This window comes from Nocardia sp. MDA0666 (assembly GCF_003023875.1).
GTDB classification, from domain to species: domain Bacteria; phylum Actinomycetota; class Actinomycetes; order Mycobacteriales; family Mycobacteriaceae; genus Nocardia; species Nocardia aobensis.
On sequence record NZ_PYHT01000005.1, the window covers coordinates 167,822 to 280,669 of the forward strand.

General features: G+C 67.7%; 120 protein-coding genes, 1 tRNA gene, 1 other RNA gene and 1 riboswitch (2 of these 123 only partly in view). Of the genes, 41 read left to right on the forward strand and 81 right to left on the reverse strand.

Annotation, left to right across the window (positions count from 1 at the left end; genetic code table 11):
- A protein-coding gene (locus C8258_RS10700; protein ID WP_106955041.1) for a TetR/AcrR family transcriptional regulator crosses the window boundary here: on the forward strand, window positions 1-331 show its 3' portion. The gene continues 293 nt to the left of window position 1, outside the view; the window shows 331 of its 624 coding nt (coding positions 294-624); the start codon falls outside the window, past its left edge; the stop codon is at window positions 329-331.
- Between the two features lie 5 nt (window positions 332-336).
- Here the strand turns inward: C8258_RS10700 and C8258_RS10705 are convergent, their stop codons facing one another.
- Together C8258_RS10705 and C8258_RS10710 are read right to left on the reverse strand one after the other, a co-directional pair.
- Entirely contained in the window at window positions 337-1,200 is an 864-nt protein-coding gene (locus C8258_RS10705) for an LLM class F420-dependent oxidoreductase (protein ID WP_106955042.1), read from the reverse strand.
- 119 nt (window positions 1,201-1,319) lie between these two features.
- Window positions 1,320-2,168, reverse strand: a complete 849-nt coding sequence (locus C8258_RS10710) for an NAD(P)H-binding protein (RefSeq protein WP_106955043.1) — start codon at window positions 2,166-2,168, stop codon at window positions 1,320-1,322.
- A gap of 279 nt (window positions 2,169-2,447) precedes the next feature.
- On the opposite strand from C8258_RS10710, the gene C8258_RS10715 reads away from it, so the two are divergent.
- Both C8258_RS10715 and C8258_RS10720 read left to right on the forward strand, forming a co-directional pair.
- A complete protein-coding gene (locus C8258_RS10715; RefSeq protein ID WP_036505762.1) occupies window positions 2,448-3,038 on the forward strand; it encodes an HdeD family acid-resistance protein in 591 nt (196 codons plus the stop codon).
- A gap of 122 nt (window positions 3,039-3,160) precedes the next feature.
- Window positions 3,161-3,412 carry a GlsB/YeaQ/YmgE family stress response membrane protein gene (locus C8258_RS10720; protein ID WP_106955044.1) on the forward strand — a complete coding sequence of 84 codons (252 nt, stop codon included), beginning with the start codon at window positions 3,161-3,163 and terminating at the stop codon, window positions 3,410-3,412.
- Between the two features lie 57 nt (window positions 3,413-3,469).
- On the opposite strand, the gene C8258_RS10725 is transcribed toward C8258_RS10720, so the two are convergent.
- From C8258_RS10725 to C8258_RS10755, 7 genes are all read right to left on the reverse strand, one after another.
- On the reverse strand, window positions 3,470-4,513 hold the full coding sequence (locus tag C8258_RS10725) for an MCE family protein (protein WP_106955176.1): 1,044 nt from the start codon (window positions 4,511-4,513) through the stop codon (window positions 3,470-3,472).
- A gap of 184 nt (window positions 4,514-4,697) precedes the next feature.
- Window positions 4,698-5,900, reverse strand: a complete 1,203-nt coding sequence (locus C8258_RS10730; protein WP_106955045.1) for a hypothetical protein — start codon at window positions 5,898-5,900, stop codon at window positions 4,698-4,700.
- Window positions 5,901-6,117: 217 nt separating this feature from the next.
- Complete coding sequence (locus C8258_RS10735; RefSeq protein ID WP_106955177.1) at window positions 6,118-6,468, reverse strand: hypothetical protein; 351 nt, start codon at window positions 6,466-6,468, stop codon at window positions 6,118-6,120.
- 105 nt (window positions 6,469-6,573) lie between these two features.
- Complete coding sequence (locus C8258_RS10740) at window positions 6,574-7,485, reverse strand: short-chain dehydrogenase/reductase (RefSeq protein ID WP_369974740.1); 912 nt, start codon at window positions 7,483-7,485, stop codon at window positions 6,574-6,576.
- Window positions 7,482-8,999: an NAD(P)/FAD-dependent oxidoreductase gene (locus tag C8258_RS10745; RefSeq protein ID WP_106955046.1), complete on the reverse strand. Its 1,518-nt coding sequence runs from the start codon at window positions 8,997-8,999 to the stop codon at window positions 7,482-7,484. Before C8258_RS10745 ends, C8258_RS10740 begins: the two co-directional genes overlap by 4 nt.
- A 53-nt stretch (window positions 9,000-9,052) precedes the next feature.
- Window positions 9,053-10,144, reverse strand: a complete 1,092-nt coding sequence (locus C8258_RS10750) for a PDR/VanB family oxidoreductase (RefSeq protein WP_106955047.1) — start codon at window positions 10,142-10,144, stop codon at window positions 9,053-9,055.
- Window positions 10,141-11,016 (reverse strand): metal-dependent hydrolase, encoded by an 876-nt coding sequence (locus C8258_RS10755; RefSeq protein WP_106955048.1) that lies wholly within the window; start codon window positions 11,014-11,016, stop codon window positions 10,141-10,143. The genes C8258_RS10750 and C8258_RS10755 overlap by 4 nt, the downstream gene beginning before the upstream one ends.
- 119 nt (window positions 11,017-11,135) lie before the next feature.
- Here C8258_RS10755 and C8258_RS10760 point away from each other — a divergent pair, with 119 nt between their 5' ends.
- The 5 genes from C8258_RS10760 (at window position 11,136) to C8258_RS10780 (ending at window position 15,461) form a co-directional block, all read left to right on the forward strand.
- Window positions 11,136-11,798: a TetR/AcrR family transcriptional regulator gene (locus tag C8258_RS10760; protein WP_106955049.1), complete on the forward strand. Its 663-nt coding sequence runs from the start codon at window positions 11,136-11,138 to the stop codon at window positions 11,796-11,798.
- Between the two features lie 141 nt (window positions 11,799-11,939).
- Window positions 11,940-13,289 carry a cytochrome P450 gene (locus C8258_RS10765; protein ID WP_063064041.1) on the forward strand — a complete coding sequence of 450 codons (1,350 nt, stop codon included), beginning with the start codon at window positions 11,940-11,942 and terminating at the stop codon, window positions 13,287-13,289.
- Window positions 13,286-14,119 (forward strand): SDR family oxidoreductase, encoded by an 834-nt coding sequence (locus C8258_RS10770; protein ID WP_106955179.1) that lies wholly within the window; start codon window positions 13,286-13,288, stop codon window positions 14,117-14,119. The genes C8258_RS10765 and C8258_RS10770 overlap by 4 nt, the downstream gene beginning before the upstream one ends.
- Before the next feature lie 166 nt (window positions 14,120-14,285).
- Complete coding sequence (locus C8258_RS10775; protein ID WP_106955050.1) at window positions 14,286-15,098, forward strand: RNA polymerase sigma factor SigF; 813 nt, start codon at window positions 14,286-14,288, stop codon at window positions 15,096-15,098.
- A 39-nt stretch (window positions 15,099-15,137) separates the two neighbouring features.
- Window positions 15,138-15,461: a hypothetical protein gene (locus C8258_RS10780; RefSeq protein ID WP_030515621.1), complete on the forward strand. Its 324-nt coding sequence runs from the start codon at window positions 15,138-15,140 to the stop codon at window positions 15,459-15,461.
- Window positions 15,462-15,584: 123 nt separating this feature from the next.
- Here the strand turns inward: C8258_RS10780 and C8258_RS10785 are convergent, their stop codons facing one another.
- Both C8258_RS10785 and C8258_RS10790 read right to left on the reverse strand, forming a co-directional pair.
- Window positions 15,585-15,839, reverse strand: coding sequence for a CsbD family protein (locus tag C8258_RS10785; protein ID WP_063064183.1), 255 nt, complete (start codon window positions 15,837-15,839; stop codon window positions 15,585-15,587).
- A 105-nt stretch (window positions 15,840-15,944) separates the two neighbouring features.
- Window positions 15,945-16,472: a DUF6328 family protein gene (locus C8258_RS10790; protein WP_106955051.1), complete on the reverse strand. Its 528-nt coding sequence runs from the start codon at window positions 16,470-16,472 to the stop codon at window positions 15,945-15,947.
- Between the two features lie 56 nt (window positions 16,473-16,528).
- On the opposite strand from C8258_RS10790, the gene C8258_RS10795 reads away from it, so the two are divergent.
- Window positions 16,529-17,584 carry an AraC family transcriptional regulator gene (locus tag C8258_RS10795; protein ID WP_106955052.1) on the forward strand — a complete coding sequence of 352 codons (1,056 nt, stop codon included), beginning with the start codon at window positions 16,529-16,531 and terminating at the stop codon, window positions 17,582-17,584.
- An 85-nt stretch (window positions 17,585-17,669) separates the two neighbouring features.
- Window positions 17,670-19,370, forward strand: coding sequence for an FAD-dependent oxidoreductase (locus C8258_RS10800; RefSeq protein WP_106955053.1), 1,701 nt, complete (start codon window positions 17,670-17,672; stop codon window positions 19,368-19,370).
- On the opposite strand, the gene C8258_RS10805 is transcribed toward C8258_RS10800, so the two are convergent.
- The 5 genes from C8258_RS10805 to C8258_RS32560 form a co-directional block, all read right to left on the reverse strand.
- Window positions 19,367-21,166 (reverse strand): glycoside hydrolase family 15 protein, encoded by a 1,800-nt coding sequence (locus C8258_RS10805; protein WP_106955054.1) that lies wholly within the window; start codon window positions 21,164-21,166, stop codon window positions 19,367-19,369. The two genes, C8258_RS10800 and C8258_RS10805, sit on opposite strands and share 4 nt — an antisense overlap.
- A 99-nt stretch (window positions 21,167-21,265) precedes the next feature.
- Window positions 21,266-22,795 carry a catalase gene (locus C8258_RS10810; RefSeq protein ID WP_106955055.1) on the reverse strand — a complete coding sequence of 510 codons (1,530 nt, stop codon included), beginning with the start codon at window positions 22,793-22,795 and terminating at the stop codon, window positions 21,266-21,268.
- Window positions 22,796-22,864: 69 nt separating this feature from the next.
- Window positions 22,865-23,188: a hypothetical protein gene (locus C8258_RS10815; RefSeq protein WP_233225001.1), complete on the reverse strand. Its 324-nt coding sequence runs from the start codon at window positions 23,186-23,188 to the stop codon at window positions 22,865-22,867.
- Between the two features lie 111 nt (window positions 23,189-23,299).
- Window positions 23,300-25,006 (reverse strand): NRAMP family divalent metal transporter, encoded by a 1,707-nt coding sequence (locus tag C8258_RS10820; RefSeq protein ID WP_106955056.1) that lies wholly within the window; start codon window positions 25,004-25,006, stop codon window positions 23,300-23,302.
- A 55-nt stretch (window positions 25,007-25,061) separates the two neighbouring features.
- The gene (locus tag C8258_RS32560; protein WP_158271244.1) at window positions 25,062-25,208 is read right to left on the reverse strand and encodes a hypothetical protein; all 147 of its coding nucleotides are present in this window, start codon (window positions 25,206-25,208) and stop codon (window positions 25,062-25,064) included.
- Between the two features lie 257 nt (window positions 25,209-25,465).
- A riboswitch (M-box (ykoK) riboswitch) is annotated at window positions 25,466-25,637 on the reverse strand.
- A gap of 284 nt (window positions 25,638-25,921) precedes the next feature.
- Between C8258_RS32560 and C8258_RS10825 the strand changes: the two genes are divergently transcribed.
- Together C8258_RS10825 and C8258_RS10830 are read left to right on the forward strand one after the other, a co-directional pair.
- Window positions 25,922-26,632, forward strand: coding sequence for an MgtC/SapB family protein (locus tag C8258_RS10825; protein ID WP_106955057.1), 711 nt, complete (start codon window positions 25,922-25,924; stop codon window positions 26,630-26,632).
- A 179-nt stretch (window positions 26,633-26,811) separates the two neighbouring features.
- On the forward strand, window positions 26,812-28,056 hold the full coding sequence (locus tag C8258_RS10830) for a beta-lactamase family protein (protein WP_233225002.1): 1,245 nt from the start codon (window positions 26,812-26,814) through the stop codon (window positions 28,054-28,056).
- Here C8258_RS10830 and C8258_RS10835 read toward each other — a convergent pair.
- A complete protein-coding gene (locus C8258_RS10835) occupies window positions 28,053-30,398 on the reverse strand; it encodes a cation-translocating P-type ATPase (protein WP_106955058.1) in 2,346 nt (781 codons plus the stop codon). The genes C8258_RS10830 and C8258_RS10835 overlap by 4 nt on opposite strands.
- Before the next feature lie 189 nt (window positions 30,399-30,587).
- Here C8258_RS10835 and C8258_RS10840 point away from each other — a divergent pair, with 189 nt between their 5' ends.
- On the forward strand, window positions 30,588-31,670 hold the full coding sequence (locus C8258_RS10840; protein WP_233225003.1) for a substrate-binding domain-containing protein: 1,083 nt from the start codon (window positions 30,588-30,590) through the stop codon (window positions 31,668-31,670).
- Here the strand turns inward: C8258_RS10840 and C8258_RS10845 are convergent.
- The 17 genes from C8258_RS10845 to C8258_RS10920 all read right to left on the reverse strand — a co-directional run bounded on the left by C8258_RS10845 (window position 31,610) and on the right by C8258_RS10920 (window position 47,639).
- Window positions 31,610-33,058 (reverse strand): hypothetical protein, encoded by a 1,449-nt coding sequence (locus tag C8258_RS10845; RefSeq protein WP_146161208.1) that lies wholly within the window; start codon window positions 33,056-33,058, stop codon window positions 31,610-31,612. The two genes, C8258_RS10840 and C8258_RS10845, sit on opposite strands and share 61 nt — an antisense overlap.
- 317 nt (window positions 33,059-33,375) lie before the next feature.
- Window positions 33,376-33,531 (reverse strand): hypothetical protein, encoded by a 156-nt coding sequence (locus tag C8258_RS32565; protein ID WP_158271245.1) that lies wholly within the window; start codon window positions 33,529-33,531, stop codon window positions 33,376-33,378.
- A gap of 210 nt (window positions 33,532-33,741) precedes the next feature.
- Window positions 33,742-34,119, reverse strand: coding sequence for a DUF5313 family protein (locus C8258_RS10850; RefSeq protein WP_106955061.1), 378 nt, complete (start codon window positions 34,117-34,119; stop codon window positions 33,742-33,744).
- Window positions 34,112-34,588, reverse strand: coding sequence for a MarR family winged helix-turn-helix transcriptional regulator (locus tag C8258_RS10855; RefSeq protein ID WP_106955062.1), 477 nt, complete (start codon window positions 34,586-34,588; stop codon window positions 34,112-34,114). The genes C8258_RS10850 and C8258_RS10855 overlap by 8 nt, the downstream gene beginning before the upstream one ends.
- A gap of 257 nt (window positions 34,589-34,845) precedes the next feature.
- On the reverse strand, window positions 34,846-35,853 hold the full coding sequence (locus C8258_RS10860) for an oxygenase MpaB family protein (protein ID WP_106955063.1): 1,008 nt from the start codon (window positions 35,851-35,853) through the stop codon (window positions 34,846-34,848).
- A gap of 360 nt (window positions 35,854-36,213) precedes the next feature.
- Window positions 36,214-37,467: a TetR/AcrR family transcriptional regulator gene (locus C8258_RS10865; protein WP_106955064.1), complete on the reverse strand. Its 1,254-nt coding sequence runs from the start codon at window positions 37,465-37,467 to the stop codon at window positions 36,214-36,216.
- A 31-nt stretch (window positions 37,468-37,498) separates the two neighbouring features.
- Complete coding sequence (locus C8258_RS10870) at window positions 37,499-38,227, reverse strand: hypothetical protein (RefSeq protein ID WP_106955065.1); 729 nt, start codon at window positions 38,225-38,227, stop codon at window positions 37,499-37,501.
- 12 nt (window positions 38,228-38,239) lie between these two features.
- Complete coding sequence (locus tag C8258_RS10875) at window positions 38,240-39,433, reverse strand: MCE family protein (RefSeq protein WP_106955066.1); 1,194 nt, start codon at window positions 39,431-39,433, stop codon at window positions 38,240-38,242.
- Window positions 39,430-40,623: an MCE family protein gene (locus tag C8258_RS10880; protein ID WP_106955067.1), complete on the reverse strand. Its 1,194-nt coding sequence runs from the start codon at window positions 40,621-40,623 to the stop codon at window positions 39,430-39,432. Before C8258_RS10880 ends, C8258_RS10875 begins: the two co-directional genes overlap by 4 nt.
- Window positions 40,620-41,723, reverse strand: a complete 1,104-nt coding sequence (locus C8258_RS10885) for an MCE family protein (protein WP_106955068.1) — start codon at window positions 41,721-41,723, stop codon at window positions 40,620-40,622. Before C8258_RS10885 ends, C8258_RS10880 begins: the two co-directional genes overlap by 4 nt.
- A complete protein-coding gene (locus tag C8258_RS10890) occupies window positions 41,723-42,754 on the reverse strand; it encodes an MCE family protein (protein WP_106955182.1) in 1,032 nt (343 codons plus the stop codon). The genes C8258_RS10885 and C8258_RS10890 overlap by 1 nt, the downstream gene beginning before the upstream one ends.
- Window positions 42,754-43,776: an MCE family protein gene (locus tag C8258_RS10895; protein WP_106955069.1), complete on the reverse strand. Its 1,023-nt coding sequence runs from the start codon at window positions 43,774-43,776 to the stop codon at window positions 42,754-42,756. The genes C8258_RS10890 and C8258_RS10895 overlap by 1 nt, the downstream gene beginning before the upstream one ends.
- Window positions 43,773-45,224 carry an MlaD family protein gene (locus C8258_RS10900; RefSeq protein ID WP_106955183.1) on the reverse strand — a complete coding sequence of 484 codons (1,452 nt, stop codon included), beginning with the start codon at window positions 45,222-45,224 and terminating at the stop codon, window positions 43,773-43,775. Before C8258_RS10900 ends, C8258_RS10895 begins: the two co-directional genes overlap by 4 nt.
- Before the next feature lie 9 nt (window positions 45,225-45,233).
- Window positions 45,234-46,097: an ABC transporter permease gene (locus C8258_RS10905; protein WP_036509797.1), complete on the reverse strand. Its 864-nt coding sequence runs from the start codon at window positions 46,095-46,097 to the stop codon at window positions 45,234-45,236.
- A gap of 1 nt (window position 46,098) precedes the next feature.
- Window positions 46,099-46,917 carry an ABC transporter permease gene (locus C8258_RS10910; protein ID WP_039780084.1) on the reverse strand — a complete coding sequence of 273 codons (819 nt, stop codon included), beginning with the start codon at window positions 46,915-46,917 and terminating at the stop codon, window positions 46,099-46,101.
- Between the two features lie 303 nt (window positions 46,918-47,220).
- Window positions 47,221-47,412: a hypothetical protein gene (locus C8258_RS10915; protein WP_036509799.1), complete on the reverse strand. Its 192-nt coding sequence runs from the start codon at window positions 47,410-47,412 to the stop codon at window positions 47,221-47,223.
- A 2-nt stretch (window positions 47,413-47,414) separates the two neighbouring features.
- A complete protein-coding gene (locus tag C8258_RS10920; protein WP_106955070.1) occupies window positions 47,415-47,639 on the reverse strand; it encodes a hypothetical protein in 225 nt (74 codons plus the stop codon).
- Window positions 47,640-48,103: 464 nt separating this feature from the next.
- Here C8258_RS10920 and C8258_RS10925 point away from each other — a divergent pair, with 464 nt between their 5' ends.
- Window positions 48,104-48,352, forward strand: a complete 249-nt coding sequence (locus C8258_RS10925; protein WP_106955071.1) for a hypothetical protein — start codon at window positions 48,104-48,106, stop codon at window positions 48,350-48,352.
- Between the two features lie 33 nt (window positions 48,353-48,385).
- Here C8258_RS10925 and C8258_RS10930 read toward each other — a convergent pair whose 3' ends face one another.
- Genes C8258_RS10930 through C8258_RS10955 form a run of 6 tightly spaced genes read right to left on the reverse strand, consistent with a single transcriptional unit; the run spans window position 48,386 to window position 52,821 of the window.
- Entirely contained in the window at window positions 48,386-48,625 is a 240-nt protein-coding gene (locus tag C8258_RS10930; protein ID WP_233225004.1) for a ferredoxin, read from the reverse strand.
- Window positions 48,616-49,707, reverse strand: a complete 1,092-nt coding sequence (locus tag C8258_RS10935; protein ID WP_106955184.1) for an NADH-ubiquinone oxidoreductase-F iron-sulfur binding region domain-containing protein — start codon at window positions 49,705-49,707, stop codon at window positions 48,616-48,618. Before C8258_RS10935 ends, C8258_RS10930 begins: the two co-directional genes overlap by 10 nt.
- The gene (locus C8258_RS10940; protein WP_106955185.1) at window positions 49,704-50,270 is read right to left on the reverse strand and encodes a ferric reductase-like transmembrane domain-containing protein; all 567 of its coding nucleotides are present in this window, start codon (window positions 50,268-50,270) and stop codon (window positions 49,704-49,706) included. The genes C8258_RS10935 and C8258_RS10940 overlap by 4 nt, the downstream gene beginning before the upstream one ends.
- Window positions 50,267-51,247, reverse strand: a complete 981-nt coding sequence (locus tag C8258_RS10945; RefSeq protein ID WP_106955073.1) for an FAD:protein FMN transferase — start codon at window positions 51,245-51,247, stop codon at window positions 50,267-50,269. Before C8258_RS10945 ends, C8258_RS10940 begins: the two co-directional genes overlap by 4 nt.
- A complete protein-coding gene (locus C8258_RS10950; protein WP_106955074.1) occupies window positions 51,244-51,546 on the reverse strand; it encodes a hypothetical protein in 303 nt (100 codons plus the stop codon). The genes C8258_RS10945 and C8258_RS10950 overlap by 4 nt, the downstream gene beginning before the upstream one ends.
- A 51-nt stretch (window positions 51,547-51,597) precedes the next feature.
- Window positions 51,598-52,821, reverse strand: a complete 1,224-nt coding sequence (locus C8258_RS10955) for an oxygenase MpaB family protein (protein ID WP_106955075.1) — start codon at window positions 52,819-52,821, stop codon at window positions 51,598-51,600.
- A 135-nt stretch (window positions 52,822-52,956) separates the two neighbouring features.
- On the opposite strand from C8258_RS10955, the gene C8258_RS10960 reads away from it, so the two are divergent.
- Window positions 52,957-53,661, forward strand: a complete 705-nt coding sequence (locus C8258_RS10960; RefSeq protein WP_063012274.1) for a TetR/AcrR family transcriptional regulator — start codon at window positions 52,957-52,959, stop codon at window positions 53,659-53,661.
- A gap of 519 nt (window positions 53,662-54,180) precedes the next feature.
- A complete protein-coding gene (locus tag C8258_RS10965; protein ID WP_199195659.1) occupies window positions 54,181-54,372 on the forward strand; it encodes a hypothetical protein in 192 nt (63 codons plus the stop codon).
- 94 nt (window positions 54,373-54,466) lie between these two features.
- On the opposite strand, the gene C8258_RS10970 is transcribed toward C8258_RS10965, so the two are convergent.
- The 3 genes from C8258_RS10970 to C8258_RS10985 all read right to left on the reverse strand — a co-directional run bounded on the left by C8258_RS10970 (window position 54,467) and on the right by C8258_RS10985 (window position 58,537).
- The gene (locus tag C8258_RS10970) at window positions 54,467-56,068 is read right to left on the reverse strand and encodes a bifunctional diguanylate cyclase/phosphodiesterase (RefSeq protein WP_233225005.1); all 1,602 of its coding nucleotides are present in this window, start codon (window positions 56,066-56,068) and stop codon (window positions 54,467-54,469) included.
- Window positions 56,069-57,110: 1,042 nt separating this feature from the next.
- Complete coding sequence (locus C8258_RS10980; RefSeq protein ID WP_146161209.1) at window positions 57,111-57,536, reverse strand: DUF5994 family protein; 426 nt, start codon at window positions 57,534-57,536, stop codon at window positions 57,111-57,113.
- A gap of 296 nt (window positions 57,537-57,832) precedes the next feature.
- On the reverse strand, window positions 57,833-58,537 hold the full coding sequence (locus tag C8258_RS10985; RefSeq protein ID WP_233225022.1) for a TetR/AcrR family transcriptional regulator C-terminal domain-containing protein: 705 nt from the start codon (window positions 58,535-58,537) through the stop codon (window positions 57,833-57,835).
- A 189-nt stretch (window positions 58,538-58,726) separates the two neighbouring features.
- On the opposite strand from C8258_RS10985, the gene C8258_RS10990 reads away from it, so the two are divergent.
- From C8258_RS10990 to C8258_RS32255, 3 genes are read left to right on the forward strand one after another with little or no spacing between them, the layout of a single operon-like run.
- On the forward strand, window positions 58,727-59,326 hold the full coding sequence (locus C8258_RS10990) for a DUF5994 family protein (protein ID WP_146161210.1): 600 nt from the start codon (window positions 58,727-58,729) through the stop codon (window positions 59,324-59,326).
- A gap of 3 nt (window positions 59,327-59,329) precedes the next feature.
- On the forward strand, window positions 59,330-59,797 hold the full coding sequence (locus C8258_RS10995; protein WP_233225006.1) for a DUF5994 family protein: 468 nt from the start codon (window positions 59,330-59,332) through the stop codon (window positions 59,795-59,797).
- Between the two features lie 43 nt (window positions 59,798-59,840).
- Window positions 59,841-60,368, forward strand: a complete 528-nt coding sequence (locus C8258_RS32255; protein ID WP_146161211.1) for a DUF5994 family protein — start codon at window positions 59,841-59,843, stop codon at window positions 60,366-60,368.
- A 170-nt stretch (window positions 60,369-60,538) separates the two neighbouring features.
- Here C8258_RS32255 and C8258_RS11005 read toward each other — a convergent pair.
- Window positions 60,539-60,611, reverse strand: a tRNA-Ala gene (locus tag C8258_RS11005).
- 125 nt (window positions 60,612-60,736) lie between these two features.
- Between C8258_RS11005 and C8258_RS11010 the strand changes: the two genes are divergently transcribed.
- A complete protein-coding gene (locus C8258_RS11010; RefSeq protein ID WP_106955081.1) occupies window positions 60,737-62,137 on the forward strand; it encodes a DUF222 domain-containing protein in 1,401 nt (466 codons plus the stop codon).
- A gap of 103 nt (window positions 62,138-62,240) precedes the next feature.
- The gene (locus tag C8258_RS11015) at window positions 62,241-62,426 is read left to right on the forward strand and encodes a hypothetical protein (protein ID WP_036509821.1); all 186 of its coding nucleotides are present in this window, start codon (window positions 62,241-62,243) and stop codon (window positions 62,424-62,426) included.
- A gap of 88 nt (window positions 62,427-62,514) precedes the next feature.
- Here the strand turns inward: C8258_RS11015 and C8258_RS11020 are convergent, their stop codons facing one another.
- A complete protein-coding gene (locus C8258_RS11020) occupies window positions 62,515-63,216 on the reverse strand; it encodes a thioredoxin domain-containing protein (RefSeq protein ID WP_063012256.1) in 702 nt (233 codons plus the stop codon).
- Window positions 63,217-63,327: 111 nt separating this feature from the next.
- On the reverse strand, window positions 63,328-63,924 hold the full coding sequence (locus C8258_RS11025; RefSeq protein ID WP_106955082.1) for a TetR/AcrR family transcriptional regulator: 597 nt from the start codon (window positions 63,922-63,924) through the stop codon (window positions 63,328-63,330).
- A gap of 94 nt (window positions 63,925-64,018) precedes the next feature.
- Here C8258_RS11025 and C8258_RS11030 point away from each other — a divergent pair, with 94 nt between their 5' ends.
- The gene (locus C8258_RS11030) at window positions 64,019-64,846 is read left to right on the forward strand and encodes an SDR family oxidoreductase (protein ID WP_233225007.1); all 828 of its coding nucleotides are present in this window, start codon (window positions 64,019-64,021) and stop codon (window positions 64,844-64,846) included.
- 80 nt (window positions 64,847-64,926) lie between these two features.
- Window positions 64,927-65,952, forward strand: coding sequence for a dihydrodipicolinate reductase (locus C8258_RS11035; RefSeq protein WP_106955188.1), 1,026 nt, complete (start codon window positions 64,927-64,929; stop codon window positions 65,950-65,952).
- 103 nt (window positions 65,953-66,055) lie between these two features.
- Here C8258_RS11035 and C8258_RS11040 read toward each other — a convergent pair whose 3' ends face one another.
- From C8258_RS11040 to C8258_RS11065, 6 genes are all read right to left on the reverse strand, one after another.
- Window positions 66,056-66,763, reverse strand: coding sequence for a hypothetical protein (locus C8258_RS11040; protein WP_106955083.1), 708 nt, complete (start codon window positions 66,761-66,763; stop codon window positions 66,056-66,058).
- 252 nt (window positions 66,764-67,015) lie between these two features.
- A complete protein-coding gene (locus C8258_RS11045; RefSeq protein ID WP_233225008.1) occupies window positions 67,016-68,149 on the reverse strand; it encodes a S9 family peptidase in 1,134 nt (377 codons plus the stop codon).
- Between the two features lie 163 nt (window positions 68,150-68,312).
- Window positions 68,313-69,527: an MFS transporter gene (locus C8258_RS11050; RefSeq protein WP_199195660.1), complete on the reverse strand. Its 1,215-nt coding sequence runs from the start codon at window positions 69,525-69,527 to the stop codon at window positions 68,313-68,315.
- Window positions 69,528-69,541: 14 nt separating this feature from the next.
- Window positions 69,542-71,197, reverse strand: a complete 1,656-nt coding sequence (gene pgm / locus C8258_RS11055) for a phosphoglucomutase (alpha-D-glucose-1,6-bisphosphate-dependent) (RefSeq protein ID WP_106955191.1) — start codon at window positions 71,195-71,197, stop codon at window positions 69,542-69,544.
- A gap of 47 nt (window positions 71,198-71,244) precedes the next feature.
- Window positions 71,245-71,646, reverse strand: a complete 402-nt coding sequence (locus tag C8258_RS11060) for a DUF190 domain-containing protein (RefSeq protein ID WP_081879496.1) — start codon at window positions 71,644-71,646, stop codon at window positions 71,245-71,247.
- A gap of 838 nt (window positions 71,647-72,484) precedes the next feature.
- Window positions 72,485-74,002, reverse strand: coding sequence for an MFS transporter (locus C8258_RS11065; RefSeq protein ID WP_106955084.1), 1,518 nt, complete (start codon window positions 74,000-74,002; stop codon window positions 72,485-72,487).
- 129 nt (window positions 74,003-74,131) lie between these two features.
- Here C8258_RS11065 and C8258_RS11070 point away from each other — a divergent pair, with 129 nt between their 5' ends.
- Together C8258_RS11070 and C8258_RS11075 are read left to right on the forward strand one after the other, a co-directional pair.
- The gene (locus C8258_RS11070) at window positions 74,132-74,806 is read left to right on the forward strand and encodes a TetR/AcrR family transcriptional regulator (RefSeq protein ID WP_036509835.1); all 675 of its coding nucleotides are present in this window, start codon (window positions 74,132-74,134) and stop codon (window positions 74,804-74,806) included.
- A gap of 150 nt (window positions 74,807-74,956) precedes the next feature.
- Window positions 74,957-76,255 carry a D-arabinono-1,4-lactone oxidase gene (locus tag C8258_RS11075; protein WP_106955085.1) on the forward strand — a complete coding sequence of 433 codons (1,299 nt, stop codon included), beginning with the start codon at window positions 74,957-74,959 and terminating at the stop codon, window positions 76,253-76,255.
- A gap of 65 nt (window positions 76,256-76,320) precedes the next feature.
- On the opposite strand, the gene C8258_RS11080 is transcribed toward C8258_RS11075, so the two are convergent.
- The 10 genes from C8258_RS11080 to C8258_RS11125 form a co-directional block, all read right to left on the reverse strand.
- On the reverse strand, window positions 76,321-76,896 hold the full coding sequence (locus C8258_RS11080) for an alkaline shock response membrane anchor protein AmaP (RefSeq protein ID WP_106955086.1): 576 nt from the start codon (window positions 76,894-76,896) through the stop codon (window positions 76,321-76,323).
- A gap of 138 nt (window positions 76,897-77,034) precedes the next feature.
- Window positions 77,035-77,607, reverse strand: a complete 573-nt coding sequence (locus C8258_RS11085) for a DUF6286 domain-containing protein (RefSeq protein WP_106955087.1) — start codon at window positions 77,605-77,607, stop codon at window positions 77,035-77,037.
- Window positions 77,604-77,954, reverse strand: a complete 351-nt coding sequence (locus tag C8258_RS11090) for a hypothetical protein (RefSeq protein WP_106955088.1) — start codon at window positions 77,952-77,954, stop codon at window positions 77,604-77,606. The genes C8258_RS11085 and C8258_RS11090 overlap by 4 nt, the downstream gene beginning before the upstream one ends.
- A complete protein-coding gene (locus C8258_RS11095) occupies window positions 77,951-78,139 on the reverse strand; it encodes a hypothetical protein (RefSeq protein WP_030515548.1) in 189 nt (62 codons plus the stop codon). Before C8258_RS11095 ends, C8258_RS11090 begins: the two co-directional genes overlap by 4 nt.
- Before the next feature lies 1 nt (window position 78,140).
- On the reverse strand, window positions 78,141-78,656 hold the full coding sequence (locus C8258_RS11100; RefSeq protein WP_106955192.1) for an Asp23/Gls24 family envelope stress response protein: 516 nt from the start codon (window positions 78,654-78,656) through the stop codon (window positions 78,141-78,143).
- 99 nt (window positions 78,657-78,755) lie between these two features.
- Entirely contained in the window at window positions 78,756-79,079 is a 324-nt protein-coding gene (locus C8258_RS11105; RefSeq protein ID WP_233225009.1) for a hypothetical protein, read from the reverse strand.
- Window positions 79,076-79,456, reverse strand: a complete 381-nt coding sequence (locus C8258_RS11110; RefSeq protein WP_036509844.1) for an Asp23/Gls24 family envelope stress response protein — start codon at window positions 79,454-79,456, stop codon at window positions 79,076-79,078. Before C8258_RS11110 ends, C8258_RS11105 begins: the two co-directional genes overlap by 4 nt.
- Complete coding sequence (locus tag C8258_RS11115; protein WP_199195661.1) at window positions 79,453-80,037, reverse strand: anti-sigma factor; 585 nt, start codon at window positions 80,035-80,037, stop codon at window positions 79,453-79,455. The genes C8258_RS11110 and C8258_RS11115 overlap by 4 nt, the downstream gene beginning before the upstream one ends.
- Window positions 80,028-80,594, reverse strand: coding sequence for an RNA polymerase sigma factor (locus tag C8258_RS11120; protein ID WP_083904102.1), 567 nt, complete (start codon window positions 80,592-80,594; stop codon window positions 80,028-80,030). Before C8258_RS11120 ends, C8258_RS11115 begins: the two co-directional genes overlap by 10 nt.
- A 143-nt stretch (window positions 80,595-80,737) precedes the next feature.
- Complete coding sequence (locus tag C8258_RS11125; RefSeq protein WP_106955195.1) at window positions 80,738-81,559, reverse strand: helix-turn-helix domain-containing protein; 822 nt, start codon at window positions 81,557-81,559, stop codon at window positions 80,738-80,740.
- A gap of 102 nt (window positions 81,560-81,661) precedes the next feature.
- Here C8258_RS11125 and C8258_RS11130 point away from each other — a divergent pair, with 102 nt between their 5' ends.
- Window positions 81,662-82,201, forward strand: a complete 540-nt coding sequence (locus tag C8258_RS11130) for a YceI family protein (RefSeq protein ID WP_036509847.1) — start codon at window positions 81,662-81,664, stop codon at window positions 82,199-82,201.
- Window positions 82,202-82,319: 118 nt separating this feature from the next.
- On the opposite strand, the gene C8258_RS11135 is transcribed toward C8258_RS11130, so the two are convergent.
- Window positions 82,320-83,201, reverse strand: coding sequence for a LuxR C-terminal-related transcriptional regulator (locus tag C8258_RS11135; RefSeq protein ID WP_106955089.1), 882 nt, complete (start codon window positions 83,199-83,201; stop codon window positions 82,320-82,322).
- 70 nt (window positions 83,202-83,271) lie between these two features.
- On the opposite strand from C8258_RS11135, the gene C8258_RS11140 reads away from it, so the two are divergent.
- The 3 genes from C8258_RS11140 to C8258_RS11150 all read left to right on the forward strand — a co-directional run bounded on the left by C8258_RS11140 (window position 83,272) and on the right by C8258_RS11150 (window position 87,091).
- On the forward strand, window positions 83,272-84,933 hold the full coding sequence (locus tag C8258_RS11140; protein WP_106955090.1) for an AMP-binding protein: 1,662 nt from the start codon (window positions 83,272-83,274) through the stop codon (window positions 84,931-84,933).
- The gene (locus C8258_RS11145) at window positions 84,933-86,636 is read left to right on the forward strand and encodes an AMP-binding protein (RefSeq protein ID WP_106955091.1); all 1,704 of its coding nucleotides are present in this window, start codon (window positions 84,933-84,935) and stop codon (window positions 86,634-86,636) included. Before C8258_RS11140 ends, C8258_RS11145 begins: the two co-directional genes overlap by 1 nt.
- Window positions 86,637-86,899: 263 nt before the next feature.
- On the forward strand, window positions 86,900-87,091 hold the full coding sequence (locus C8258_RS11150; protein WP_030515537.1) for a hypothetical protein: 192 nt from the start codon (window positions 86,900-86,902) through the stop codon (window positions 87,089-87,091).
- A 125-nt stretch (window positions 87,092-87,216) separates the two neighbouring features.
- On the opposite strand, the gene C8258_RS11155 is transcribed toward C8258_RS11150, so the two are convergent.
- Window positions 87,217-88,224, reverse strand: a complete 1,008-nt coding sequence (locus C8258_RS11155) for an AraC family transcriptional regulator ligand-binding domain-containing protein (RefSeq protein WP_106955092.1) — start codon at window positions 88,222-88,224, stop codon at window positions 87,217-87,219.
- A 220-nt stretch (window positions 88,225-88,444) separates the two neighbouring features.
- Between C8258_RS11155 and C8258_RS11160 the strand changes: the two genes are divergently transcribed.
- A complete protein-coding gene (locus C8258_RS11160; RefSeq protein ID WP_083871495.1) occupies window positions 88,445-88,837 on the forward strand; it encodes a VOC family protein in 393 nt (130 codons plus the stop codon).
- On the opposite strand, the gene C8258_RS11165 is transcribed toward C8258_RS11160, so the two are convergent.
- Window positions 88,819-89,559: a helix-turn-helix domain-containing protein gene (locus C8258_RS11165; RefSeq protein ID WP_233225010.1), complete on the reverse strand. Its 741-nt coding sequence runs from the start codon at window positions 89,557-89,559 to the stop codon at window positions 88,819-88,821. The two genes, C8258_RS11160 and C8258_RS11165, sit on opposite strands and share 19 nt — an antisense overlap.
- A 145-nt stretch (window positions 89,560-89,704) precedes the next feature.
- On the opposite strand from C8258_RS11165, the gene mscL reads away from it, so the two are divergent.
- On the forward strand, window positions 89,705-90,166 hold the full coding sequence (gene mscL / locus C8258_RS11170; protein ID WP_106955093.1) for a large conductance mechanosensitive channel protein MscL: 462 nt from the start codon (window positions 89,705-89,707) through the stop codon (window positions 90,164-90,166).
- Between the two features lie 20 nt (window positions 90,167-90,186).
- Here the strand turns inward: mscL and C8258_RS11175 are convergent, their stop codons facing one another.
- Window positions 90,187-90,759: a TetR/AcrR family transcriptional regulator gene (locus C8258_RS11175; RefSeq protein ID WP_199195662.1), complete on the reverse strand. Its 573-nt coding sequence runs from the start codon at window positions 90,757-90,759 to the stop codon at window positions 90,187-90,189.
- A 219-nt stretch (window positions 90,760-90,978) separates the two neighbouring features.
- Here C8258_RS11175 and C8258_RS11180 point away from each other — a divergent pair, with 219 nt between their 5' ends.
- Together C8258_RS11180 and C8258_RS11185 are read left to right on the forward strand one after the other, a co-directional pair.
- Entirely contained in the window at window positions 90,979-91,680 is a 702-nt protein-coding gene (locus tag C8258_RS11180; protein WP_106955095.1) for a hypothetical protein, read from the forward strand.
- A gap of 192 nt (window positions 91,681-91,872) precedes the next feature.
- Window positions 91,873-92,634 (forward strand): 3-hydroxyacyl-CoA dehydrogenase, encoded by a 762-nt coding sequence (locus C8258_RS11185; protein ID WP_062963328.1) that lies wholly within the window; start codon window positions 91,873-91,875, stop codon window positions 92,632-92,634.
- 48 nt (window positions 92,635-92,682) lie between these two features.
- Here the strand turns inward: C8258_RS11185 and C8258_RS11190 are convergent, their stop codons facing one another.
- The 3 genes from C8258_RS11190 to C8258_RS11200 form a co-directional block, all read right to left on the reverse strand.
- Complete coding sequence (locus C8258_RS11190; protein ID WP_106955197.1) at window positions 92,683-94,188, reverse strand: alpha/beta fold hydrolase; 1,506 nt, start codon at window positions 94,186-94,188, stop codon at window positions 92,683-92,685.
- A 94-nt stretch (window positions 94,189-94,282) separates the two neighbouring features.
- A complete protein-coding gene (locus C8258_RS11195) occupies window positions 94,283-95,074 on the reverse strand; it encodes a thioesterase family protein (protein ID WP_106955096.1) in 792 nt (263 codons plus the stop codon).
- A 90-nt stretch (window positions 95,075-95,164) separates the two neighbouring features.
- Complete coding sequence (locus C8258_RS11200) at window positions 95,165-95,983, reverse strand: dienelactone hydrolase family protein (RefSeq protein WP_106955198.1); 819 nt, start codon at window positions 95,981-95,983, stop codon at window positions 95,165-95,167.
- Window positions 95,984-96,073: 90 nt separating this feature from the next.
- On the opposite strand from C8258_RS11200, the gene C8258_RS11205 reads away from it, so the two are divergent.
- Together C8258_RS11205 and C8258_RS11210 are read left to right on the forward strand one after the other, a co-directional pair.
- The gene (locus tag C8258_RS11205; protein WP_106955097.1) at window positions 96,074-97,045 is read left to right on the forward strand and encodes a GlxA family transcriptional regulator; all 972 of its coding nucleotides are present in this window, start codon (window positions 96,074-96,076) and stop codon (window positions 97,043-97,045) included.
- Window positions 97,046-97,118: 73 nt separating this feature from the next.
- Window positions 97,119-97,808 carry a DUF899 family protein gene (locus C8258_RS11210; protein WP_106955098.1) on the forward strand — a complete coding sequence of 230 codons (690 nt, stop codon included), beginning with the start codon at window positions 97,119-97,121 and terminating at the stop codon, window positions 97,806-97,808.
- A 4-nt stretch (window positions 97,809-97,812) separates the two neighbouring features.
- Here the strand turns inward: C8258_RS11210 and C8258_RS11215 are convergent, their stop codons facing one another.
- The 3 genes from C8258_RS11215 to smpB form a co-directional block, all read right to left on the reverse strand.
- Window positions 97,813-98,823: a hypothetical protein gene (locus C8258_RS11215; protein ID WP_106955099.1), complete on the reverse strand. Its 1,011-nt coding sequence runs from the start codon at window positions 98,821-98,823 to the stop codon at window positions 97,813-97,815.
- Window positions 98,824-99,025: 202 nt separating this feature from the next.
- Window positions 99,026-99,396: a transfer-messenger RNA gene (gene ssrA / locus C8258_RS11220) on the reverse strand.
- 81 nt (window positions 99,397-99,477) lie between these two features.
- On the reverse strand, window positions 99,478-99,951 hold the full coding sequence (smpB, locus tag C8258_RS11225; protein WP_106955199.1) for an SsrA-binding protein SmpB: 474 nt from the start codon (window positions 99,949-99,951) through the stop codon (window positions 99,478-99,480).
- Window positions 99,952-100,292: 341 nt separating this feature from the next.
- On the opposite strand from smpB, the gene C8258_RS11230 reads away from it, so the two are divergent.
- The gene (locus tag C8258_RS11230; RefSeq protein WP_039780101.1) at window positions 100,293-100,661 is read left to right on the forward strand and encodes a hypothetical protein; all 369 of its coding nucleotides are present in this window, start codon (window positions 100,293-100,295) and stop codon (window positions 100,659-100,661) included.
- A 5-nt stretch (window positions 100,662-100,666) separates the two neighbouring features.
- On the opposite strand, the gene C8258_RS11235 is transcribed toward C8258_RS11230, so the two are convergent.
- From C8258_RS11235 to recQ, 3 genes are all read right to left on the reverse strand, one after another.
- Window positions 100,667-100,903 carry a hypothetical protein gene (locus tag C8258_RS11235; protein ID WP_106955100.1) on the reverse strand — a complete coding sequence of 79 codons (237 nt, stop codon included), beginning with the start codon at window positions 100,901-100,903 and terminating at the stop codon, window positions 100,667-100,669.
- A gap of 15 nt (window positions 100,904-100,918) precedes the next feature.
- Window positions 100,919-101,167, reverse strand: coding sequence for a hypothetical protein (locus C8258_RS11240; RefSeq protein ID WP_146161212.1), 249 nt, complete (start codon window positions 101,165-101,167; stop codon window positions 100,919-100,921).
- Between the two features lie 145 nt (window positions 101,168-101,312).
- On the reverse strand, window positions 101,313-103,433 hold the full coding sequence (recQ, locus tag C8258_RS11245; protein ID WP_106955102.1) for a DNA helicase RecQ: 2,121 nt from the start codon (window positions 103,431-103,433) through the stop codon (window positions 101,313-101,315).
- Window positions 103,434-103,540: 107 nt separating this feature from the next.
- On the opposite strand from recQ, the gene C8258_RS11250 reads away from it, so the two are divergent.
- Both C8258_RS11250 and C8258_RS11255 read left to right on the forward strand, forming a co-directional pair.
- Window positions 103,541-105,091, forward strand: a complete 1,551-nt coding sequence (locus C8258_RS11250) for an HD domain-containing phosphohydrolase (RefSeq protein WP_106955103.1) — start codon at window positions 103,541-103,543, stop codon at window positions 105,089-105,091.
- Between the two features lie 81 nt (window positions 105,092-105,172).
- Window positions 105,173-105,583, forward strand: coding sequence for a nuclear transport factor 2 family protein (locus tag C8258_RS11255; protein ID WP_106955104.1), 411 nt, complete (start codon window positions 105,173-105,175; stop codon window positions 105,581-105,583).
- Here the strand turns inward: C8258_RS11255 and ftsX are convergent.
- The 6 genes from ftsX to C8258_RS11280 all read right to left on the reverse strand — a co-directional run bounded on the left by ftsX (window position 105,568) and on the right by C8258_RS11280 (window position 110,398).
- Entirely contained in the window at window positions 105,568-106,473 is a 906-nt protein-coding gene (gene ftsX / locus C8258_RS11260) for a permease-like cell division protein FtsX (RefSeq protein ID WP_036504252.1), read from the reverse strand. The genes C8258_RS11255 and ftsX overlap by 16 nt on opposite strands.
- The gene (gene ftsE / locus C8258_RS11265; RefSeq protein WP_063013806.1) at window positions 106,473-107,162 is read right to left on the reverse strand and encodes a cell division ATP-binding protein FtsE; all 690 of its coding nucleotides are present in this window, start codon (window positions 107,160-107,162) and stop codon (window positions 106,473-106,475) included. Before ftsE ends, ftsX begins: the two co-directional genes overlap by 1 nt.
- A 74-nt stretch (window positions 107,163-107,236) precedes the next feature.
- Window positions 107,237-107,392 (reverse strand): hypothetical protein, encoded by a 156-nt coding sequence (locus C8258_RS32570; RefSeq protein WP_157104419.1) that lies wholly within the window; start codon window positions 107,390-107,392, stop codon window positions 107,237-107,239.
- Window positions 107,379-108,236, reverse strand: coding sequence for a mechanosensitive ion channel family protein (locus tag C8258_RS11270; protein ID WP_036504254.1), 858 nt, complete (start codon window positions 108,234-108,236; stop codon window positions 107,379-107,381). The genes C8258_RS32570 and C8258_RS11270 overlap by 14 nt, the downstream gene beginning before the upstream one ends.
- A 127-nt stretch (window positions 108,237-108,363) precedes the next feature.
- The gene (gene prfB / locus C8258_RS11275; protein ID WP_106955105.1) at window positions 108,364-109,476 is read right to left on the reverse strand and encodes a peptide chain release factor 2; all 1,113 of its coding nucleotides are present in this window, start codon (window positions 109,474-109,476) and stop codon (window positions 108,364-108,366) included.
- Window positions 109,477-109,540: 64 nt separating this feature from the next.
- Window positions 109,541-110,398, reverse strand: coding sequence for a helix-turn-helix domain-containing protein (locus tag C8258_RS11280; protein WP_106955106.1), 858 nt, complete (start codon window positions 110,396-110,398; stop codon window positions 109,541-109,543).
- A 132-nt stretch (window positions 110,399-110,530) separates the two neighbouring features.
- Here C8258_RS11280 and C8258_RS11285 point away from each other — a divergent pair, with 132 nt between their 5' ends.
- From C8258_RS11285 to hisN, 3 genes are all read left to right on the forward strand, one after another.
- On the forward strand, window positions 110,531-111,118 hold the full coding sequence (locus C8258_RS11285; protein WP_106955107.1) for an NADPH-dependent FMN reductase: 588 nt from the start codon (window positions 110,531-110,533) through the stop codon (window positions 111,116-111,118).
- 189 nt (window positions 111,119-111,307) lie between these two features.
- Window positions 111,308-112,114, forward strand: a complete 807-nt coding sequence (locus C8258_RS11290; protein WP_106955108.1) for an SDR family oxidoreductase — start codon at window positions 111,308-111,310, stop codon at window positions 112,112-112,114.
- A 56-nt stretch (window positions 112,115-112,170) separates the two neighbouring features.
- Window positions 112,171-112,848 carry the 5' portion of a histidinol-phosphatase gene (hisN, locus tag C8258_RS11295; protein ID WP_233225011.1) on the forward strand. The gene runs 108 nt beyond the window's last position, so the window shows 678 of its 786 coding nt (coding positions 1-678); its start codon is at window positions 112,171-112,173; its stop codon lies beyond the right edge, outside the window.

Consider the following 112,848-nt stretch of genomic DNA (forward strand, 5'->3'; position numbering starts at 1 on the left):
GGCACAGGATCACGCCGCCGACCTCGGCTTCTCGGGGCCGGAATTCAGCCGCATGCTCGCCGACAGCCCCACGCTCACCGCGCGGGTGCGCGAACTCCACGAGCTGCGCGAACAGGCCCTGGCCGAGGTACTGCCCGGGGACGATCTGCTGCGCCGCGCGGCCGCCGCCCAGTTCACGGCGGCCTGCCGCCTGCTGTTCCAGCGGATTCAGCAGCTACAACTGTCGGGCGGCTCGCGCCGACACGTCGCGGCCACCGTCACCGCCGAGGCCGAGCGGATCTTCGACCTGCTGGAACCGGCCTTCGGCGATTACGGCCGCGCATCAGAGTGAACGGATCAGAGTGAACGCAGCCGCGGCACCAGCTCCGCCGCGCGTTCGGCGTATTCGACCGGATCCCGGTCGGGCATGATGTCGAATTGCGTAATCCCCAGTGCCGCATAGCGTTCGGCGTCGGCGACGAAGGCGTCGGGATCGTTGACGACCGGGCCGATATAGGTGGCGGTCTTGCGGATCGCGTCGTAATCGCGCCCCTCCGCCGCGCAGTGCGCGCGCAGCACGTCGAGTTTGTGCGCCACATCCTCGGGCGAGGAGGCGAACAGATTGCACGCGTCGGCGTAGCGGGCGACCAGCAGCAGAGTCTTCTTCTCTCCGCCACCACCGATCAGGATCGGCGGCCGCGGACGGCTCAACGGCGCCGGTACACACAGTGTTTCGTCCAACCGGTAGTGCGTCCCCCGGTACGGGCCGTTGTCGTCGCTCCACATCTGCAGGCAGATCTGCAGGGTCTCCTCGAGTCGTTCGAAGCGCTCCCCCATCGGCACCAGCGGCACACCCAGCCCGCGCTGCTCCCGCTCGTACCAGGAGGCGCCGATACCGAGCTGCGCCCGCCCGCCCGACAGCACATCCAGGGTGGTGACGATCTTGGCGAGCAGACCGGGATACCGGTACATCACCCCGGTCACCAGCACTGCCAGGCGCATCCGCTCGGTCAGCGCGGCGACGTACCCCAGGGTCGTATAGGCCTCGAGCATCGGCTCCTCGGCCACCCCGGTGTGTTCCATCTGGAAGTAGTGATCCATCACCGTGAATTCGGTGAAACCGCCCTCCTCGGCGATCCGCGCGGTCTCCGCGATGGCACCGGCGGTGCGCGCCGGATCGGCGGGAGTCGAGAAGTTCCAGTAGTGCAGACTCAGTTCCATGACGCCTCGATTCTGCGCAGCGGTGGACAGGTGTCGATACCCGCACCCAGCCTATCCATCGCCGCCGCGCCGACCGCCGACGACCGGTGCGGCCGAGATGAATCCGTTGCGGCCGTGGCCTATTCGAAGTCGGCGCGATGGTCGCGGGCCCATTCCCGGAAGGTGCGAGCGGGGCGGCCGGTGATCTGCTCCACGCCCGGATGGATCACCGAGGTGAACGAATCCAGCGCGGTGGCCCGCAGCGCCATGATCGCATCGGCCATGACCTCGTCGACCCCGGCGCCGAGCAGGGCGGCATGCGCCTGCGCCGGTTCGGTGGACACATAGCGCAGCGGCCGCGCCAGAACCTCCGACAGAATCCCGGTCTGCTCCGCCGGCGTCAACGCCTGCGGCCCGCTCAGCGTATGGATGCGGCCGTCGTGCCCCGCCTCGACCAGTGCGGCGACGGCGACCGCGGCGATATCCGCCGGGTCGATCACCGCGATACGCCCGTGCCCGTAGGGCGCGTAGACCGTAATGTGCTCGCGGACCGTCGGCGCCCAGTGCAGAGCGTTCGACATGAAGCCCAAGGGGCGCAGGATCGTCCACGCGAGCCCGCTGTCGACAACCGCACGCTCACCGGCGCGATGCCAGGCCGGGATCGGATCGGTCGCCTCGGCATCGCCGGCGCGCCCCGAGGACAGCTTCACGATGCGCTCGGCCCCCGCCCGCGCGGCCGCGGTCACGATATTGCGGTCGTGTTCGGCGAGATCGGGCCCGGACGACAGCACAAACACCCGCGATACCCCGCGCAGGGCGGGCGGCAACGTGTCCGGCCGCCCGGGATCGCCGCCGACGACCTCCACCCCCGGTGGCAGTGCGGCGGCATCGGGGCGACGCGTCAGGGCGCGCACCGGTTCACCCACGGCGAGCAGGTGATCGATCACGGCACGTCCGACGGTTCCGGTGGATCCGGTTACGAGAATCATGAGCACTCCATCTCCCGGTAAGGGGTCTCGACCGCGGGACTGCGGCCCGCGCTCGATCAGGGTCCGATCCGGGAGTCATATCCGGCGATCCAGCGCACCGGCCGATGCGAAAACCCCCGCCTGGGCCGGGCGCCGCGCCGATTTCGTGCATCGAAGGGCTTTCCCGCACGAATTCTCGCCATCCCCGGCGCCGCGCCCGCGGCGCTCGCTCGCACAACGTAACTCGTTCGATACTGGTTAATTGCCCGCTACCGAGTCCACTGGACTTATCCTGCCCACATGACAACCAGCAAAGAGGGAGTTTACGTGGGGCCATTGCACCAATTGGCCCGTGGCGCATGGCAATCATTGCTGGTCATCGGCCTGCTGTCGGTGATCGTCGGGATTATCGTGCTCGTCTGGCCCGGTCCGACGCTCGCCGTGGCCGGCATTCTGTTCGGCGTATACCTGCTGATCTCCGGAATTCTGCAGTTGATCGCCGCCTTCGGCCCGCACGTCAGCACCGGCTACCGGGTGCTGACCCTCATCAGCGGCATCCTGTCGTTCATCCTCGCCTTCTTCGCCTTCCGCAGCATCGGCAACTCCCTGGTGCTGCTGGGCCTGTGGATCGGCATCAGCTGGCTGTTCCGCGGCATCGCCGCCATGGTCGCGGGAGCCGAGACGCCGCAAGGGGTTCCGGGTCGCGGCTGGTCGATCTTCTTCGGCATCCTGCTGTTGATCGGTGGTATCGCACTGGTGGTCTGGCCCATCCACTCGATCACCGTGCTGGCACTGGTCGTCGGCTGGTGGCTGATCTTCATGGGCGTGATGGAGATGATCTACGCCATCGAGGTCCGCAGCGTGGCCAAGAAAACTCCCGTCGACCTGTAATCGGCCGGCACACCCCTTCGCCCCGGCGCGAATTCGCCTGGGGCGACGTCGTGCGCCTGCGAACCGGGCCTTTCCCCTGCTACCGTCGGGTCCCCTACAGGTTGCCCGCAAGGAGATTCACCATGGGTATCATCACGATGATCATCATCGGCCTCATCGCCGGTGCGATCGCTCGCCTCCTGGTTCCCGGTAAGGAGAACTTCGGCTGGATTCTGACCATCGTGCTGGGCATCGTCGGCGGGACCCTGGGCAGTCTGGTCTTCGCCCCGCACAAGTTCAGCGTCCACCCGCCCGTCCAGCACACTTTCCTCGGCGCGATCGTCGGTGCCGTGATCATTCTGGTCATCTACAAGGCGATCCGCAGTCGCGCCTGAGCGCACGAGCGACGGGCCCGGCTCCTGCTTCGGAGCCGGGCCCGTTGCCGTCATGGGTCAGGGGCGGCAGACCGCCGACTGGTTGTGCCCGCCGATCTGCGAGAACAATCCACGCGGAAACAGGATGCCGTACAGCGAGATGTCGAGGGAGCACAAATACGCGGTGGCGTAGGTCCCGTCCCCGGAGAACTTGCCGACATCGGATAGGATTCCGGGCAGATCGATCGCGGCCTGATCCAATTTCGCGCCGTTGTTGATCAGCAGCGTCAGCGCGTCCCGGGTGGAGTTCTGCGCGGGGACCAGCTTCGGCTGCACCTGCGAGACCATCGCCACCAAACTATCGGTGGCACCGGCGATCTGCTCCGTCGAGGCCAGCAACGACTGCCCCTGTTCGTAGAGGCCGCTGACCAGCGCGCGGGTCTGGGTGATCAGGGTTTCCAGTTCGTCGCTGCGCCGGGCCAGGCCCGACATCACTCCGGACAGGTTCGTGATGATGTCTTTCAGAATCGCGTCGCGCCGCTCGAAGTCGGTGGCCAGTGCGGCGGCCTGGGTGATGAAGGTGGACAACGACACCCCGTCGCCCTGCAGCGCCTGGATCAACGTCGTCGACAGGTCGTTCACCTGCTCCGGGAGCAGATTCTCGAACAGCGGCTGAAAACCGTTGAGGAAGGCCGAGATATCGAAGGAGGGCTCGGTGCGTTCCAGCGGGATCCGACCACCGGCCGCGAGGAGGCGCGAATCCGGCGCGGTACCGGGCGCCAGCGCGAGATACCGCTGACCGATCAGGTTCTGATAGCGGACCAGCGCCTTGGTGTCGCTGTAGAGGTGCTGATCGCGCTGCACCTCGAAGGTCACCTTCGCCAGATGCTTGTTGGTCTGTGGGTTGACGTCGAAGCCGATCGCGGTGATCTTGCCGACCCGCACACCGGCGATGCGCACGTCGTCGTTGGGCCGCAGCCCGAGCACATCGCTGAAGATCGCCGAATAACGGTCGGTCGGGCCGTTCACCGTGCGCGCCAGCGTATTCCAGATCACCACCGTGACCAGAACCGAGACGATGGCGAATGCGCCGAACCCGAGCGCCTGCTTGCGGATGCTCACCACGCCTCCTCGAACTTCCCCACGAAACCCGAAAACGCCGGCAATGATTGCGCTGACCGCAGGCACTGTAGCCGGAGGCGTCCGGTGGTGACCTATGCCACGCCGGTCGGGAACGACAACAGCCCGGCGCTGGTCGCGCCGGGCTGTTGTGCAGACGGTACGAGGGGACGTACCGGGGTATGGATCAGTCGATGATCGAGCCGTTGGAGGCCGCGCGCTGCTTCGCGGCGCGGGCCGCCTTCCGCTCGGCACGGATCTGTTCGAGTTCCTGCTCGAGGCTGTCCGCGATGCGGAACTGGCCGGTGTCGTAGGCGCTCAGGGGATCCGAGTCGTCGTCGGCGGCATCGGATTTCGGGGGCTTGCTCGCCTTGCCGTCGGCGACCGAATCCGCCGCATCGGTATCGGACCGGCGAGTCGAGGACTTCTTCGGGGTCCAGATGTCCGGCTCGACGATCGGATCGACCGTCTCCACCGTGCGCGCGGACTCGGTGGCCGGCGCCTCGGTGGTGGTGTCGCCGGCGCCGGGCAGCGCGGCCATCGGGGCCGGGCGGGTGTCGGGCGCGGACTGCCGGATGAAGCTGACGAAGGTCGGCATGCTGCGGCGGATCTGTTCGGCCGGGTCGGGCAGATCGCGGATCTGATCGGTGGCCTGGGTGATGGCCTGGCCGTAGCGCTGGCTGGCCGCGTCGTGCACCAGCAGCGCCACACCGATCATCACCGGCGCCACGGCGTGCACGCCGACGTTGTACCAGTCGCCGCTGCGCAGGTACGGGTAGGTGTTGAGGCCGACGGTCAGCGCCAGCAGGGCCAGTTCGGCGAGCGCGACCTGACGGCGGCTCTCCAGGATGCCCCATTCGGCGACCTTGTTGGTGCCGATCATGATGATGACCAGGCAGACGCTGATCATGCCTTCGAGCAGGTAGCTGAACCAGTACAGCGGATCGGTGGGGCCACCGGGGGCGATGTTGTGCTGCACGTTGACGGCCGACCACAGCATGCCGGCGATGACCACACCCGCGAGAGCGCGCATCGACCAAGCGCGATGCCGATACAGCGACGCCACCTTGGCGTGCGGGCTGGATTCTCGTCTCTGCGCCGCAATTGCCTTGCGGGCCATCAACAGATCTCGCATATCGGCCTTCGCGATCGCTTCGGAGGTCTGCCTGGCGCGGTCGGACGTCGATGCCGCCGCCTGTACATTTTTCCAGCGCTGTTCGCGTTCCTGCTCGCGGATCTTCTCCGCGAGTTCACGTTCGGCCTGCAGCTCGTTCTCGGAGAGGGCCTCGGTCAGCGCCGGATCGAACTGGTACGCAAGCCGCCCGCGGGCCTTCTCGACCCGTCGCGCGAGCTGCCTGACCTCATCTTCTCCGGGGTGTTCGAGGGTCAACTAGACCACCGCCCGGTGAGATACGGTGGCCGGCAAGTGTTCACGAAGTGGGAACGGCACATGCCATTCATAGTCGATGAACCGCCATCTGCGAAACTGCGGATTAGCCCCAATGCCAGACTTATTCGGCGTGTCGCGCGCGGCACGCCGATTGGGCGTGTCGCAATGGGCTGTGAGGCAGCGTGTTTCACCCCGTTCAGGGTGCGCGGGCGGGGGCTCAGGCGGCAGCGGCGCGCGCCAGCATCCGGCGCACCTCGTCCGGCTCCTCCACGTCGACGACGATCCGGCTGAATTCGGTGCCGGTCAGTTCGATCCGCACCCCACGGCCGTCGAAGCGGGTATCCCAGAACTCCTTGCGGCCTTTGCCGCGGAAGACACCGGCCGCGATCACGCCCGGGAAGAAGGTGCCGGGCGCGCGCATCCACGGCGGCCGCAGATCGACCTCGGCGGGCGCGACGGCCACGACGTGGGACAGATCGAAGCGCACCCGTTCGCACAGCGAGAGCAAACGGTGGGTGCCACGGACATGGACGGTCACCGTCGTACCCGTGATCTCGATATCGACCATCGCACACCTCATCTCGCCGAGTGGGTCCTCGGGATCCATGGTGCCGATCGGTCCTGATCGGAGTCTGTGCCGATCCTTTGAAATCTCTCAGATTTGCGAACCCGGTTACCGGCCGCGATCTGCGAGGATGCGCTGTTCGAGCCGTTGCGTCAGCGAGCGCACCCGCTCGTCGACACTCAGCTTGTGATCCAGGGCCACGTTCACCGCTCCCCGCAGCAGGGCGTACGGCTCCCACCCCGCGGGCGCCACGGTGCGCGCGGACCGGCGTTCGATGGCACCGGCGATCACCTCGGCGGCCCGCCGGGCGGTGATGCGCTGATTCAGCGGCCAGGGCAGCAGCGCGCCGAATTCGGCGCCCAGCTCGTCCGCATCCAGGGTGTCGTGGGTCATCGCCGTCTCCACCACGCCGAAATAGGCGATTCCGGCCGAGGCGCCCGTTCCGCCGAGTTCCACCCGCAGCGCGCGCCCGAGCTGTTCCACCCCGGCCTTGCTCACCATGTACGGCGAACCGCCCATGCCGGGGGCGAACGCGGCACACGAGGAGACCACGACGACGTGACCGTGCGCCGCGATGACGTCGTCGAGGGCGGGTTGGACGGTGTTGAAGGCACCGGTGAGGTTGATCGCCAGCACCCGGTCGAATTCCTCGGGATCGAGCAGCCGCACGGTGGCCGGGCGCGGGACCACGCCGGCGTTGGCCACCACCACATCGATGCGCCCGAAGTTCTCCCGCACCTGTCCGACGGCCAGCCGCACCCCCTCCCGGTCGGCCACGTCGACGGTGATCGCGACCGCCCGGATGCCGAGCGCGGCCGCACTCGCGCGCACGGCCTCGGCGTCGATGTCGAACAGCGCGACGTAGGCGCCGCGGTCGTAGAGCAGCCGGGCGAGCTCGTAGCCGATGCCGGCAGCGCCGCCGGTGATCACCACCACCTTGTCGCACACGTCGAGTCGCTCCCCCCCGCCGAGCACCGGGGCCAGCAGCGTGCGCACCATATCGAACGGTCCTGTGATCATCGGATACTGCTCATCTCTGCGGTGGTCGGATCCGGTACGTGGCGCGACAGCAGGTAGGAGTCCGCGTCGAAACTCGCTACGCGGCGGCGGTATTCGAAACTCCAGTTCGGATACAGCCCGGCGTTCTCGCCCTTGTCGGTGGTGTAGTAGCTGTCGCAGCCGCCGCCCAGCCACACGGTATCGCGACTGCGCTGCCGCATCTCGTCGAGGAACCGGTCCTGCACCGAGGCCCTGACCTCGACGCGGTCGACATCATTGTCGCGCAGGGTTTTCAATGCGTCGACGATGTAGGCGATCTGCGATTCGATCATGAAGATCGCGGACTGGTTCCCGGCGGCGCCGAACGGTCCGAGGGTCAGGAACATATTCGGGAAGCCCGCGATCGCCGCGCCCAGATAGCTGCTGGGCCGGCGACGGTAGTGGTCGGCCACGGTCAGTCCGCCCACACCTTCGATCCGGTCGTAGAGTTTCGGTATCGCGCCGAACCCGGTACCCCAGATGATGGTGTCGACCGGATGTTCCGCACCGTCGGTGGTGACGATCGATCCGGGGCGGATCTCGGCGATCGATTCCGTCACCACGTCCACGTTGTCGCGAGTGAGGGCCGGATAGTACGCGTCGGAGAAGATCGCGCGCTTGCATCCGATCATGTAGTCCGGGGTCAGTTTCCGCCGCAGAGCGGGATCGCGGACCTGGCGGCGCAGTTGCATCCCCGACAGGGCCTGGAACGGATGGCGGAAGCGACGGTCGACGAATCCGACCAGTCCGAAGCTCTCGATCCCCGCGTAGTAGGCGCCCCGCAGCGCGGTGCCCAGCAGCGGCACCCGGCGCAGCAGTGCGCGCTCCACGCCGAGGGTGGACCGATCCAGGCGGGAGACGATCCACGGGGCGGAGCGCTGGAAGACCGTGAGCCGTTGCACCTTCGGCGCGATCTCGGGGATGAACTGCACCGCGGAGGCGCCGGTGCCGATCACGGCGACGCGCTCGCCGGTCAGATCGTGCTCGTGGTTCCAGTGCAGCGAGTGGAACTGGGTGCCGCGGAAGGTTTCGCGCCCCGGCATATTCGGAATCTTCGCCTCGCTGAACGGGCCGACCGCCGAGATCAGCACATCCGCGCTGAGCACGCCACGGTCGGTGCGCACGAGCCACCGCCGCCGCGATTCGTCCCATTGCGCGCGCACCACATCGGTGCCGAAACGCATATGCCGCACCACATCGTGGCGCTCGGCGACATCGCGCAGATAGCCCAGGATTTCGGGCTGACGTCCGTAGGTGCGCGACCAGTCGGGATTCGGTGCGAAGGAATAGGAGTAGAGATGCGAGGGCACATCGCAGGCGCAGCCGGGATAGGTGTTCGCCTGCCAGGTGCCACCGAGATCGTCGGCGCGTTCGAGAATTAGGAAGTCCTCGAATCCGGCCGCGCGCAACGCCACCGCGAGGCCGATTCCGGCGACTCCGGCGCCGATCACCGCGATCGGCGTGTGTTCGGCGGGGGCGCTCTCGGATACTGCCATCGTCGAATTCCTTTCGGTGCGGGCGTCGTTGCCCGAAACAACCGGTCTCGTGCTCACAGGTCGAGTTCGAGAGTGTCGCCCGCCGCGCGCGAGACGCAGGTGAGCATGGTGGTCTCGCGTTCGGCGGGACTCAGCCGCCGATCGCGATGGTCGACGGCGCCGGCGTGCACGGTCACCGCGCATGTGCCGCAGAACCCCTGCCGGCACGAATAGGCGACGTCGGGCAGGACCCGGCCGATGGCCGCCAGGGCCGACTCGTCGGCGGCGACGTCCACGGTATGACCGCTGCGCCGCAGCCGGATCCGGAACGGGCGGCCCTGCTGCACCGGCAGCGGCGAGAAACGTTCGGTGTGGACCGAGACGGTCGGCTCGTGGGCGGCGTCGGTGTCCAACGCGGCGGCCATGAGCGGCGGCGGACCACAGACGTAGATCGCGGTCCCGCGCGGTACGTCGGCCAGAATCAGATCCAGGTCGGCGATCCCGAATTCGTCGTCGGGCCGGACCTCGAGCCGTCCGCCGCGATGGGCCGACAGCTCGTCGAGGAACGGCATCGTCGCCCGGCTGCGGCCGAGATAGACCAGCCGCCAATCGATTCCGCGCCGTTCCGCGTCGGCCACCATCGGCAGCAAGGGGGTGATGCCGATGCCGCCGGCCACGAAGACGTAGTGCGGGGCGTCGATATAGCCGAAGGCGTTGCGCGGCCCGCGCACGCGCAACCGGTCCCCCACCGCCACGTCGCGATGGATCTCGTCGGATCCGCCGCCGCCCTCGGGCAGATGGCGCACGGCGATGCGATAGCTCCCGCGATCGGCCGGGTCACCGTTGAGCGAATACTGCCGCTGGCGCCCGGAGGGCAGGAGTACGTCGATGTGCGCGCCCGGAACCCAGCGGGGCAACTGCCCGCCGTAGGGCGCGACCAAAGTCAGCACCACCACGTCTCCCGCCTGCGTCTCGCGCCGGGCGACGATCAGCTCGCGTTCGAAACCACTGCGCCGCACCGGATTAGGTCGCGACAGCACCTCGATCGGCGGTTCCGTGGTGACGCCGCGGCGATACAGGTCGAACACGGCGCCGACCGCCCGCAGCGGCAGCGACGGCCGATACTCCGGCCGGTCGGCGGCGACCGGGTACGCCACCGCCGTCATCGTCGGCCCTCGCGCGCCGCCGGCGACTGCGCGAGATACCGCAGCGCGTTGTCCATACTGCCGAGCTGGGAGGGATGGAATCCGGGCCGCAGATATCGCGGAATCTCGGTCAGGAAGGTCGACATGCTCGGCACCACGCCACGGACGGAGGCGCTGAGGAACTGCAGCGGCCAGAACCGTCCCTTGCGGCGGTCGGGATCCTTGCCGAACAGATAGCCGCCGGCGACCACGAACAGCACCAGCAGCGACGAGCTGGCCAGCACGGCCGTGCGGGCCTTGCGCAGATATCCGCCGTCGACGTGCATGTACGCGTCGTAGACCACGCTGCGGTGTTCGACCTCCTCCGCGCCGTGCCAGCGAATCAGGTCCAGCATCGCCGGATGCATGTTCTTGGCCTCGAGCACGTCGTTGGTGAGCAGCCATTCGCCGATGACGGCGGTGTAGTGCTCCATCCCGGCGAACAGGCCCAGCCGCTCGCACAGCCACTCGTGTTTGGCGCGGCCGGTCAGGCCGTGATCGCCGAGGATCCGATCGACCAGCCAGGCCACCGTCTCCACCATCGGGGCCACGTCGAGCCCGAGCGACTCCAGGTGACGACGTGCCTGCGCGTGCGAGGTGGCGTGCTGATTCTCCTGGCCGATGAAGCCCTGCACCTCTTCGCGCAGCCGCTCGTCGTCGATATAGGCCAGCGCCTCGGCCAGGGCCGCGGCCATCGCGCGTTCCCCCTCCGGGAGAACCAGGTGCATCACGTTGATGATGTGGGTCGCCATGACCTCGCCCGGAATGTAGTGCATCGGGACGGAGTCGAAATCGAATCGCACATCGCGGGCCCTGATCGCGTGGGCTTGGTCGTCGTAGACCGAGGTGTTCATGGCGCGTCCTTGCGGGTGGTCGAAGCGATGCTCCGACCGTAATGTTGACATCACTAGATGTCAACAGCGGTCGATGTCAACAAAACGCCTCGTCACCGTCCCCCGGTAGCATCACGGCCATGGCCGATTCGCCGCACATTCCGAAAACGGGCAGCCGCCCCTGGCGTGGGCGCGAACCGGCCGATCGCATCGCCGCACGTCGCGAACGGCTGCTGCAGGCCGGTTACGAGCTCATGGCCGGCGCCGGCGCGGCCGAGACCTCGATGCGCGGAGTATGCCGACAGGCCGGGCTCACCGAACGTTATTTCTACGAGAGTTTCGCCAATCTCGACGATTTGATGACCGCCGTCCTCGAGAACACCGTCGAACAGTGCCGGGATCGACTCCTCGCCGCACTGGCCGACGCCCCCGAGGACCGGGATCTGTTGTTCGGTCACGTGGTACGCGCCTTCACCGATTTCCTCACCGAGGACCCCCGGCGCGGGCGCATCCTGTTCGTCGAATCGATCGCCACCCCGGCACTGACCCGGCGCGGCAGCGAACTGGTCGCGGTGATCACCGGGCCGATCGCCTCGGTGATCGCCGCCGACGACACCGACACCCCGGCCCCCGACGAGACCGACGCGACGCTCAACGCGATGGCCATCTTCGGCGCGCTCGCCTATTGCTACCGCCCGTATCTGATCGGCGACATCACCATCGATCGGGAGCGGTTCGACAACCACGCCGCCGCGATCATCCGGCAGCTCAGCACCGTGCGCTCGGCGCCGGTCCTGCGCTGAGCACCAGCATCCGACATCCGTCCCGCACACCGGTCCGGCACTGCCCGAAACAGTGCCGGACCTTGCCTCGCCCACCCTTCCGTAGTACCGTCCAGACACGTGTCCATCATGGATGGATCCGGAAATGCGGAAGGATTTCTCATGACGTTGGTCAAGCCGCGGCAGGTCTCCGGGGGCGAGCACGAGCACGGCCACCTCGAAGAGTTCCGCACCGATCCGATCGCGCTGATGCGGCGGGTGCGCTCCGAGTGCGGCGATGTGGGCTCGTTCCGGCTGGCCGACAAGGACGTCATCCTGCTTTCGGGCGCCGAGGCGAACGAATTCTTCTTCCGCGCGGCCGACGAGGATCTCGACCAGGGCGCCGCCTACCCGTTCATGAAGCCGATCTTCGGTGACGGCGTGGTCTTCGACGCCAGCCCCGAGCGCCGTAAGGAAATGCTGCACAACCAGGCCCTGCGCGGGGACTTCATGCGCGGGCACGCCGAAACCATCGCGCACGAGGTGCACCGAATCCTCGAGGGCTGGGGTGACGAGGGCGAAATCGACCTGCTCGAGTTCTTCGCCGAGCTGACCATCTACACCTCCTCGGCCTGTCTGATCGGCAAGAAGTTCCGGGAGGAACTCGACGAGCGGTTCGCGCACCTGTACCACGAACTCGAACGCGGCACCGACGCGCTGTGCTACGTCGACCCCTATGCGCCGATCGAGAGTTTCCGCCGCCGCGACGAGGCGCGCGCGAAGCTGGTCGAACTGGTCCAGGAGATCATGAACGGCCGCATCGCGAATCCGCCGCAGGGCAAAGAGGATCGCGACATGCTCGACGTGCTGGTCTCCATCCGCGACGAACAGGGCGAGTTGCGGTTCTCCGCCAGTGAGATCACCGGCATCTTCATCTCGATGATGTTCGCCGGCCACCACACCACCTCCGGCACCGCGGCCTGGACGACCATCGAACTGCTGCGCAATCCCGAGGTGCTGGCCGGAGTCGTCGGCGAACTCGACGAGCTCTACGCCGACGGCCAGGACGTGAGTTTCCATGCGCTGCGCCAGATTCCGCAGCTCGAGGCGACGTTGAAGGAGACGCTGCGGCTGCATCCGCCGCTGATCATCCTGATGCGCGTCGCGCGCGGCGAATTCGAGGTGTGCGGGCACAGCATCGCACCGGGCGATCTGGTCGCGACCACACCGGCGGTCTCCAACCGGATCGCGGAGGACTTCCCCGAGCCCGACCGCTTCGATCCGGGCCGCTACGTCGATCCCAACCAGGCGGATCTGGTGAACCGGTGGACCTGGATCCCGTTCGGCGCCGGACGGCATCGCTGCGTCGGCCAGGCGTTCGCCCTCATGCAGTTGAAGGCGATCTTCTCGATCCTGTTGCGGGACTGGGAATTCGAGATGGCGCAGCCCTCCGACAGCTACCGCAACGACCACTCCAAGATGGTGGTGCAGTTGCAGCAGCCGTGCACCGTCCGGTACCGGCGGCGCGGGTGAGCACCAGACTGCCGGGGACGGTGGTCGCCGTCACCGGCGGCGCGCGGGGTATCGGCTATTCGATCGCCGAACACCTGCGCGACGCCGGTGCGCGGGTGGCGCTCGGTGATATCGATGCGGCCGCCGTCGCCGAGGCCGGATCGCGGCTCGGCGCCGCGGCCGCCCTGGCCCTCGACGTGACCGACCCGGGCTCGTTCGCGGACTTCCTCGCGGCGGTCGAGACCGAGGCCGGTCCCGTCGACGTCCTGATCAACAATGCCGGCATCATGCCCGTCGGCCGCTTCACCGACGAATCCGACACCATCACCCGCCGCATCCTCGAGGTCAATGTCCTCGGTGTCATGAACGGCACCAAAGCCGCACTGCCCCAGATGCTTTCGCGCGGGCGCGGCCATATCGTGAATATCGCGTCGCTGGCCGGGGAGAATCCCACGCCCGGCATGGCGACCTACTGTGCGAGTAAACAGGCCGTCCTCGGCTTCACCGAGGCCATGCGGCTGGAATGCCGCGGCAGCGGAGTGCGCTTCTCGGCGGTGTTGCCGACCTTCACCCGCACCGAACTGATCGCCGGGACCAAGGCGCCGATGGGCCTGCTGGCCGAACCCGAGGATGTCGCCCGGGCGGTGGTGCGGCTGATCGCGCGTCCGCGGCGACGGGTCACGGTCACCCGCCTGGCCGGGGTGGCGATGGCGTTCAACAAACTCACGCCGCGCGCCTTCGGTGAATTCACCGCCCGCCGCATGGGAGTGCACCGAATATTCACCGACGAGGTCGATCGAACCGCCCGCGCGGACTACGACCGGCGGGTCGGCAACACACCGGAAGGCTGAAACCGCAAAGTTCCGGCTCGCGCCGGATATCTTCGAATCGGCGTACGCCCTGGTCATCGCCCGGAAATAGGCGAATATTCCGGCGTGCGCCCGTCGACGTCTTTTGAGAGCCGCACCAACGGGTACCCAGTCTGGGTCGGATTCAGTTGGAAGCGAGGTATCTCGAATGACACATGAACCGATCGCCCGTCGTGCCGAAACCGCCGCACGCCACGGTGCCAACAGTTATGACAACATCGAACCCTGGTTCGAGAAACTGGCCGCTCTGGATCATGCCGATCCGCATCGGGAGTCGGTCCGAGCGGAAATCATCGAACTCTGCCTGCCGCTGGCCGAGCATATCGCTCGGAAATTCTCCGGCCGCGGCGAGACGTTCGACGATCTGCACCAGGTGGCGAGGCTCGGTCTCGTCCTGGCAGTCGATCGATTCGATCCGGCACGGGGGAATTCCTTTCTCTCCTTCGCCGTGCCGACGGTGATGGGCGAGGTTCGCCGTCACTTCCGCGACTACACCTGGTCGACCCGGGTACCGCGCGCCGTCAAGGAATTGTGGCTGCGCATCGGTCCGACGACCGAACACCTGGCTCACGAACTCGGACGCATGCCCACGGCCCGTGAGCTGTCCGAAGCCCTCGACGTCGACGGTCCGCAGGTGGTGCAGGCCATGATCGCCGGCAACGCCTACCAGCCGAACTCCATCGACGCCGTCGTCGACACCGACGACGGCGCGATCATGGACAAGCTCGGTGCCGAGGAACAGTGCTACCAACTGACCGAGGACGCGATGGCGGTTCGCCCGCTCATCGATGCGCTGCCCACCCGCGAACGCAGAATTCTGATCATGCGCTTCTTCGAATCCAAGACGCAGAATCAGATCGCCGAGAAACTGCAGATCTCCCAGATGCACGTCTCCCGCATTCTGACGCGCACGCTGAAAAGTCTTCGGCAGCAGGCGCTCTGCGAGCCGCAGCCGACCTAGGGATCGAACCGTCCATCCACACGACCGAAAGGTGTAGTCATGCCCAAGGAATGGTCTGCCAAAGAAGAACGCCAATACGAACATGTGAAGTCCTCGGCTCGGAAACGAGGTGCGAGTAAGGGCCGCGCAGAGGAAATCGGCGCACGCACTGTCAACAAGAATCGCGCGCAAGCGGGCAAAACTCGTACCGCGAGCCGCAGTTCCACCAACGATATGTCTCCGCAGCGCCGCGGCGGCCAGCGGTCCGGCAAGGGGTCACAGGGCCCGACCCGTGATCAGCTCTACAACGAAGCGCGCCAACGCAATATCAAGGGCCGCTCCAAGATGACCAAGAAACAACTCGCCAGCGCGCTGGGCCGGTAATACCGAGGATCACGAATCCCCGGTACGAATCCGATTCTCGCGCACGACGTTCGAACGAAGAAGGGGTGCCCGGCCGATACGGCCGGGCACCCCTTTCTTCGGGTTACTCTCCTCACGTCGCCGTCAGGAGCCGCCGTTGCCTTGGTAGGCCTGCTGCCGCTTCTCCTCCACACCGGCTTCCGCGCGGTGCTTCTCGGCCTCGGCCTCCTTCTGGGCGGCCTCGCGCTGCGATTCGGCGCGGCTCTGCTGGGCCTTGCCCTCCTCGCGCAGGTCGTCCTTTCCGAATACCTGGCCGGCGGCTTCCTTGGCCTTACCCTTCGCGCCTTCCACGACGCCTTCGAGGCCTTCGCGGCCTCCGCCCTTCTCGTGCTCCGACAAGGGATTCACCTCCAACGCGTCGAAATCACTGACATCGGGCGCGATACCCGGCCACCCCGGCACGAAACGCCCTCCGACCGCTATTTCGGGCCGCTGTGGGCGTCCTCACCGCGTCCGGCCACCGCGCCTGCGCTCCCGCCACGGATGGGCGAACCAGGTCAGGAGAAACAGCACCGCGAAGCACACACCGATGACGGTGGCGGCGACCGCACCGGCCACCGTGTCGAAGATCAGCACCGCGACTCCGGTGAGCGCGATGCCGAGCAGCGCCAGCCCGACCAGCGCGAACGTGTGGGCAGTGCGCACCACGCTGCCGAGACGATGCTGACGGAACAGGATGCGGTGGGCGGCGACCGGCGCGATCAGGAAGACCGTCGCCGCGATCGAGGCGGTCACGACCGCCAGATACAGTCCGCGCATCGGCGTGGACATCGTGGGGAACCTGGCCTGGAACGGCAGCGTCAGCAGGAAGCCGGTCAGCAGCTGCACACCCGTCTGCACCACCCGCAATTCCTGAATCAAGCTGGTCAGATTGCGGTCCAGCTGTTCGGTTTCCGTCTCACCACCACGGACCTCGCGGTCCCATTCCCGATCGCGGTCTTCCCGGCCGCCGGCGGACTGCGCCTGCTCCATCCGACAACCCTATCCGTTCGTCCCGAGTGATCAATACTTTCGGCCATAATGGTGCCATGCACACCGTCGAGGCACCCGAAGTCCGCACCTGGAACTTCCCCCGCGGGATCGCCAGCGTCGCGGTGATGATCGAATTCGCCGCCGAACACGGGGTGGACCGGGCGCGGCTGCTCACCGGATCCGGTATCGGATCGGCCGCACTCACCGATCCCGGGGCCCAGATCCCGGCCGAGGCCGAACTGGCGGTGGTGCGCAATCTGGTCGCCGAACTCGGCGAGATCCCCGCGCTCGGCGTCGAGGTCGGGCGGCGGTACCGGCTGAGCACCTTCGGCATCTTCGGCTTCGCCTGCGTCACCAGCCCCACTCTGCGCGAAGCGATTTCGCTGGCGATGCGGTACTACCGCCTCGGATTCGCCTTCTGCACACCGATCGTCGAGTACCGGCGCGACGATGTGATCGCCTGGATTCATCACGAGCTCATCCCGCCGGATGTACAGACCTTCCTGGTGGAACGCGACATCGTCGCCATGCATCGGGTGATGGCCGATCTGCTCGGCCACGACTTCTCCTTCGCCCGGATGGAATTCGGTTACGACGAACCCCCCTACGCCGACCGGCTCGAGGCCGTGCTCGGCGCGCGGCCGCGCTTCGGGCGCGCGCACACCATGTTCACCGTCGCACCGGAGATCCTGGCCCAGCCGCTGCCGCAGGCGAATCAGCAGACCTGGGCGGTCTGTATCGCCCAGTGCCGCGATCTGGTGCAACGCCGCAGCGCGCGCACCGGTATCGCGGCCGAGGTCCGGGAACGACTGCTGCCCGGCAGCGGCGCGACCGGTATCACCACCCCGCCGCCGATCGAGGCCGTGGCCCGGGAGCTCAACATGAGCGTGCGGACGCTGCGCCGCCGCCTCACCGAGGCCGGGACCAGCTACCGGGCGCTGCTCGACGAGGTGCGCCGCGCGCTCGCCCAGGAGATGCTCTCGGGGACGCCCCTGACCATCGACGACATCGCCATCCGGCTAGGCTACGCGGAGGCGACGCCGTTCATCCACGCCTTCAAGCGCTGGACCGGAACCACGCCGGCCGCCTACCGGCGTGACCGGAACTATTGATTTTCTGGCCGTCGATCTCTGCGCCCGCCCCCTGATCCGCCCATACGGTACGGGTGGACGATCGGTACCAGGAAAGGGCGCGGCGATGGGGTTCGACTACGACGTGGTAGTCATCGGGTCGGGATTCGGCGGCAGTGTCAGCGCGCTGCGCCTGACCGAGAAGGGCTACCGGGTCGGCGTCCTCGAGGCCGGCCGCCGCTTCGCCGACGACGAGTTCGCGAAGAACTCCTGGCGCGCGCGGCAATTCCTGTGGGCGCCACGCCTGGGATGTTTCGGCATCCAGCGCCTGACCCTGTTGAAGGACACCTTCATCATGAGCGGCGCCGGTGTCGGCGGCGGCTCCCTCGTCTACGCGAACACCCTGTACGAACCGCCCGCGAAATTCTTCGCCGACCCGCAGTGGGCCCACATCACCGACTGGGACGCCGAACTGGCGCCGCACTACGACCAGGCCAAACGCATGCTCGGCGTCACCACGAATCCGGCGACCACGGCCTCGGACCGAGTGCTACGCGAGGTGGCCGAAGAACTGGGCGTGGGAGCGTCGTTCCGGCACACGCCGGTGGGAGTCCTGTTCGGCGGCAACGGCACTCGCGCCGGACAGGAGGTGCCCGACCCCTACTTCGGCGGTGTCGGACCGTCCCGGCGCACCTGCACCCACTGCGGCGAATGTATGACCGGATGCCGCCACAACGCCAAGAACACGCTGGTGAAGAACTACCTGTATCTCGCCGAGAAGGCCGGAGCCACCGTGCATCCGCACACCACCGTGGTGGATGTGGTGCCGCTGCCGTCGGGTGGGTACCGTGTCGACACCGTTCGCACCGGGCGCTGGATTCGCAAGGCACGCCGCAGCTTCACCGCCGACCAGGTGATCTTCGCCGCGGCCGCGCTCGGCACCCAGCGACTGCTGCACCGGCTGCGTGATCGTGGCTCACTACCGCACATCTCCGCGCGCCTGGGCTATCTGTCGCGCACGAATTCCGAAGAGCTGCTGTCGATCCGGAGCCGGCGCGCCGATACCGACTTCACCAAGGGCGTGGCCATCACCTCCTCGATCCATCCCGACGCCGACACCCATATCGAACCGGTGCGCTACGGCAAGGGCAGCAATGTGCTGTCGCTGATGACGACCGTGATGTACGACGAGGACGGCAGCACCTCGCGTACCCGGCTGTGGTTGCGGGAGAATTGGCGGCGCCGCCGCGATCTGGCGAAGGTGCACAATCCGCGCCACTGGTCGGAGCGGATGATCGGCCTGCTGGTGATGCAGTCGGTGGACAACTCGCTCACCACCTACACCGAACGCGGGCTGTTCGGCCGCCGGATGACCACGAAACAGGGTGAGGGACAACCGAATCCGACCTCGATTCCGGCCGGGCACGAGGTGGCCCACCGCGTGGCCGACAAGATCGACGGCATCGCGACCGCCGGTTTCACCAGCCTGTTCGGCATCCCGATGACCGGACATTTCATCGGCGGCTGCGTAATCGGCGATTCCCCGGAGACCGGCGTCGTGGACCCCTATCAGCGCATGTACGGCCATCCGGGCCTGCACATCGTCGACGGCTCGGCGATTTCGGCGAATCTGGGCGTCAATCCGTCGCTGACCATCACCGCACAGGCCGAACGGGCGCTGGCGCTGTGGCCCAACAAGGGTGAGCCGGATCGGCGTCCGGCGCTGGGCGCGCCCTACCGCCGGCTGGCCCCGGTCTCCCCCACGGCGCCGGTGGTTCCCGCCGACGCCCCCGGTGCGCTGCGGTTGCCGATCGTCGACATCACCTAGTTGCCCCGATCCGTCGGCACCACCGCTTCCGACGGTAGCTCCGGCGCGAGCGGTCCGAGCCGCAGCGACGCCTCCAGCAACATCGCGTGCACGAACGCCTGGGGCAGATTGCCGCGCAACTGCCGCTGCCGGACGTCGAATTCCTCGGCGAACAGGCCCGGTGTCCCGCACGAGGCGCGATTGCGCTCGAAGAAGCGCATCGCGGTCACCGGGCGGTCGAGCTGGGCCGCCGCCATCGCCATGGTGAAGCCGCACAGCAGGAACGCGCCTTCGCTCATCTCGAGCGGACGATCGTCGTGACGGTAGCGGTAGACGCAGTAATCGGTGGTCAGATCCCGCTGGATCGCGAAGAAGGTGGCCGCGTAGCGCGGATCGTCGGCCGGTATCGCACCGCGGATCAGCGGCAGGAGCAGCGCGGCATCCACACCCGGCTGATCGGGAGCCCGCTGCCAGCGACCCGTCGGATGCACTCCGGTGCGGGCCGCCTCGGCCACCAGCGTATCGGCCAGCGCACTGCAGTAGGCGGTATCGGCGCCGGTGTCCGGACAGGCCGCGACCGCGCGTAGCCCGGCCGCGCAGATCAGCCGGGAATGGGTCCACAGCCGGTCCTCGATCTCCCAGATCCCCGCGTCCGGGCGGCGATGGTTGTCCGCGATCGCCGACACCGCGATATCGACCGCGCGGCGGTGATCGCTGCCGAGCCGGTCGTGGCGAGCGGCCGCGGCGAACAACAGCAACGCCTCGCCGAAGATGTCGAGCTGGAACTGCCCGCGGACCCGGTTGCCGATGACGGGCCGCGCGCCCGGATATCCGGGAAGCTCGATCTCGCGCACCCGCGGCACACTCTTCCCGTCGATGGTGTAGGCGGGCGCCAGCGTGGGACCGTCGTCGAGCAGGCGGGCGGCCGTGAAACCGACCGCGGCGTCGAGCAACGGATGGGGGCCGCCGATCGCGATCGCCTGGCCGGCCAGGCATTGGTCGCGGATCCAGACGTAGCGATAGTCGTAGTTCTCGCCCCGGTCGGCGCGTTCGGGCAGGCTGGTGGTGGGCGCCGCCACCATGCCGCCGGTATCGGCGGTCATCCCGCGCAGGACCGCGAACGCGTGCGCGCTGTCGCGCGGCGCGGCCGTGGCACCGAAATCCGGGCGATCGCGCCGCCAGGCGTTTTCGGTTGCCTCCCAATAGGTATCGGGGTCCGGTAGATCATCGGGCAGGGCGCGATCGGACAGTTCCAGGATCAGATCGTGGTAGCCGCCCGCGGGCACCGAGAGGTGAGCCGTCCATCCCCGGCCGGAACCGTCCTCGTCGATTTCGGCGCCGGGCGCCCCGGTCCAGCGCATCCGCAGCCCGCCCGCGCGAGCCGTCCACACCCCGTCCGCGCAGCGCGGGTGGTGTATCGGCGCGGCGCCGAACCGCGCGACCGGCCGCAATTCCACATCGACCTCGGCATCCTCCTGCACCGCCACGACGCGCCGCATCAACACCGCCCGATGCCGATCGCCGGGAAAGGCCAATGCTTCCCGGCATTCGATCACCGCACTGCCGGACAGCCACCGTGACCGCCAGATCAGCGTGCCGTCCTCGTAGTAGCCACCCCAGACGAACGGCCCCGACGGCGTGACGGCGTACATGCCGGAACCGCCCAGCAGGCTCGCGAAGACCGCGTCTCCGTCCCAGCGCGGCAGGCACATCCACGAGATGTCGCCGCGCGGACCGACCAGGGCGCCGCGCTGACCGTCCGCGATGAACGAGTACTCCCGCAGGACATGGGGGGCGGCAGCGGAATTCGCGATCATGATCGGGGCATACCACGAGAAGACCTGCTCAACCGCCCACCCGCTACCGGCGAGGTGGGCGATCCGCGGCAGAGGGCATTCCGCCCGTCCGGGCCTTCCTCAGGCCTTGTGCTGAGCGGTGGAGCGGGCGGGATTGCCCTGCGCCGCCGCCTTCGGATCCTTCTCGTCCTGTTTCGCCCGGACTCCGGATTCCACCCGGTCGCCGAGATCCTTATCGACATTGCGCCAGTATTCGAAGGCGCGCGCCAGGACCGGCTCGGACACCCCGTTGAGCAGATGGCCGACGATATTGTCGGCCAACCGTTCTCGCGCCGCGTCGTCGAGTACCTGGCGCACGAGAGTGCCCGCTTGGCCCCAATCGTCGTCGTCACGGCGCAGTGTGTAGGCCTCGCGCACCATTTCGCCGTCGGTGTACCAGCCGGCGGTCGGACCGGCCCGGCCGGGTTCGGCGTGCGGACCGCCCTTGGAATTCGGCACGTAGACCGGGTCGCCCGGATTGTGGTGCCGCATGTGGCCGTCCTTGGTGTAGGAATGCGACGGCGACTTCGGCGCGTTGACCGGCAATTCCTTGTAGTTCGCGCCGATCCGGTAGCGGTGGGCGTCCGGATACGAGAACCACCGGCCCAGCAGCATCTTGTCCGGGCTCGGACCGGTGCCCGGCACCGCGCTGCTCGGTTCGAAGGCGGCCTGTTCGATCTCGGTGTGATAGTCGGAGGGATTGCGGTTCAACGTCATCCGGCCGACCTCGTAGAGCGGATAGTCGCCGTGCGGCCACACCTTGGTCAGATCGAACGGGTTGAACCGATAGGACTTGGCCGCCTCGAACGGCATGATCTGCACCTTCAGCGTCCAGCTCGGATAGTCGCCGCGCTCGATCGCCTCCCACAGATCCCGGGTGTGATAGTCGGTATCCATCGAGGCCATCTGATCGCCCTCGTCCTGGGTGAAGAACTCCACACCCTGGTCGGTGAGGAAGTGATACTTGACCCAGTGCTTCTCGCCCTCGGCGTTGATCCACATGTAGGTGTGGCTGGAGTAGCCGTTCATGTGGCGCCAGGTGCGCGGGATACCGCGATCGCCCATCAGCCAGGTGACCTGGTGCGCCGACTCCGGCGACAGCGTCCAGAAATCCCACTGCATGTCGTGGTCGCGTAAGTTGTTGTCCGCCCGGCGTTTCTGCGATCGGATGAAGTCCTGGAACTTCATCGGGTCGCGGACGAAGAAGATCGGCGTGTTGTTGCCGACCAGGTCGAAATTGCCGTCCTCGGTATAGAACTTCAACGCGAATCCACGCGGATCACGCCAGGTGTCCGGGCTGCCCCGCTCACCGGCCACGGTGGAGAACCGCGCCAGCATCTCCGTCCTCGCCCCGGGCTGGAAGACCTTCGCGCAGGTATAGGCACTCATATCCTGCGTGGTCTCGAAGACCCCGAACGCGCCGCCGCCCTTGGCGTGCGGCTGACGTTCGGGGACGCGTTCGCGGTTGAACGCCGCCATCTTCTCGATCAGATACGCGTCGTTGAGCAGGATCGGGCCGTCGGGGCCTATCGTCAGCGAATCTTCGTCGCTGGCGACCGGAATTCCGGCGTCGTCGGTGGTGAAACCGCCGGCGCGAGTCTTCTCGACCATCTCTCTCCTCTCCCGAACCGGATCGGCGCGGTGGTCACGCCCCGCGACGGACCCGCGGCTCTCCCCTGATCAGTGCCCCTGTCGCTGCTGCGGATCCCACTGGTCGCGAGCCTGCGTCCGCTTGCTCTCGAGCGCGATCCACGCCACGCCGCTGATCAGGCACACCGCGCACACCACACCGGCCACGATCGCCCATCCGCCGAAGCCGTATCCGGCCGCGGTCAGCGCGAGCGCCAGCGCGACGAAACTCAAGGCACACAGCACGATGCCTGGAATGTTGTACGTATCCTCGATTCCCTCACCGGCATGCTTGCGCGGCGCTCGCAGCATCCGCCGCCGCTGCGCCTGCTCCTGCGATGTGCTTCCACGCGCCATCCGCGGGTCCGTCATCATGGCACCTCCGTTTCCCGGTGTCGGCCGCACAGGGCACACTCCTCCCTGCTTGCAGGCGTACTACCCGGGTTCGGCGGTTCGAATCAGGCAAATCCACCGGGCCGGCGCCCCTCAGCCGATCGATTCGACGATCTTGACCACGACCAGCACGACCGCCACCAGCAGATATCCGCGCAGGGCGAGCATGCCGGCGGTGCGCAGCGGGGTGAACGACGGACGTTCGAGGGTGTGCAGCGCCGGGGTGCGGAAGCTGTCGCGATCCCCCGCGAGTTCGGCGCGTTCGGCATCGTGGTCCAGATCCCTCACCTGACCGGGATCGAGGTCACCGAACCGAGCCGCGGTCACAGCGGCACAGCGGCGCCGGGTTCGCCCGTGCGCAAGCAGTGCGACCGCACCCGCGACCAGACCGGCGAGGACACCCCCACCCAGCCCGAACTCCAGGGTCCGGGCACTCAGGCCGGGAAAGAACGTGGCGGCGGTGAGCGCCGCCGACAGCAGTACCAGCGCCCAGACGATGATCGCGGCGCAGATGTTCTGCCGCAGCGTATTCACCCAGGGACCGAGTACGGCGCGGTCGTTGCACAGCAGCACCAGGAATACCGTCGCCGAGGGCAGCAGCACCCCGGCCAGCGCCTGCACACCCTGCGTGATCAGGCCCAGCACATGGTCGGGGCTGAACGAGATCGCGGCCGCGACAGTCAGCAGGGCCGCGTAGCCAGCGTAGAAACCGGGCGCTTCGGACACCTTCCAGTGCAGTGAATGCCGCCGGCCGAGCGTATCGCCGAGGGTGTAGGTCGTCGCCAGCCCGACCGCGTTGGCGCCGATCAGCGAGGCGTCGAGCAGGACGATCGCGAACAGCGCGCCGACTACCGGGCCCGCGTGCGCGCGCAATCCGGCCGCGACGGCTCCCGCATCGGTGAAGCCGCCCGCCGGACCGGTTCCCGACAATCCGTAGGCGGTCGCGGCCATGATCGTGATCGCACCGGCCATCACCACCACGATTCCCAGCCACAGGTCGATGCGCTCGTAGCGGATCCAGCGCGGGGTGATGCGCTTGTCGACGATGTTGGACTGCTGGAAGAACAGCTGCCACGGCGCGACGGTGGTGCCGACGATCGCCACGATGATCAGCAGCAGGGTCGACGAGAGCCCGCCCGGCAGCGACGGGATCAGGCCGTGCGCGGTCCCCGACACGCTGGGATGGACCAGCAATGCCATCGGGAACAGCACGATGTTCACCGCGATGAGGGTCATCATCAGGCTTTCCCACCGCCGGAACGACCCACCCGCGACCACTGCGAACAGCGCGACCGCCGCCAGCGGCACCGATACCGCCTTCGGCAGGCCGAAGTAGCTCAGAGCCATTGCCACACCGATGAATTCGGTGACGATGGTCAGGGCGTTGACCACGAAGAGGTCGCCGACGCTGAACGCGCCCCAGAACTTCCCGAAGCGCGCGAAGATCAGCCGGGCATGGCCGACCCCGGCCACGGCACCGAGCCGGACCACCATTTCCTGGTTGACGTACAGCACCGGAATCAGCAGCACCAGCGTCCAGAGCAGGGCCATCCCGTAGTTCTGCCCGGCCTGGGCGTAGGTGGCCACGCCGCCGGCGTCGTTGTCGCCGACCATGACGATCAGGCCGGGCCCGATCACCGCCGCCAGCATGCGCAATCTCTGCATCCGGCTGCGACCGCCGAGGCCGTCGTGCTGCCGGATCACGCCCAGCGCGCCGACGATATCGCCGACGTGGGCGTGATCGGCGACCGCGCCGGGCGGTGCGGCCGGGGTGCGGGTGTCGTCGGAGAAAGTGGTCATTGCCGCGCTCGCTTCCTGAAACTCGGTGCAGTTCTGTGGTTTTCGAGTTCCAGGGCTAACGGAATTCGCCCGGACGACGGCCGGGGTGAGCGCCGAGGGCGGCGGTGTGCACGGGTGCCGCCGGACGGCAGGAACGCAGGTTGCGGCGCTCGAATGCGCTCAGACGGCGGTCGGCGAGCCGACGGAAGACGTTGCGGTACATGGGATCTCCTCACAGGGAAACCCGGCTGTGGGCAGGCCGCGGCACCCCGGGACCCCGCACCGGTGACGCCGATGCGGTGGATCGGGGGATGAGTTCAGGCGGACAGGCAGCGAGCCGGGAACGATACGGTTCGTGAACTCGGATACGGACTATCTCCGGATGGCATCGCCCCTCACCTCCTCGCTGCCGGGACGCACGCGCACGTCGTGTTCGGGTGATCGGCACCACGCGAGAGGGAGACCCGCCGGACGGCGGATCGCGCACCCCTCTCGTCAGAGCTTCGGCACTGGACGACGTATCCCCTTGCGGGAGAAGCCACTTCGGATCATCCCTTAATCCGGGAAGATCTGTCCTAACCCTGGGCGTCTCTCGACGTCGTCGGATCAGTGGCCTGTGTTCGTACAGGAGCCTCGCCTAGCGAGGTGCTGACGACAAAAGGGTGACCCCGGAGTTCGCGATTGTCAAATCGGTGGCCGGCGGCAGGTTGCCAGAATCGCGATGCCGGTGTTTACTTCCTTCCCGGCGCCGGTGCCCGGCGCTGTTCTATTCGGGTCGTGTCCTGGAAGGAGGTGGTCGCCGTGCCCGACGACAGTCATATACGTCGTTTTGCCAAGAATTCACTCGGCGACCATTCTCGTGTCGACGCAGCCGTGCGGATGTCGCGGTAGCCTGCGCGCGCGAGTTCTCGCCCTCCATCGAAGGGTCGTTGTCTCATGTCGACGTGGGAGATGCTGCTGCGCCTGGCCACCGGTGTCGGTCTCGGTGCGGTGATCGGTTTCGAACGGCAGTACCGGGCCCGGATGGCCGGATTGCGGACCAACGCGCTGGTCTCCGCGGGCGCGGCGTTGTTCGTGCTGTTGTCCGCGCACGGGTTTCACGGTGGCGCTGCCGACCCGACGCGGGTCGCGGCCCAAATCGTTTCCGGTATCGGCTTTCTCGGCGCGGGTGTGATCATCCGCGACGGATTGAACGTGCGGGGTCTCAACACCGCCGCGACGCTCTGGTGCGCGGCGGCGGTGGGCGCGCTCTCCGGTGCCGGGATGTACGGCACCGCGGCGGCCGGAACGGTCGCGGTCGTCATCGTCAACATCGCGTTGCGGGCGGCCGGACGCAGGGTCGACCGTCAGCCGGAATCGGGTCACGAGCAACCCGCGCACTACGCGTTCACCGCCGTCACCGACGACGCGCACGAAGCGCATGTGCGGGCATTGCTGGTACAGGCGTTGACGCGCACCGACTTTCAGCTCGTGTCGGTCGCGAGCGCCAATGCCGAGGATGCGGGCCGGGTGGAGGTGCGCGCGGATCTGGTCGGCGATCAGCGCGACGACCGGCAGATGGAGTCGGCCGTCAGCCGGTTGAGTCTGGAACCGTCGGTGACCAGTGTCGGATGGCGCACGGTCGAACCGGTCGCGCCCGGGCTGTAGTGCGCACACGGGGTGACAGCCCGGGCCGGCGGCTACGCCCGCGATACCGCCACCCGGGAACTCCCCTACATCGTCGCGGCGCTCGGCAAGGCGGTGGGAGCGCTCGCCCGCGAATGGCACAGCTGAGCAGCGACGACGCCCCGACCTGCACCGATGCCCCCGATCACTATGCTGACGCCGTGAGCAGTGTCGCGCCGATGGTTTCCGTCCCCGCCGATCCGGACACCGTGACCGCGGTGGGTCCCGAGGACGACCCCACCGCGGTCGGTCTGCGACCCGGCGACGTCGAAGCGGTGTGGGAGTCGGTGCGCGCGTGGTATCGGATGGGAACCACTCCCGCGATCCAGATCTGCCTGCGCCGCCACGGCGCCATCGTGCTGAACCGGGCCATCGGTCACGGCTGGGGTAACGCCCCCGGCGACGGGCCCGACGTCGAGCGCACACCGATCACCGTCGACTCCCCGTTCTGCGGTTTCTCCACGGCCAAAGGCGTCGCCGCGACGGTGATGGCGATGCTGATCGAGCAGGGCGCCTTCGCACCGGAAGACCGGGTGTGCGACTACATTCCGGAATTCGCGGCGCACGGCAAGGGCCGCATCACCATCGCCGATGTGCTCTCCCACTCCGCCGGGGTGCCGTTCATGCCGGCGGGCTACCGCGGCTTCGACGCCGTCGTGGACGAGGAACTCGCGGTCCGGGCGCTGATCGAGCTGCGGCCGAGCTGGCCGCCCCGGCGGTTCCGCGTCTATCACGCCCTCACCAGCGGGTTGATCCTGCGCCTGCTGGTCCAGCGCGCGACCGGCAAGCGGATGCGCGACCATCTCGCCGACCGGGTGCTGAATCCGCTCGGTTTCCGATGGACCACGTTCGGCGTGGCCCCCGAGGACGTCGACCGGGTGGTGCCGAGCGTGCGCACCGGACCGCGGCCTTCCCGAGCCTTTTCGATGGTGGCCGGGAAGGCGCTCGGCGGCGGCATGAGCGCCTCCACGTCGGCGGAATCGGTGCGCGCGTTCCTCACCGCGGAGCTGCCCTCCGGCAATCTCGTGACCACCGCCTCGGAACTTTCCCGCTTCTACGAAATACTGTGTCGCGGTGGGGAACTCGACGGTGTACGGATCCTGTCCCCTGAGACGCTGCGCAGCGCGATCGCACCGGCGCCCCGGATCCCGGGCATCGCGGGCCGGGTCAGTCGCGCCGGATTCGAGCTGGGTGGGCGCCGGTCGAAATTCGGCGCCCACACCGAAACCCATTTCGGCCGTAGCGGTCTGACCACCCAGTACGGCTGGGCCGACCTCGACCGCGGACTGTCCGGCGCGATCTTGACCAGCGGGAAGTCGACCGTGGACACCGAGCGGCCCTGGCAGTTGTGCGCACAGATCTCGGCGGTCGTTCCGCGCTCGCCCATCGCCCGGCCGCAGGGCTAGCGCCGTCCGGCCGACTCTCCCCCCTGGCGCTCCGGCAAGCGAAGTCGTTTGAGCGACACCGCGTTCAGCGCGACGATGATGCTGGAGCCCGACATGGTCAGGGCGGCGATCTCCGGCCGCAGGGTGAACCCGAAGGCCGGCTCGAACACACCCGCCGCGATCGGGAGGGCGACCGCGTTGTATCCCACTGCCCACGCCAGGTTCTGATGCATCTTGCGCAGGGTGGCGCGCCCGATCCGTAACGCGGTGGGCACGTCGAGCGGGTCCGATCGCATCAGAACCACATCGGCGGTATCGATGGCCACGTCCGTACCGGCGCCGATGGCGATGCCGAGGTCGGCCCGCGCCAGCGCGGGCGCGTCGTTCACGCCGTCGCCGACCATCGCGACTCTCCTTCCGCCGGACTGCAATTGCGCGATGGTGTCGGCCTTGTCGCCGGGCAGCACCTCCGCGATGACGGTGTCGATACCCAATTCGGCCGCGATGCGGTCGGCGGTGGCGCGATTGTCGCCGGTGAGCATCACGACTTCCACGCCCAGATCGTGCATTTCGCGCACCGCCGCGGCGGCGGTCTCGCGGGGCGCGTCGGCGATGCCGACGACCGCGACCGCCTTGTCGTCGACCGCCACCAGCACCGCGGTCTGCCCGCCGTCCGCGATCCGGGCCCGAGCGGCGGCCAAGTCGCCGAGTTCGATCCCCTCACGGTCCAGCAGTCGCCGGTTGCCGACGACGACGCGCTGCCCGTCGACCGTGGCGACGGCGCCGTGGCCGGGGACGTTCTCGAACTTCTCGGCTCGCGCCGGCGCGGCGCCGCGTTCCTCGGCGTAGCGGACGATCGCCTGGGCCAGCGGGTGTTCGGACTCCCGCTCGACGGCGGCCACCGCCGCGAGCAACCGGGGTGAGGGCTCGGCGGCCGAGGTCACGAATTCGGTGACGGCCGGTTCGCCCTTCGTCAGGGTGCCGGTCTTGTCCAGCACCACCAGATCGACGCGGGCCGCGGTCTCCAGCGCGAGGGCGTTCTTGAACAGCACGCCCCGGCGAGCGCCGAGTCCGGTGCCGACCATGATCGCCGTCGGCGTGGCCAGGCCGAGCGCGTCGGGGCAGGTGATCACCACGACGGTGATCGCGAACAACATGGCGGTGGCGAAGGTGGCACCGGCGAACAGCCATCCGGCCAGGGTGGCCGCACCGCCGATCAGCGCGACCAGTACCAGCCAGAACGCCGCGCGGTCGGCCAGCTTCTGGCCCGGCGCCTTCGAATTCTGCGCCTGCTGAACGAGATTCACGATCTGCGCGAGCGCGGTGTCGGAGCCGACCTTGTCCGCACGCACGCGCAGGGTGCCGTCGACGTTGATGCTGGCGCCGATCACCGGAGCACCCGGTTGTTTGTGCACCGGCAGACTCTCTCCGGTCACCATCGACTCGTCGACCTCGCTGTCGCCGTCTTCCACGACGCCGTCGACCGGGATCTTGGCACCGGGCCGCACGAGCAGCAGATCGCCGACGGCGACCTCGGCGGTGGGAATCTCCACCTCCTCGCCGTCACGCAGCACCACCGCGCGCGGCGGCGCCAGATCCAGCAGCGTGCGGATGGCGTCGGTGGCCCCGCCGCGGGCGCGCATCTCGAACCAGTGGCCGAGCAGCACGAAGGTGGCGAGCATGGTCGACGCCTCGTAGAAGACCTCGCCGCCGCCCGTGAGCGTGATGGCCAGCGAATACAACCAGCCCGCGCCGATGGCGACCGCCACCAGCACCATCATGTCGAGGGTCCGCGCCCGCAGCGCCTGCCACGCACCGGTGAAGAAGATGGTCGAGGAATAGCCGATCACCGGCAGGCTCAGGAACAACGCCCACACATCCTGGCGCAGCCCGAACGGCACCGGCAGGTCGATGCCGAACATATCCGTCGCCATCGGCGACCACATCATGACGAGCACCGAGAAAACCAGCGCGACCAAAAATCTGTTGCGCATATCGGCGGCCATCGCGGCCATCGACATGTCGTGATGATCGTGCGTGCCGTGATGATCGTGCGGCGGTTCCGCGGGTTCGTGCCGGTGCGCGCCGGCCGGTTCGGACGGCTCGGCCAGCGGGTCGCAGACGTGCCGGGGCACCGACAGTCCCGAGCAGTGGATTCCGCAGTCGCGCAACCATTCCCGCAGTTCGTGGACCGAGGTCCGGGCCGGGTCGAAGCCGACCGTCGCGGTCTGGGCGGCGGGATTGACCGTGGCCTCGAGTACACCGGGACGGGCTTGCAGGACCCGGGTGGCGACCTGCTGGCGACTCGCCCAGTGCAGGCCACTCAGATCCAGCACCACGGTTCCGTGACCGTTGTCCTGCATGTGCACGACTCCTCTCGACCGGCGCGAGCGACTACCACGACCATATACCCACAGGGGGTATATGCCAAACAAGGCGCTTCCACCTGCCCAGGAAGGTCGGGGCTCGACCACCGTCACGGGCCGTCGTTAACATGGTCGGTTCGGGGGGCGACTATTCGGCGAAGGATGTTTCGGGCGGCGGAGGTTCCGGTGAGGGTGTCGAACTCCCGCGGCGGGCGCGACACCGTCGATATCGCGCTGGTGGTGCCCGGCAGCGGACCGGCGGGCCTGTTCGGCCCGTCCTGTGAGGCGTGCGCCGCGCTGGCGGTGGAGGACATCAATCGCGCGGGCGGAATTCTGGATCGGCCGGTGCGATTGCACACGGTCGACGCGGGCGCGCCGCTGCCGATGCTGGCCGAGCGCATCGACCGCATGATCGGTACCGGCTCCGTCGACGGCGTCGTGGGCTGGCATCTGTCCAACGCCCGCCGGGTGCTGACGCCGCGCACGGCCGGACGGGTGCCGTACGTCTACACCACGTTCTACGAAGGCGGCGAGAATTCCGACGGCGTCTACATGGTCGGCGAGACACCCGACCATCAGCTCTTCCCGGCGTTGCGCTGGCTGCGCGCGGAACAGGGCATCCGCCGCTGGTGCATCGTCGGCAACGATTACGTGTGGCCGCGCGAAACCGCCCGGGTCACCCGGGAGGCGGCGGCATTCGGGGATATCGACATCGTCGGCGAGACATTCGTCCCGCTCGGCAGCCGCGCCTTCGGGCCGGCCCTCGACCTGATTCGACGCTCCTCCGCCCAGGGAGTGCTGCTGCTGATGGTCGGTGCCGACTGCGCAGCGTTCAATCGCGCCTTCGCCCGCGCCGGCCTCGACGAAGACCGGCTGCGGCTGAGCATGATGATCGGCGAGGACGTCCTGTACGCGGGCGGCCCGGACAGTACCCGTGGATTGTTCACCGCCTCAGGCTATTTCGAGAGCGTGGTGTCGCCCGAGGCGATGGAATTCGGCAGCCGCTACACCGCCCGGTACGGCACCTTCGCTCCGGCGCTGAACAATATCGGCGAATCCTGCTACGAGGGTCTGCTGCTGTTCGCCTCACTGGCGGAGGCGGCGCGCAGCCTCGACGTGCGCGATATCGAGCGCCATGCCGCCCGGGTGCGCTACGGCGGCCCGCGCGGTGAGGTGAAGGTCCGCGGCGCCCACACCACCCAGCCCGTCTACCTCGCCGATGCCGACGGCGTCGACTTCGACGTGGTGAGCGAATTGCGCCGCGCCTGAGCCGGATTCGGCTCGGGTCCCGCCACATCCCCGGCCCTGCGCCGGCCGAGGGCATCCTCCGGCCTGAGCCGCCCGATCAGGAGCACGATGGCGGCGCAGCCGATCCCGATTCCGGCGGCGACGATCCCCGGTACCGCGGTGACGGCCGCCTCGGCACTGCGGAACCAGGTGTGGGAATATTCGAGCCGGCCCAGGTCACGACCCTGCAGCGCCACCCCCGCGGAGGGCACGAAGAGGATGACGATCCCGACGACCGCGCTGGTCGCACGCGGGCCGATCGCACATCCCAGGGCGTAGCCCGCCATTGCCGCCAGCGCGATACAGCTCGGCACGGTCACCGCCGCCGTCGGCACGTCGACCAGCGCGGCACTCACCGCGGCCGCGATCGCCAGCACGACCGAGCCCGCGACGGCCGGCATCGGCAGCCGGATTCGCCATCCGGCGTAGAGCCCGGCGCCCGCGGCCGCGACCACCAGCACGGTCGACCAGGAGGGCCGGGGAACGGTGAGCAGAGCCGACCCCGCCGAGGCGAAGGCCACCATGACCACGATCAGCATTCCGTCCCGTTCGGGCAGCAGCAGCGCCGCCACCGTGGTGGCGAGCAGCAGTATCGCCCCGCCCACCAGAATCGACACGAGCGCGCCGCCGCGGGCCATCCACACGGACGTGGCCAGGGTCGCCGAGACGATCACGACGGCCGACACCACCGGTTTCAGCGGCACCACCGCACTGTCGTCGGGTTCGGGTTGCCGCTCCTGCCGGAACAGCACGGCCGTGCACAGCATCAGTCCCAGTGCGACGAGAATCAGCCAGACCGGGGGCGCCCCGCGCAGGATGCCCTCCCCCGGGACGGCGGACGCGAAATCCGGCGCCTGGGTGAGGTCGGCGAACAGAATCGAGGCCAGCGCACCGAACAGATAACCCCCGGCCGGCGCGCGGCGATGCCAGACCGCCGCGGCCAGACAGCCCAGGATCACGCCCGCGAGCATGGAGTCGACATAGTTGAGCGTCGACAGTGTCCGGGTCTCCAGCCGCACGAGCAGGGTGTGATTGACCAGCATCGTCGCGGTCGCACAGAAGACGGCGCACCAGGCCAGGCGACTATTGCCGATCGCCGCCGACACCGAGACCGCGATCACCGCGATCAGCGCTCCGGCGGTCAGGGCCAGCGGCATATTGAAGATCAGCAGGTCGACCTGCAGCGCCGACCCCGGCGAGAGCCAGGACTGGCTGATCGGCATCATCATGGCCAGCCCGGCGACCGCGGCGGTGATGCAGGCGGCCGAGGTTTCCGCGGCCACTCGCAGCCATTGCGCGTCGGTGATGCCGGCCGACAACCGTTGTACGTGCCCCCGGATATCCGGAGAACCGAAAGTCACAGCACTCATGCCGGACTCCGTCCCCAGCAGGTAACGCCTGGGCGTGACTACCCCGCCGATTCGTTAGCCGAATGATTGCGGGACCGACACTACCGGAGCACGGAAGTGCCCTTCGAGCCTCTGATCGGTATCTGGGGTCGGAAATCGGCAATTCGATGAGGATTTGCTAACGGTTCGGTCGCGACGGATATAGCTTTCGTATCAATTCCGTCCGCCACCGCGTGTCACCACCCGTTCGCCCAGGTCGCGCCTTGTTCATACGGGCGCGCCCGTTGCCGGATCGTGTCCGAGGTACCCGGACCGGCCGGCGACGGGCGCCGCGTCATTTATCGGGCTACGTCGTCGGCGGGCGCCTCCCCGCCCTCGGGTCCGGCCGGGGAACTCGCACTGCGAAACAGCGGACGATGCGCCACCCCGCCGGCGGGCGCCGGCGTCTCGATGGGTACCGGACTGTGGCTGAACAGATTCGGCTGCTCACTCATATCGGATGTCCTTCAGATTCTCACCATCGACGGCCCGTCCGGCCAGCGAATCGGCCGCACCGCTCGCGCGCACAGCGCACTGTGCGATTACCGACAGGACTTACAGTACACCCCCGATAACCGACCGCGGGCCGCGACGAGCCGGACCGGTCATTCGAGTCGCGGCGCGGAATCGGTTCGGCGGGCACACATTCCGCGACCACGCGGCCGTCAGCCGCGACCGTGCCGCAGTTCGTACTGCTCGCGTTCGGCCGCCGCACGCTGCCTTTCCGCGACATCGGCCAGTTCCGGGTCGAGTCCATGCTTGAGCAGGCGATGCCGCCGATACACGTACATCAGCGCGATGGTGAAGTAGACCAGCGGCACGTACAGCAGCGCCGCCATCGACAATCCGATCCACAGCGGGCCCGGAACCAGCAGGAACAGGCACAGCACGGGGATGATCGGCACCAGGAACCGCAGCAGGTAGCGGCGGGCGGCGCCCGGCCCGGTCAGATCGCGAAGCACCCACTGCCGCATCGAGGGCGGCAGGGTGGCGCCGCAGATATAGCGCACGCGCTGAACCGGATTCGGCTTCTGCTCACTCATCGGTAGCTCCCTGGGTATCGGCGAGCGCGGCTCGCCGTGCGGCCTCGTTGACGCGGGTCAGCACCTCGCGTAGTTCCTCCAGATCGGCCAGGCTGACGCCCAGCCGCCGCACGACCGCCGGTGGGATCCGCTCGGCCTGGCGGCGCAGCGCCCACCCGGCGTCGGTCAGATCGATCAGCAGTGTGCGTTCGTCGCGCGGATCGCGGCGGCGGGTGATGAGGCCCGCCGACTCGAGCCGCTTGAGCAGGGGGGACAGCGTGGCGGAATCGAGTTGGATCGCCTCGGCGATGGCCTTCACCGACATGGGCGCCTCACCCCACAGGGCCAGCATCACCAGATACTGCGGATGGGTCAGTCCCAGCGGCTCCAGCAGCGGGCGATACACCGTCAGCACCGATCGGTTCGCGACGGCCAGCGCGAAACACACCTGCCGGTCCAGCCGCAGCGGGTCCTCGACGTCGGTCGTCATGGCGCACCTCCTCGTGTCGAAGCCAGATTAGCGTGCTAATAGTTAGTGCACAAACTATTAGTGCGCTATCACACACCCGACCGCGGCGAACGCGTCGTGGTCCCCAGTTCCCGTCCGAAGGGGGCGAGCCCGGATTTCGCGGCGAGCGGCGGAGAGGGCGGGGCGTAGTGGCCGCCCGAGAATGCGGAATGTGCGGCGGATCGGCCGGATCCGCCGCACATGTCACGGTGAGCAATCGCTGTGCCGCACCGGTGAATTCAGACGAGAACCTTCTGCTTACGGATCCGCCGCTGCACATCGCGCATCATCATCTTCGTCCCGGAGAACCGGATGAACTTGGGGATGAACCGGTTCACGAATCCCACGAACAGGAAGAGATGCTCGAATCGGCGCTGATCGGCCGCACTCCACTCCACGCCCATCTGTTCGCGGAAATGCGGAGGCAGGAATCCGGCGGTGAGGAAGCGCAGCAGCCCGCCGAAGAGCAGTCGCATGTACCAGTGGATCATCCGAAGATGCAGCAGGTCACCGATATACGCGCGGAACGCGTCGTCGACGATCACCTGCCGGCAGGCCTCGACCCAGTACTCGTCGAAGTCGGCGCGCGTCTTCGGCCACATGTCGGGATGCACCTGCAGCGTGGTGCCGAAGGTATCCGCCCCCTGATAGAACGCCTCGAGTTCCTCCGGTGACATCTTGCCGTTGATCAGCTGGTGGGAGTCCTCGAACCCGATGTAGATACAGGCCGCGACATACAGCTGCAGATTCCGGTCGAAGGCGTTGTACTTCACCTTCGACCCCGGCTTGGACCGCACCTGCCGGTGCGCGACGTTCACCGCCTCGCGGAATTCCTTCTTCTCCTCGGGCGTACCGAGAATCGCCACCGCCAGATAGGAGGCCGTGGTGCGCAGTCGTTTCCACGGATGCACCATGAGCGCACCCGATTCCACGGTGCTCTCCATGACACCGGCCGCCACCGCGGGGTGCGCGAACTGCATCGCGACGTTGGCGGCCGCGCCCGCGAACATCCAGAAATCCAGGGAGTCGGGCAGTTGCGCGGGGCGCTTGCGCGGCGAGCGATGGAAGTCCGGGATGTGGATGCGCGTCTGCTGCAGCGTCAGCGGCGGCGTCTGCGCGAGGTCGGGGTGTGGAGCTCGCTCCTCCTCCGTCCGGCCCCGCCCGACCGGCACGGATTCCTCCGGGATGTAGGAATCACTGTGCGGGTCGGTGTAATTCGGCTCCCAAGGCTGCGTTGCCGTTGTCATGCGAGTCCTCTCTCGGAACGTTTCGCCGGCGCGACCGGAGATGCGCCGGGCCCCGCGCTTCGGGGCGCGGGCGGTGCCGCCGGGATCGGCGGCACCATGCGACACGGGAGCCCGAGGGCCCACCCGGCAGACCGGCTCGTCTCGGAGCCGACGCGACAACCACCGATGCGCGGTTACCGGCGCTCTCGCGGGTTTCTCCCTCTGCCACGGCGACACCCCCTCGGATACTCCTCAGGGTCGGCCCGGCCTTCATCATGTTACTCACAATTCTGATCTGATCAACGCGTCGGGAACCGCGATATTCGGTTCTTAAGCCTAGGTCCGCCAACTAAGTTGTCGAACATTCCGACGGCTGCACGTCTACCGCGTGGCGAGTCGCCCGAACAACGTCATCTCCATCAGCCTGACCACATGGGCACGAGGACACATCTGCTGGTTGTTGCCGAACAGCCGCCCGAGACCGACGACGAGCCCGAACCCGGCATGGACGAGGATGCGAGCCTGCGCCCGCGTCAGCTCCGGCCGCGCATCCACCAGCAGCTCCACCCATTCGGCCACCACCAGCCGCTGGATATTGCGCAGCACCGTCCGCTCGTAGGCGCCGACATTGCCGAATTCGGCGTAGTAGACGAACGTCAGCTCGCGCTCGGCGAACGATCCCGCGACATAGAGGTCGATCAGTTTCGCCAGCGCCTCCTCGGAGGTCTGCGACGCCTCCACCGCGGGTGCGATCGCGGCGGCCATCCGGTCGGCCACCCGCCGGAATGCCGCCGCCAGCAGGGCATCCTTGCTGCGGTAGTACCGGTACACCGCCGAGGCCGCCGACAGTTCGGCCGCCGCCGCGATCTCCTCCACGCTCACATTCGGGTAACCCCGCTCGTGGAACAGCTCGACCGCCTTGTTCAGCAGCACCTGATGTTTGAACGATGGCGGAATATCGTTCGCCCGCAAGGGTTCCGGCGGGTCGGCGGCAACCGGCAGGTCGGTTCGGATCAACGACCAGGCGGCCTCGCTCAGCACCACCGCGAGCGATTTCGCCGGCAGATGCGCGTGGTGGTCGCCGATACTGCTCACCACACTGAAGGTCGCGACCGCGCGCACCAGACCCTCGCGGCGGGCCGATTCCGGGCGTAGTTCGCCGATCAGCGCACGCAGCGCGGAGATCGCGGTCTCGAACCGTTCGTCGAAGGTCCGGCGGTCGTCGCGATCGAGGTAGCGGGCCTCCCACCGCGCCAGCGCGGCCGTCGGCCGGTTGGCGATGGTATCGGCCACGATGGCGTCGATGACGAGTCCGAGTCGCGCTTCCGCGCTGTGGCCCTGCACCTCCGCGGGCAGCGTCACCGCCGTCACCGCGGCGGCGGACAAACGCAGCAGCTCCTCGCGGAACAGTGCGTACTTGCTCGGATAGTGCCGGTACAGCGCCGCCGAGGAAATCCCCAGCCGGGCGGCGATATCCTCCATGCTCACGCCGTGATAGCCCAGCGATCCGAAGGCCGCCGCCGAGGCGGAGGCGATCTGCGCCCGGCGGTTCTTGGGCCGGCGGCGGATCACGCGTTCGGGGTTGTGCGTGGCCGGCGCCGTCGCCTTCGCGCGACCGTCCTGTGCGCGACTCAAATTGTCTGCCAATCCTTTTCGCCGAGGACCGCTACGACTGCGGCGGCAGCGGAGTCAGCGGCGTACTGATCTTGTCGACCAGCCAGCGGTCGCCCTGCTTCTGCAGTCGCATCACCGTCGACAGCTGTCCCGGTTCCGGTTTGCCCTGGGTGCCCAAGCTGGTGATGGTCTGCCCGATCACCACGATCGCCTCCGCGGAATTCTTGTCCCCGGAACGGATCGCGCACTGCACATCGGTCGACTTCGCGACGACCTCGCCCTTGGCCAGGACGTCGCTGAGATCCTTGCTGTTGGATTCGAACTGCTTCTTCCACTCACCGGACGCGCCGGCCAGCACATCGCGAACGTACTGGTCGAGATGTTTGGAATCGTAGGTCGAGACCACGGGACCATAGGCGCAGGCGGCCCGGCGGGCCTGCGCCTGCGCGTCCAGCACCTCCTCGTGATCCTTGTTCTGCAGGTAGAAGTAGATACTCGCGCCGATCGCGGCGCCCAGGACCACGGCCACCGCCGCCCGCAGGCCGATCCGCACACCGCGTCCGCCGGCGGCCGGACGCAGTCGCGATAGTGGGGAACTCTTTGCCGCGGTGGGCGTTTCGGTGGGATTCGTTTCAGTGGGATTCGACTCGCCGGTGTCGGATGTCCCCGCCGCATCCGATCCGGCCGTGTCGGGTTCCACAGCTGCCGCGGTCTCCGGTTCGTCGACGGCGTCGACCGTGGGTTCGCGCTTCTCGGCGCCTCCGCTTTCCTTGTCGCTCATCGTGTTCGCTTCCTAGTTGTCGGGTATGGGGCCGGACGGGATGGGCCGCGACATCTCGTTGCCGGTGACTCCCGGCGGCGGTCCGGATCCGTTGTCGGGGAGGTTCGGCCGCGGCGCATTGGCCGAACCACGCACCTGCAGTGCGGGATCGGCGGTGAGGCAGTAGTTGTACAGCCGCACCCGGGTGTCGGTCATGATCTTGGTCGGGGTGACCGGAATCGTGTCGTAGTCGCAGGTCGGACGCGGCCAGAAGTCGGCGAGCGTGTGATACGCGCCGTCGTGGGCGGGCACCCCGAGCGCTTGAATGCCTTGGCGCAGTGCGGGAAACAGTGCCTCGATCGCCGGCTGGCGCAGTTTCGCGGCCTTGGTGATGGCGACGAAATTGGTGACCAGATCGGTCAGCGGATCCTGATTCTTCGCCACCACGTCACCGAGGGTCGCCAGTTCACCCGGGCCCTGGTCGAGGAACTTCCGGATTTCGTTGTCGGCGGCGGTGGCCTGTTGGAACAGCGCGCTGCCCGCCGCGGTGAGGGTGCTCAGGTCGGGCTGGGCGTGCGAGGTGGTCTCCGCGATCACCTGCAGGTTCTCGAGCAGCTGCTGGGTCTGCGGCAGCAGATCGGACAACCCCGCCATCGCACGGCTGATCCCGGAGATCATGTTGCGCAATCGATCCGGGCCCCCGCCCAGCGCCGTGTCCAGCTCGTCGACGATGACGGTGAGCCGGTCCGGATTCAATCCGCCGATGAATCCGCTGAGGTCGGTCAGCAGATTCTGCACCGGGATCGGCACGCTGGTGCGTGCGCGCTCCACCACGGCGCCCTCGGACAGATACGGACCGGTATCGGCGTCGGGCCGGAAGTCCAGGTACTGCTCGCCCGCCGCGGACAGCCGGCCGACGTGCACCGCACCGCCGACGGGAATCTTCGCGCTGTCGTCGATCTCGGCGATCGCGTCGATTCCGTCCCCGGAGACCCGCACATCGGCGACCTTGCCGACCCGGGTGCCGCGGAAGGTCACGTCGTTGCCCGGGAGGATGCCGCCCGAGGTCGCCAGTTGCACGGTGACGGTGAAGGTGTGCGGAATCGGATTGAACCGCAACACATACCGGGCCAGATATCCGGACCCGATCACCAGCACCACGATCAGGCTGAGGTTGGCCAGAGCGATGCGCCGCCGCACCACCCAGTTCCACAGCGGAGTATTCATCGCTCACCACCCTGCTGGGAAGGTTCGGTCGGCGCACCGGGCGCGTCCGGCGGATTCGCGCCGGGAGGCGTCGTACCCGGCACCGGCTGCGGCGGACTGACGACCCGGCCGAACACTTTCTCGAATACTTGCGCCAAACTGCCCGCGAACGCCGGAACGTCGCCGATTTCGGGCCACCGGCTGCCGTGCGGATCACTGAGTGCTCCGATACTCAGATACGACACCACGGGCATGACGGCCAGTCCGGAACCCCGCAGGCTGGCCATCAGCGGCGGATAGATGTCGTTGAGCCCGTTGAGCGCCTCGGTGAGATTGCCGCCCATTTCCGTGAAGCCCGACATGAGTTTCTGAATGCTGTCGAACAGGCTCAGGAACTGCGGGCTGGTGGTATCGGTGAAATCGCCCAGCGCCGCCATGGTGGTCGACACCTTCGTCGTGAGATCCACAATGCGCTGATTGTTCTCGTTCACCAGGCCGAGCAGTTGCGGGAAGGTGTCGGCCGCCGCGCCGAGTTCCTTTTTGCGCCTGGCCAATTCGCCGGAGAGGGTATTCAAACCCTGGAGGGTCGCGTCGATATCGCCGGTGCGCTGATTGAGCGCGGAGATGACGCCGGTCATCTCGCTCAGCAGATGCGCCAATTGCGGTCCGCGCCCGGCGAACATCGAATTCATCTGCGTGGTGATCTGCGCGGCCTGGTTGATACCGCCGCCGTTGACCAGCATGGCCACCGACATCATCAACTGCTCGACGGAGGCGGCGGTGCCGGTGTGATCGACGCCGATGGTGTCTCCGTCGCGCAACGGCGGGCCCGCCTCCTGCGCGGACGGCAGGGTCATGGCCACCGACATATCACCCAGCGGCGTGGCCTGGCGCAATTCCACCGTCGTCCCGCGCGGCAGCACGATGTCGGATCTGATCTGCATCCGCACATCGGCGACGAAATTCGTGGTCTCGATACCGGTGACGGTGCCGATATCGGTGCCGCCGATGCGCACGTGCGCGTGATCGGGCAGATTCAGCACATCGGTGAACGCGGCGTGCACGGTGTAGCCGGGACCGCCGATACCCGGCTTGGGCATCGGCACATTCTCCAATGTCAGCCCGCATCCGCTGATGCCGAGTGTGGTGGCGCTCGCGAGGGCGATGACAACGAGGCCGCGACGGGATGCTCTGCGCTGTGATCGTGTCATTTTCCGCTGATCCCCAGAAGTGCGGCGGTGAGTCCGAAATCGGGCCCCATATCGGCGATCCTTCCGGTCCGGCAGCCGTCGAGGCGCATCATCACCCGCTCGCAGAAGGTGGACAGCGCTTCACCGTCGAGCACGGATTTGTCGAGCAGGCCGTGCAGGCGCAGCGCCTGATGTTCGTAACTGGTGGCGTTGGCCAGGTTCTCGAACATCAGCGGTGCGACATCCACGATTTCGGTGAGATTGCGGGCATTGGCGCGCATCTGATCGCTGATTGCGACGAACCGGGTCAGAGCTCCGGCGAGCTGGTCCTTGTTCTGCCCCACCACCGTGGCGGTATTGGCGACGAAATCGTTGAGCTGGGTGAGCACCGCCTGTAAGCCGGGCGCCTGATCGCCCATCAGCTTCAGCAATTCGGTGAGCCGGCCGCTGAAATCCCGCACGGTCTGATCGTTCTGGGCGATGACCTGAGTGACGTCGTTGAGCTTGACGATCGTATTGGAGATCTGGTCCTTGTTGGCGAACGTCGTCTCGAACGCGCCCGACAGCGCGTCCAGGGTTTCGCGCAGTTTGTCGCCGTTGCCGTTGAGCAGCGGGAACAACACCCGGCTGGCCATCGGCCCGGTGTCGCTGTCGCCCTTCAGCGATGCCCCGAGCTGGTCGAAGGTCTGCATGATGCGGTCGAGCTCCACCGGTGTCCTGGTGCGCGGCAACGGAATATGCGCGCCGTCGGCCATGGTGGGGCCGGTTCCGTCGTAGGCCGGCGCCAGTTCGACGTGGCGGTTGGTGATCAGCTGTGGATTCACCAGTGCGGCCATGGCGTCGGCGGGCAGTTTCACGCTCTTGTCGACCTTCATGACCACCTGCACGTAGGTGCCCTTGGCCTCGACCGATTCGACGGTGCCGACCGGCACACCCAGCACATCGACCTCGTTGCCGGCGTAGAGCCCGGCAACGTTGTCGAAATCGGCGCTGATGCGCATGTTGTCGCCGAGCACCTCGTCGGTGGTCGTGCCGAGCGAACCCGGCAGCAGCGAACAGCCCGAGCCGGCGGAGGCGACCAGGCACACCGCGGCGAGTTGGGCCAGTGCGCGCAGTTTCATCACTTACACCCCTGAACGACCTGTGCGAAACAGATCCAGTTGTCGGGGAACAGTCCCCACGGCACATACACATCGCCGTACGGTCCGTTGCCCAATACGTTGTTGAACTGCCGCAAGGTGACCGGCATGATCTCGTAGAGCCGGTCGAGGTTGGTCTTGTTCTTCTCCAGCCCCTCGGACATGGTGTTCAGATCCCGGATCATCGGGCCGAACTGGTTGTTGTTCTCCAACCCCATGTCCTGCAGCAACTTCGACAGTGCGGCGACATTGTCGAGCAGGTTCTTCAGCAGTTGCCGGCGCTTCTGCACCGCCTGGCCGATGGCCTCGCCACGGGTCAGCAGCATCAGCACGCTGTTCTGGTTGTCGGCGACCAGCTGGGAGACCTGATCCATCCCCTTCAGCAGGGTGTCGACCTCGTCGCGGCGGTCGTTGATCACCTTGGCCAGCGAGCCGATGCTGTCGAGCGCCTGCACCGCCAGCTGCGGCGAGTCGCCCATCTGCTGGTTCATGGTGTCGAGCGCCTCCCGCAACTTCTGCGGGTCGATCCGCTCGATCCGTTCGAACGAGGCCTTGTACTGCGGGTCCTGGATCACCTTGCTCAGGTTGTAGGGCACGCTGGTGTGATCGAGCTTGATCCGGTTGCCCGGCAAACCTTTTCCGTTCCCCGGTACGAGGTCCACGTGCAGCCGCCCGAGGATGGTCGACATCTTGATCGCCGCCCGCGCGTCCGGTCCCAGCCGCAGATCGCCGCGCACCTTCAGATCCGCGACCACCTTGGCGCCGTCGAGCCGCACCGCCCGCACCGCACCCACCTCGATCCCCGAGACGTCGACGGTCGCACCGGGACGCAGCCCCGCGGCTTGCGCGAATTCGGCGTGAATCGTCTTGTCCCCCAGACGCGCCTGGGTCAGCGCGCTGGAGCCGAGCAGCAGGATCAGCACGGTCGCCGAGGCGATCAGGCCGAGCCGCAGATACCGGTTGCGCAGGAAGCCGAACATCTTCGGCAACCTCGGTCGCGCGAACCTCGCCATCACCGGCACACCTCCGAATGCGCGTTGCCACCGATCTGGGAGAACAGGCCCGGCGGCAGGAGCACGCCCCACAGCGAGACGTCGAGACCGCAGAAGTAGGCGTTGCCGTAGGCGCCGTAACTGGAGAACTGAGCCACCCGGTTCAGCACGTTCGGCAATTGCACCGCCGCACGGTCCAGCGACGCGCCGTTGAGCAGCAGCAGCGCCACACCGGTGGTCGCCTTGTTCTGCGCGGCCGCGATGCCGGGCTTGACCTGGGCCACCAATCCGACCAGCGAATCGGTCGAGGTGGCGACCTGGTCGACCGACGACTTCAGCGCCTCACCCTGGGCGTAGAGCCCGTCCATCAGCGAACGGGTCTGGGTGATCAGTGTCTCCAGCTCGTTGCTGCGATGTGCCAGGCCGGACATCACGCTGCCGAGGTTCGAGACCACGTCACCGAGGATCTTGTCGCGCCGGCCGAAGGTTCCGGCCAGCTGCGCGGCCTGGGTGATCAAGGTGCTCAGCGAGACCTGGTTGCCCTGCAGCGCCTGAATCAGCGTCTCGGACAGCGAATTCACCTGATCGGGTTGCAGCACCGAGAACAGCGGTTCGAAGCCGGACAGCAAGGCCGACACGTCGAACGACGGCTCGGTGTGCTCGAGGGGAATTCGCCCACCCGCCGGCAACGATGTGCCCGCCTCCTTCCCCGGCGCCAGCGCGACGTAGCGCTGGCCGATCAGGTTCTGGTAGCGCACCATCGCCTTGGTCGTGGTGGTCAGATGCTGGTTGCTCCGGATGCTGAACTCCACGCCGGCCTTGTAGTCGCCGACGAAGTCGATCTTGTCGACCCGGCCGACCCGCACCCCGGCCATGCGCACGTCGTCGCCGACCCGCAGTCCGAGCACATCGGAGAAGACGGCCGAATACCGGCTGGTCGAGCCCGGCACCGTGCGTTGCAGAGTGCCGTAGATGGTCGAGGTCAGCGCGATCGCGACGACCGCGAAGATGCCGAAACCGATCAGTGCCTTCGTCGATTTCACTGTGTCACACCGCCTTCCGGCGTCTCACCGACGGTCAGGTAGCCCCCGGCGAGGACCGGCCCCAGCAGCAGGAGCTGCGCCAGATTCGGCGGCCCGCCGACCACCGCGGCGACCGCGGCGGCCCCGCGCAGGGCGGCGGGACGGGTGGCCGCCGGATCACCGGGCGTGGCGCGGTAGGCGGCCGGTGCGGTGATGCCGGGGATCAGCGGCAGGCTCGGCAGACCGGGCAGCGCCGGAACACCGGGCAGGGCGGGCAGGCCGGGGACCAGCGGCTGCTGCGCGGGCGCGGCCGGCGCGGCGGGAGCCGGCGTCGGACGGGGTCCGGCCGCGTCGAGCCACCGCGGCAGCTGCTGTTGCGGATATTCTTGCGGCGGAGCCACATTCGGCACCGACGCACCACCGCAGCGCGGACCGTACTCGTCGCCGTAATGCGGGCAGTCCTTCGCGGTGTACTGCTGGAACGGTGTGAGCGAGGCGTCCATCGCCCACACCATCTGTTGTTTCGGACCCCAGTGGAACGTGGTCTTCAGACGCTGCAACGCCGTGTTGAGGTTGGCGGCGGTGAACGGAATCGCCTCCGGATCCCTGGCCAGGCCGCCGAACAGATCGTCCAGCCCGGCGACGAGGAATTTGCCCGAATCCGGATTGCGTGCGAACAGGTGGTTGACCGAGTCGACCGCGCCGCCCGCATTCGTCAGCAGCGCAACGAGATTCGAGCGGCGCTCGGTGAGGGTACGCGCGGTCGTCACCGAGTCCGACAGCACTCCCACCAATTCCGGCGCCGACTGGCTCAGTGCGGTGGCGGCACGGCCCAGATCACCCAGCAGGTCGCCGATATCGGGAATGTCGTGAATCTGGGTGAGCCAGGTGTCGAGCCGCTCCACGGTCGAACCCGGCACCCGCGCCGACGGTTCCAGCGCCGCGGACAGCGTCGCCAGCACCCGGCCCAGCTTCTCGGGCTGAATATTGCTCAGCACATTGCGCAGCACGTTCAGCGTGGTCTGCAATTGGATGGTCGCGGCACCGGTGTCCTGCGCGATGGTCGAGCCGGAATGCAGTTTCACGGCATCGGGCCCGTTGTCGACCAATTCGATCGCGGTCACGCCGAACAGGTTGTTGGGAATGACACGGGCGGTGACATTGGCCGGAATCGCCTCGGCGACATGTGGTTTCAGCGCGATGTCGGCGCGCTGGCGCTCCCCTTTCGCCACCACCTCGACCGAATCGACGGTGCCGACGACCATGCCGCGGAATTTCACGTCGGCATGTTTGGGCAGCCCGTCTCCGGTACTGGTGAGAACGGCGTGGACGGGCACCTTCTCGGTGAAACGACCGGTGTAGCGCAGCGCGAGCAGATACAGCAGCGCGGCCACCACGAGCAGCATCGCGAGACCGGCCAGCGTGAGCTGGCGAGCGGTCGCACCGCGGCCACTGGGATCGAGAATCACGAACGACACCTATCCTGAGATCCGGAATCCGGGGTCGATGCCCCAGATAGCCAGGGTGAGAAAGAGATTCGCGAACACCATCACGACGATCACCATCTTGATCGCCCGCCCGGCCGCCACGCCGACTCCCTCCGGCCCGCCGCTGGCGACATAGCCGTAGTAGCACTGGATGAAGGTGGCGAGCAGGGTGAAGATCACGACCTTCAGCAGTGAATAGAACACGTCCGGCCCGATCAGGAACTGGAAGAAGTAGTGGTCGTAGGTCCCCGCGGTGGTGCCGCCGAGGAACAGCACCGTGAGTTTGGTGGTCAGGTAGGCGGCGGCCAGACCGACGCTGTAGAGCGGGACGATCGTCACCGTCGCCGCGATCATCCGGGTGCTGACCAGGTAGGGCAGCGGGCGGATCGCGCACGATTCCAGCGCGTCGATCTCCTCGGAGATCCGCATCGAGCCCAGCTGCGCGGTGAACCGGCAGCCCGATTGAATCGCGAAGGCCAGGGTCGCCAGAATGGGCGCCAATTCCCGGGTGGTCGCGAAACCGGCGATGGCGCCGGTCAGCGGGCTCATGGTCAGGAGGTTCAACGCCGTGAACGACTCCATTCCGACGATGATCCCGCCGAACGAACACAGGATGAAGACGACGCCGATGGTGCCGCCACCGACGATCAGCGACCCGTTGCCCCAGCTCACATCGGCCGTCAGCCGGGCGAGCTCCTTCCGATAGTGCTTGACCACGAACGGTATCGCGGCCAGTGCCTGGAAAAAGGTGATGGCCTGATGCCCGAGGCGCTGGTTCGCGTGCACGGGGGCCAGCGCCGCATGTCCGACGGCCCGCAGCGGCCGGGCCGCGGGCGGCGTGTAGGAGCTGGCCATCTCAGGCGACCTTCGTCGGGAGCAGGGTATTCGACAGCTGGGTCAGAATGATGTTGGTGGCGAACAACATCAGCGCCGAGCTGACCACCGCGGAGTTCACCGAATTCGCGACACCGGCCGGGCCGCCGCTGGTGTGCAGACCCACATCGCAGGCGATGATCGCCGTGAGCGCGCCGAAGATCGCGGCCTTCGTCAAGGCGATCAACAGATCGCTGGCCACCGCGAACGACGCGAACGATCCGATGAACGATCCGGGAGTGCCGGATTGGGCGTACACATTGAACATGTACGCCGTCGCGAATCCGACGAAAACTATGAAGCCGCAGAGCAATACGCTCACCAGCACCGCCGCGGCCAGCCGCGGAGCGACCAGCCGGCGCACCGGATCGACACCCATCACCCGCATGGCGTCGATCTCCTCGCGGATCGTCCGCGAGCCGAGGTCGGCACAGATCGCCGAACCCACCGCGCCGGCGATCATCAGCGCGGAGACCAGCGGCGCGCCCTGACGGATGATCCCCAGTGCGGCAACCGAACCGATGAACGTCGTCGCGCCCACCTGGTTCACCAGCGCACCGACCTCGATGGACACCACGACCGCGATCGGGATGGCCACGAACACCGTCGGGGCGGCCGAGACGTTGGCCATGAAGGCGCACTGCCTGATGAACTCCTGGTACGGGAACCGGCGCTGGATCATCGCGACGAAGAGCTGAACGAACGCCTCTCGCCCCAGCGCGACCTGCCGGCCGAGGGTTTCCAGCGAACGTTGCGGATGCCGGCGCCAGAGGCCGCCGGCGGCATCGACGAGTCGCTGCAGTTCGCCCTCGTCGGTGGTCCGCCACGGCGGAGCCGGCGGGTCCGGCCGATCGGAGGCTCGGGTCGACGTCACAGCGGTCGTTCCTTTCTCACGCTCACCAGTTGTCGCGGACAGCCGCAACCGAGCTGCCGGGCGTTGAGCGTGTGAAGTGTTACACACCGATTCGGTGCGACACAAGATAGTAAGTTATCGACTGTTCTCGCATATCGAATCAGGTCGGGCGCGAGATTACACAGGATTGAGCGTAGAACGCGGCGGCATCAAGTTATGGAATATTCCGTCTTCAGACGACCACCACCGGGTCTATTCGGGGAGATTCTCCAAGTAGTGCTGCAGGAGCACCACCAGCGCCCCGAGCAGTGCGATCCCGGCGCCCACCGCACACGACACCGCGACCCACAGGCCGAATCGGAGAACAGGATTGACCTTGATTCGCCCACCGAGGATCTTGACTCCGATCACCACGATGTCGATGAGCCACACCAGCGCCATCATGACTAGGTCATGCAGACGTTCGAGAAGGTGAGCACGGGCCAGCACACGATCGATCCCAGGAAGGAGATGACCACGTCGATGCCATGCATCTGCTTCAGGTGCGAGGTGTGCGTCAGGGTCCAGATCACCCCGATGATGCCGTAGGGCACGGCGAGAATGATGAGTGTCCCGAGGAATTCGGACACCTTCATCTCGTAGCTCAGTAGCCGATCGAGTCGCTTCAGCATTGCGACGCAAGTCCTTTCACCCATCGGCCGGACATCCGGTGCACGCGCCTCTCGCAGGCACCGGATACGGGCACCCTTGCCCGTCGGCCGCGGTCCCCCGGCGATTCGCGGGCCCGCAGATGCGTATGTTACTGGAAATTCACGTTTTGTGAAGTTGTCGCCCGGAACTGGCCGGACGGTGAATAGTCGGTGCTCATACGATCAGAGGCGGCAGCCCAGGAAGTCGTCCGCGAGCTGGAAGTTACCGATAATTCCTGCACATCCGGAGTTGCAAGGATTAACATGGAAGGGTGCCGCCGACCGTCGGATGCGAACGGCCCACGGGTGTGACCACGACGGGCCCGGCACGACCGGTGCGTGAGCCCGGCGATGTCGCAGGGGGATCGCCGGTCTCGGCAGCGGATCCCGGCCGGCTCGATTGTCGTTCACCGACGCCACCGGGTCCACCGAATCGAAGGATCACCGTGCCCAGCGAAATCATCCATCCGGACGGCGCATCCGGGCGGCGCAGTATCGCCGCTGTCCGATCGCGCGAAATTCTCAACTACTTCGGCAAATGCCAGGCCTGCGGCTACCCGGCACAGGCCGTCCTGCGAACCACGCTCTACAGCGACGGCACGATCACCGATGCGGTCATCGCGACCTGCGCCTCGCCGTGCGGGTGGTCCGGCACATCGGCGCCCACGGTGATGACGGCGCGCACGGAGCTGTGATCTCAATTGCGCTGGGCGCCAACATATCTCTCGTCAGCGGACCGGCGGCCCGACCCAGCGCAGGGCCGCAGCCGGGCAGAGTTTGATCGCCTCGGTCGCGAGGGCGGGGTCCGGTTCGGAGCCGGTGAGGATGGGATAACCCCAGTCGTCCAGAACTATCTGCTCCGGCAGCACGTGCGCGCAGATGCCGTGGCCGGTGCAGGCGATGCGATCGACCGCCAGGACGCCGGACGGGGGCCGGGTGATACCGAGGGCTCGAGTTGTCAGGGACACGATTCATCCTTGTGCGCCGAAAATTGCTCGCTCCCTGGGCTTTCGACGAGCAGCGAGGTGCCGAACACGTCCAGCGCGGAAGCCAGGAACCGCGCCACACCGTCGGGAAACCGGCAAGCACCTCGCCCCGGAACACGGGTGAGCCCGCGCAGGAGCCGCTCGGCGGTCTCGGCCGAGGCTCGCCGCTCGAGCAGGTCGCTCAGATCGTCGCGCAGCGCGGGCAATCCGAACATGCACGGGCCGCACTGGCCGGCGGATTCTCCCGCCGCATAGGTCAGCGCGGACAGCACCACCTGCCACGGATCGCTGCCGGCGGTGAGGACACGAAAGGTGCCGACGCCGGTCCCGATTCCGAACGGCGCCAAGGTTGATCGCGACCACAGCGTATGTCGCGCCTCGGCGGGCAGGAATCCGCCGCTCAGACCGTTCACCCACAGCGCTTGCGGAGAGGCGGTGAGACCGCCTGCCCGATCGAGGATTTCGGAGACCGGCAGGCCCGCCTCCGCGGCATGGACACCGGGGGCGCGGACCCCGTCGGCAACGGTCACCAGGCGCGGTCCGGGCTCGTCGGCAGTGCCGTAGGAGCGAAACCAGCCGGGCCCGTATTCCGCGATCTGCTGGATCCGCCACACCGTTTCGACGTTGAGAACCAGTGTCGGCGCGAGTCGTCGCCCGCGCGGGTCCCGGCCGCCGCCCGTGATCGGGGCGAACCGCATCACCGGTCGCGCCGGACCGCCGTGCGCCAGCCGGACCAGCGCCGATTCCTCCGACGACACGTACCGCGGGGGCACGGCGAGGGTGTCGACCCCCGCCGCCTCCAGTACCGCCAGGGTCCGCGAACCGCGGTGCGCGGCCACCCGCACCCGTTGCGCCATAATGCGCCGGGCGCCGTCGAGCACCTCGGGCAGATGATGCGCGACGACCCACGCGTCCTTGGCCGAATCCCATTCTCCGTCACAGGCATTGACGATCAGCTCGGCCCGGTGGCGGGCGGCGAGTTCGAGTTTGGCGGCGGTGGGAAAGTTCGCTCCGCCGCGGCCGCGCAGCCCGGCGGCCGCCAGCATCTCCACCAGTCCGGTCACGTCCACTCCTGAGCGGCGATGTCCGAGCGGCGATGTCGGTCCGCGTCGGGAAGGACCCAGCGCCATACGGCGCCGCCCGCCAGCGCCACACCACAGGCCACGGTGACGGCGAACAGCGCCGGATCGTGCGCCGAGGCCATCGTCAGTCCGTGCACGACCGCCGCCGGCGCCATCACGTACGCGAGCAGGTGCACCGCACGCCATATCCGGATCGGCAGCCGGTGGCGCAGCACGGACGTCGCGACGACCGCCAGCAGGATATCCAGGGCGAGGGTGCCCAGCGCGACCCATTGCCGTTCGTAACCGGCCGTGAACGGCACCACCGTCGACAGCCATCCGAGATGGACGTACGTATCGACCGTCGCGGTCACGACGTGCGCGGCCAGGAAGACGATCGTGCCGAGGGCCAGCGTGCGATGCAGACCCATCGCCACGGCCGATACCGCGAGTCGGGGGCGCACCCGCGCGGCCGTGAACATTCCGAGCAGCGCGACCAGGGCCAGCAGCACGAGGGTGACCATACCGGCGGCGCGCGAGACATACCACAGCCACGGACTGGTCATGACACGTGCCGCTTCCGCGTCGCGGTCGGGGCGGGCCACCCCGGAGTCGTCACCACCTCGTGGTCGACGGTCATCAGGCAGGCGGGCACGCCGCGATCGGTCAGCCATCGCGGCGCCTGATCGTCGAGGATGATCGCGGCCGTCGAGGCCGCATTGGCCTGCACCGCATCGGGTCCCGCGCAGGTGACCTGCGCCCACCGCGTCCGGGCGGACAGTCCAGTGCGCGGGTCGATGATGTGATGGCGGCGAATGCCGCCGCGCACCCACGTGCGCAGCCGCGTCGACGAGGTCGCGAACGCCTGCCCGGTCGAGGTGACGACCTGCACCACGGCGTCGTTCCAGTCCCGCACCCCGATGGACCAGCCCTGCGGCGGGCCGGTGCCCGCGACGGCGATGTCGCCGCCCAGATTCACCAGATAGCCACCGGGCCCGATCGCGGCCAGTTCGGCGGCGATCGTATCCGCCGCCCACGCCTTCGCACTCGCGCCCAGATCCAGTACGGTTCCCGGGGACAGCGCCACCTCGCCCCGCTGCTCGTCGAAGATCATGTGCCGCAGAGGAATCGAGATCTGATCGGCTGCGAGCGGGCCCATGTCACCGCGGGCGCGCACCGCATCCAGATCGTCGTCGTAGCCGCAGGCGATCAGCGCCGCCCCCAGGGAGGCCGAGACCAACCCCGAGGTCAGGCGCTGGGTGCGCATCGCCGCCCGCAGACACGACCCGAGGGTCGTGCCGACAGGGATGCGCACCTGCTCCGAACGACCCGCGCGGGCCGATTCGGCGCTGCGCGAATTGATCACCGCGAGTTCGGAATCCGCGCGAAAGCGCGAGGCGGCACGATCGAGGTCGTCCAGCCGCGCGCGGACCAGATCGGCCGCACGAGCCAGCTCCCGGGCATCGGTGCAGACGACCACGACCGACGTCCCGATCGCCGGAAACGTCTCCGAGGCCGCCGCCGCGCCTCGCGCGGTGCTCATGACCCGGCGGTGTGCTCGTGCGGCTCGCTGTCGGAATTCTGCACCGGCGGCGTGGGCGTCCACTCCCCCGACCGGCTGCTTTCCGGTTGCGGTGCAGGGGAAGTCGGCGCCGAGACCGGATCGGCCGTGTGCACGTCCACGGACACCCGCTGCACGGTTCCCGCGGGTTTCGCCGCATGGCCGATGGTTCCGCCCTGCACCGCCAATTCCACGGCGAGTCCACCGACGGCGACCGTCGCGGCGACGAATATTCCGGTGGCGCCGCGGCGGATTCGCGAGAGATTCGGGTTCGTTGTCATCTGTGTTCTACCTTCGCCTCTGATACCGCTGTCGCCCGCGAAATCGGCGAATCACCGGTTGGTCTGCGGGATTTCGATGCTCAGCGGCATCCGCAGTTCGGCCATGTACCACAGCACGAACTGCCGCAGGAATTCGTCGAACAACCAGGTCGCATCCGCGGTCGGCGGGATCACGCCCATCACACCCTCGCGCACCGCGACGAACGGTCCCCAACTGAACTTCAGCAACGGATCCCACACCGGCTCGCGCGCGATCCGCAGATCGTCGGCGATCTTGTCGCCCAGGATGAATCGGGTGAACGCACCCAGAATGGGCTTGCTGAGCAGTGTCAGATCGAGGTCGAAGCCCAGGTCCATGAGGTTGTGCGCGAGCTCGATACCTTCCGGCGTCGCCTCGATGATCGGGTCCAGTTGCTGCTTGGCCTGGGCGTCGGCCTGCTCCCACGTGGCGGGAATGTATTCGTCGCGAATGCCGAGGAAGTGGCCGGCCAGCTGCCACGTGTGCAGGTAGCCCTCCGCTTCGGCCACCGGGATCTGCACATTCCAGGTCCGGAAGGTCCGCATGATGGTCGTGGCGAGGCTGTGCCAGGTGACCATCTTGTCGTCCTGGCTGATCGGGGTGTGCTCGGACGGCCAATGCGGCGACTGTGGGAGCAGATGCCGGACCGCGGCATGGATGATGCGGGTCTTGACGCAGGTCACGATCATTTCGCCGCCCGGCTGATAGGCGTTGACCGTGCCGATGTCATAGCCGAATTTCGCGGTTTTGGCGATGCGGTCCTTCAGGTGCGAACCGCCCCGGGAGTAGTAGACCGCGCGCGCCTCGTGCGGGATGACGTTCGCCATCATGCCGCTGGCGAAGGCGTAGAGCACGCCCAGATACGTGCCGCGCTTCTTGTTGAATTCGAAGCCGGCCGCCATCTTGGCCTCGTCCGCCCACGACGGCAGCTGCCGCGCGTACTCCATGAAGTCGCGCATATTCTGCGGCAACCCGGCCGGAATGGGCTGCTCGTTGCGCACCCAGGTCCGGAGCAGATTGTTGATCCGCGGAATGTCCTCGTGGTCCATGACGTCGGCGATCACCGGATCCGCCTCCGGATCCCACACGGTCAGCGGGTCGGCCCCGCCACCGCTGCCGACCACGGAACCGCTCGGCGACCATGTCCACGGCTCCGCCCGCGCGGTCCGCGCGCCGAGTGCCAGCGCGCCCGCAGCGCCGATCAAACCACTGCCTGCTCGCAGGGCATCGCGCCTGCTGAGACCCAGTCCGTCCATGCTATTGTCCCTCTTCATTGAGAAGCAGATACAGAGATACAAACCCTGTTTCTGAGTATCTTGATGAGACCACACCGTGGCCGCGATCACAAGAAGTTGTCAGGATTTTCGAAACGAAGCGCGTGAGAGGACACCGTGAAGCTGGGATCACCGCCCTCGAAGGGTTCAGGAAACGGCACGTCACCACTCGAACGCGCGTACACCGACGCGGTCGACCGCGTCGACGAGGGTGACGACATCCGCTCGCGCATACTCGACGCGGCGGTCGAACAGTTCGGCGCCCTCGGCGTCCGCCGCTCGACCATGGACGATGTGGCCCGGCGGGCCAACGTCTCCCGCATCACCGTGTACCGCCGTTTCGCGACGAAGGACGCCCTGGTCGAGCAGGTGATCGTGCGCGAATACCGGCGCTATTTCGACCAGTTCCTGGTCGACATCCGGCACGCGCGCACGGCAGCCGACCGGGTCGTCCTCGGTTTCGTCAGCTCATTGAAGGTGATCCGCAAGAACCCGATCATCGGCGGGCTGCTCGCCGCCGAACCCGACATGCTCGTCGGATCCATGATCGGCGATCAGGGCCATACGGTCGCCATGGTGCGCCGGTTCGTGGCCGACCAACTCCGCCGCGAGCAGCGCGCCGGCCATGTCGCCCAGGAGGTCGACGTCGATCTGGTGGCCGAGTTGATGGTCCGGATCTCCGCCTCCTATCTGGCGGTCCCCAGCCAGGTCATCGACCTCGACGACGACGATCAGGTAGCGGCCCTCGCCCGGCAGTATCTCGTTCCGATGCTCGAGCCGCCCCTAGACCCCGGCGCGGATGCGCCCGCTACTGGGCGCTGATCCCCGCGGATCCGAGATCGAGCTGGTTGAGCAGATTCTGAATCAGGACATAGGGGTTCATCGTCGAAGCCTCCGTCTCCACGGTGAGCGGGCAGCTGCCGCGAGCGGTGCGGGCCCAACGGTCGGACTCACCTCTTGGCAGCTCAGAATATTGATTAACATACATAACTAAGCCCAGGGCTGTCTATACTTTCAGCGAAGAATGGTGAGCAACTTATGGGGCTGCGAAGAGTGTCGCGAGGCGGCTGGGAGCCGGTGGAGGACAGCAGGCGAACGGTCGCGATCCCGCACCCCGAGGCGACCGAGCAACCGGCGCGCGACCGCGGAGTCGACGGCGATACGGAGAGTTAGCCGGGGCTGGGAACGACGATCGCGACGAACGGAATCGACAGGCGCCGTGGAGGATTCAGCGCCCGGAAACGACTGTGGGCCTAACGCTCCACAACCCGAACACTCTCACGGTGGACGGTCCGGAGATCTGGATCAAACCTGTCGGCACCCGCCGGGCGGCACCGGAAGGTGATCGGTGAACTCCGCGAACTCGGTGTCGATACCGACCGCTTGCCACCGCGCCGGCCCGCGATCCGCTACTGCGTCGACTGGAGCGAGCACCGCCATCACTTGGCCGGCGGCCTCGGCGCAGCCCTGACCGCCGACTATTCGACCTGGACTGGGTACGCTGGGGCGCTGCCCCGCGCCTGGTCCACCTGACCGACCAGGGCGACGCGGGCCTCGAGCAGTCACTCGGTCTGGTATTCGTCAGAGCTTGAACATCCACCGCCACAGGCAGCGGTGCCCTCCGCGATCACTGCTCGTTGTGCGCTATGCCGCGCTGCGTGATGAGTTGGTCGAGGATCGCCTGCACGGTTCGGGGGCCGCTGTAGTGGTAGCCCTGCACCAGCGAGAAGCCGAGGTCGGTGAGCACTGCCGCTTGGTGCGCGGTCTCGACCCCTTCGGCGATGACCTCCATGTCGAGCGCGGTGCTGAGCGCCTTGATCACCCCGAGCAGCGGTGGCGCGGGTGAGTCCGCGGTGATCGCCGCGACGAAGGACCGGTCCACCTTGAGGATGTCCGCTGGAATGGCCGCCAGCCTGCTCAACGATGAGTAACCGGTGCCGAAGTCGTCGATAGCGATGCGTACGCCGGCGTTCCGCAAGGCGCTCAGGTTGTCGATCGCGATCGGTGACTCGGCCTCCAACTGCGTCTCGGTGACCTCGAGCACCAGCTGCCCAGCGTGCCAGCCGGTGCTGCGCAGAGTACTCCGTACCCGATTGCCGTAATCGCTGTCGGCCAGCTCCAGACCGCTGACATTGACGTTCAGCGTGAGGTCGAGATCTGCGACAGTTCTCCGCAGCGTGACTGCGTCCACACAGGCCCGACGTAGTACCGCCTGATCCAGGTCGGCAATCAAGTTGTACTCCTCCGCGGCGCGGATCACCTCGATCGTGCTGAGGCCAGGCTCGGTGGCCGAAGACCAGCGCAGCAACGCCTCCACACCGACCACCTTGTCGCCGAGCGGCAGGCTGACGATCGGCTGGTACAGGACTTCCAGGTTGTTGTCTTCCGCGATGGCCCGGCGCAGTTCGTCAGCCAGGGCAACGCGCTGCCCGGATTCCAGCCTGGTCTGGTTGGGACCTGCCTGCTTGGCCCGATACCGGCCCACATCGGCCCGGCTGACCAGCATCGACGCCGGTTCGCGCGGCTGCCATGACGTGACGCCGGCGGAGCAGCCGGTAGTTGTCGCCGCGCGCATGCGGTCGGTGAGCCCGACCGCGGCCCGTTCGGTCGTGTCCGGCAGCAGCACCGCGAACAGGTCGCCACCGAGCCGGGCCAGCGTCTGCTCCGGCGTCAACAGCTCACTCCAGGTGTCGGCGACGTGCTGCAGCACCGCATCGCCCGTGGGCTGGTCGAGGTGGCCGTTGTCGTCCGTCCGAAAGCCGTCCAGGTCTGCCAGCACCAGCGCGGGGCGTTGGCCGAGCCGCCCGGCCTTGGCGATCTCGGCGTTCAGCAACCGATCGAAACCGCGCCGATTGAGCAGGCCGGTGAGCACATCGATGTCGGCTTCTGCGGCTCTGCGGGCCACAATCGTGACCACCACACCGACCATCACGGTCACCCCGGCCGCGATCACCCCGGTCCACCATTGCAGGTGCTCGCGCGTGCCCAACACCGCCATGCAGCACACCACGGCGAACCCGATCTCCAGGCCGGTGACGTACGTGCTGAAGAAGAACGCGGCATCGCACGCAACGAACACGTATATCGACGACAGCGTGACCGCGGCGGTGTCGCCGGGGAGCCAATGAATGGCAATGGTGATCAGCACGGTCCCGAGCGATACCAAGATCGGGTGCGCGCGCACCGGCATCCGCTCACCCACCAGATACACCAGGATGCCGGTGAGCACCGCGACCAGCGCTGCCCCGAACACGACCGCGCGACTACCCGGCCCCTCGCCTGTCAGTGCGGTCACCACGGCAGCGAGCAGTCCGCCGACGAAAAAGAAAGCCCCGGTAGTCCTGGACATGAGGCTCGCTGTTGCTACCACTGATGCCGCCCGCGCCCGAGTACGGGAACCACCCCGGGTTCCGACTCCTCGCATCTCTCCAGACTAGCCACACCATCAAGGTCGGAATACCCAGGTCGGAGCACTAGCCGAGCCTTAACCGGGTACGGCCGGATACAGACCGGGCAAGTGGCCGCCAACAGAAAGTGCCACCGGACGCCGACACACGCCGACATCTCCGCGCTCGAACTCGTCGTCGCGGCTCGACGGTGACCAGCAGCGCCAACGTCGGCAGCATCACCAACCACACCTACGCTCGCGCCACGGTGGTCCCCGGCACCTTCAGCACTCACACACTGATCTGCCGCGACAATCGCGGCGACGACTGGCCGTCCACCCCATCTGTGAGGAACACGGAGACCAGCCGGCCCGGACCAAGGGGGCGGCCGCCACGTCCCCGCGCGTGACCGGAGCGCGGTCGACAGGATCGCCCGGCACCCATTCCGTACGATCCACGGCTGTGAAAACCGGTTGGAGGGCTCACCGAAGCGCAGTGGAACCGGGAACCGGTATCGAAAGGCACGGAGCGAGGTCGGGAAGCCGGGCGTATTCCTTGCGTAACAGCGCCTTCGCAGGCGCACCGGACAGTCGGCCAGGTCGGGGGGTGGTCACGCAGCAGATCTAGTACCAACTCCGCGATGAGCCCGTTGTGCGTCATCGGGATCGCAGGAGCCAGGTCATCGGGGCCTTGGAGACCTGCACGACACGGCCACCCCAATGTCAACCACGCAACGCGTTCGCGCAATGCCACACAGCGAAGCAGCCGCCCGCGACTCGGATCAGGCCAGTAGGCACTCGACAGAGTGAACCGCGGCGTGACCGCGACGACCGGAATACGCCATCTCGGCCGGCGCGGTGAGGGGATGTGGTGCGCTGGCGTGGATCATGATCGACCTGCTTCGCGTGCACCCGGTACCGCTGCCAGCGCCGCGTTCGCCACGGTGTCCTCGGTGGTGGAGAGGACGACCTGCAGGATGACGACGATGCCGCGCGCACTGCATACGTACATCGTGTTGAACAGCTCGAACCGGTAGGGGTCCAAGCGAATTCGATGGCTGCCCAGCTGGAGGTGCCGAGTGGAGGGTGACCATCCGGTGGGGTCGTAGACTACCCGCCGCACCGGTCCCAGGTGCGGCCGGAGGACGGTGAGCAGTCCCGGGAGTTCGGCGGCGAGGTCCTGTGTGCGAGGCCACCAGACACCGTCGACATGGCCGGTGCCATCGCGGCGCGGCCGCAAACGCAATCGTGGTGTGCAGAGCGGTAAGCGACGAGCCGGTGCGGGATGCAAGCTCGTCGAGTGTGGCGTCATGAGACGCTCCTGTCACAGCCTCCGCGAGGGGCCCGGAATTCGAATCGGAGACGACGCGACCGTGTCTGGCCGGCATGCGAGGTGCCTCTATTGCCCAGCCTACGCGTTGACACCCGTCGCCGACGTGCGCGAATCCACGAGATGTTCGCTCATCGCCGCGATGTCGACCGGGTGCGCTCGGAGCAATCACCGGCAGACCGCTGCCGCCTGTCATCGAGCTTGTACGAACTGCCGTGAAAAGTGGCCTGATATCGACCGGAAAGACCTTCCTACAACTCCCTGCGGAACCTCGACGGTCAACCCTTTTCTTCTCTGCCGGCGGTGACATCATGTGCAGTGGCACCCTCGCCAGGCTTCGGCAGGGTGGCCGTAAGGCCGGCCAGCAGGATGTCGAGCCCGCGTTCCAACTCGGCTTCACCGTCGTAGTCGGCCAGCACCGGCGCGAGTTGGCGCAGCAACGGGAACTCGGTGACCGGCAGCCGATGCAGGCCGAGTCGCAATACTTCGTCGGACTCTTCCGGACGTTCCACCAATTCCTGCAGCTCATTGAGGACATGGCCATAAAGGAAACCGAACAGAGCGCGATAGATGTGCAGCGCGTCGGCGCCGGAGAAACCGGCACGGGTGAGCAATGCCAGTACGTCCTCCAGCGGCCGTAACACCGCCTGGGAACGCTGCCCGAGCGGTGTTGCCAGTGGTCGCGTCACCAGCAATGGCACCACCCGCGGATGTGACAGCGCCAGTTCGCGGAAATCGCGAGCGACTATCCGCAATCGGCCGCCCCAATCCGGGTCGGAACTGTCCACGCTCAGTTGCCCGAAGACGAGCTCGGCCACACCGTCGAGCACCGCCGCCTTGTTCGGTACATGCCGGTAGATCACCATCGGATCCCGGCCCACCACGTCGGCCAAACGGCGCATCGATAACCCCTCGACGCCGTCGTTGTCGACAATCGCCAGTGCGGCCGCCAGCACGCCGGCACGCGTGACCCGGCCGGCCATACGACCGTTCGCGGCACGACCCGAGTCGGCACTGTCCGCGAAACCCTGCCGGTCCGGTGACGATTCGTCCATGACACAGCCTCGCTCACTGCCGGAAATGCTGTAGCGATGAAGTGTAGACCTACAGCGTTGACATTACCTCTACATGGGCGTCTACTGGAGGGACCGCACATCTTCCAGCACCGACTCGTGTGTTCTGAGCTGTCGATGCGGAACCGGGCACAGGTCGAGTGCCGATTATTTCGGCCGCCACGCTCCATCTCGACGAGCAGAGGACCGGTCGCCATGGCAATTGCTCACACATTCGCGCACAAGACCGCGGCCTTTCCAGAGGCAATCCGGCGCTATCTCGACCCCGTGCCCGAAGACACCTCGAACGCTCCGGCTCAACCCTCGAACCGACTTCACGAACCTGCGGCCACCCACCATCCACCGCGACTGCGGCTGACGCCGGAAGACCGCCGTGCGGACTACATCGACGGCGCGTGGTGGCCCAGGTCCACCGATCTCGCTACCGAGCTTCCAGAACTGTTGGCGGCCTTGACAACTCGGCTGGGTCCGGTCGATCGGATCGTCTACGATCCGGACAGCTGGTCCCCACCGCCACGGCAGGTGACAGTGGCAGAACATTCGATCAGCCTCGAGCCGTACCGGTTCCAGTTGCGGAACACGATGTACGTCGTCGGCTCCCATTCCGCCGTCACGGTGCTACGCGTGATCCCTTCATCCACCGACAGCCGTACCGCCCGCTCCGCGATGGCAGACGCCGTCACTCTGCGGCAGGAGTAGATCATGCCTCGCCTGCACGTACGACGCACCGTCATCAGCGGCTTCGAATCGGACACGCCCGCACACGACGAGCGGCAGCCTTTCGGAACACCCACGCGTACACCGCGTTTGATGCTGCGTGGGCGAAGTGCCCCTCCTGGAAACGTCGACGGCGCCTGGTGGCCGTGGACCACGAACCTCACGTCCGAGCTACACGACCTGATCAGTGCGGTCACCCCACGCCTCGGGCCCACGATGCGCGTCGGCTTCGAATGGAACGCGACCAGCATCGCCCAGCGACGCATCGACACCGACGACCACATCCGCGTGCACGGTGCCAGTGACGGCCAGCCTCCCGACGTGATGCGCCTCTACGGAGCACACGGCACCGCGCTGACGCTGCTCGTCATCCCGGCGGACACGACACCCGAGGTCGCACGCGAACGCATGCGCCTCGCGGTGGCAGGACACATCAGCCCGCCCGGATCCTGACACCGGAACGCGGCTGACACACGAACGAGGCAGCAACGTCGCTATGACACAAGACAACACCCGTACGCAGCGGCAAAGCTCCGACCCGGTCGACGGCCGAGCATCCCGACTGCGGGTGAAACCGGACTCGGCGAAGACCGGCTACGTCGACGGGGCGTGGTGGCCGCGCAGTGACAATCTCAGGGGCGAATTGCCAGCACTGCTGGCAACCGTGACAAGCCCCGATCGACCCAGTCCGCCGGATCACCTACCGCCTCGGCGAGTGGGCGAGCGCCCCAGCGATCTGGGCACTCGCGACCGTCGACTGGTCATCCTGGCTATCCCGCCCTATACCGACGACCATCAGGCCTTCGCCGCAATAACCGCCGCATCCGCCACCGGCGACGTCTCCACCGTGGACGAACTGCCGATGATCAGTCCCGGAGAACGACGAATGCGGTCCGTGACGATTCCAGGGCCATGCGACGACCAGTGCCTTTCTTCTGAAGCCCGGCACGCTCGGGGATTTCAGTACTTGATCACCGAGCGGATGCCGATGCCGCGCTTCATCTACCGTCGCGCCGACGACTGATCGGACATGACGAACGGATCGATCGACACCCGCACGCCGTCGGCCACCTGCCCGGCGACGACACTCGAACGAATCAGAATTAGGTGCCGAAATGGCAGGGTTTCCGTGGGGCTGAATCAAATAAAATAGGTCAGGTCCGGTCGAAGACCGGGCCTGACCTGTTATTTCTGTGGAGCTAAGGGGACTCGAACCCCTGACCCCCACACTGCCAGTGTGGTGCGCTACCAGCTGCGCCATAGCCCCAGATTTTCGCACCTCGGGGGTGTTCCCCGCGTGCTTGAAAGAAGTTACACCACCTGGGTTCGGCGTACCAAATCGCCTGCGTACAGGGGTGGTGGAACACACGTTCGAACGATAGACTCGAACACATGTTCGATAGCAGAGAGCTTCAGGCGATGAGCGACGAGGGGCTGGTCGATGCGCTGCGACGGGCACATGGGGCGGCTGCATTCGCACAGGCGGCAGAGGTGCGGGCGGTGCGCGAGTTGTATCGGCGGCATCGCGCCGGCAACGCCGCGCCCGGGCCGGGCGGGGTACGGGCGGGAGAATTCGCCGCGGCGGAAGTCTCGATGGCGGTGCAGGTTTCCGAGCAGGTCGCGGCCGCGCTGATCGATATCGGGCTGGCACTGGACGCGCTGCCGCATACGCGGGAAGCGTTCGGATCCGGCCGCATCGATCTGTCGCGGGTGCAGGTGATTGTCGACAATGCGCGCGGACTGTCCTCCGATCTGCTGGCCGATCTCGAAGTCCCGCTGGTCGAGGCCGCCGCACGAACCACACCGGCCCGGCTACGGCAGACCGCGCGGCGCTGGTTGAGCCGACTCGACGGCCCGGGTGAGCAGCGGCGGCGGGAACAGCGTGAGGACTGCCGCGATATCCGCCTGACCGCGGTCCAGGACGGCGCCGCGGTCGTGGCGGGTCTTCTGCCCGCGGACGGGGCACAGACGGTCGCGACGCGCCTGCGCGATATGGCCCACGAGGTCTGCCCCGCGGACCCGCGCACCATGCCGCAACGCCGCGCGGACGCGCTCGTCGCCCTCGCCGAGGGGGCCGAGCGGCTCGACTGTGCCTGCGGACGCGGAAAGCGCTGTACCGCAACAATTTCTGAGAACCTCGAGTCGGCGCGACGCACGTCCGGACGTGCCAGGACTCGCCGCCCGCTGATCCGGGTAGGTGTCAGCGCCGAAGCTCTGAGCGGAGAGAGCGAGGAACCCGCCTATCTGGCGGGCTACGGGCCGATCGACGCGGAACTTGCGCGGCGGATCGCCGAACGGGGCGAATCGGTCACCGTGGCCGAAACCGCCGCCCGGATCGATGGCCTGTGCGCATTCCCGGGCTGCGTAACGCCCGCCGCGACAACAGACTTGCCCGTACCGGAGGGGAGCACGGGCAATACCGACGTGGACGCGAGTTCGCCGAGCGGACAACGGTTGACGTTATGTTCCCATCATTCCCGCTTGGCGCTGCTAACCGTGCAGCACAGGACCCGGTGGGAGGTGCGCCGGCTCGATGCGGACCGGGTGCAGTGGACGAGTCCGACCGGCGACGTGCACATCACGGTCGACGAGGTGGCTCGCTACCTGTTCCCGCATCGGGATATCGAGACGCCGATGGTCGGCTCGGGCCCGGTATCCACATCCGTTGCGGCATGGCCTGTTTCGACGCTCGACCCGGCCTATCCGATCGGGGATCACGCCCTGGTGCATCGACGCCTCGCGGAGGGCACACCGGAGGACTGCCTCCTCGCCGGTGAAAGTTACCGGCGCTGAGGATCTTTCGTTCCACCACTGCATACACGAGTGATCGGAGGACACCGCGAACACCATGACTTGCCAGGATCGTCCACCCGCGCCGACCGTTATCGACGCCGGTGTGGAACGGGAACGGATCGCCGCGCTCGAGAAGTTGCGGCTCCGGCTGGAATCCGAACTCGACCGCACGGCCGCGGGCACCGGTTATGCCGCCATGGCAGGGCAATTGCGTGACACCGTGAACGCGATCGCGGACGCGCGCAATCGCATCTACGAGGTGCTACTCGGCGACGACGAGATCTGTTGAGCGCCGGTGCTACGACTCCGGCCCGGGCGGTTGGGGATACCGTCCGGGCCGGGACCTCGACAAGCGCGACAGTGCCGCGCGGAGGTGGTCAGCTCACCAGCTTGGTGACCCAATCCGAATTCTCCACGTCGACGTTCTTGCCGCCGTCGAGCACGGTGGGGGTCTGCACCTGGCCGACCGCGTCCTTCAACGCCGCGAGCGACGACTGGGCGTGGTTACGGGCCGAGTCCACCCGGTCCCCCTTTGCGATGCAGGATTGCACCTCGGCGGACGCACCGGAATCCTTGGCGATCGCGGCCAATTGATCGTTGGTCAGATTGCCGCCGTCTTCACTGGGCTGCTTCGTGGTGAACAGCGCCATGTGGAATTTCGAAAACACCGGGCCGTCACCGGCATCGGCCACACATTCGCTGGCGGCCACCGCGCGGGTGGAATAGTCCTTACTGCTCGACTTGGGATCCAGGAAGTTCACGAACCGGTAGCGCACCGCGAGCTTTCCCTGGTCGATCGCTTTGGCGATCTGCTGTCCGTAGTAATGCTCGAGCGCCCCGCAGGACGGGCACATCGGATCCTCGAACATATCGATCGTCTTCGCCGCGGCGGTCTTACCGAGCACGATCGCGCCGTCGGAATCCAGTAGCGCCTGCACGGCGGGATCGTGTGCGGCGCCGTAGCCGTCCTCCTGCACCGTCAGACCATGGTCGCTGTTCCAGCGCACGACGAGCACCACGATCACCGCGACGACGACCAGCGCCACCGCGCCCAGCGCATACGTGGTGCGGTTCGACATCGGTCGCGGTGTGTATTTCGAATCCGAGGAATTCACGGCGTCCACTCTGCCAAAACCGGTCCCTCGCCGGAATCCGGCCGTCCGATTTCCCGGCAACCGGATATCGCCGGCCTACGCCCGCGGTTCCTCCGCCTCGCTCGCGGGCACACCGACCAGCCCGTAGAGGACCAATTCCTCGAGCGAGCGGGCGAACCCCTCCGTATCGTCGATATCCCGGATACACATGGCGAACAGCGCGGCGCCGGCGATCATATCCAGCACGGTGTCCGAATCGACCCCGCCGCGGACGGCCCCGGAATCCAGATACCGCGCGAGTTCACGCCGGGTCGGGGTATCAAGCCGTGCCGAAAGTTTCTGATACAGCCCGGAATCCGCACGCATCTCGGTCATCAGCCCGGGCATGGCCTCGCGCGCGGGCCGCGCCCCGAAGAGCTGGATCGTGCCCCGGATCACCGTGCGGATCTCTTCTACCAGATCGGTCGCCACCTCTTCGCCGCCCACATCCGGAAAGACCGCTCGCGCGATCAGATGCGCCTTCGACGGCCAGCGCCGGTAGATCGCGGGCCGGCTCACCCCGGCGCGGGTGGCGATCGCATCGATCGACACGGCGGCATAGCCCCGTTCCACTAGCAGCTCGCGGGCGGCCTCGAGGATCGCTCGATCCACCTCCGGATCGCGATGCGGCCCGAGCCGATGGCGAGCGTTCACGACACAACCGTCCTTGTCAGCGCGAGCATCAGTCGTTACAGTCTGTCACATCTGAGTCGTTACATTCTGTAACTGCTGAATTCGAGGAGACGTCGTGTCCACTACCGACCAGCCGATCGCCGCCACGGATACCTATCGGCCACTCCCCCTGCTCGAGGGCAAGGTCGTCGTACTGTCGGGTGTGGGCCCGGGTCTCGGCCGCGCGCTGGGCGCCGAGGCCGCCCGGATGGGCGCGGATCTGGTGCTGGTCAGCCGCACCGAACGCCGGCTGGAGAAGATGGCCGAGGTAGTGCGGTCCCACGGTCGCAAGGCGCTGGTGGTGCCCACCGACATCACCGAGGAAGAGCAGCGCAGTGCGCTGGTCGAGCGGGCCCTCGCCGAATTCGGCCGGGTCGACTGCCTGATCAACAACGCCTTCGCCATCCCGCCGATGGAACCGATCACCGGTATCGAGCTGGACGCGCTGCGCACCGCGAACGAGACGAATGTCTTCGCGCCGCTGCGGCTTTCGACACTGTTCGCCGATGCGCTGGCCGCCACGCGCGGCTCGATCATCATGCTCAATTCCTGTGTGAGCTTCGATTCCGAGCCGATCTACGCCGGGTACAAACTGTCGAAAGGCACACTCGCCCATCTCGCCTCGTCGCTGGCCACCGAACTGGGCCCGCGCGGCATCCGGGTCAACAGCGTCGCGCCCTCCTACATCTACGAGGACGTGAACAAGGCCTACTTCGACTGGCTCGCCACCCAGGACGGCGTCACCCACGAGGAGATCTACCGGCGCAAGGCCGAACCCACCGACCTCAAACGCCTCGCCGCCCCGGAGGAGGTGGCCCGCGCCGCCCTGTTCCTCGCCAGCGACCTCGCCTCCGCCGTCACGGGACAGATTCTCACCGTCGACTGCGGCGAATACCACAACTGAAATACTCACGGCTGCAAGGAGTTCCGGTGACCGACGCGAAGAAGCGAATCGTCCTCTGGGGTACCGGGGTGGTGGGCTCCATGGTGCTCGCCGAGATCATCCGCCATCCGGTCTTCGAACTGGTGGGCGTGGGTGTCAGCAACCCGGACAAGGTCGGGCGCGACGCCGGACTGCTGTGCGGCGGCGGCGAAACCGGTATCCGCGCCACGGATTCGGTGGCGGAACTGATCGCGCTGCGCCCCGACGCGGTGGTGCACTACGGGCCGACCGCACAGTTCGCCGACGAGAACATCCGGGTCATCGGGTCGTTCCTGCGGGCGGGGATCGACGTGTGCTCGACCGCGATGACACCGTGGGTGTGGCCGGAGATGACGCAGACACCCGCCGCCTGGCGCGATCCGATCACCGAGGCCTGCGCCGAGGGTGGCGCGTCCTGCTTCACCACCGGTATCGATCCGGGCTTCGCCAACGACCTGTTCCCGATGACACTGCTGGGTCTGTGCGGGGAGGTGGAGTCGGTGCGCGCCTCGGAGCTGCTCGACTACACCTCCTACGAGGGCGATTACGAAGTCGAGATGGGCATCGGGCGGCCGCCGGAATTCCAGGCCATGCTGGAGATCCCCGAGCTGCTGATCATGGCGTGGGGCGCCACCGTGCCGATGATCGCGACGGCCGTGGGCATCGAACTCGACACCATCACGACCACGTGGGAGAAATGGGTGACTCCGGTGGATCGGCCGTCCGCGAAGGGTGTCGTCGCGGCCGGCAACGTCGCCGCCATCCGGTTCACGATCAACGGCGTCTACCACGGCCGCGAGGTCATCACGCTCGAGCACGTCAACCGCATCGGCACCGACGCGGCTCCCGACTGGCCCGCCGGCACGAAGGACGATGTGTACCGGGTCGACATCGTCGGCTCGCCGTCCATCTCGCAGGAAACCACCTTCCGGTTCACCGACGGATCGGGGCGCACACCCGCTGTCGCCGGATGTCTCGCCACCGGGATGCGGGCCCTGAATGCCGTTCCCGCGGTCAACGCCCTGCCGCCCGGTTGGGTGACACCGCTGGACCTGCCCCTCGTCCCCGGCGTCGGCACCATTCGCTGATATACCGGAAGTCGCTTTACCGCCGCGTCTTTCGGGGAGCCGCTCCGAATTCGCGCCGGAGGCCGAGTAGGCCGGCGACGCGAACTCGGAGCCTGTACCGTACTCACTTCGCCGGCTGCCCCTTCGGGACGAACGGCTCGTTGATTGTGGTGAAGTACTGGATCACCGAGGCGACCGCCACCGGAGCCGCGACCAGCAAGGCGCCCGCGAAGGCGCCGATCCCCGCACCCACGGCCATCCCGGCCAGACAGCCCGCCAGGGGCCCCGCACCGAACAACGCCGCGAGAATGCCGGTGACGACGGCGCCGACCAGCGCTCCGCCGACACATCCGGCGATACCGCCGATCGCGGTGCCGACCCCGGCACCACCAGCGGCGGCGGTCGTAATCTGTAGCGCGGCACGGGAAAACGCCGCCTGCTCCCGCTCGTAGCGGGTACGCCACGGCGCCTCGTCCTCGAACGGCAGCGCAGCCGGGGTGAGGATGGCGGTGTGGTCACGAATCGATGCCTCGACCGGATAGGCGACGTCATCGATACGAATCGTCAGCGGGATTCCGGCCAGCACCGCGCCGGCGGCGGATCTGATCCGGAATATCCCGTCCGAGACGTCCATCGAACCCGAATCGGTGGTGATCACTGCTGCCGCACCGGTATTCACGGCCCGGTAGTGCACGGCGCCGTCCGTGGCAGCACTGTTCGGTGCCGGCGCCGCGGCATCCGGCAGGGCAGGGTCGGCCGCAGCGTGGGCGGACGAGGCGGTGACGGTCGCGATGGCGAGCGTGGTGGCGGCTACCCAGCGTTGAACCCTCATCGGTTCTCCTCTCGAAAATCACCGTGGCACTGCGCAATTGCGGACATGGCCGACGGTGATACGCAGACAACATGCCTGTGGAACATGTCACAGCGCGGCGCGGTCAGGGAGCGGCCTCTCGTTCAGCGGGACACTGGCGGTGAACCGGGGATCCGCGCCGGATCACCGGCTGTCGGCACATACTTCGGTCAGCGCACTACGAATCGCCGCCGGCTCAGGCTGGCGGCGAGACACCCTGTGTCACAGTGTGTTTCAGTGACCGCAGGAGGTTGCGGTCGGTTCGCCCGCCATCACCCGCGCCACGAAATCCTGAGCATCGGCCAGCGACGCGGGCACACTGCCGCGATGATCCTGGCCGTCGTAGACCCGGTAGTCGATGCGAACTCCCCTGCCGCACAGCGTTTTCACCAGAGCGTCGGTACCCGGTTTCGCGACGGCGGAATCGGCCGTGCCCTGGGCGATCATCGTCGGCACGGTCGGGGTCACGCGGCTGGGGTCCTGCTCGTCCAGATACCGGGTCAGCGGTCCGACGTCCGCGTTCGGCGCGAAGACCTGCGCCGGCGGCACCGGTGGCACCGCGCGGATCTGGGCGAGGCAGCCGGTGCGCGCGGCCGTGAGCAGCGGCGCGGCCTGCGGCGTCACCAACGCGTCCGGATCGATGGCCGGTTCGGCGGCGTGCGCCCCCAGCAGAATCACCGGCAGGAAAGCCTCGGCCCCTTCGGCGCCGGGGCGATTCGATCGTAGGTAGTCGACGGTCCCGCTCAGCCCCACCCCACCGGGCGCGATCGACACCGCACCCTTCAGCTCCAGTTCGGGCGCCCGCGCGGCCCCGGCCTGCGCGGTGAACAATGCCGCCTGCCCGCCCTGACTGTGCCCGGCGACGACCCAGCGCTTCCCGATCGAGGGCTCCAGCGCCCGGGCCGCGCGCACGATGTCGACGACCGCGTCGGCCTCGCTCGTGCCGTTGATGTACGGATGCCCGCCGGGAGTGCCGAGCCCTTCGTAATCGGTCTGAACCACGGCATAGCCCTTGGCAACCCAACTGCCGAGGATCCGGTTCACCGGCCCCAGGTAGTCGTGATCCGGACCGTCCGCGGTGTCGGCGGAGGGCGCGCAGGTGTCGGCGTAGCCAGTGGTGCCGTGGGCCCAGCTCAGCACCGGCCAGCCGTCCTTCGGCGGTGCTCCCGCAGGCACCGCGACGGTGCCCGACACCACGATCGGCTGCCCGTGCGCATCGTCGGAGGCATAGGTGATCAGGCGCGTGCTCGCCGCACCGGGCAGGGCGGCGGCACTCGTCAGCGGCCGCGCGGTCAGCAACTGTCCCGCGCGCAGGGTGGCGGGATCGGTATCCGGCGCGCCGGAGCAGGCGGCGGCCGACAAGCCCACTGCCAGGACACCGACGCCGATCCGAGCCGATTTCCGTATTCGACGAGCCGGCACGGTGATCTCCGATCTGTGGATCCAGTAGGTCGGCCACAGGGTAGGGGGTTTCGGCGATCGAAGGCCGATGCTCCCGCCAGGTAGGACAGCGCGGGCGACGTCGCGGAAATCAGTCGGCGGACGCGGTGACCAGATGCCTCCGTAGCGGCTCGCGCACCACCGTCCATCCGGCCGCGGCCACCACCAGCAGCGCACCGGTCACCGTGAGCGCGAATCCGAACGACACCCGCTGCGCCAGCCACCCGATGGCGATCGGCCCCACGACGGTGCCGAGATCGGCGGCCATCTGATATCCGGCCAGCACCGGGCCACCGCGCGCCCGCGGGCCGATCACGTCGGCGACCGCGGCCTGCTGCGCGGGTGTGTACATCCCGGAGCCGAGACCGGCGACGAACGAGGCCCCCAGCAGCCACACCACATTCGGCGCGAGACCCAGCGCGATCGTGCCGGCCGCGCACACCAGGGTGCCGGCGATCAGGAAGGGTCTGCGCCCCCATTGATCCGACAACCGGCCGGAGGCGAGCAGCACCGCGGCATTGCCCGCGGCGAAGACCGTCAACGCCACCCCGGCGACTCCCGGAGATTCGCCGAGTACCTCCACGACCAGCAGCGGAACCAGCGCCATCCGCACGCCGAACACCGCCGCGCCGTTGGCGAAGTTGGACCACAGCACGGCCCGGTACACCGGATCGGCCAGTGCGCGACCGAAACTCACCACCGGCATCGGCTCGGCGCCCACCGGTTCGGCCAGATGCGAACCGCGCAGCTTCCAGAACACCACCGCACTCGCCGCCAGCAGGGCCACCGCGTAGATCGCGAACGGCGCACGCAGCCCCAGCCCGCTCAGCGCACCACCGAGCAGTGGACCGGCCAGCGAGCCGATCAGGAAACTGGTGGACCACAACCCGGACACCCGCCCCCGCTCACCGGGCGGCGACAGCCGGATGACCAGGCCCAGCGAGGAGACCGTGAACATGGTCGATCCGATCCCGCCCAGCGAACGCAGCACGATCAGCTGCCAATAGGTCTGCGCCAGCGCGCACGCGCCGGTGGACAGGGCCACGATCAGCAGGCCGGCGAGATACAGCGCGCGCTCACCGTACCGCTGTACCAGCCGCCCGCTCACCGGTGCGAACAGCAGGCGCATCAGCGCGAAACTGCTGATGATCGCCGAGGCGGCCGCGACACCGACGCCGAAGCTGCGGGCGAACTGCGGCAATGCCGGTGCGACCAGCCCGAATCCGAGCGCGATGATGAATGCCGCGCCGATCAGCACCCAGGTCTCGGCGGGCAGCCGGGAACCGGCACCGTGACTGTCGTTCACCACATCTCCGCGAATCAGTCGACCGCGGGCTCCTCGATGCCGAGCGCGCGTCCGACCACTTCCTCCGCGGCCGCCTGCACCAAGGCCAGATGTTCGGGCCCCTCGAACGATTCGGCGTAGATCTTGTACTTGTCCTCGGTGCCCGACGGGCGGGCCGCGAACCACGCGTTCTCGGTGGTGACCTTGACCCCGCCCAGCGCCGCGCCGTTGCCGCGAGCCCGGGTCTGCACCGACAGCACCGATTCCCCGGCGATGTCGGTGGTGGTGATGTCGTCCGGTGTCAGCGCGGCCAGCCGCCGCTTCTGCTCGGCATTCGCGACGGCATCGATGCGCGCGTAAGCCGGTGTGCCGTAACGCTTTTCGAGTTCGGCGTAGCGCGCCGACGGACTCTGGCCGGTGACCGCGGTGATCTCGGCGGCCAGCAGCGCCAGCAGGATGCCGTCCTTGTCGGTGGTCCACACCGTGCCGTCGTGGCGCAGGAACGAGGCCCCGGCGCTCTCCTCACCGCCGAAAGCCAGGGAACCGCTGAACAATCCGGGAACGAACCATTTGAAGCCGACCGGCACCTCGTGGGTCTGCCGGCCGAGCACGCCGACCACGCGATCGATCATCGAGGAGGTCACCGCGGTCTTGCCGATCTTGGTCAGTGCGTCCCACCCCATCCGGTTGGCGACCAGATATTCGATGGCCACCGCCAGGAAGTGGTTGGGATTCATCAACCCCGCATCGGGCGTCACGATGCCGTGCCGGTCGGCGTCGGCGTCGTTGCCGGTGGAGATGTCGTAGTCGTCGCGAATCGCCACCAGCGAGGCCATCGCATAGCGCGAGGACGGATCCATCCGGATCTTGCCGTCGCTGTCGAGGGTCATGAACCGCCAAGTGGGGTCGACGAACGGATTGACCACCTCGAGTTCGAGGTCGTAGCGCTGGCCGATCTCCTCCCAGTAGTCGACGCTGGCGCCGCCCATCGGGTCCGCGCCCAGCCGGATTCCGGCGCCGCGCACCGCGTCCAGATTCAACACGTTGGGCAGATCGGCGATGTACTGGTCGAGGTAGTCGTAGCGCTGCACACCGGTGGCCAGCGCATGCTGCAGCGTGGTGCGTTTGATTCCGGCCAGCCCGCCACGCAGCAGTTCGTTGGCGCGCTCGGCGATGGCGTCGGTCGCGACCGTATCGGCCGGCCCGCCGTGCGGCGGGTTGTATTTGAAGCCGCCGTCGCGGGGCGGATTGTGCGACGGCGTGACCACGATGCCGTCGGCCTGATGGCGGGTGCCGCCCCGATTGTGGCGCAGCACCGCGTGACTGAGCGCCGGGGTCGGCGTGTAGCGCCCGCGGCTGTCGATCACGGCGGTCACATCGTTGGCGGCCAGCACCTCCAGCGCGGTGGTCCACGCCGGTTCCGAGAGCGCGTGGGTGTCGCGAGCCAGATACACCGGGCCGGTGATGCCGCGGGTGGCGCGATACTCCACGATCGCCTGGGTGATGGCGAGGATGTGGGCCTCGTTGAACGCGCAATCGAGGCTCGAACCGCGATGTCCGGATGTGCCGAAGACCACCTGCTGGGCGGGTTCGGCGGGATCGGGGATGCGGCTGTAGTACGCCGTCACCAGATGCGGCAGATCCTCGAGATCGCTGGCCCGCGCCGGTCGGCCGGCTCGATCGTGGGCCATGCTCGGGCCTCCCTTCCTCGGCGCCTGCGCCCGGCTCGTCATCACAATCACGGCGACACCCCGCCCGACTGCCACACCTGGACCGCGGACAGGGTCACGGTCCCGGATTCGAAGAGTTCGGCATTGGCCACCACGAAATCGCGCAGCAGCTGCGAATCGTCGATGATCATCACCATCACGGGCAGGTTCTCGGCGAGATCCAGCATGCGGGTGGTGTGGATGCGCGAGGAGACGCCGTAGCCCTCCATACCGCGCCAGACGCTGGCCCCGGCCAGGCCGCTGTCGCGCGCCCGCCGCACGATCTCGTGATAGCGGGGCCGATGCTTGTAGTGGTCGTCCTCACCCAGCAGCACCGTCAAGCGGGCCGCGGATCGCCAGCGTGGATCCGGCTGCCACGCATCGGCTTCGGTGACGATCTGCATCGCGGACTCGTCCGGTGCTTCACTCATCGCCAACCCCCTGTCGTCGTGCCGTACCAGTTGTCCGTTCTGCCGCGCCGCGCGCTGTCACCACCGTCCGCCCACCGATCCGAGCGGCGGACCCACCACACCCGATCCGTGCAGTCTAGAGCGTCGTCCGATCGGGCGGAGCAGCGGTCGCATATGCCACAGAGAGCTGTCCAGACTAACGGATTCGCTTGCGACGAGCAAAAACTCGTCCGGACCACGCTCGGCCCCTCCGGCGTGACCACCACCGCGGCGCCGGTTCGCGAACCCACCTGGTGCACCTCCCTGCCCGACCGAATGTGTGGAGACATGCTAACTGTCAGCGATCGCGCCGCGGCCCGGCATCCGGGTCGCGCGGGCCCGCCACATCGACTGCGCGGCCCCGACCGGGCGATGTCCGGGCGACGGATTCGGCCTGCCCTGTTCGGCTCCCATCCGCGATCCGCGGTGCCGCACACGACTCGGCAGCCCCCGTCCCGAACCGCTTCACCAGCGCCGCCCTTCCGCTAGCCGTCGGTTTGCTCTCCGGCGGCACGGAGAGGAGCAACCGAATTCGCACCGGTCACTGCCCGGACGGGCGCCGGCGCATCGCGGCCCCGTCCACGGCAGTAGCCACCGACCGACGCTCGGGCGCGTCCCTCGTGTCGCCGCGGCCGGCCGGTGGCTCCGGCGACGAGACGACGCGGCCCGTGCCGTACGCACTCGGGACAGCGGCGGACCCGTTCGCGGACTTCACCCAGCGCGACCCGCACCGATAGACGACGGTGCCCCGGACTCGTCGAGTCCGGGGCACCTATCCGATTGTCACGCAGGGCGATTCACCCTGTGACCGCGGTCGTGCTCAGTGCGCCAGCACCGGCTCGCCCTCGGCCGGGGCCGGTGCGGTGCTGGGCATCAGCACCGCCGCGGCGACCGCGCCGACCACGAAAATCGCTGTCGCCCACCAGAAGCTGGTGGTGTAGCTCTTGATCAGCGATTCGGCGACCGCGAGCTGGGTGGGCTGGCGGCCGGACAGGTAGTTCGCCGCCGCCGAGGACGCGATGGTGCTCAGCAACGCGGTACCGATCGAACCACCGACCTGCTGGCTGGTGTTCACCATCGCCGAGGCCACACCGGCGTCCTCGTGGTGCACACCGGCGGTCGAACCCTGGAAGGCGGTCGACATGGCGCCACCGAGACCCAGGCCCAGCAGGATCAGCGCCGGGAGGATGTGCGAGGCGTAGCCGGTGTCCAGTCCGATCCGGGTCAGCCACGCCATCCCGGCGGCCGCGATCAGGAAGCCGGAGGCGACGGTGATCTTCGGTCCGATCCTGGGCAGCAGCAGCGAGGGCACCGTGGTCGAGGAGGCGATCATCGCCGCGATCATCGGCAGGAACGCGACGCCGGTCATGATCGGCGAGTACTTCAGCGTCAGCTGCATGTAGTAGGTCAGGAACAGGAAGATCGCGAACATCCCGATACCCATGACGAAGACCGTCATGTAGGAACCGGCCCGGGTGCGGTCGAGCAGGATCCGCAGCGGCAGCAGCGGGTGCTCGACCCGGGTCTGGAGCCACGCGAACACGCCCAGCAGCACCGCACCGCCGATGAGGAAGGTCAGGGTGAGCCCGTTCGACCAGCCGTGCGACTCCGCGTGCGAGAAGCCGTAGACGATGCCGAACAGGGCGGCACTGACCGTGATCGTGCCCGGGATGTCGAGCTTGGGCCGGTGCTCGGCGGTGTGCTTGGCCAGCAGCAGCACGGCGCCGACCAGCGCGACGGCGGCGAAGATCAGGTTGACGTACATCACCCAGCGCCACGAGGCCCATTCGGTGAGCGCGCCACCGAGCAGCAGACCGAGCGCGCCACCGGTACCGGCGACGGCACCGAAGATGCCGAAGGCCTTGGCCCGCTCCGACGGTTCGGTGAAGGTCACCGTCAGCAGCGACAACGCGGCGGGCGCGAGCAGCGCGCCGAACACACCCTGGGCGACACGAGCCACCACGAGCATTTCGAAGCCGTTGGCCGCGCCACCGACCGCGGAGGCGACCGCGAAGCCGACCAGTCCGATGATGAAGGTGGTGCGCCTGCCGAACAGATCGCTCAGCCGGCCGCCCAGCAGCAGGAGGCTGCCGAAGGCCAGGGCGTAACCGGTGACCACCCACTGGCGGTCGGCGTTGGAGAAGCCGAGGTCCAATTGGGCCTCGGGAAGTGCGATATTCACCACGGTCGCGTCCAGCACGACCATCAGCTGGGCGACGCCGAGCACGGCGAGCACCCACCAGCGCATTGCATGCGAGCCACGGCGGCCCGCGGAGCCGGACGAGTGCCTCGACGGCAGGTCCGACCGGCTCTTTTCGAGATCGATCGCGGATGTCATGGGGTTCCTTGTCCGACGGCGGTTGAGGTGGAAGTTGAAGTGGAGGAGTTGCCTCCGCTTGCATGGAAAGCTATCACGATAACGGAGAGAGCGCCTCCGGTTAATCCCCGAACTTGGTAATATCACGGTGTGAATCACGCCACGGCCGCTCCCGCTCCCCGGCGCCTGCGCGCCGATGCCGCCCGCAACCACGCGCGGATCCTCAGAGCGGCCAGAGATCTGTTCGCCGATCGCGGCCTGGAGGTGACCCTCGACGACGTCGCGGAGGCGGCCGGCGTGGGCGTGGGCACGGTCTACCGGCGCTTCGCGAACAAGCAGGAGCTCATCGGCGAGGTCTTCGACCAGACCGTCACCGATATGGCCGAGGCGACCGAGGCCGCCTATGCCGATCCCGACACCTGGCACGGACTGACCGTGCTGTTCGAGTGGTGCTGCGAACATATGGCCAGCAACCGCGGCTTCGGTGAGGTGATGCTCGAGCTGCCCGACGCCATGGAGCGCTTCGTCTCGGTTCGCGAACGGATCAAGCCGATGGTCACCCGCCTGTTCGACAAGGCCGCCGCCGAGGGCGTCCTGCGACCCGGCATCGCCGCGTCGGACTTCTTCGCGATGATCAACATGGTGGAGGCGATCGCAAGCTTCGCCAAGCCGGTGAATCCCGAGGTCTGGCGCCGCTACATGGCCATCGTCCTGGACGGCGTGCGCGGCGACTGCATCCCGCGGCAACAGCTGACTGTTCCGCCTCTGAACGACGACGACGTCGATCAAGCGAAGGAAGCCGTATTCGCCTGCCGCAGAAGGTAATTCCCTGTCCGGCACCGTGCACCCGCCAACGTTACCGAGCGATCACCCCGCAACGTAAGTGCCGCATCCCGATCGCGGACGTGTGATCGGACACGTTCGCGCTCGAACGAGGGCTGGCGCACAGTTCGGCCATGTTCTAAAGTTGGACGCATGACCAATTCGTGGGTGAACTGGGCCGGCGATCAACGGTGCGCGCCGGCCACCTACGCCGCTCCGCGCACACGTGACGACGTCGCCGAACTCCTGGCCCGGGCCGAGGCCGAGGGCCATACCGTGCGCGTGGCCGGAGCCGGACATTCGTTCACCGACACCGTGCTCACCGACGGCACCCTGTTGCAGCTCTCGCAGCTGAACCGGATTCTGCAGGTCGACCGCGCCACGGGCCTGGCGCGAGTGGAGGCGGGTGCGACGCTGAACGAGCTGAGCACCGCCCTGCACCCGCTCGGCCTGGCCTTCCCCAACCTCGGCGACATCGATGTGCAGTCCATCGCCGGCGCTACCGCGACCGCCACCCACGGCACCGGCGCGGCACTGCAGAACATCTCCGCCGCACTGCATTCGGTGGAACTGATGCTCGCCGACGGAAGCGTGATCGAACTCGACGAACGCAGCGATCCCGACGGCTGGCGCGCGGCACGGGTGAACCTCGGCGCACTCGGTGTGGTCACCGCGGTGACGTTGCAGCTGGTGCCGTCGTTCGTCCTCGAGGGAGTCGAGCGGCCCGTTCCGGTCGAGGAGGTGCTGACCGATCTCGACGAATTCGTCGACGGCAACGAACATTTCGAGTTCTACATGTTCGCGCACAGCCCACTGGCGATGACCAAGCGCAACAACCGCGTCCAGCTCGCCGAACAGCCCCGCGCCAAGGCCGTGGACTGGTTCGCCGACATCCTGATGTCCAACCACACCTTCGACGCGCTGTGCCGCCTCGCCCGCCGGCAACCGAGCCTGATCCCGTGGATCCACCGCGGCGCGGCCTATGCCGGCAGCTACCGCCGCCAGATCGACCGCTCCTACCGAGTCTTCGCCTCCCCCAGGCTGTTTCGCTTCACCGAGATGGAATATGCCATCCCGCGCGAATACGCCGTCGACGCCATCCGCGACATCAAAGCCGTTGGGCAGCACTTCGATTCGCCGATGCCGACCGAGGTGCGGTTCGTGGCGCCCGACGACGCGTTCCTGTCCCCCGCCGGAGGTCGCGACACCTGCTACATCGCCGTGCACCAGTACCGCGGCATGGACTACGAACCGTATTTCCGTGCCTGCGAAGCGATTTTCGATCGCTACCACGGCCGCCCGCACTGGGGTAAGCGCCACTTCCAGACCGCGGAAACGCTGCGCGGACGCTATCCGGAGTGGGATCGCTTCCAGGATGTGCGACGGCGGCTGGACCCGAAGGGGCGCTTCGCCAACGCTTATGTCGAGCGGGTTCTCGGGTCCCTCGACTGAACGGATTGCCTCCTCCGGCTCCGGGAAACGGTGGCGGCGAGGCTGTTTCGTCTGCGGTGCGGCCGCTACCTCGCCCGCGCGGTGCGGCCGCGATCGGCGAGCCGCAACTCCAGCGACACCGGCACGGCGTCGACCTCCAGCGCCTGCCGCAGCCGGCCCACCGCATCGGAGAGAATGCGCCGGCGCAGCGCGGTCAGATCGGCGTCGGGCTCCGCCGTGACCACCAGGTGCAGTTCCGGTGCGCGACCCGGGCCCGACAGCCTGGCCTGCGCCGACCGCACCTCCGGATAGGACTCGATATCGGTCGCCACCGGAGCGGCCGCGACATTCGAATCCATCAGCGTCTCACCGGAATTACCGACCGTGCCGATATGCCAGCGCATCCGCGCCGGCAGCCGCGCGAACTGGGCGGCCAGCCACCGCAGCGCCGCCAGGCCCACGACCACCGCGCCCGCCACCACCGCCACGAACACCCACTGCGACGGCTCGGCGGTGCCGGGCACCAGCGGCGCATCCCGATCGACCCAGTGCAGCACGCCGGCGTACGCGAGAATGGCATAGGCGCCCGCGAGAATCAGCGCCAGCCCGATGAGCGCGAGCAACGCCCGATTGAGCCGTGCAGGACGATTGGCCGAACTCACAACACCTCCTGTGACCTGCGGGACACCCGCACCCGGTCGGTGTCGCGAGCCGCTGCGCGATTGTCGCTCACAACACCTCCTGTGACCTGCGGGACACCCGCACCCGGTCGGTGTCGCGAGCCGCTGCGCGATTGTCGCTCACAACACCTCCTTGCGAACGTGCACTCGCTTGTCCACCCGCTCCGGCTGCTGCGCCGCGCGCAGACGGGTGCTGACGGGCGGGGCGGATTTCGGGGCGATGCGGGCCAGGCGGTCGCCGACGGCGGCGTTGACCGTCTGCTCCAGATCGGCGTGGTCGGGGTGGGCGGCACGTCCGCTGACCCGAATGTTCTTGCGGCCGCGGCGAACTCGTGCCGCTTCGAGGCCGGCGACCGAGCCCGCGGCATCGGTCAGGGCGCCGTCCAGACTGCGCCGGGTGATTCCGGCGTCCATCCCTTCCTCGGCGTCCAGCGCTTCCACCACGCGCCGGCCGGGCAGCAGCGCCGCGAGCAGCAGCACCGCACCGAGCACCACCAGCGCGATGCCGACACCGAGCACCCAGTAGCTGTGCCAGGTCGTGTCGTGCAGATGCACCGCGATGCTGTGGTAGGACACCAATTCCTTCGCGTTGCCCAGGTTCTGGATCAGCGACACCGCCACGAGGACCGCGATCACCAGCAGCGCCAGTGCGACCAGTACGGCCGGGGTGATGCGCCGGGGCCTGCGGTTCATCGCAGCCGTCCGGCGGGTTCGATCGTGTTGACCAGTTCGGACACCTCGATGTCCACGCGCGGAACGACCAGTCCGGACAGTTCGTGGGTGCGCTGCATCAGGTGCTCGCGGCACGCCTCGGTGACCACCGCGACCGGCGTCGGATAGTGGACCGGCAGGCGTACCCGCAGCACGGCGGTATCGGCCGTGACGCGCGCGGACACCTCGGGGCCGGCGGCCACACCGTCGACCTCACGCGCCGCCCGCGCCGCCAGGCGCCGCACCGCACGCTCGGACACGGTGGTGCGCCCCCGGAACTCGGCCGCGGAGAGCAGCGACGCCGGCGCCGTCTCCGCGGCGGCGCTCATTTCCGGCCCCGATCCTGCGCCGAACGGATCAGGCCGGACAGGTCGACATGGCCGTCGAGCCAGCGGCCGATCACCAGTCCCAGCGCACCGAAGATCAGCACCACCGCGAAGGCCCCGAAACCGCCGAACGCCGCGGCGAAACCGAGGGAGAGACCGAAGATCAGGCAGATCGTGGTGGCGTTCATATCACTGCACCCGTTCGCGGGCCGGCGGCTGATCCTCGTCCTCTTCGATGAAGACGTCGTTGACGTTGATGTTCACCTCGACCACCTCGAGTCCGGTCATCTGCTCGATCGCGGTGATGACGTTGCGGCGCACCGCGCGAGCCAATTCGGCGATGGACACGCCGTATTCGACGACGATCTCCAGGTCCACCGCCGCCTGCGTCTCGCCGACCTCGACCGAAACCCCTTGTCCCACACTGGCCGAAGCACCGGGGATGCGATCGCGGAAGGCGCCGAACGCGCGCGCCGCGCCACCGCCGAGGTTGTGCACCCCGCGCACCTCGCGGGTCGCCAACCCGGCGATCTTCTGGACGACGGCGTCGGCGATGGCGGTCGTTCCCTGATCGCTGACCAGCGCGCTGCTGGTTCGGGCGGGCGCTTTGGCCGCGGCTCCGCCCTGGCCCGCGCCGCCCCCGGTGTCCTTACCCGCTTCGGCCCTGGCGTTCTCCGCGCCCTTACCGGCTGTCGTGCTGGTCATGATTACCTCCAGTTCAGTTCCCTTGCGATACAGCGGATAACGAACCTTCACTAGATACGACCCCGCCGACGGCGAAATGTCACGGGCGAGACCGATGATCTAGGTAATCGCGGTGTCGAACGCTTCCGCGTCCAGATCGGTGACCACGATCCGCAGTCGCGCACCGGCCCACCGAGTGGCGTCCTGCAGTTCGCCCACGGCCGCCGCGAGCTTGTCCAGCAGTGGCGGCAGCGGCAGCGCCGAGGCGATCACCCGGATCTCGACGACCTCGGCACTCACGTCCACCGCCGAGTGCGGACCCAGCCGCGGCACCCACTCGGCGAGGTCGACGCCCGGCGGCACGGCCGGACGCAATCCCGCCACCGATTCGATCGCGGCGACGATGTCGCCGGCCAGCTCGTCCTCGCTCACGGCCGCCGTCACGACGCTCCCGGTGCGATATCGAGAATCGCCACCGACACCGCGTCGACGAGCATCCCGGTCTGTTGCGCGACCATCCGGACCACCTCCTGCTGTACCGCCTGCCCGACCTCGCCGACCTGGCATCCGCCCCGCACCGACAGGTCGACCTGCACCTTCAGCCAGCCACCGCTGTGGCGGACGCGCACGCCCGCACCGGGTGCGATGTCCTGGCTGCTCCACCACTGCCGTCCCGTCCGGGCCAGATGGCCGAGCAAACCGAGAACACCGGGCTCCAGCCGCGCCACCCCGGGAACCGAGGCCGCGGCCCGAGCCGCTACTGCAGCGATTACCGCATCCGAGGCGATATATTCCGCTTTCTCCGCGAATCCCGCGCTCACGGCTCCTCCTGGTAGACGTCCACCACGGTGATGTCGAGCCGCTCCAGCGCCAGACCGGCCCTGGCCGTGGCCGCCGCCCGCACTCGTTCGCGCACCTGCGGAACGACGCGTTCGACCGTGGTGTCGCCGTGCCGCAGCGAGATCGACAGCGCCACCGTGATCGCGTGGCGGCCGTCGGGATCGGCCCCGTGGTCGTCGATACGGCAGCTGCGGGCGCGCACACCCGGCACGGTGTCGGCGGCATAGCGCAGCACCGCCGCGATGGCCTGCTCGCTCACCTCGATCGAGCCCGGATGCGGCGTGGTGAGGCTCACCATGCGTCCGCGCCGCACCTCGGCCCGTACCGCCGACATGATCCGGTCGAACATCGCGGGCGGCGGTGGATCCGGCTCGTCGACGAGTTCGCGGGTGGCGGCGCGCAGCGTGAGCAGACTCTCGCGCGCGGCCCCGCAGTGCGGGCACTCCGATTCGTGCTCGTCGGCCAGCCCTGCCTCCACGGCGTCGAGCCGGTCCCACACCTGTTCGACGCTGCGCCCGCAGGGCAGCGTGTAGTCGCTGTCGGTCATCTCCTTCAGCGCCACGGCTTCATCACCTCCGCCAATTGCGCCCGGGCTCGGGCGATCCGCCCCCGAACCGCGGTGGTGTTGGTGCCGACGATCTCGGCGATCTCCTCGTAGGAGCGGCCGTGCACCTCCCGCAGCAGCCAGCAGGCACGCTGTTCGGGTGTCAGCCGCTGCAACGCCGCGGTGAGCGCGGCCATCTGGTCGTGCACCTGTGCCGCGTGTTCGGGCTGGGTCGCACGTTGCGGCGATTCGGTGGTGTCGAGATCCACGTCGGCGCGGTCCGGCCGGGACCGGATGACGTTGAGGCACCGATTGGTGGTCATCCGGTACAACCACCCCGAGAAGGCGCTGTCGTCCTGCAATTGAGCCAGGCGGCGCCACGCGGTGAGGAACACCTCCTGGATGACGTCCTCCGCCTCGGACCGGTCGGCCAGCATCCGCGCCGCCAACCGGAACATCGCTCCCTGATATCGCAGCACCAGTTGCTCGTAAGCCCGGACATCGCCGTCACGTGCGCGCCCGGTCAGGGTGGCGTCGTCCAGCGCTGCCTCGGGTGCCGTTGCCGCCTCGGTCACACAGCACCTCCTCCGCTGCTCGAATCGATAGACACCGGCCGGCAGGAATCCTCACGTTGGATTATGCGTGATCGGCGTCTCACGAGTCGCGGACCGCGGATTCCGTGTCCGGATCGACAGCTGAGCGGACGCGGGCGCGGAGGTTATTCGTTGACCAGTCGTAAGGCGGGGGTGCGCACGGCGCGCCGGTCGACCAGCCACACCTGCACACTCTGATCGATTGCCGGACTGAGTGTTTGGATCTCGACCTCGACCTCGCCGCGTTGCGGATGGTCGATGTGCAGCGCACCGGACCGGAATTCGGTGACCCGGTGTTCCCGCCAGCGGCAGGAGAATTCCGGAAATCGGTGCAACCCCTGGATCAGCGCGTCGAGCCCGGGATCGTCGGGCCAGTGTGTGCGCGCCGAACGCAGCATCGACACCATCATCTCCGCGGCGACCGGCCAGTCCCGCCACCGCTGCGGCGCCTGCGGATGCGCGAAGAAGTAGGTGGCCAGATTGTGTTCGGCGACCTCGTCGAGCAGTCCCAGCGGTTCGGCGAAATCGCGCCACGCCGGATTCCAGGCGAGGATGTCGAGCCACCGGCCCACCACGAAGGCCGGGGTGGGATGCATCGCATCGAGGACGGCCTGCACGGTATCGGTGACCTGTTCCCGCGCCTGACCCGAGGACGGGCATTCACGCGCGTGTTCCATACCGACCGCGAGATTGCCGAAATGGTGGCGTTCGACCTCGTTGAGCCGCAGCGCCTCGGCCAGCGCACCCAGCACCGCCATCGAGGGGTTGGTATCGCGGCCCTGTTCGAGGCGGGCGAGATAATCGACACTCACCCCGGCCAGCGCCGCGACCTCTTCGCGCCGCAGTCCGGGGGTGCGTCGCCGGCGGCCGACCGGCAACCCGACATCCTCGGGTTGCAGCTGCGCCCGCCGCGCGATGAGAAACTCGCCGAATTCCGATCGTGCCACCACACCATCCTGTATCTGTCCGGGCCCCCTTATCCACGCCCTGGCAGTCCCAGGATAACCGCGGTGTGGCTAACCGGACCACGGTCCGCAAATCTGGTGGACATGACCACTTCCGAGCAGACCACTCTCGCTACCGGCTCCTGGGCCCTGGACCCCGCCCACTCCTCGGTGAACTTCACCGTCCGCCACCTGGGCATCTCCAAGGTCCGCGGCCGCTTCAACAACTTCGAGACCAGCTTCGTCGTGGACGCCTCGGGTGCGGCCACCATCGAGGCCACCATCTACCTCGACTCGTTCGACACCGGCAACTCCCAGCGTGACGAGCACGTTCGCAGCGCCGAACTGCTCAACGTCACCGATCGTCCAACCCTGCACTTCAAGGCCGTCGAGCCGGTGCGGGTGGCCGAGGAGTTCGAGGTCACCGGTGAGGTGACCCTCGGCGGCGTGACCAAGCCCGTCACCCTCGACGTCGAGTGGGGCGGCGTACAGCCGTTCGCGGACGGCAGCCGTCACGCCGGATTCACCGCCACCGGCGCCATCAAGCGCAGCGAATTCGACGTCGCGCCCGGCCTGCCCACCGCCATGCTCAGCGACAAGGTCGCCATCGAGCTCGACATCCAGCTCGTCGAGCCGCAGGCCTAGTCCACACCGATCACGGTCACACCGCTACGGCCGCGTCGCCGGGCGGAACGCAGCACCTGCCGGTCCGGTTCTCCGGGCCGGCAGTCGCGTATCCGGGGCCGATCAGCGGCGGACAGCATTACGGCAGCAGACCGCAGCGACGCGCCCGGACCACCGCCTCGTGCCGGGTGTGGGCGCCGAGTTTCGTCATGGCACTGCGCAGATAACTTTTCACCGTTTCCGGGCGCAGCGAAAGTCGCTGCGCCGCTTCGCTGTTCGTACAACCGAGGGCGACGTACGACAGCACGTCCAGTTCGCGTGGGGACAGTCCGGGCGCGGCGTCGGCCGCCACGGGCTCATCGGACCCGCCCATCAGGCGCACCAGGGTGTCCGATACCGCGCGCAGCCGCTTGCGAGCCTCGGCGTCGGTGAGCGTCTGCGCGATCCCACGCACCTCAGCGTGCAGATCCCGAAGTTGTTCCGCGACAACGACATCCAGTGCCGGGGCGGTGGTGACTTCCGCAGTCCCGCGCGCCGCCGCCTGCAGGCGCAGCCGCCGGTCCACCTCGTCGCGCACCGCCAGTTCCACCGCCAGCCGCCGGCTCGACCGCAACACCAGCTCGGCGATCCGATCGCCGATCGGCCCCGGTTCGCGACTGGCGACGTAGAGCACGGCCCGGGAACTCCCGTCCACCACGACCGGTACCCCGACCACGGCGCGCAGCCCCTCCATCGAGACCGGCGCGTCGTAGTGATGGGTGATGGTCGCCGCTGCCCGATAGTCCGCGACCGAGGTCGGACGCCGGCTCGCGACGGCCGCGCCACCCACCCCCGAGGTCGGCGAGACCACCAGTCCGCGCATCGCGGCGGTCCGGGTGCCGAAGAACTCGCTCAGGATCAGCGCCCCGTCGCAGACCTCTCCTCCGAACACCACCGGCATCCCGGACAGGGCCGAGACCTGCCGCAACTCGGCCCGCAACGCATCGGCGTCACGCGGGCGGAGCAGATCGGCGGAGGCCATCGGCGGTACCCCTTTCCGGGGGTGGTGGAGAGCAAAGTGTGACGTGAATCCTATATCCGTGAGCGCGAGTATGGGCCGGGTCCGGCCGGTCAGTTATACGCACGGGGTATGGGATGTGCCGCTGCTGGGCGAGACGATCGGGGCGAATCTCGATCGCACGGTGGCCGCCCACGGTGATCGAGACGCACTCGTCGACCGGGTGACCGGAGTGCGCTGGACCTACCGCGAATTCGCCGCCGAGGTCGACGCCGTGGCACTCGGCCTACTGGAATCCGGAATCGGCAAGGGCGACCGGGTCGGCATCTGGTCGCCCAACCGTGCCGAATGGACGCTGGTGCAGTTCGCCACCGCGAAGATCGGCGCGATCCTGGTCAACATCAATCCGGCCTACCGCAGCGAGGAAGTGCGCTACGTGATCACCCAGGCCGGGATCCGGATGCTGATCTCGGCACGGGCGCACAAGAGCTCGAACTACGCGGAGATCATCGGCCGGGTACGGCCCGAATGCCCGGAGCTGGAGCGGGTGGTCCTGTTCGACAGCGCCGAGTGGGAGGCGCTGGTCGCCGCCGGTCGCGCCGCCGATCCCGCGCGCCTGGCCGAGGCCGGAGCGGGACTCGCTGCCGACGATCCGATCAACATCCAATACACCTCGGGCACAACGGGTTTCCCCAAGGGCGCGACGCTGTCGCACCACAACATCCTCAACAACGGCTATTTCGTCGGTGAATTGTGTGGTTACACCGAGGCCGACCGGATCTGCATTCCGGTGCCGTTCTACCACTGCTTCGGCATGGTGATGGGCAATCTGGCGGCGACGAGTCACGGTGCGGCCATGGTGATTCCGGCGGCCTCCTTCGAACCGGGGGCCACCCTGGCCGCCGTCGCCGAGGAACGCTGCACCTCGCTGTACGGGGTGCCGACGATGTTCATCGCCGAACTGGCCGATCCGGACTTCGAATCCTTCGACCTGAGTTCGCTGCGCACCGGCATCATGGCCGGCTCACCGTGCCCGGTGGAGGTGATGAAGCAGGTGATCGAGCGGATGGGCATGGCGGAGGTGTCCATCTGCTACGGCATGACCGAAACCTCCCCGGTCTCGACTCAGACCCGGCGCGACGACACCATCACCCAGCGCACCGCCACGGTCGGCCGGGTGGGCCCGCACCTCGAGATCAAGATCGTCGATCCCGACACCGGGCTGACGGTCCCGCGCGGTGAACCGGGTGAGCTGTGCACGCGCGGCTATTCGGTGATGCTCGGCTACTGGAACGATCCGGACAAGACCGCCGAGGCGATCGACGCCGCCCGCTGGATGCACACCGGCGATCTGGCCACCATGGACGACGACGGCTACGTCGCGATCACGGGCCGGATCAAGGACATGGTGATCCGCGGCGGCGAGAACATCTATCCGCGCGAGATCGAGGAATTCCTCTACACCCACCCCGACATCCTCGACGCGCAGGTCGTCGGAATCCCGGATCCGAAATACGGTGAGGAACTGGTGGCCTGGATCCGGCTGCGCGAGGGCGCGGCCCGGTTGGACGCGCAGACGCTGGCGCAGTTCTGCGGCGGACGCCTGGCCTATTACAAGATTCCGCGCTACGTCCACGTCGTCGACGAATTCCCGATGACGGTCACCGGCAAGGTGCGCAAGGTCGATATCCGCGCGACCTCGGTCCGCCTGTTCGGCGAGCCGGAGCAGGATCAGCAACAGACAGGAGTGCAGTGATGACGTCCAATACCGAGGTGTATCGCCAGGCGCGCGACCGGCTGGTCGACCTGGCGACCGACTACGACACCGCGGTGCGGACGTTCCACTGGCCCCGGCTGACCGGCGCATTCAATTGGGCCGTGGACTGGTTCGACGTGATCGCACGCGGCAACGACCGCACCGCGCTGTGGATCGTCGAGGAGGACGGCAGTGAACTGCGGGTGAGTTTCGACGAGATGGCGCGGCGCTCGGATCGGGTGGCGACCTGGCTCGCCGAACTCGGTGTGCGCCAAGGTGATCGGGTCATCTTGATGCTGGGCAACCAGGTCGAGCTGTGGGAGGCGATGCTCGCCGTCGCCAAACTCGGCGCGGTGGTCATGCCCACCACGGGCGCGCTCGGGCCGGCCGATCTGATCGACCGGATCACCCGGGGCGAGGTGCGCTTCGTCCTCACCAACGCTCGCGACACCGCGAAATTCGACGAGGTCCCCGGCGACTACCGGCGCATCGCGGTCGGTGGTCCGGTCGAGGGCTGGCACGACTACGCGGAGGCCGCCGCGGTGGAGTCCGCGGGCCCCTTCCCCACCGTGACGCAGGTGGGCGACGAACTGCTCGTCTATTTCACCTCCGGCACGACGAGTAAGCCGAAGATGGTGCAGCACAACCAGATCAGCTATCCGGTCGGACATCTGAGCACCATGTACTGGATCGGCGTCCGTCCCGGCGACGTGCATCTCGCGATCAGCGCGCCGGGCTGGGCGAAGCACGCCTGGAGCTGTTTCTTCGCACCCTGGATCGCCGAAGCGACGATCTTCGTCTACAACTACGGCCGGTTCGACGCCGAGGCGCTGCTCGGTCAGCTGCGGCGTGCGGAGGTCAACACCTTCTGCGCGCCGCCGACGGTGTGGCGCATGCTGATTCAGGCCGACCTCGGCGAGCGTCCGTCCGGACTGCGCGAAATCCTCGGCGCCGGCGAACCGCTCAATCCCGATGTGATCGCCCAGGTGGAAAACGCCTGGGGACTGACCATCCGGGACGGGTTCGGGCAGACCGAGACCACCCTGCAGATCGCCAATACCCCCGGACAACCGGTCAAGGCCGGCTCGATGGGCCGCCCCATGCCGGGTGTGCCGGTGGTGCTGGTCGATCCCGTCACCGGCATGCCCGCCGACGAGGGCGAGATCTGCCTGGATCTGAGCGCCCATCCGGTCAATCTGATGAACGGCTACCTCCGGGACCCGGAACGGAACGCGGCGGTGATGGAGGGCGGCTATTACCACACCGGCGATGTGGCGGCACGCGACGAAGACGGCTACATCACCTATATCGGCCGCACCGACGACGTGTTCAAATCCTCCGATTACAAGGTGTCGCCGTTCGAACTCGAAAGTGTGCTGATCGAACATCCGGCGGTGGTGGAGGCCGCGGTGGTGCCGCAACCCGACGACACCCGCCTGGCCGTCCCCAAGGCGTATGTCACGCTGGCCGCCGGCTGGGAGCCGGACCGCGAAACCGCAAGGGCCATTCTGGAATACGCGCGTGATCACCTCGCACCGTATCTGCGGGTGCGGCGGATCGAATTCACGGAACTGCCCAAGACGATCTCGGGCAAGATCCGCCGCGTCGAGCTGCGGCAGCGCGAGGAGGCCGCCCATGCCGCAGGCACCGGGATCGCGGCGGAATTCCGCTACGAGGATGTCCTTGCACAACCGACCGTTTAGCGGTTCGCCACAGCTTTGCCGATGAGTTGCTCGCCGCCGGAGGCTTGCCGGCGGCGCTACACTTTCGGTGAATAGTTTGGTCGAAACCGCCTGCGGGTACAGAATTCTCACGCAGATTCCTCGCGGCCGTCGAAATGTGAAAATGGCACATTTGCCCGGATGTGGCGCGTTCGGCGCTGGCCCGATTCCGACAGCGTGACAAGACTGACGAAGTACGCGCAGCGCGTTCCGGATGTGTAGCTACGACCGATGGGAGAAGCACCGTGTTGTACACCTTCGAAACCGCCACCCAGTACGTGATCGCCGAACTGGAGGCCAAGGGCACGGCGACCCGCGAAGACTTCGATGTACCGGCCATCGTCGCCACCTCCCACGCCATCGCCGAGAGCTGGGATTTCCAGGCACTGGACCGGCATACGTTCTGGAGTATCGCGGCGAGCAATCTGCGGGCATAGCGCAGCCCGCGGTGCCGCTCGATCACCCGCTTCGGCGTCGGTGCTACACCCGCACGCCGAGGCCGGTGATCGAACGAAGCGCTCCGCGGCTACGCAGCCCCGCGATCAGGGGCGCGTCCGGTGAACTAGGCCTGGCAGTCGGCCGATCCCGCAGTGCGCGTGTGCGCCACCATCGACCAGCGCCGCGCCGCACGCCGCATCGAGCCGGCGTCCGCGTAGCCGAGCAACGCCGCCTGCCGCTCCCGGCTCAGCGGTCCCGCGGCCTGGGCCCGGGCCAAGCGAGCCCGATCCAATTCGCGCCGCCATGTGGTCCCCGCCTCGGACAGCCGCCGCTGCAGGGTGCGCGGACTGATGGCGAGCCGCCGCGCCACCTGCTCGAGCGAGACCTCGCCCTCCGCGAAGGCGTCGGCCAAGGCCCGCGAAACCCGCTCCGGCCAGGCCGAGGCCAGCGGCGGTGGCGGCGGCAGCGCGGCGGCCAGCGGTTGCAGCACATCCGCGAGCACCGGATCGGCGGTGGTCAGCGGCAGATCCATATCGGCCGACCGAAAGGTCATCGAATCCACCGGGGCACCGAAATTTACGTCGGCCGAACCGAATACCTCGGCGAATGCCTCCAGGCGGCGCGGAGCCGGCTGTCGCAGCGCTACCCGGACCGGGTCCAGCGGCGCCGCCACGACGCGACGGGCACGGGTCAGCACCGCGACCAGTCCCCACAGTTGCACCAGTTCGCGGCCGCGACCCTCACCCTCGATCATGTCCAGGTAGAGGGTGGTTTCGGCCTCGTTCTCCGCCACCAGATCGAAACGGTGATTGGTGGTCACGGCCGTGACATACGGACCGCAGGTCGCCAGGCCGGCGCCCACGGTCGGCGCACTGGCGAACAAATAGTCGTAGAGCCGGGTAGCTGCCAGCTGATATCTGCTGGCCACGTGCAGCGCCACATCGGGATCGTCGAGCCAATTCTCCCCGATCTCCCATAACCGGGAAAAGACCCGCGCGGGCACATGAACGCCTTCGCCGGCCAGTGTCCATTCCGGTAGTTCGCATTCGCGCAGCAGTCGGTCACGATCGATCCCGGCGTCGGTCATCTGCGAGATCACGAAACGATGCAGCAATGTCTGGTCGGTACCCATATCCCTCCTGCCCTCATTCGCGTCCCCGAACACGTTGGAGGAAACGCTAATCACTCGGACCAGCGTTTCGACCTAAATTCACTCCGATTGTGGTGGTCAGCACGTTGCGGTAATAGATTGATCCTGGTCACCAGGCTTTCGATCCCGAATTGTGACAAAACCAGCCACGCCGTCCGATTCGTTCAAGACGGCACCCCCGGCGGCGCTCTACGGTGACGCCATGGCACCTCAACTCAACGCAATCGGCGTGGTCGTCTCCGATCTGACGGCCGCGCTCGGCTTCTACCGGCGGCTCGGTCTCGAATTCGGCGAGGTCGTCGGGGGTGGGCACGTGGAAGCGCCGCTGCCGGGCGGATTCCGGCTGATGCTCGATTCCGAGGAGAACATCGCCCAGGACGTCGGCGGCGATCGGCGCTGGAACGCCGCGGCGGGCCGGATCGGATTGGCCGTCGAATGCGGTTCGGCGGCGGAGGTCGACGCGGTATTCGACGATCTGGTCGCGGCCGGATACCACGGGGAGACGAAGCCCTTCGACGCCGTGTGGGGCCAGCGCTACGCCACCGTGCACGACCCCGACGGCAACGGCGTCGATCTCTACGCGCCGCTGGGCTGAGCGTTCCCGGGGCGCGCGGCGGCCCCCCGGATACGGCCGGGAGATCGCCCGGTCAACGCCCGGACCTCGCGGGTCATATGGGCCTGATCCGCATATCCGGCCAGCGCTGCGGTTTCGGCGAAACCCACGCCCGTGCGAGTCAGATCCAGAGCCCTGCGCATCCGCAGCACGCGGGCCAGCATCTTCGGCCCGTATCCGAAGGCCGAAACCGAGAGCCGATGCAGCCGCCGCGCACCCAGCCCCAGTGCGTCGGCGGTGGCCGCGACCGTCTCCCCCGCATCCAGCCGGCGCACGATCTGCGCCACCACAGGGTCGGGCGGGGTGGTCGCCGCCGCGCAGCGACGAGCCACCTCCTCGAGTCCGCGCAGCGGATCCGGCGCCGCCGCGACCACGTCGGTCATGACGCGGGCCCGCCGCGCCGACCACAGCTCGTCCAGCTGGGCGCGGCGATCCAGCAGTTCCGGCGCACGCACGCCGAGCAGTCCCGGCGCGGTGCCCGGCGCGAAACGAATCCCGTACACGGTCTGCGCGGCAGCGCCGCTGAAGTAGGCGCGGGTATCCGGGCCGGCCACCACCAGCCGGCCACCGAGCCACAGCAGATCCATACAGCCGTCCGGCAATACCGTGGCCGACTCCCCCGTCACCTCCCGCTGCCACACCATCGCGCCCGCGGACGCCCGCGAGCGGCGTTCGCGATAGAGCTCCGGCGAATTCTCGGCCACGCCGGAAAGGTTATCGTCCGGGACCGACGGATTCGGATCCGAACACGTGATCGAGCCCACAACGAGTTGCTGCTGGTTCGCTGCTCGCCGTTAGACTGCCGGTCCGAGACAGCGTTGATGTGTTCGGATCGATCGTGAGGCTGACATGCTCAAAGGGTTCAAAGACTTCCTGATGCGCGGCAACGTCATCGAATTGGCGACCGCGGTGGTGATGGGCACGGCCTTCACCGCGATCGTCACCTCGGTGACGAAGGGAATCGTCGAGCCGCTGCTGGCGGTCGTGGGCACCAACGGGCAGCTCGGATTGGGCGTGCAACTGGTCGCCGGAAAACCGGCCACGTTCATCGCCCTCGGACCGATCATCAGTGCGGCCGTCAATTTCCTCATGGTGGCGACGGTGTTGTATTTCGTGCTCATTCTTCCGATGAACACCTTGCAGAAACGGTTCAGCCGCAAGAAGAAGGCCGTGCCGACCCAAACGGAATTGTTGATCGAAATCCGCGATCTGCTCGCCGGCCGGAACGAAACCGCAACCACCGACGCCCTCGTCGACACCGATGCGACCGAAGCGCAGCGCCGGGTGGCCGAGATGGTTCACGAGCGCTGAACCGAATATCGGTGTCGTCGTTACATTTTCGCTCCGACGAAGTCGACGGTGGCGACCATCTGCCGGGCCAGCTGTTCGGGATCGGCGCCGCCGAGTTCGGAGTCGGTGAGCGCGCCCTCGCGCCACAGTGACGCGAAGCCGTGCACGAGCGACCAGGCCGCCAGTTCGGTCGCCGGTCGCGCGGATTCCGCGACGCCCAGTTGAGCTACGCCGGAACGCAACTCCTCGCCGGAAACGGTGCGCGCCGCGATCAGCTCCGGATCGTCGGCCCGCAGCAGGTCGTGCCGGAACATGACGTCGAAATGCCCGGGATGGCGGCGCGCGAAGCGGATGTAGGCGACCGCCATCTCCCGGAAATCGTCACGGGCGTCCCGCAATTCGTCGGCCAGCAGCTCGTATCCGCGGATCGCGAGCGCGGTGAGCAAACCCTGCCGATTGCCGAAATGGTGGGCGGGCGCGGCATGTGAGACGCCGGCTCGCTGGGCCAGTGCTCGCAGCGACACCGCGTCGACGCCGTCGGCAGCGATCTGCTCGGCCGCCGCCGTCAGCAGCGTGGCGCGCAGATCTCCGTGGTGATAGGAGCTCTTGGTCACCCTTCGATCGTGGCGCAGGGACCGGGTCCGCGTCCACCAACACGCCCGGAGCGAGCGCACCGTGAACCGACAGCGTGCTACCAACCGGCCCTCGAGCTGTACACAGCTGCGCGCGGTTTCTGGAAGATATGAACACTCCGTCCGGCCGTCCGCTCCGGCGCGCACTGGTTGTCGCGGCATTCGCTGTGATACTCGCGATTTCGGGAATCGCGGTGGCACATGTGGCGACCGGAACCGCCGCGGCACATCCCGGTTCCGGCAGTGGTCAAACTGCTGATCGCCCTGGACGAGTTGAAAAGCCTGAACTGGCAGCCGGATTCGGATACCGCCGCGCTGCTGTCGCCGATGCTGTCGGCCAGCGACGACGATATCGCCGACGCGCTGTGGGATACCGACGGCGGCCCCGGCATCGTGTCCCGCGTCGCGGCGGACATCGGACTCGGCGCCACCCAGCCGCCGCACGATCCGGCTCAGTGGGGTGAAACACTCACCACTGCGGCCGATGTGGTGCGGATCAATCACTACATCGGTGCCGAGATCCCACAACCGGCCCGCGATCTCATACTCACGGCACTGCATCAGGCGAGCGCTACCGCCGCCGACGGAACCGATCAGTACTTCGGAATCCCCGACGCCCTCACCGGGACGGACTGGGCGATCAAACAGGGCTGGATGACGCTCGACGACTCCACGACGCTGAATACGACCGGTCTGGTCTCCACCGATCCGGACCGGCCCGGCCGCTACGTGGTCGTCGTACTCACCACCCAGCCCGCCGGAACCGCGTGGACCACCGGCGGCGCGGCCGTCACCGCCGCGGTCACCGCACTGCGGCAGACCCTCGGGCCGACCTCGGCGGTTGCCGCCGCTTCCACCGAAACTGTAACATGTTCTAGTATGTGCCCTGTCGGCTATGAGTAGCGAACTCGGCAGAACATCAAGGTCGCGCGACCAGCGCGGAACGTCCTAGTTGGATCGCTGTGAGCTGGTATAACAAGAGAACTAATCGCGGGTCGTCTCCTGCTTCATCGTGAGCAGAGAGGCGAACCGCTATTTACTTATGGGTGGTGCGGCGACTAGTCTGACGCCGATACCGATCAGAAAGGACCTCGTATGAAGCTCGAGAATGCGGTCGCCGTGGTCACCGGTGGCGCGTCGGGTCTGGGCCTGGCCACGGTGAAGGAACTGCACGGCCAGGGCGCCAAGGTGGTGATCATCGACCTGCCGTCGTCCAACGGTGAGGCGATCGCCAAGGAGCTGGGCGACGGTGTGGTCTTCGCCGCGACCGACGTCACCAACGAGGAGCAGGTGAGCGCGGCACTCGACGCCGCCGCGCAGCTGGGCACCCTGCGGATCGCGGTGAACTGCGCCGGTATCGGCAATGCGATCAAGACGGTCAGCAAGAAGGGCGCGTTCCCGCTGGCCGACTTCACCAAGATCATCAACGTCAACCTGATCGGCACGTTCAACGTGATCCGGCTGGCCGCCGAGCGCATCGCCGCCACCGAGCTCGAGGGTGAGGAGCGCGGTGTCATCATCAACACCGCCTCGGTCGCGGCCTTCGACGGCCAGATCGGTCAGGCCGCCTACTCCGCCTCCAAGGGCGGCATCGTCGGCATGACCCTGCCGATCGCCCGCGACCTGGCGAGCGTGAACATCCGCGTGAACACCATCGCGCCGGGCCTGTTCCACACCCCGCTGTTCGCCACCCTGCCCGAGGAGGCCATCAAGGCCCTCGGCGCGCAGGTCCCGCACCCCGCCCGCCTCGGCGACCCCACCGAATACGCGGCCCTGGCCCGCCACATCGTGGAGAACCCGATGCTCAACGGCGAGACCATCCGCCTCGACGGTGCGATCCGCATGGCGCCGCGCTGATTTCGTACGCGAAGGCCCGGCTTCCCCGGAAGCCGGGCCTTTTGTGCGCTACGGCTCAGCTCCGGTGTCGGGCGCGCACGCCACATCGGTCGCGGGCAGCAGGCCGTCGGCGAAGAATCCGTTGATCGCCGCGCCGACGCAGCGGCTGAGGCCGGGGCGAAACGTCATGTGAATCCGCACATCCGCCAGTGTGACGAGGCGGGACGCGCTCAGATCGCGATGAAGTGCGACGGCATGATCGTACGGGGTGCGGGGGTCGCCGGTCGCCTGCACGATCAGCGCCGGTACCGAATTCCGCACCGTGGTCATGCTTTCCACGGGCCGGGGCCAGAAGGCGCAGGGCTGAATGTTGGCCGCCAGCGCGCCGAAGATCGGCTGCGTGGCGCGGCGGCGTTCGATCTCCGACCGGTAGTGCACCGGATCCTCGGGCGCGGCGTCGTCACCGCAGGCGACGAACGCCAGCGCCGAATCCTCGTACTGCCGAAGGGAATCCAGCGTATCCGTCAGCCAGGGCGTGTGGACGGCCGGCGGCGTTCCGCCGGCCGCGGCACGCAGTTCGGCGACGGTGTCGGCCATCTTCTCGTTCAGCCGGAAGTTGCCCAGCAGATTGTGCAGCAGGAACGGCAGCCAATGATCGTCGACGACGAAGCCGTTCACCGTAATCGGCTGCCGGGCAATGTCGTTCATCAACTCCTCGACCGCACCGCGTACCTGCGCGCCCGACGTGCCGAAGTGATAGTCCGGGTCGCGGCGAGCGGCCCATCCGGCCCAATCATCCAGTGCCGCTTCGTCGGCGGCTCCCCAGTCGTGCACCATCGCGTTCCAGTATCGGTCGGGATCGATCGCACTGTCGAGCACCATGCGATCGACCGACTGCGGAAACATCTGCGCGAACACCGCGCCCAGATAGGTGCCGTAGGAGACGCCGTAGTAGCTCAGCGACGGTTCCCCGAGGACGCGCCGGATCACCTCCATATCGCGTGCGGTGTTGCGGGTCGTCAGTTGCCGCAGTGAGGCGGAATCGCCTGTCAGACAGGCCATTGCCAGACGCGCGGCGCGGGCGGTGTCGGTGAGGAATCCGTCCGGTCCGACGCCGGCGGAGCGGATCATCTCGCCGATCGGCCAGCCGCAGGTCCGGCCGCCGTCGGAGCGACCGACGCCGCGGGGGTCCATTCCGATCAGGTCGTACTGTGCCCGGACCTCCGGCGCGAGAACATCCCCCAGCAGATCGACGGTGTCCAGCCCGGACGCTCCCGGCCCGCCGGGATCGGCCAGCAGGACACCACGCCTGCGGTCCGGGTCGGTCGCGGGCACCCGGGATATCGCGATGTTCAGGGTGCGGCCGTCGGGATCGGCATAGTCCAGCGGTACCCGCACCGCCGCGCAGGATCCTCCGGCGGCGTCCAGCGTCTCCACTGCGCAAGGCTTCCACTTCGGCTGCTGCCGGTAGAAGCGGTCCATGCCGGTGACGGGCGACGAGACCGCCGAGCCGGACGTGACGAGGACGGCCGCCACCGCGAGAACTGCCGCACCCCATCGAAACACTCTCGACATCAACAGCTTCCAGCGCCACACTCGTCCACGTCGTCACGGTAGCCGAGGGATTCGACAGTCACCCGTGGCGGGAAGAAGCGCAGCGGCCCTACCGTTACCGGTTGCCGATCAGCAAGGTCTGGATGCTGCGGCCGACCGGTCCCTTCTCGTCGTAGAGCCGGGATTCGGCCATCCCGATGCCGCTGCGTTCGGGATAGGTGACCGCATCCAGGCAGACCCACTCTCCCACGGGTTCACGATGCAGCGTGACGGTGAGGTCGGTGTTGATGAAAAGGTAACGCTCCCAATCCAATACCGCGCTCACGCCGTTACCGGAGTCGGCTGCCGCGAGGGTCCGCTCCAGTGGGCTCGGCGTGGTTCCGGCGACGATCGGATACCGCAGCTTGATCCAGCACACCGCCGGTCCGGGCTGCTGGAAGGAGCCGGCGACGAAGCGGTAGTCGATCCCGGTGTGGAATCCGACGGGCTGGTTGCTGGGAAACTCCCCGCTGTGCGGCACGGTCTCCGGCCCGGGATACGCGCCGACGGCGACCGCATCCGCCGGGACCTCGATTTCCGGATCGGCCACCCGCAACCGCCACGCGTTCGCTTTCAACACCGGTCCGCGGTCGGTGGCGACGGTGGCCTCGATCAACTCCACACTGCGCCCCGGCCGCACCACCCGCGCCTCGGCCCGCAGCGGCGCGATGGGAACGGGCCCGAGAATTTCGACCGCCACGCGGCCGACCCGGAATCCCGGCCGCGGCTCACAGCGCTCGATCACATGCCCGAGCAGCGCCGACGGCGGCCCCGCGTGCTGCGCATCCGGCGACCACGGACCGCGGGTCAGCTCGGTGGAGTGGAACAGCGCGGGATCCGTGGGATCGGGTCGATAGAAGGCCTCCATGGATCCTTACTACCGCACGGGCACCGTACCGATTCGCTCGCCCTGACCTGCGGGAGTTGTGGAGAGATTCCGACGGCGCCGATCGTGGCGCTACTCCGTTGCCGGTGTGTGCAGGCGCGCGCTGAGGAACTCGAGAATCTCGTCGCGGGCCGCACGGGTGGGGTGGCCCTCCTGGTCGACGAAGTGCGCGGTGACGATGCTGTGCGGGGTCTGGACGATGTCGCGGAAGAACGGCGGCGGGGCGGGGTTGGCGGAATCGCCCGCCAGCACGCGGCCGTCGAAGGCGTCGCCGAGCAGTGCCCGATAGGCGGCGAAGCGGCGGCCGGTGCACCAGCGGTCGTTGTCGAAACGGTAGGCCAGGACGGTGAGCCCGTCGCGCCGGATACGGTCGCGGATCGCGGACGCGTCCTCCTCGCTCAACTCGAGCCCGGCCGGATCGTCGAGCGGCAGCGAGGGATGATTCACCACCGGCGCGACGACGGCCGGTTCGAGGGTCATGGTGAGCGCGAAATTGCCGGTGAAACACAGTCCGAGCGCGCCGACTCCGGGGCCGCCGCATTCGTCGTGGGCCAGCCGCGCGAGTCCGCGCAGCCATCGGGTGACGGGACTGGTGCCCCCGCCCGCGAAGGCCCGGAATTCGGCACTCACGCAGGCGCGCCGCACGACTTCGGCGCCGTCGTCGACCGTCGGATAGGCGCCGTCGACGCCGAACAGCGACGGCAGGTACACGGTGAACCCCGCATCGCGGATCCAGCGCGCGAGCCGCAGAACGTCGGGGCTGATGCCCGGCATCTCCGGCATCACCACGACGGCCGGGCCGGATCCGGCCGTGTAGACGGTCTTGCTCACCCCGTCCACGTCGACGAGACGAGGCTCGAAGGCGGCGATCGGGTTGTCGTCGATAGTCATTCGGTCAGCGTCGGCCGGACCGGTCGGGAAAGCGAGCGGCGGGATCGCCAGATCGAGGGGTAATCTCGCCATCGGACGAGGAGGCGGGTCGTGAGCGCGTATCGGGTCGGTGTGCTGGCATATCCGGGCTGCTTCGCATCCGAGGTGTTCGGGATTCCCGATCTGCTGACGATGGCCGCGCATGTCGCGGGTCCGGACCGCGCGGGGTACGAGGTGACGGTGGTCTCGCCGCGGCGCCGAGTGGTGGCGTCCGGTGGTGTGGCACTGTCGGTTTCGCCGTTGCGGGAGGTCGACATCCTCGTGGTGCCCGGCTTCGAACTCGTTCCGGGACTCGATCCGGATGCCCGGCTGCCACCGCTCACCGCCGAGATCACCGCGATCCGCGACCACGCCGCCGCGGGGGGCGCCGTCGTATCGGTCTGCGTGGGTGCCTTCCTGCTCGCCCGGGCCGGGCTGCTCGCGGGCCGGCAGGCGACGACGGCCTGGTTGTTCGCCGACGAACTCGCGCAGCAGTGTCCGGAGGCCGATATCCGGCCCGATCGGCTGGTCGTCACCGACCGCGGTGTGACGACGACGGCCGCGTTCAGCGCCATGTACGACTTCGCGCTGGACTTGATCGCACACCACAGCGGCCCACGGGTCGCGCGGACCACCGCCCGGATCGCCCTCGTCGACGACGCCCGCTCGTCACAAACCCCGTATGTCGACGCCCACCTGCTGCCGCAACCCGGAAGTATGTTCTCCCGCAGGGTGATGCGTCACCTCGACCGCCATCTCTCCGCCCGCTACGACCTCACCGCACTGGCGAACACCTTCCACGTGAGCACTCGCACACTGCTGCGGCGCTTCGCCGACGAGACCGGGCACAGCCCGCTCGACTATCTGCAGTCCGCGCGCGTGCGCCGCGCCCGCCATCTGCTCGAAACGACCGACCGCACGGTCGCCGACATCTGCGGCGCCGTCGGGTACCGGGATCCGGGCACCTTCGCCGCCCTGTTCGCCGCACACACCGGACAACGCCCCGGGGACTACCGCACCACCTTCCGCCGCACCCGTTCGTGAATCGACCGATGAGTTCCGCAGCGGGGCCACGTCTGTATCTACAGCTCGCAAGCCGAACGGTCAGGGAGGACCCATGAGCACCACAGCACTGCCGCCCGTCGTCGACGCCGAGACCTGGCAGCGTGAACTCGACGCGCTGCGGGTGCGGGAGAAGGCGGCGACTCGGGAACTCGACGCGGTCGCGGCCGCGCGCCGCCGCCTGCCGATGGTGAAAATGCCCGACTACACCCTCGAGGGCGAGGAGGGGCCGGTTCGGCTGGCGGACCTCTTCGACGGCAAGTCGCAGCTGATCGTCTACAACCACATGTGGTTCCCGGGCGAGACGTGGCAATGCCCCGGTTGCACCGGATTCACCTCGCAATTCACCCGATTGGAGTTCCTGGACAACTGGGACGCCCGCTTCGTCATCGTCACCCAGGGACCGATCGACGAGGCCTTGGCCTACAAGCGGCGCGTCGGCAACGCGATGACCTGGTACTCGACCGCGAACAGCGCCTTCGGCGCGGACGTCGGCGCACCGCCCGGCGGCGGCTTCGCCGTCAACGTCTTCCTCCGCGACGGCGACACCGTCTACCGCACCTGGCACACCGACGGCCGCGGCACCGAACAACTCGGCTACAGCTTCGCCCTGATCGACCTGCTGCCCTACGGCCGCCAGGAGGAATGGCAGGACTCCCCCGAGGGATGGCCGCAATCGCCCACCTACAGCAAATGGAGCGGGTCGAAGGAGATCGCGGCGGCCTACGGCGAACCCGGCGCCTGAGCAGCTACAGCACCGGCGGGCGCTGATCGTCGGCCTCGGCCCGGACCGCCTCCTCGAACCCCGACTCGTACTCCTCGCAGTACAGCAGCCGGCAGCCGCGGATCGCGTCCAACAGGTCTTCGAGCAGGTCGATGGCCGGGCGGGCCGGGTCGAGGCACGAGATCCGGAATTCGTCGGTGAGCGCGGTCAGGCCATCCTCGTCGAGTTCGTCTCCGCGCAAACGCCTTTCGATCGCCTCGGCCGCCTCGATGATCCGGGCCGGGTTGCGCACCCGGCCCTCGGCGGCGGCGAGCGCGTCGGCGATCAGGTCGACCACGACCGCGGTCGGGCTCTCGCCGGCACACAACCGCTCCAGCACCAGTGTCGGCGTCTCCACCCGGAGCGCCTCCAGATTGTCCGCTTCCGCGACCACGTGCACCGGATGCACCTCGGCGGCCTCGGCCGCGACCTGCGCGGCGAGGTACAGCCAGCGCGCAGCGGCCACCGCGGCGGCGGCCGGGTCGATATCGGTGAACCGGTCGATGGAGGCGAGCGGGTCGGCGTAGAGCAGCGCATCGGCCGCGTGCACCTGCACCGGCGAAATGTCGGCCCGCGACAACTCCACGGCCTGCCGCGCCCGTCCGGACAGATCGCCCAGCTCCGCCGCCTCGATCGCCGCCTGCTCGGTGCGAACCTCGGCGACCAGGGCATCCACCAGCGTCGCGTCGCCGATCAGATGCGCCACCCGCCCGATCCGATGCGCCGCCTCCTCGATCACGCTGTAGGAAACCGCCATCATCCCGTCCGCGTCCGGCAGATTCGGTTCCCGCACGGCCGCCTCGACCTCCGGGAACCGATTGCGCTCCTCGGCCCGATGCCACGCCACACTGTTCGGCACCTCCGGATCCCCCGCCGCCGACGCCGGATGCGTATAGGTCCGCCACTGATACTCCGACAGCTTCGTCAGCGCCGCCGCCAGCGCGAGGGCTACCTCCGCCTCCACCGTCCTCGGCAGAGTCGCGATCGTCTCGGCCACATCTCCCCGGCCGGTCCCCCAACTCGCGACAAGTGCGCCGGCCCCCTGCTCATATGCATACCGCGTCACGCTGTCAGTTCTACCCTCGCCGACAGCCGTAAGCCGAAAGTTGCGATCGCGGCGTTCGGTGTGGGCCCCCGGCATGCCGGTTACCCCCCGCGCATGAAAAAAGCCCCTCACCTGGGGCTCAGGTGAGGGGCCCTAGTGGAGCTGCCGGGAATTGAACCCGGGTCCTCCGCCGCTTCTTCAGGGCTTCTCCGTGTGCAGTTCGCTAGGCCTCTACTCGGATCTCTCGGTCACGCGAACAAGCCGAGATGACGATCCCAGTCGCTGTTTGCTGTCCCGTACGACTCCGCGACCGAGCCGGACGGTGAAGCTCTCTAGCTGATGCCAGTACCCGGGCCGAGAGCAAACCCGGACTGACAGACACGCTCTACTGCTTAGGCAGCGAGAGCGTAGTCGCGCTGATGAGAATCGGCGCTTATTGGGTTACAGCGACGCTTACGGTGGTCTCCTGCCTGCACCGACACGCTTCCCCTGAATCGACGTACGCAGTCGAAACCGATCAGCCCCGTAGTCAACTCAGTTGAACACCCGGCTGGTGGGCCGGGCTGTTCATACTAACATCACTTCGCCTTCATCCATTCCCGCCGGTCAGCGCATGCCTTTCACACGGCGGCCGAGTTCGCGCGTCACCTCACGCTCCGCGGTGCGACGGGCCAGATCGTGGCGCTTGTCGTAGTCCTGCTTACCCTTGGCCAGCGCAAGTTCGACCTTCACCTTGCCGTCGGTGAAGTACATCGACAGCGGGACGAGGGTCTGCGAGCTCTCCTTGGTCTTACCGGTGAGCTTGTCGATCTCGCGACGGTGCAGCAGCAGTTTGCGGGTGCGGCGCGGGGCGTGGTTGGTCCAGGTGCCGTGCCCGTATTCGGGAATGTGCAGGCCACGCAGCCACACCTCACCGTCGTCGATGGTGGCGTAGGCGTCCACCAGCGACGCCTTACCCTCCCGCAGGCTCTTCACCTCGGTACCGACCAGCGCGATCCCCGCCTCGAAGACGTCGAGGATCGTGTAGTTGTGCCGCGCCTTGCGGTTGGTGGCGATGACCTTGCGCCCCTTCTCCTTCATGAACACCTTTCCCTCGACTCCGCGCAGCTCGGCGGCGCTCCACGCTGTCATTGTGCCTCGATGCCCGCTGAGCGTACGGACCTGTCCGGTTTACACGGCCGCCGAACAGAAGGACAACGAAATTCCGGCCCGGAACATGCCGTGATCCGGCTCACGGCCGGCTGACATCCGGCAACCGGCCCCGGCCGCCCGGAGGCCGGCGCCGCGGGGAGAAACCACCGCACCAGAGGGCGCCGGCTGCGGACGAATGCGGACATCCCCACCGCCGGGAACCGATTCCGTGTGCCCTTCGCCGCGCGAGCGCGCAAAATGGTTGCGTGACAACGGTACCCAGATTCAGAGTGAGCACCGCCTCGGATCGTGTACTCGACGACCCGACCGATGCGCAACTACACGACCTCCTGGCCGAGTTGGATTATCGAGAACCCCAACTCGTCGTCGAACGCCCGGGTTCGCCTGCGGCCCAACACTATCTACGTGTCGAGATGGATCGGCGCATCGATCCCGACGACGGTCGCGGCTATATCGTCGAGTACGGCGGGGGCGGGCCGGGCATGCAGTTCCGCGCCAGCGTGCGCGACACCGCGCGCTGGGGAACCCCACACTCCCCCGCCTTCGAACTCGTCGCAAAGACCGTGCAGGACTGGGCCTTTCAACGCTACGGCTGGCACGAAGCGATGATGTGGGAGCGGGTCGGCGCCGACCGCTGACGCGGTCAGCCGCCGGGCCGGACCTGCAGATACAGAATCAGTAGGGCGATCCACACGAGCAGCAGCATCACGGTCGTCACTCGCGGGCGACCCAGCGGGTTCGCGTGCGGACGCAGCCACCCGGCCTCGACCGAATCCGCGCGGGTGCGGCGAGGTCCGGGTTTCGCGGCGTCCGGCGGATCGCCGCCGGGGCCGGAATCCGACGACTGATCGGAGCGGTCGTCGTGATGGTCGTGGGACATAGCGGCACGCTACCGCTATCCGCCCGGTCGCACCGCCAGATAGAGCGCCAAAACGGCAATCCAGACGGTAAGCAGTGCCACCGTCGACGGGCGCATACCGGTCCGCGCCCGTCGCAACCGCCGGGGCATGCCGATCCGGCCCAGGGGCCGCACGCCGAGCCGCGAAGGATCCGGCGTGGCGGCCACGGTCGAATCGGCGTCCGCAGCCTTGTGGTTTCCCGGCAACCCGTTGGTCTCGATCACTCCGTCCTGGCCATGCGTCACGGCGAGACAATTACCCTCGCCGGGTGGAGGGATAAACGTGCACCGGGCGTCATCCCCGCGGCGGCGTGGCGGTCGACTCGGCCCGCGCGGACACCCGAAACCACCGACCGCGCTGGTGAGCGGGCAGACCGGCTCACCGAGCGGTTCAGTAGAACTCGTCCGGCGGGGGCTCGAAATCGGCGTCGGGGATGTCCCAGTTCACCGAATCACTCGGGGCTGCCGGTTCCGCGGCCTCGAACCTCGAACGCGTGACCGGGGCGCGAGATCCTTCGGAGCGCGACCGGGCACTCGATGCCGCTGTGCGAACCGAGCCGCGCTGGTCGGCCGGTCGCTCGGCTCGGTTCGAACGCGAGGCCGGCGCCTCAGGAGCACCGCCCGAGCTACCCGCGTCGAATCCCACGACCACCTCGAGGACACCCTCGCCGTACTTCGCGAGCTTGTTCTCACCGATTCCGCTGATGCCGCCGAGTTCGGCCAGGTTCGACGGGGCCCGGCCCGCGATATCGCGCAGGGTGGCGTCGTGGAAGACGACGTAGGCGGGAACGCCCTGCTCCTTGGCGACCGAGGCGCGCCAGGTGCGTAGCTGTTCGAACAGTCCCGCCGCGGCGGGTGCCAGCTCGGCCGCGGCGAGGCGGGACGCCTTCGCCTTGGCGGCGCGCGGCGGCTTCACTCGTTCCGGCTCGCGGCGCATGTGGACCGTGCGCTTCTTGAACAGCACCTCGTCGCTGGCTTCGGTGAGGGTCAGCACGCCGTATTCACCGTGCACCGCGAGCAGACCCTGGGCGAGCAACTGGCGAATCACGCCACGCCATTCGGTATCGCGCAGATCGGCGCCGACGCCGAAGACCTTCAACTCGTTGTGCTTGTGCTGCAACACTTTCGGGTTCGACTTCCCGAGCAGGATGTCGACGATATGGCCGGCGCCGAAGCTCTGCCCGCGTTCGCGCCTGAGCCGCAGCACCGTCGAGAGCACCTTCTGCGCGGCGACCGTGCCGTCCCAGGATTCCGGCGGATTCAGGCAGGTGTCGCAGTTGCCGCAGGTGTCACCGGACTGACCGAAGTAGTTGAGCAGCTGGGTGCGGCGGCATTGCACCGTCTCGCACAGCGCGAGCATCGCGTCCAGATGTAGTTGCAACTGCCGCCGGTGCGCCGCGTCGCCCTCGGAGGAGTCGATCATCTTGCGTTGCTGCACAACATCATTGAGTCCGTAGACCATCCAGGCGGTGGACGGCAGTCCGTCGCGGCCGGCACGGCCGGTCTCCTGGTAGTAGCCCTCCACCGACTTGGGCAGATCCAGATGTGCCACGAACCGCACATCGGGTTTGTCGATGCCCATGCCGAAGGCGATGGTCGCGACGACGATCAGACCGTCCTCGCGCAGGAACCTGGACTGATTGGTGGCGCGGGTGCGCGCATCCAGGCCGGCATGATAGGGCACCGCCTCGATTCCGTTGCGGCACAGGAATTCCGCGGTGCGCTCGACCGAGTTGCGGGACAGGCAGTAGACGATGCCCGCCTCCCCCGGATGCTCGGTGCGGATGAAGGACAGCAGTTGCTGATCGGCGCGATTCTTCGGCTCGATCCGGTACTGGATATTGGGCCGGTCGAATCCCGCGACGAAATGCTTCGCCCCGGTCAGGTCGAGCCGTTCGGCGATCTCGCGGCGGGTGGCCTCGGTGGCGGTAGCGGTCAGGGCGATCCGCGGCACGTCCGGCCAGCGTTCGTGCAGTACCGACAGCGCCAGATAGTCGGGCCGGAAGTCGTGGCCCCACTGCGAGACACAGTGCGCCTCGTCGATGGCGAAGACCGACACCTTGCCGCGATCGAGCAAATCCGCCGTCGACTCGAGCTTCAACCGCTCCGGCGCCAGATACAACAGGTCCAGCTCGCCCGCGACGAACTGGGCCTCGACCGTGCGCCGCTCGTCCGGGTATTGGGTGGAGTTGAGGAAGCCGGCCCGCACCCCGAGCGCGGTGAGCGCGTCGACCTGGTCCTGCATCAGCGCGATCAACGGTGAGATGACCACACCCACTCCGGGCCGCACCAGCGCCGGAATCTGATAACACAGCGACTTGCCGCCGCCGGTGGGCATCAGAACGAGCGCATCGCCACCGGAGACGACCTGCTCGACGATCTCGCGCTGTAATCCCCGGAAACTGTCGTACCCGAATACACGCTGCAGAACCTGTTGCGCCGCATCGGTTTCCACAGTGCGCGACGAAGCGTCGGCCGTCTCGAGCGTCTCCGGGGAATTCACGCCAGCCATCCTACGGACCCCCACCGACGATCCGAACCCCCAATCCACAGCCGCACCCCGTACACGAGGCTCCCGCCGCAGCAAAGCGGAGGCCGAAAATACAGCACAATTACTCCATGGACACACCGCCGGTCGGGTTGCGGCTGGCCGAGTTGGTCGCCTCGCTGTCGCTGGCCACGGATCTCGGTCTGGGGCAGCCGGAGGAGCATGTGCTGCGGCAGACGGTGATCGCCACGCGGCTGGCGAAGGCCGCCGGGTTCTCCGGTGCGGAGCAGGCGGCCGCGTTCTATGTGTCGCTGCTCGCGTGGGTGGGGTGTGTCGCGGATTCGCACGAGATGGCGCATTGGTTCGGGGACGATCGGGTGATCCGGGCGGACAGCTATCGGGTCGACAAGGCCGGGCTGCCGATGATGGGGTTTCTGCTCGGCCATCTCGGTCCGGGGTTGTCGCCGATCCGACGGATGGCGTTGACCGGCGCCTTTCTGACCAGCGGATTCCGGGATGCGATGCATTCCTTCCTGACCCACTGTCAGACGACGGCCGATATCGCGGATCGGTTGCGGTTGCAGGACGAGGTCTGCGCCGCGCTGCCACAGGCGTTCGAGCGTTGGGACGGCAAAGGTGTGCCGAACGGGATCGCGGGTGCGCGGATCACGAGGGTGATGCGAGTGGTCCAGATCGCCGACGACGCCGAGGTCTATTGCCGGTTCGGCGGCCCCGCCGCGGCCGTCGAGATGCTGCGTTCGCGCAGCGGCACCGAATTCGATCCGGAACTGGTGGCGCTGTGCGAGCGACGGCCCGAGGTACTCGACGACATCGATTCCGTCGATGCCTGGAGTGCCGTCATCGACGGTTGCGCCGCGCTGGATCGCTGGGTGCCCGATGCGGAGCTGACCGAGGTACTGGAGATCTTCGCCGACTACGCCGACCTGAAGTCGCCGTGGTTCCTGGGCCATACCCGCGCGACCGCCGCACTGGCCGGCGCCGCCGCGCTGCGCTGCGGGATGGCAGGCGAAGAGGCGGCGGAGGTGACGCGAGCGGCACTGGTGTCGAGACTCGGCGTCACCGGCGTTTCCACCGGTATCTGGAACAAGACCACCGCGCTGTCGCCGGCGGAATTCGAGCGGGTCCGGATGGTTCCCTATCTCACCGAACGGGTGTTGTCGCGGTGTGCGCGGCTGCGCCGGCTCGGCACGGTGGCGGGTCTGTGCCATGAGCGGATGGACGGTTCCGGCTATCCGCGCGGCGTATCGGGTGCGGCGATTCCGCCGTCGGCGCGGTTGATCGCGGCCGCCGACACCTTTCAGGCGCTCGGCGAGGAGCGGCCCTATCGCGCGGCCATGGCCCTGGATCAGCGCTGCGCGATCCTGCGAGACGAGGTCGCCGCCGGTCGGCTGGACTCCGAGGCGGTGCGCGCGGTTCTGGAAGCCGCCGGACAGCGGGCCCCGCGCCGCATCCGGCGGGTCGCCGGCCTGACCGCACGGGAGATCGAGGTGCTTCAACTGCTGGTGCGAGGGCGGTCGAACAAACAGATCGCGGCGCAGTTGTCCATCACGCCACGCACGGCGGGCACCCACATCGAACACATTTACACGAAGATCGGCGTCACCACCCGGGGCGCCGCGGCGATGTTCGCCATGCGGCACGGCCTGGTGGGCGCGGACTGAGCGCCGATCGCCGCGCACCCGTCTCGCAAGATCGGTTGTTCGCCCGATGTGCGGAAAGCCGCGCGGTCGTACAAAAAAGGTATGACCACGATCACCCCCACCCCCACCACGGATCGGCCGATAGCAGGCCGATTCCTCGACGCACTGACCGCGCGCGACTTCACCGCACTGTCGCGCTGTCTCGCTCCGGACGTCCGCATGCGCGGGCTGATTCCACCGGGCCCCTTCGACACCGACACCGCCGACGCGGCGGTGAGCCGGTTCCGGCACTGGTTCGGCGGGCCGGACGCGTTCGAGGTGCTCAGCTGCGAGACCGGCCGCGTCGGCGACAAGTTGTATCTGCGGTATCTGGTCCGCATGCGGCCGATCGACACCGACGCGCCCGCCCGGATCGCCGAACAACACATCTTCGCCGACGCGAGCGACCGCATCGAAGCCATCGACCTGCTCTGCTCCGGCTGGAACCCGGAACGACCCTATTCGCGCACGTAGTAACGCAGCGTGCCGTAAGCCGTCAGCGCGGCGAACACGATGCCCACCGGCACCACGGTCAGCGCCACCACCGCGATGTCGTCGCCGGTGATGCGCGGGAAGACCTTCGAAGCGAACAGGTCACCGAGGGCCCGGTCGATGACCAGCGGTCGCGCGACCATCAGTCCGATCACCGCCAGCACCGACCCTGCCAGCGCCGCCACCACCGCCTCGAGCAGGAACGGCAGCTGGGTGTACCAGCGCGTCGCACCGACCAGGCGCATGATGCCGACTTCCTCCCGGCGGGTGAACGCCGCGATCTGCACCATATTCGCGATCAGCAGCAGGGCGGCAAGTGCCTGCAGCACGGCCAGGCCGAAGGCCGCGTTGCGTAGGCCGTCGAACAGGCTCACCAGCCGGTCGACGATGTCCTTGTCGTTGCGCACGAATCCGACGCCGGGCTTGCCCTGGAAGTCCTTGAAGATGCGCGGGTACTGCGCGGCGTCGGTCATCTTGACGCGCAGCGAGGCCGGCAGCGGCGACTCGCTGACGTATTTGGCCAGCTCGGGCTGGTCCTTGAAGGTCTTCTCCTTCGCCTCGCGGACCGCCTCCTCGCGATTGAGGTACTGCACCGATTCCACGCCGGGCTCGGATTTCAGCGACGACATCAGCGCCTTGCACGGATCCTGCGAGCAGTCCGGATCGTTGGCCGAGACGTCCTCGGTCAGATACAGCCGCACCTCGAGCCGGTCCAGGAAGTACTGCTCGGTCTTGTCGGCCATCCGGACGGCCAGCATGCCGCCGCCGAGCATGGTGAGCGAGACCGCGGTGGTGAGGATCATCGCGATGGTCATGGTGACGTTGCGGCGTAGGCCGTTGAAGACCTCACCGAACAGGAAGCTCGCGCGCATTAGCGGCCCACCCCGTACACGCCGGTGGCCTCGTCGCGGACCAGGCGCCCGCGATCGAGTTCGACCACGCGCCGGCGCATGGCGTCGACGATGTGGTTGTCGTGGGTGGCCATCAGCACCGTGGTGCCCGTGCGGTTGATGCGTTCCAGCAACATCATGATGTCCTGACTGGTGTCGGGGTCCAGGTTGCCGGTGGGTTCGTCGGCGAGCAGCACCAGCGGCCGGTTCACGAACGCGCGTGCGATCGCGACCCGCTGCTGTTCACCGCCGGACAGCTCGGTCGGCAGGCGGTCCGCCTTACCGGACAAACCCACCAGGTCCAGCGCCTCCGGCACCGCCCGATTGATGAATTTGCGATTCTTGCCGATCACCTCGAGCGCGAACGCCACGTTCTGCTCGACCGTCTTCTGCTGCAGCAATCGGAAATCCTGGAAGACGCAGCCGAGGCGCTGGCGCAGCTTGGGCACCCGCCGTCCCGGCAACCGGTCGACCCGGAAATCGGCGACATGCACTTCGCCGGTGGTCGGCTTGACCTCTTTCAGCAACAGTTGCATGAACGTCGATTTACCCGACCCGGACGGTCCGATAATGAAGACGAACTCGCCCTTGTCGACCTCGACCGAAACATTGTCCAGCGCGGGTCTCGTCGAGGTTTTATAAGACTTGGTGACGTTCCGCAGGGTGATCACGAGGTGCCAGTGTAGCCAGCGAAGTCAGAGCACACTCCGGCCCACTCCGCGGCATGCGACTTGTCACACAGAGGTCAGCGGGCGGGCGCGGTCGTCAGCGCGGAACCGGAAACGGTATTCGCGATGTTGAAACCTGAATGGTCCGGCGTGGCCGGCTTCACGAACAGATACAACACGAGCGTCGCGACCCAGACACTGAGCAGGATCGCGGTCGATTTACGCGGTTTCACTCAAACCCTCCCGACGCAGCGCCGCGGCGACACGCACGCGCAGCTCACGTCCGACGTCGAATTGTTTACCCGGCAGTGTGCGGGCCACCATCCGGATGTTCATCTGATCGACGGTGAGATCTTCCAGACCCATCACCGTAGGTTCGTCCAGCAGTAGCGATTTCAGGCGGCGATCCTGAAATGCCTTGGCGCCCACCTCGTGCAGGATTTCATTGACCTTGGTGATATCGGCGGTGGCGGGCACCGGCACGTCGATCGCCGCACGGGCCCAATCTTTCGACAGATTGGTCACTTTCACGATCTGCCCGTTGGGCACCGAGATGACCTCCCCGTCGGGATTGCGCAGTGTGGTGATCCGCAGCGTGACGTCCTCCACGGTACCTTCGGCCGGCTCGGATTGCCCGGTGACCGCGATGCGCACCACATCACCGAATCCGTACTGCCGCTCGGTGATCAGGAAGAATCCGGCGAGCAGGTCCTGCACGATGCGCTGGGCGCCGAAACCGAGCGCGGCACCGAGGACCGCCGCCGGCGCGACCAGTCCGCTGAGCTGGAAGCCCAAGCGTCGCAACACTTCCAGCGATACCAGGAAGTACACGATCACCAGCACCACCCAGGTGATGACCTGGGCCAGGGCGTGCCGATGTTTGGCGGCCTCGGTGCGCACCAGCGAATCGCTGCTCTGGAAGCCGGAGTCGATGCGGCGGGTGATCCGGTCGCGCACGAAGGTGGCGAAGCGGCTGAACAGCATCGCGCCCACGATCAGCAGCACGATCTCGAGGCCGCTGCCGCGCAGCCACGAGGTGAATTCCGCCCCGGTTCCGGCAGCGAGAGTCGTCGTCATCGGCGCATCCTTTCCGGTATCAACCGTGCACCGACACAAGCCATTCTGCCGCCCGAACACACGCCAGACAGGTTACTACGACCGCTCACCGACCGATATGCCGTGATTGTGCCGTGATAGGCGGGTTTCACGCGTCCTGGCGCATCCGCCAGCGGATTCCCTCTTCGATGAAGCCGTCGATATCACCGTCGAGAACCGAGGACGGATTGTTCACCTCGAAGTTGGTGCGCAGGTCCTTGACCATCTGATACGGGTGCAGCACGTAGGAGCGCATCTGATTACCCCAGGAGGCGCCCTCGTTGGTCTTGAGCGCATCCATCTCGGCGCGCTCCTCCTGGCGTTTGCGTTCGAGCAGTTTCGCCTGCAGCACGCGCATCGCCGAGATCTTGTTCTGCAGCTGCGATTTCTCGTTCTGGCAGGTCACCACGATGCCGGTCGGGATGTGGGTGATCCGCACCGCCGAGTCGGTGGTGTTGACGCTCTGACCACCCGGGCCCGACGAGCGGTACACGTCGACGCGGATCTCCGATTCCGGGACCTCGATGTGGTCGGTGCCCTCGACCACCGGCAGCACCTCGACCTCGGCGAAGGAGGTCTGGCGCCGGCCCTGGTTGTCGAAGGGGCTGATCCGGACCAGGCGGTGGGTTCCCATCTCCACCGAGAGGGTGCCGTAGGCGTAGGGCACCTTCACCGCGAAGGTGGCGCTCTTGATGCCGGCCTCCTCGGCGTAGGAGGTGTCGTAGATCTCGACCGGATACTTGTGGCGCTCGGCCCACCGCACGTACATGCGCATCAGCATCTGTGCCCAGTCGGCGGCGTCCACCCCGCCCGCACCCGAGCGGATGTTGATCAGTGCCTCGCGCTTGTCGTATTCGCCCGAGAGCAGGGTGCGAACCTCCATCGCCTCGACGTCGGCGTGCAGCGCGGCGCGTTCGGCGTCGGCATCGGCCAGCGCGGACGTGCGGGCCTCGCCCTCTTCCTCTTCGGCGAGTTCGTAGAGCACCGGCAGATCGTCGAGGCGCTGGCGCAGTTCGGTGACGCGGCGCAGCTCACCCTGGGCGTGCGACAGCTCGCTGGTCACCTGCTGGGCGTGTTCCTGGTTGTTCCACAGCTCCGGGTCGGCGGCCTGATGTTCGAGCTCGTCGATGCGACGGCGCAGCTCGTCGACGTCGAGCACCGACTCGACAGTCTTCAACGTGGTGTCGAGTTCGGCGAGATCAGCGGAAACGTCAGGATGCACGGTTGTCCAATCTACCGCTCGCGCAGGTGGCGGTGAAATGCGGCGAGGCGCCGGCAGCCGCGGCTCAGCCCGGTACCGCGCGCAGTCCACCCGGGCGGCGGCCCAGCAGCGCGTCGAAGGCCGCGGCGGTCGCGTCGTCGGCGGGCAACTGGACCTGGATGTACTGGTCGTCGTCGGCGGACAGGTCCAGCCGTTCGTAGGCCAGCCGCAGGGGGCCGGCCTCGGGATGGTCCATCCGGCTGATTCCGCTGGTATCGGGCAGTCCGGCGATGTCGGCGACGCGACGGGTGAATTCGGCGCCCGCCAGCAGCGTCAGCTCGTCGGCGAGCACGGCGATGGTCGGATCCGAGCGGAAGGGGCCGGCCTTCAGATTCGCCACCGCCAGATCGGCACGACGGTCCCACTCCGGGAACACGACGCGGGCGCGGGGATCGGTGAACAGCCAGCGGGGGTAGCCCGCGGGCAGGCCGTGGTCGAGCAAGCCGGTGCCTCCGACCAGCGCACGGTAGCCATCGGTGCAGCTCAGGATCTCACCGAGCCGGTTGAAGACGGCCGCGGGCGCCGGGGCGAGACGGTCCAGGATCGCTTGCACCCCGGGCCGCACCAGGCGATTGGGCAGCGCGCCACCGGTGCAGCTGAATCCTGGATCGGCGGACTTGACCAGCCGATGCAGCTGGACGCGCTCGCTCGGGCTCAACCGGAGAGCGTCGGCCAATGCGGACAGCACCGCCGTCGACGGACGGCGGTCGCGGCCCTGTTCCAACCGGATCAGATATTCCACGCTGACTCCGGCGAGTGTCGCCAGTTCGGCGCGGCGCAGACCCGGGGTGCGGCGGCGGGGTCCGGCCGGGAGCCCGACCTCGGCGGGGGTGACCGCCTCCCGCCGAGTACGCAGGAAAAGCCCCAGCTCGTTTTCGCTCACAGATCGACGCTAACAGCGCGGGGCGCGCCGAGGGTATCCCTCTCACTACCACCCTCACAGCGGGCTCCCTGGCCCCGCGCCCGGACGGCAGAGTCGACGTCAGCGAACAACGCTTTCCGAAGGAGATCCGAAATGTCCAGCAGCACAATGCGGCTCGCAGTTGTCATCGCCAGCGTCCGGGAGGGCCGCTTCGGGCCGGTGGTCGGTGAGTGGTTCGCCGAGCAGGCCCGCCGGCACGACGGCTTCGAGGTCGATCTGATCGATCTCGCCGAGGCCGAGCTGCCCGTCGCACTGCCGGCCGTCTCCCCGCGGATCGAACCGAATCCGCAGCGTCCGGCCGGAATGCTCGATCTCACCGCACGCTTGGACGCCGCCGACGCGATGGTCGTCGTCACGCCGGATATCAACAACAGCTACCCGGCCTCGATCAAAACCGCGATCGACTGGCATTACACGCAGTGGGACCGCAAGGCGATCGGCTTCGTGGGCTACAGCGGGGCGAGCGGCGGGCTGAACGCCATCGCGCATCTGCGGCAGGTGTTCGCCGAGCTGAACGCGCACACGATCCGGGACTACGTGTCCTTCCCGCGCTACTACCAGCAGTTCGACGCCGAGGGACAGTGGACGGCACCGAGCGAATCCGAGGCGGCGGCCGCGGGAATGCTCGACCAATTGCACTGGTGGGCGAGTGCTTTGGCTGCGGCGCGGGTCGCGGCGTGAACGACGGCCGACGCGGGCTCGAGGTCCGCGAGGGTGAACTGATCGGTGCCGCTGCCGTCTCGACGGCCGGACGCGCGCACTCCGGCAGGCCCGCTCAGCGGAACGGCGACCCCGCACGACCGGAGTCGGCCACTAGCCTCGATTTCGAAGTCGGATTCGCGGTTTCATCCAGCCGAAACAGGAGGGTCGATGGGGACCATCGCCGTAACCGGGAGCGCGTCGGGGATCGGGGCGGCCGTCGCCGCCCACCTGGAGAAGGAAGGGCACCGGGTGATCGGTGTCGATCTGCGCGACACCGAAGTGACCGCCGACCTGGCCACGGCCGAGGGCCGGGCGCACGCGGTCGCCGAGATCACCCGGATCAGCGAAGGCCGGCTGGACGGATTCCTGCCCTTCGCCGGGGTCGCGGCCGCGACGGGGCGTCCCGGTGGGCTCGTGGTGTCGGTGAACTATTTCGGCGCGATCGCGCTGCTGGAGGGGCTGCGGCCGCTGCTGCGCGAATCCGGCAACGCCTCGGTGGTGCTGGTGTCGTCGAATTCCACGACGACACAACCGCTCTGGCCGGTGGAGCTGGCCGACGCGTGCCTGGCCGGCGACGAGGAACGGGCCCGCGGCATCGCCGAATCGTTCGGCGACCTGGGCGCGATCCAGGCCTATCCGGCGACGAAAGCGGCCCTGGCCTGGTACGCCCGCACCAAATCGGCGGAATACATCGCCGACGGCATCCGCCTCAACGCCATCGCGCCCGGGATCATCGACACCCCGATGACCCAGGAGGGCAGCAAGGACGCGCTGACCGGCGAGGGGATGAAGCAGTTCCTCGCCATGACCCCGATCGGGCGGCCGGGACGCCCCGAGGAGATCGCCGACCTCGCGGCCTTCCTGCTGTCGGACAAGGCCGGCTTCTTCGTCGGCTCGGTGATCTTCTGCGACGGCGGTATCGATGCGGCCTTCCGCGGTAAGGATTGGCCCGCGGTCTGGAATCCGCAGCAGTAGATGGGCCGCCGCGAGGCCGAATGGCTCCGATCGGGTGCGCCGATTACGGTTGCCCTGTGAGCGATCATGCCGGCGATCTCGACCTTGCCCTGCTGTTGGCCGACGCGGCCGATGCGATCACCCGTGATCGTTTCGGCGCCCTCGACCTGAAGGTGAACAGCAAACCGGATCTGACTCCCGTCTCGGACGCGGATCTGGCGGTGGAGCGGGCGCTGCGCGAAATCCTCATCGAGCGACGCCCGCACGACGCCGTGCTGGGTGAGGAGTTCGGCGGTGAGGCCGAATTCGTCGGACGGCAGTGGGTGATCGATCCGATCGACGGCACCAAGAATTTCGTGCGCGGAGTTCCGGTGTGGGCCAGTCTGATCGCGCTGCTGCAGGACGGCGTTCCGGTCGTCGGCGTCGTCAGCGCGCCCGCGTTGAGCCGACGCTGGTGGGCCGCAACGGGTTCCGGCGCGTGGACCCGCTTCGAGACCGAGGAGCCGAAGCCGATCACGGTCTCCGCGGTCGGCGGATTGAATTCGGCCAGTCTCGCGATCTCCAGTCTGTCCGGCTGGCGGGACCTGGGCCTGCGGGACCAGCTGATCGAGCTGACCGATCAGGTCTGGCGCACCCGCGGCTACGGCGACTTCTTCGGCTACTGCCTGCTCGCCGAGGGCGCGGTGGATATCGCCAGCGAGCCGGAGGTCTCGCTGTGGGATCTGGCGCCCCTCGATGTGCTGGTGCGCGAGGCC

Bases quoted from the DNA above. Each gene is read 5' to 3' on its own strand.
- C8258_RS10705 (WP_106955042.1), bottom strand. From the start codon at position 1,200: ATGGAACTGAGTCTGCACTACTGGAACTTCTCGACTCCCGCCGATCCG.
- C8258_RS10710 (WP_106955043.1), bottom strand. From the start codon at position 2,168: ATGATTCTCGTAACCGGATCCACCGGAACCGTCGGACGTGCCGTGATC.
- C8258_RS10715 (WP_036505762.1), top strand. From the start codon at position 2,448: ATGACAACCAGCAAAGAGGGAGTTTACGTGGGGCCATTGCACCAATTG.
- C8258_RS10720 (WP_106955044.1), top strand. From the start codon at position 3,161: ATGGGTATCATCACGATGATCATCATCGGCCTCATCGCCGGTGCGATC.
- C8258_RS10735 (WP_106955177.1), bottom strand. From the start codon at position 6,468: ATGGTCGATATCGAGATCACGGGTACGACGGTGACCGTCCATGTCCGT.
- C8258_RS10740 (WP_369974740.1), bottom strand. From the start codon at position 7,485: ATGATCACAGGACCGTTCGATATGGTGCGCACGCTGCTGGCCCCGGTG.
- C8258_RS10745 (WP_106955046.1), bottom strand. From the start codon at position 8,999: ATGGCAGTATCCGAGAGCGCCCCCGCCGAACACACGCCGATCGCGGTG.
- C8258_RS10750 (WP_106955047.1), bottom strand. From the start codon at position 10,144: ATGACGGCGGTGGCGTACCCGGTCGCCGCCGACCGGCCGGAGTATCGG.
- C8258_RS10755 (WP_106955048.1), bottom strand. From the start codon at position 11,016: ATGAACACCTCGGTCTACGACGACCAAGCCCACGCGATCAGGGCCCGC.
- C8258_RS10760 (WP_106955049.1), top strand. From the start codon at position 11,136: ATGGCCGATTCGCCGCACATTCCGAAAACGGGCAGCCGCCCCTGGCGT.
- C8258_RS10765 (WP_063064041.1), top strand. From the start codon at position 11,940: ATGACGTTGGTCAAGCCGCGGCAGGTCTCCGGGGGCGAGCACGAGCAC.
- C8258_RS10775 (WP_106955050.1), top strand. From the start codon at position 14,286: ATGACACATGAACCGATCGCCCGTCGTGCCGAAACCGCCGCACGCCAC.
- C8258_RS10780 (WP_030515621.1), top strand. From the start codon at position 15,138: ATGCCCAAGGAATGGTCTGCCAAAGAAGAACGCCAATACGAACATGTG.
- C8258_RS10790 (WP_106955051.1), bottom strand. From the start codon at position 16,472: ATGGAGCAGGCGCAGTCCGCCGGCGGCCGGGAAGACCGCGATCGGGAA.
- C8258_RS10795 (WP_106955052.1), top strand. From the start codon at position 16,529: ATGCACACCGTCGAGGCACCCGAAGTCCGCACCTGGAACTTCCCCCGC.
- C8258_RS10800 (WP_106955053.1), top strand. From the start codon at position 17,670: ATGGGGTTCGACTACGACGTGGTAGTCATCGGGTCGGGATTCGGCGGC.
- C8258_RS10805 (WP_106955054.1), bottom strand. From the start codon at position 21,166: ATGATCGCGAATTCCGCTGCCGCCCCCCATGTCCTGCGGGAGTACTCG.
- C8258_RS10810 (WP_106955055.1), bottom strand. From the start codon at position 22,795: ATGGTCGAGAAGACTCGCGCCGGCGGTTTCACCACCGACGACGCCGGA.
- C8258_RS10815 (WP_233225001.1), bottom strand. From the start codon at position 23,188: ATGATGACGGACCCGCGGATGGCGCGTGGAAGCACATCGCAGGAGCAG.
- C8258_RS10820 (WP_106955056.1), bottom strand. From the start codon at position 25,006: ATGACCACTTTCTCCGACGACACCCGCACCCCGGCCGCACCGCCCGGC.
- C8258_RS32560 (WP_158271244.1), bottom strand. From the start codon at position 25,208: ATGTACCGCAACGTCTTCCGTCGGCTCGCCGACCGCCGTCTGAGCGCA.
- C8258_RS10825 (WP_106955057.1), top strand. From the start codon at position 25,922: ATGTCGACGTGGGAGATGCTGCTGCGCCTGGCCACCGGTGTCGGTCTC.
- C8258_RS10835 (WP_106955058.1), bottom strand. From the start codon at position 30,398: ATGCAGGACAACGGTCACGGAACCGTGGTGCTGGATCTGAGTGGCCTG.
- C8258_RS10845 (WP_146161208.1), bottom strand. From the start codon at position 33,058: ATGAGTGCTGTGACTTTCGGTTCTCCGGATATCCGGGGGCACGTACAA.
- C8258_RS32565 (WP_158271245.1), bottom strand. From the start codon at position 33,531: ATGAGTGAGCAGCCGAATCTGTTCAGCCACAGTCCGGTACCCATCGAG.
- C8258_RS10850 (WP_106955061.1), bottom strand. From the start codon at position 34,119: ATGAGTGAGCAGAAGCCGAATCCGGTTCAGCGCGTGCGCTATATCTGC.
- C8258_RS10855 (WP_106955062.1), bottom strand. From the start codon at position 34,588: ATGACGACCGACGTCGAGGACCCGCTGCGGCTGGACCGGCAGGTGTGT.
- C8258_RS10860 (WP_106955063.1), bottom strand. From the start codon at position 35,853: ATGACAACGGCAACGCAGCCTTGGGAGCCGAATTACACCGACCCGCAC.
- C8258_RS10870 (WP_106955065.1), bottom strand. From the start codon at position 38,227: ATGAGCGACAAGGAAAGCGGAGGCGCCGAGAAGCGCGAACCCACGGTC.
- C8258_RS10875 (WP_106955066.1), bottom strand. From the start codon at position 39,433: ATGAATACTCCGCTGTGGAACTGGGTGGTGCGGCGGCGCATCGCTCTG.
- C8258_RS10880 (WP_106955067.1), bottom strand. From the start codon at position 40,623: ATGACACGATCACAGCGCAGAGCATCCCGTCGCGGCCTCGTTGTCATC.
- C8258_RS10885 (WP_106955068.1), bottom strand. From the start codon at position 41,723: ATGAAACTGCGCGCACTGGCCCAACTCGCCGCGGTGTGCCTGGTCGCC.
- C8258_RS10890 (WP_106955182.1), bottom strand. From the start codon at position 42,754: ATGGCGAGGTTCGCGCGACCGAGGTTGCCGAAGATGTTCGGCTTCCTG.
- C8258_RS10905 (WP_036509797.1), bottom strand. From the start codon at position 46,097: ATGGCCAGCTCCTACACGCCGCCCGCGGCCCGGCCGCTGCGGGCCGTC.
- C8258_RS10915 (WP_036509799.1), bottom strand. From the start codon at position 47,412: ATGATGGCGCTGGTGTGGCTCATCGACATCGTGGTGATCGGAGTCAAG.
- C8258_RS10920 (WP_106955070.1), bottom strand. From the start codon at position 47,639: ATGCTGAAGCGACTCGATCGGCTACTGAGCTACGAGATGAAGGTGTCC.
- C8258_RS10940 (WP_106955185.1), bottom strand. From the start codon at position 50,270: ATGACCAGTCCGTGGCTGTGGTATGTCTCGCGCGCCGCCGGTATGGTC.
- C8258_RS10945 (WP_106955073.1), bottom strand. From the start codon at position 51,247: ATGAGCACCGCGCGAGGCGCGGCGGCGGCCTCGGAGACGTTTCCGGCG.
- C8258_RS10950 (WP_106955074.1), bottom strand. From the start codon at position 51,546: ATGACAACGAACCCGAATCTCTCGCGAATCCGCCGCGGCGCCACCGGA.
- C8258_RS10955 (WP_106955075.1), bottom strand. From the start codon at position 52,821: ATGGACGGACTGGGTCTCAGCAGGCGCGATGCCCTGCGAGCAGGCAGT.
- C8258_RS10980 (WP_146161209.1), bottom strand. From the start codon at position 57,536: ATGACGCCACACTCGACGAGCTTGCATCCCGCACCGGCTCGTCGCTTA.
- C8258_RS10985 (WP_233225022.1), bottom strand. From the start codon at position 58,537: ATGGCCGGCCGGGTCACGCGTGCCGGCGTGCTGGCGGCCGCACTGGCG.
- C8258_RS10995 (WP_233225006.1), top strand. From the start codon at position 59,330: ATGCCTCGCCTGCACGTACGACGCACCGTCATCAGCGGCTTCGAATCG.
- C8258_RS32255 (WP_146161211.1), top strand. From the start codon at position 59,841: ATGACACAAGACAACACCCGTACGCAGCGGCAAAGCTCCGACCCGGTC.
- C8258_RS11010 (WP_106955081.1), top strand. From the start codon at position 60,737: ATGTTCGATAGCAGAGAGCTTCAGGCGATGAGCGACGAGGGGCTGGTC.
- C8258_RS11020 (WP_063012256.1), bottom strand. From the start codon at position 63,216: ATGTCGAACCGCACCACGTATGCGCTGGGCGCGGTGGCGCTGGTCGTC.
- C8258_RS11035 (WP_106955188.1), top strand. From the start codon at position 64,927: ATGGTGCTCGCCGAGATCATCCGCCATCCGGTCTTCGAACTGGTGGGC.
- C8258_RS11040 (WP_106955083.1), bottom strand. From the start codon at position 66,763: ATGAGGGTTCAACGCTGGGTAGCCGCCACCACGCTCGCCATCGCGACC.
- pgm (WP_106955191.1), bottom strand. From the start codon at position 71,197: ATGGCCCACGATCGAGCCGGCCGACCGGCGCGGGCCAGCGATCTCGAG.
- C8258_RS11060 (WP_081879496.1), bottom strand. From the start codon at position 71,646: ATGAGTGAAGCACCGGACGAGTCCGCGATGCAGATCGTCACCGAAGCC.
- C8258_RS11065 (WP_106955084.1), bottom strand. From the start codon at position 74,002: ATGACATCCGCGATCGATCTCGAAAAGAGCCGGTCGGACCTGCCGTCG.
- C8258_RS11075 (WP_106955085.1), top strand. From the start codon at position 74,957: ATGACCAATTCGTGGGTGAACTGGGCCGGCGATCAACGGTGCGCGCCG.
- C8258_RS11085 (WP_106955087.1), bottom strand. From the start codon at position 77,607: ATGAACCGCAGGCCCCGGCGCATCACCCCGGCCGTACTGGTCGCACTG.
- C8258_RS11090 (WP_106955088.1), bottom strand. From the start codon at position 77,954: ATGAGCGCCGCCGCGGAGACGGCGCCGGCGTCGCTGCTCTCCGCGGCC.
- C8258_RS11095 (WP_030515548.1), bottom strand. From the start codon at position 78,139: ATGAACGCCACCACGATCTGCCTGATCTTCGGTCTCTCCCTCGGTTTC.
- C8258_RS11100 (WP_106955192.1), bottom strand. From the start codon at position 78,656: ATGACCAGCACGACAGCCGGTAAGGGCGCGGAGAACGCCAGGGCCGAA.
- C8258_RS11130 (WP_036509847.1), top strand. From the start codon at position 81,662: ATGACCACTTCCGAGCAGACCACTCTCGCTACCGGCTCCTGGGCCCTG.
- C8258_RS11135 (WP_106955089.1), bottom strand. From the start codon at position 83,201: ATGGCCTCCGCCGATCTGCTCCGCCCGCGTGACGCCGATGCGTTGCGG.
- C8258_RS11140 (WP_106955090.1), top strand. From the start codon at position 83,272: ATGGGCCGGGTCCGGCCGGTCAGTTATACGCACGGGGTATGGGATGTG.
- C8258_RS11145 (WP_106955091.1), top strand. From the start codon at position 84,933: ATGACGTCCAATACCGAGGTGTATCGCCAGGCGCGCGACCGGCTGGTC.
- C8258_RS11155 (WP_106955092.1), bottom strand. From the start codon at position 88,224: ATGGGTACCGACCAGACATTGCTGCATCGTTTCGTGATCTCGCAGATG.
- C8258_RS11160 (WP_083871495.1), top strand. From the start codon at position 88,445: ATGGCACCTCAACTCAACGCAATCGGCGTGGTCGTCTCCGATCTGACG.
- mscL (WP_106955093.1), top strand. From the start codon at position 89,705: ATGCTCAAAGGGTTCAAAGACTTCCTGATGCGCGGCAACGTCATCGAA.
- C8258_RS11180 (WP_106955095.1), top strand. From the start codon at position 90,979: ATGTGGCGACCGGAACCGCCGCGGCACATCCCGGTTCCGGCAGTGGTC.
- C8258_RS11185 (WP_062963328.1), top strand. From the start codon at position 91,873: ATGAAGCTCGAGAATGCGGTCGCCGTGGTCACCGGTGGCGCGTCGGGT.
- C8258_RS11190 (WP_106955197.1), bottom strand. From the start codon at position 94,188: ATGTCGAGAGTGTTTCGATGGGGTGCGGCAGTTCTCGCGGTGGCGGCC.
- C8258_RS11195 (WP_106955096.1), bottom strand. From the start codon at position 95,074: ATGGAGGCCTTCTATCGACCCGATCCCACGGATCCCGCGCTGTTCCAC.
- C8258_RS11200 (WP_106955198.1), bottom strand. From the start codon at position 95,983: ATGACTATCGACGACAACCCGATCGCCGCCTTCGAGCCTCGTCTCGTC.
- C8258_RS11210 (WP_106955098.1), top strand. From the start codon at position 97,119: ATGAGCACCACAGCACTGCCGCCCGTCGTCGACGCCGAGACCTGGCAG.
- smpB (WP_106955199.1), bottom strand. From the start codon at position 99,951: ATGAAGGAGAAGGGGCGCAAGGTCATCGCCACCAACCGCAAGGCGCGG.
- C8258_RS11235 (WP_106955100.1), bottom strand. From the start codon at position 100,903: ATGTCCCACGACCATCACGACGACCGCTCCGATCAGTCGTCGGATTCC.
- recQ (WP_106955102.1), bottom strand. From the start codon at position 103,433: ATGGCTGGCGTGAATTCCCCGGAGACGCTCGAGACGGCCGACGCTTCG.
- C8258_RS11250 (WP_106955103.1), top strand. From the start codon at position 103,541: ATGGACACACCGCCGGTCGGGTTGCGGCTGGCCGAGTTGGTCGCCTCG.
- C8258_RS11255 (WP_106955104.1), top strand. From the start codon at position 105,173: ATGACCACGATCACCCCCACCCCCACCACGGATCGGCCGATAGCAGGC.
- ftsX (WP_036504252.1), bottom strand. From the start codon at position 106,473: ATGCGCGCGAGCTTCCTGTTCGGTGAGGTCTTCAACGGCCTACGCCGC.
- C8258_RS11270 (WP_036504254.1), bottom strand. From the start codon at position 108,236: ATGACGACGACTCTCGCTGCCGGAACCGGGGCGGAATTCACCTCGTGG.
- C8258_RS11285 (WP_106955107.1), top strand. From the start codon at position 110,531: ATGTCCAGCAGCACAATGCGGCTCGCAGTTGTCATCGCCAGCGTCCGG.
- C8258_RS11290 (WP_106955108.1), top strand. From the start codon at position 111,308: ATGGGGACCATCGCCGTAACCGGGAGCGCGTCGGGGATCGGGGCGGCC.